Consider the following 93,547-nt stretch of genomic DNA (forward strand, 5'->3'; position numbering starts at 1 on the left):
GCCCCGTACGGCGGGGGGGACGGGGTCGAGGGGGGGGGCGGGGACGGGGTCGGGGAGGGCGCGGGGGCCGCGCCGGCGCCCGCGCCCGGGGCGAGGGCGGCCAGCAGCAGCGCGGCGCAGACGGCGGCCGCGCGGCGCCGCGGCGCCGTGACACGTAGCGGATGTCCCACAGCGCGCTCCGTTCGTCGCGGCTGCATCTCCCGAGGCCTGCGAACAGGGTGGCACGCCCCGATCCCCCTCGCACGTCACCCGTCCCGGTCACCCGTCCGCGTCTACGCCTGTGCGGTGGGGCGGACGACGATGGCGCCGACGTCGACGTTGTCCGGCTGCTCGACGGCGTAGGCGATGGCGCGCGCGATGGCGTCCGGCGGGATCGCGATCGCGTCCATGCGGTCGCGCACCTGCGCCCGCATCTCCGCGGACATGGAGTCCGGGAAGTCGGTACGCGTGACACCCGGCGAGACGACCGTGACGCGCAGGCTGTCGCCCGCCTCCTGGCGCAGTCCCTCGGAGAGGGTGCGCACGGCGTTCTTGGTGGCGGCGTACACCGCCTGGAGCGGGACGACGCGCAGTCCGGCCGTGGAGACCGTGTTGACGAAGTGCCCGGTGCCCTGCTCGCGGAAGACCGGCAGCGCGGCGGCGATCCCGTACAGGACGCCCTTGAGGTTGACGTCGATCATCCGCTCCCAGTCCTCGACGCGGACCTCGTCGAGGGGGGAGATCAGGCCGATTCCGGCGTTGCCGACGAGGACGTCGAGCCTGCCGAACCGGCCGCGCGCCAGTTCGACGAGCCCGGTCAGGTCCTCGCGCACCGTGACGTCGGTGCGCGTCCAGGCGGCTTCTCCGCCGGCCGCTTCGATGCGGGCGGCCAGGGCCTCGAGCCGCTCCGTGCGGCGCGCCCCGAGGACGACCTTGGCGCCGCGTTCGGCGAGCAGCAGGGCGGTCGCCTCGCCGATACCGCTGCCGGCGCCCGTGATCGCCACGACCTTGCCTTCGATTCCCGATGTTCCCGACATGTTCGGCAGTCCTTCCAGGAGCGATACGGGCAGGCCAGGGCATGCCCTAGAGTCAAGTGGAGGCGCCACCACTTATCGCAGGCTAACTGGGCGCGCCTCCACTTAGCAAACGGCGAGAACGAGAGAGAGGACGGCGGTAGCCGATGACCCCGGACGCAGCACGCCCGCTGAGAGCCGACGCGCAACGCAACAGGGACAAGATCCTGGCCGCCGCGGTACGGGTGTTCACCGAGGAGGGACTGGACGCGCACCTCGAACGGATCGCCAGGGAAGCGGGCGTGGGCACCGCGACCCTGTACCGCAACTTCCCCACCCGCGAGGCGCTCGTCGAGGAGGCCTACCGCAACGAAGTGGCCCGGCTGCGCGACGTCGTCCCCGAGCTGCTGGCGGCGCAGCCGCCGTACGAGGCGCTGCGCGCGTGGACCCGCCTCTTCATGGACTACGCCACGGCCAAACTGGGCATGGCCGACGCCCTGCGCGCCATCGCCGCTTCGGGGAGCAACCCGTACGCCCACAGCCACGACATGATCCGGACCGCCATCGCCGCTCTGATGGACGCGTGCGCCGAAGCGGGCGCGATCCGGAGCGACATCGGCCCGACCGACATGTTCGCGGCCCTCGCCGGCATCGCCCTCACCTCGGCGCAACCCGAACAGCGCGAGCAGGCCGAACGCCTCCTGGACCTCACCCTGGACGGACTCAGACCCCCTCGATGGCCGCGATGACCGCACGTGCCCACGCGGCGGGCGGCGGGGTGTCCAGGAGGGCGGCGAGGCGGGCGGTGTGCGCCCGCCGTTGCGCGGGGGACATCGCCACCGCGATGCGCAGCTTCTCCACCATGTCCGTTGGGGCTGGCCGGCGGCCGCCCGTGTCCCTCGTACCGCTGCCACGGCGGACGGTGGTATCCGATCACCACGCGCCGGGGGCGCCGCAGCCGCACCCAGCCGAGCCGTTCCCGTACGTGCAGTACGGCGGCGGCGCCGTCGAGTGCCGGGTGGTGGACCAGGTACGCGGCGGCCAGGTAGCAGGAGCAACGGCCCTGCTGTGCCACGGAGTCCTGGTGCACGAGTCGATCCTCGGTGGCACGGCAGTACCCCTTCCTGTGAACGGGCAGCTGCTCCAGCGTTGCCCCGGGCGGCGCGCGGGCGCCTCGGGAGCGCACGCGGCTCGGCCGTTGGAGTGACGCCCGGCTACCGCCGGGGCGCCGAGTCGGCCGGCCCGGTGAGGAGGCGTTGGAGCCAGTGGGTGCGGGTTTCGCGGGCGGCTCGGGTGAGGGCGGCCGCGGGGGCCAGGCCGTCGAAGCCGTGGCAGGCGCCGGGCCAGACGTGGAGTTCGGCCTGGCCGCCGGCCTGCCAGATGGCGTTCGCGTACGCCACGTCCTCGTCGCGGTAGATCTCGGCCGATCCGACCTCGATGAAGGCGGGCGGGAGTCCGGAGAGGTCCGTGGCGCGGGCGGGTGCGGCGTAGGGCGGCAGGTCCGCGGCGCCGCGGCGGTCGCCCAGCAGGGCCTGCCAGCCCGTGGTGCTGGAGGTGAGGTCCCATACGCCGGAGCCGGTCATCTGGTGGCTGGAGAAGGTGGCGCCGCGGTCGTCGAGCATGGGGCAGAGCAGCAGTTGGCCCAGGGGGACGGGCCCGCCGCGGTCGCGGGTCAGGAGGGCGAGGGCCGCGGCGAGGCCGCCGCCGGCGCTCTTGCCGCCGATGACGATGCGGTCGGGGTCGATGCCGAGTTCGCCGGCGTGGCCGGCCGCCCAGACGAGACCGGCGTAGCAGTCCTCCAGGGGTTCGGGGTACCGCGCCCGCGGCGCGAGCCGGTACTCGACGGAGACGACGGCCAGCTCCAGCGGGAGGGCCCATTCGCGCAGGATCCGCGGCAGCACGGACCAGGCGTTGCCCATGACCATGCCGCCGCCGTGCAGGTAGTAGAGGAGGGGCAGCGGCCGCCCCGCGAGAGCGGACGGGCGGGCGCCGACCAGGGTGACGGCGGGGGCGCCCGGCGCTCCCGGGACCTGGAACTCCGTCACCTCGAAGCGGCCGTCCGCGCACAGGTCCTCGGCGGTCGGGCGGGGCCGGGACGTGGCGTCCCGCTCCTGCCGGGCGGCGAGGTTCTCCGGGGTGATCGGCTCCCGCGACTCCTCGTCCAGGGCCGCGAGCGCGACGGCCAGTTCGGGGTCGAAGGGGGGTGCGGGCAGCCCTGTCGGCGACTGGTTTCCTGGTCCGATGAGAGCCATGCGTCTTATCCCATCACACCGTCAGACGGCGTCGGCCGGACGGCACATGACAGCTGTCATACGGCACGGGTGACCCGGGGCTCTGCCCCGAGGTCCCTCACCCCGGCCAGACTGTGATCATCACACCGATCACGGGGGCGACAGCATGAACATCCTGGAGAAGAAGACCGGGGACGCGCCGGCCGAGGCGATCGACACCGGCGCCCTGACTCCGGCCGACTACCGGCTGCCCCTCTGGTTCTTCGGCTTCGAGGGCGTGCTCGCGGCCGCCTTCGACATCCTGAAGGCCTTCCCCACGGTCTGGCCCGTGCTGCTGGTCCTGCTGGCCGTGAACATCGTCGTCTCGCTGACGATGATGCGCAGGCGGATCAAGCTCGCCAAGGCGCTGTGGCGCGGCAAGGAGACCCGCAAGCTCGCCTTCGCGCTCATCGCCCTGCGGGTCGGCAGCCACTTCGCCCTGAACGCCGTGGGCCTGGCCGTGACCTCGACGCTCGGCCACGTGCTCTTCGCCCTCGTCATGAGCGCGATGACGATCGGCGTGCTGGCCTACTCCCAGGAGACCGCAGTCCGCGCCCTGAGCCAGTCCGCGCCCTGAGCCGCTCCGCGGAAACCGTCTAGCGGGCGCTGCCGATGTTGCGGTCGGCGGCGGAGCCCTCGAGCATCAGGGTGGTCTCCTCGATGCGGTCGAACCGGCCGTCGGGGGCGAGGTCGGCGAACACGTAGACCTCCATGCGCACGGTCGAGCCGTCCTTCTTCGTGATGTGGGCGGTGTGCCGGTCGGCGTACTTGCCGCCGTCGTACAGCTCCTCGTGGACCACGACGTGGCCGTCGGCCACCACGCCGCGGACGTGCTTGATGTGCTCTACGAACCCGGCGCGGTCGGCCCACTCCCCGTCCGTGCGCTGGCGGTATTGCGGGGTGAAGTGGCGGTCGGCGGCCTCCTCGACGGTCAGGTCGCGGTTGAAGATCAGGTCGTTGAGGGCGGCCTCTATACCGGTGCGGTTCATGGGATTTCCTTACGGGCGAGGGAATGAAGGAGGAAGAAATGCGTGCGCTTCGCACGCTTCTCCTTCACTGTAGCAGCAACAGCGTGCGCGGCGCACGCTATTCTTGGGGGGTGGAGAACCAAGCAGGTCACGAGATCGCGGACGCGCTGGGCATGCTGCTCAGGCGCAGTACGCGCACGCAGTTGCACCGGCGGCTCACCGAGGGCATGGGCGAGGCGGTGGACGAGCTGACGTACCCGGTCCTCAGCACCCTGGCCCGGACCGGCCCCCGCAGCGCCGCCGACCTGGCCCCCGACGTCGGGGTCGACCGCTCCGGCGTCACCCGCCGCGCCTCCCGCCTGGAGGCCGCCGGCCTCATCCGCCGCGAGCCGGACCCCGCCGACGGGCGCGCGTACCTGCTCGTCCTCACGGAGGAGGGCCGGGCCGCGGTGGCGGAACTCCGGGACCGCCTGGCCGCGCACATCATGGCGAGCCTCTCCTCGTGGCCCCCGGGCGAGGCCGAACGCTTCGCCCACGACCTGCACCGTTTCATGACCGGGGGGCCGTTCTCCTAGGCCGGGTGTCCGACGGGCCACTCGAACCGGGGCGAGCCGCCTGCCCGTATCGCGGGCTTGTCGCGGGCATATCGCGGGCGTATCGAAAAGCGCATACGGCGCCGCAACAGCCCTCCGTCTCCCATGGGGGCATGAACCACGACGCATCCCTGTCGGCTCCGGCCCGCCGTGCGCGCGGCGGCGTGCTCCTCGGCCTCGCGGCACTCGGCCTGGCGGGCGCCCTGTTCGTCCTGCGCCGGCCGCTCATGATGTCCGCTCCGCGGTGCCTGGCCGGGCGGTGGCACGGCTGCTACGACACGTTCAACGGGGTCGTGCTCATGACGCTGGTCACGCTGCCGCCGGCCGTACTGGTGGCGTGGGCCCTGGCCCGGCGCCGGCGGGACGCCGTCGGCGCCGCCACGGCACGGCGGATCTCCCTGGCCGACGTGGGCATGGTGCACGGGACCGTTCCGTTCCTCTGGCTGACCATGATGCCGGGCGCCGCGCCCGGTACCGCCCCCGCCCGGGTGAGCCTGGTGCCGCTGCGGGACCTGGTCACGATGGGGCCGCTCGGGATCGTCGGCAACCTGCTGGTCTTCGCGGCGCTCGGGGCCTTCGCCCCGATGCGGTTCGCCGCCGTGGCGTCCCTGCCGCGGATCCTGGCGCTCGGGGCGGGCTGCTCGGCCCTGGTCGAGACCGCGCAGTACGTCCTGCGGCTGGACCGGGTGTCCTCCGTCGACGACGTACTGGTCAACGCCGCCGGCGCCGTACTGGCCGGGCTGGCGTCGCGCCGCTGGTGGCGCGCGCCCTCGCGCGGGTCCGCGCACACGCCGGCGACGTGTCCCGCCGCCTAAGGGCTGTCCCGCGATCCGCGGTGGGTCAGCGCGCGGCGTCAGATGGGGTGCATCGCAAGGCGAAGGGTCGTCCTCATACCGGGCCCCGGGCGTATGCGGGCGATCCCGACAGCGCGGCGAGGTGCCGTAGCCGGCGCCGCGCGCCCGCCGGGGATCACGGGACAGCCCTTGGGGGGTGTCCCGCCGATCGGGCCGGGCTCGCGGGGTCGGCCCGACCGACAAGACACCCCTAGGCTTCCGACATGCGCGTACTGATCGTGGAGGACGAGCCCTACCTGGCCGAGGCCGTCCGTGACGGCCTGCGGCTGGAGGCGATCGCCGCCGACATCGCCGGCGACGGCGACTCGGCCCTGGAACTGCTCGGCGTCCACTCCTACGACCTCGCGGTCCTCGACCGCGACATCCCCGGCCCCTCCGGCGACGAGGTCGCCCGGCGCATCGTCGCCTCCGGCAGCGGCATCCCGATCCTCATGCTCACCGCCGCCGACCGGATCGACGACAAGGCCTCCGGGTTCGGGCTCGGCGCCGACGACTACCTCACCAAGCCGTTCGACCTGCGGGAACTCGTCCTGCGGCTGAGGGCCCTCGACCGCAGGCGCGCGCACGCCCGGCCCCCGGTCCGCGAACTCGCGGGCCTGCGGCTCGACCCGTTCCGCCGGGAGGTCTTCCGCGACGGACGCCACGTCGCGCTCACCCGCAAGCAGTTCGCGGTGCTGGAAGTCCTCGCCGCCGCCGAGGGCGGGGTCGTCAGTGCCGAAGAGCTGCTGGAACGGGCCTGGGACGAGAACGCCGACCCCCTCACCAACGCCGTGCGCATCACCGTCTGCGCACTGCGCAAGCGGCTCGGCGAACCGTGGGTGATCGCCACGGTGCCCGGCGTCGGCTACCGGATCGACGCCGGTACGGACACCACCGACCCCGGCCGTACGCCGCGTGGATAGGCGTCCCGGGCTCAGCGCCCGGCTGAAACTCGCCCTCAGCTACGCGGGCTTCCTCGCCGTCGCCGGCGCCCTCCTGCTGGCCGTGGTGTGGGGGTTCCTGCTGCGCCACGTACCCGACAACTCCAGGGGCCTGCTGGGGATCTCGCCCAACCGCTACCTCCTCGTGCACACCTTCGCCCCCGCGGCGGCCGTCACCATGGCCTTCCTGCTCGTGTTCGGCCTCGTCGGGGGATGGGTCCTCGCCGGCCGGATGCTCGCACCGCTGACGCGGATCGGGGACGCGGCGCGTAGGGCGGGGAACGGGTCGCTGTCCCACCGGATCCACCTGCCGGGCCGCCAGGACGAATTCCGTGAGCTCTCCGACGCGTTCGACTCGATGCTCGGGCAGCTCGAGTCCCACGTCGCCGAGCAGCGGCGGTTCGCCGCGAACGCCTCCCACGAACTGCGCACCCCGCTGGCGATCTCGCGGACGCTCCTCGACGTCGCCCGCAAGGACCCCGCGCGGGACCGGGGCGAGCTCATCGAGCGGCTGTACGCGGTCAACACGCGGGCGATCGACCTCACCGAGGCCCTCCTGCTGCTCGGCCGCGGCGACAGCGCGACCTTCGTCCGCGAGGGCGTCGACCTCTCCCTCCTCGCCGAGGAAGCCGCCGAAACACTGCTCCCGCTCGCCGAGCGGCGCGGGATCACGCTCGACGTCACCGGCGGGGCGGCCCCGGCCGGCGGCTCCGCGGAGCTCCTGCTGCGGGTGGTGACGAACCTCGTCCAGAACGCCGTCGTCCACAACCTCCCCTCCGGGGGTACCGTGACGGTCCACACCGAGGCGTACGGCGACACGAGCGTGCTGCGGGTCGAGAACACGGGTCCCCGGCTCGCGCCGGAGCTGGCGGCGACCCTCACCGAGCCCTTCCGTCGCGGGGCGGAACGCGTGCGCACCTGCGACGATCACGCCGGTGTCGGCCTCGGCCTGGCCATCGTGCGCAGCATCGTCCGCGCCCACGACGGCACCCTCGGCCTGCTCCCCCGCCCCGACGGGGGTCTCCTCGTCACGGTCCGGCTTCCGGGCACCGGGTAGGTCCGTGCGGCGGGCGGCCGAAGGGACGAGTCGCGGGGGGCCGGGATCGGCCGTCCGGGCGGTGTGACCATGAGGCCGGCGAACCTAGCGTGGAAGGACCGCAACCGCAGGGGGGACCTGCTGGGATCGGAGGCACTCGTGCCTGCTCACCGCGTCGACATCGTGCTCCCTGCCACGCCCGAGGCCGCCCGTTCGGCCCGGCGGGCCCTGTCCGCGGCCGCCATCGGCGGCGCGGTCGCGGACGACGCCCGCCTGCTCGTGACCGAAGCCGTCACCAACGCGGTCCGCCACACGGTGAGCACCCACATCCGCATGGTGGTGGACGTCGAAGCGGGCACCGGCCGGCTGCTGTGCGCCCTGCGCGACGAAGCCCCCCACCTCGGCCCCGCGGACCGGACCCCCGCGGGCTGCGCGGAGCGCGAGTCCGGGCGGGGGCTCGGTCTGATCGCCGCCCTCAGCCAGTCCTGGGGCGTGGCCACGGACGGGGCCGGCAAGTGGGTCTGGTTCCGGCTCGGTGCCTCCGCGAACCGCTCCTGAGGGGTCAGCGCGGTACGGAGGCCGACTCCGGAGCGCGGATGGCGCGCAGTACGCGCTCCACCGTCTCCCGCTGCTCGCCCACGGGGGCCGCGTAGCCGATGGCGCCGCGCGCGGCCTCCTCGCCGAGCGTACGGGTGATCACCCACGCGGCGAGGTACTGCGAGGCCAGGCAGCCGCCCGCCGTGGCGATGTTGCCCTCGGAGTGGAAGGGCGCGTCCAGGACGGTGACCCCGCAGGCCTCGACGTACGGCCGGCTCGTCAGGTCCGCGCAGGCCGGCATCCCGCCCAGCAGCCCGAGCCGGGCGAGGACCAGCGCGCCGGAGCACTGCGAGCCAATCAGCTGCCGTGCGGGGTCCAGGGGCAGCCGGGCGAGCAGCCGGTCGTCGGCGACCACGTCGCGCGTCCTCACCCCGCTGCCGATCAGTACGACGTCGGCCTCCGGGATGAACTCCATGGGGCGCTGGCCGCTGACCTCGACGCCGTTCATCGAGGTCACCACGGGCGTCGGTGTGGTGATGAAGGCTTCCAGGCCGTCCCTGCGGCACCGGTTGACCAGGGCCGACGCGATGAAGCTGTCGAGTTCGTTGAACCCGTCGAACGTGACCACCGCAACCTGCATGACGACCTCCTGAGCACGGCGTTCGGGGGGCCAGCCTCTCAGGTGCGCGGCCGGCGGGTCCCAGGCCAATCCCCGGGTGTTGGCCTGCCACCTCCCCCACTGCATCAACATCGATGCATCAGAAAAAATGGATAACCTCCGTGTCGTGGCCCACGCCGGGCGGCGTCCTCGTCTGCACATGAGCGCGCTCGAAGCCGGTCTGGCGCTCGCGCCGTCCTCACTCGTGTCGATGGCCGTGGGCCCCTTCGCGGGGCGGCTTTCGGACCGGATCGGCGGCAACTACCCGCTGATGGCGGGGCTTTCGCTGGACGCGGCGGGGATGGCTGCGATCGTTCTGGTCGCCGGAGCGGCGACGCCCTGGTACCTGTTCGCGCCGGCGCCGGCGGTGACGGGCCTGGGCGTCGGGTGCGTGGTGGCGCCGATGTCGACGCAGGCGATGCGGAAGGTGGAGCCGCGGCCGGCCGGTGCGGCGTCGGCGGTGAACAACACGATCCGCCAGATCGGCTCGGTCATCGGGGCGGCCTCGGTCGGGGCGCCGCTGCGGGGGCGGCCGGCCGTGGAGCTCGCCGCGGGCACGGCGTACGCGGACGCCTTCGTGGCGACCCTGCACGTGACGGCGGCGCTGCCGATCGCAGCCCTGGGGACGGCGCTACTGCTGTGCCTCCTGGCACGCAACCAGACGAAGCAGCCGGAGCCGCAGCCGCAGCCCGTACGCGCGACCGCCGAAGCGGCAGCCTCCTAGAGGGTGTCCGGTGCCGCCACGCCGATGGGCGGGTGGCCGCGCCTGCCGGTGCGTCAATTCTGTTTCCTGGACAGGTCTTTGGGGTTTCTTGATCACCCCGTGCCCCTGACGTGAAGGGTTCCTGACAAGAGTTGCGGCCGTGCGCCGCGCACATCGTGCCGGTCCGCGTACCCAGCTCGCGACAGACTCCACTTCACTGCAGGGGATGACATGAGAAGCACCCGCACAGGGCGCCGCACCCTAGGTGTCATGGCAGCGACACTCCCGTTGCTCACCGGCGCGTTCGCCCTCGCGATACCGCCCGCGCAGGCGGCCGGGCCGGTCCCCGGAGGGCGGTCCGCCCTGGAGGGCACCCAGCCCTCCTGGGCCACCGCATCCGCCGACCAGGGCGCGGTCGCCCCGTCCGCGAAGGTGAACGCCCGGGTGTACCTGGCCGGGCGGGACGCGAAGGGCCTCGGCGCCTACGCCGAGGCCGTCTCGGACCCGCGGTCCTCCGCTTACGGGAAGTACCTGAGCCCCGCCGAGGCGCGGACGCGGTTCGGGCCGACCGCCGACCAGATCGGGGCCGTCACCCAGTGGCTCCGGCAGGCGGGTCTCACCGTCACCGGTTCCGACCAGCACTACATATCCGTCTCCGGGGACGTGGCGGCGGCGGAGAGGGCGTTCGCCACCCAGCTGCGCGACTACCGCAAGGGCGACAAGGTCTACCGGGCCCCCGCGAGGACGGCGTCCGCCCCCGCGGACCTGGCCGGCGCCGTGCTCACCGTGACCGGTCTGGACGACGCGCCGCACCGGTCCGCGCACCAGGACGCCCTGCCGGGCCCGGGCGCCGGGTTCCGCAACGCCGGCCCCTTCTCCACCTACTTCGGGTCGAACGTGGCGAAGACCCTTCCCGACGCCAACGGCACGAAGATCCCCTACGCGGTCAAGGGATACACGGGGCGGCAGCTGCGCGCGGCCTACGGCGCGAACGGGTACACCGGTCAGGGCGTGACCGTCGCCATCACCGACGCGTACGCCTCGCCGACCATCGCCCAGGACGCGCGGCAGTACGCCCAGCGCAACGGCGACAAGGCCTACAGGCCCAACCAGCTCCGCCAGGTCGTGCCCGCCGACTACACGGCGACCGAGGAGTGCGACGCGTCCGGCTGGTACGGGGAGGAGACCCTCGACGTCGAGGCCGTGCACGCCGTCGCACCGGACGCGGGCATCGTGTACGTCGCGGGCGCCTCGTGCAACGACCCGGACCTCCTCGACGCCCTGAACAAGGTCGTCGACAGCCGGCTGGCCGACATCGTCTCCAACTCGTGGGGCGACATCGAGGCCAACGAGACCCCGGACGTCGCGGCGGCCTACGACCAGACGTTCAAGCTGGGTGCCGTCGAGGGCATCGGCTTCTACTTCTCCTCGGGCGACGACGGGGACGAGGTCGCCAACACGGGGAAGAAGCAGGTCGACACCCCGGCCAACTCGGCATGGGTGACGGCGGTGGGCGGCACCTCACTGGCCGTGGGCAAGGGCGACACCTACCAGTTCGAGACGGGCTGGGGCACGCTCAAGGCCCCGCTGAGCGCCGACGGCACCAGCTGGACGGGCTTCCCGGGCGTCTACACGAGCGGCGCGGGCGGCGGCACGAGTTCGACGGTCGCCCAGCCCGCCTACCAGCGGGGCGTCGTACCCGACTCCCTCGCCAAGGCGAACGGCGCCGCGCGGATGCGCACCGTTCCGGACATCGCGGCCATCGCGGACCCCAACACCGGATTCCTCGTGGGGCAGACGCAGACCTGGCCCGACGGCTCGGTCTCGTACGACGAGTACCGCATCGGCGGCACCTCGCTGGCCGCCCCGGTGATCGCCGCGGTGCAGGCGCTGGCGCAGCAGGCCCGCCACCTGCCGATCGGCTTCGCGAACCCCGCGATCTACGCCCGGTCCGGGACCCCGCTGTACCACGACGTCACGGACCACCCGCTGGGCAAGGACCGTGACCTCGCCGTCGCCCGCGTCGACTTCGCGAACACCGTCGACGCCGCGGACGGGCTGCTGACCTCGGTCCGCAGCCTCGGCAAGGACAGCTCGCTGGCCGCCGTCCGCGGCTACGACGTGGTGACGGGCGTCGGGTCACCGGGCCCGGGCTACGTCTCCTCGTACCGCTGGTAGCCTCCGCCGCAACCGTCGCCCGGGACCCGTAGGCCCGGGCACCGGCACGCGCCGACGAAGCCGGACGGCCGGCGTCAGGCGTCGGGCGTCGGGCGTCGGGCGTCGGGCGTCGGGCGTCGGGCGTCGGGCGTCGGGCGTCGGGCGTCGGGCGGGCCAGCATCTCGGGCGCGAGGCGCTCCGCGAGGGCCTCCAACAAGGCGACGGCCTGGGCGTGTTCGGCGGGGTCGCTCGTTCCGAGCGCGGTGGACGGGGCGCCGTCGACGGAGGCGGAGGCGACCTCCGCCCGCCGGTCGGACATCCCGGGGCTGCCCGCACGAGGGCGCGGCGCCGGTCAGCGGGTTCGGTGGGCGTAGACGTCGAGCATCACGATCAGGACCGATCGCGTGCCGGTCGTGCGCTTGCCGACTCCGCCGGTCGGGATGGCCTCTTCGTCGATCTTCATCAGCGTCCGGCCCAGCAGGACCCCTCGCCCCGCCGCGGGAAAACCCTTGGCGGGGCCACCTGTCCGGCGGGTACGTTCCGCCCCATGTCCGGTACGAACACGAAGATGCATGCCCACGAGGTGGACATCGACGAGGCTCTCGTCGAGCGGCTGATCGCGGCGCAGTTCCCGCAGTGGGCGCAGCTGCCCATACGGAAGGTGCGCTCGGCCGGCACCGACAACGCCATGTACCGGCTCGGCGCGGACAAGACCGTACGGCTGCCCCGCATCGCCGATGCCGAAGGCCAGGTCGGCAAGGAACAGCGGTGGCTGCCGCACCTCGCCCCGCACCTGCCGCTGCAGGTGCCCGTGCCGCTGGGGCAGGGGGTTCCGGGCGAGGGGTTCCCGTTCGCCTGGTCGGTGTACCGCTGGCTCGACGGGGCGAACCTCTTCGACGAGCCCCTCGCCGAACTGCACTCAGCCGCTGCCGAGTTGGGGAACTTCGTCGCGGCGCTGCGGCGCATCGGCACGTCCGGCGCACCGCGGTCGTTCCGGGGCGGGCCGGTGGGTACGGCCGACGACGAGGTCCGCGCGGCGATCCGGGACCTGGGCGCCGACGGCACGCTGGACGCGGAGGCCGCGACCGCCGCGTGGGAGGCGGCCGTTCGCGTACCGCAGTGGGAGGGCGCGCCCGTCTGGCTGCACGGCGATCTGCTGCCGGGGAACCTCCTCGGCCACGAGGGCCGGCTCACCGCGGTCATCGACTTCGGCTGCGTGGGCGTGGGCGATCCCGCGTGCGACGTGATGGCGGCCTGGACCCTGTTGTCCGCCGACACCCGCGAGGTGTTCCGCGAGGCGGCGGGCGTGGACGACGCGACCTGGGCCCGCGGCCGCGGCTGGGCCCTGCGCTTCGGGCTCACGGCGGAGCACTACTACCGCGTGACCAACCCGGTCCTGGCCGCGGTCGCGCACCGGGCGTCGGCCGAGGCCATCGCCGACCACCACGGCCGCCCTCACCGTCCCTGACATCCCTGGCATCCCAGACGCCCCTGACAACCCCTGACGCGCTACTTCCCGGCGTCGAAGCGGCGGCACGCGGCCTCGATCTCGCCGACGTACCGGTGGGTCCAGGTGCACAGGCCGTCGATCGTCTCGCGCAGGGCCGTGCCCGGCTCGGTGAGGGCGTATTCGACCCGCGGCGGCACGGTGGGGTACACGGTGCGCCGCAGCAGCCCGTACCGCTCCAGCATGCGCAGGTTCTGGGTGAGCATCTTGTGGCTGATGCCCTCGACTTCGCCCCGCAGCTCACCGAAGCGCAGGGTGTCGTCCCCGAGGGCTTCGATGATCAGGAGCGCCCATTTGTTGGCGACGCCGGAGAAGATCTCCCGCCCCAGGGAGTCGGCGCGCCGCACGTCCGCTTCATCGCGCGGTACGCCGCTGAGCTGCTTGGTCACCATCAGGTTCCCCAGTCACCGAAAAGTGCGTTCTTCCATGTCACCGGCCACTCTCCTACGGTTCCTGAGTAACCACAAGAGAGCGTGAACGAGGAGGCTCCGCATCATGGCCGTGACCCTGGTGAACCCGACCGGACTGCCCGAGGTCCCCGTCTACCGGCAGGTGTCGGTCGCTGCCGGTTCGAAGCTGGTCTTCGTCGCCGGGCAGGTGGCCTGGGACGCCGACGGGGTCACCGTCGGCGAAGGCGACCTCGCCGCCCAGGTCGAGCGGTGCTACCTCAACGTCGCCACCGCCCTGGCCGGGGCCGGCGGCTCGTTCGCGGACGTGGCGAAGCTGACCGTGTACGTCGTCGACTGGACTCCGGACAAGATGCCGCTGCTGCTGGAGGGGGTCGCGCGGGCGGCCGCGAAGCTGGGCGTCACCCCCGTCCCCCCGGCCAGCCTGCTGGGCGTCGCGGCCCTCGACGTGCCGGAGCACCTGGTCGAGATCGAGGCCACCGCGGTCCTCGACTGAGGTTTCGGGCGGGGAGGGCGGCGAGGGCCCGGCGGGCGGGCGAGGTTCCCACAGGGCGGCGAGGGCCCGGCAGACGCCTCTCACGCGGCCGCGCGGTGGGCCACCAGCGGTCGGACGCGGGTCAGCATGAGGTCCAGGAACCGGTCCGGGTGGCGGAAGGACGCGAAGTGGCTCGCGTCCTCGATCAGGGCGAACTCCTTGACCGGGGCCTGCACCTCGTCGAAGAAGGACCGGGCGCGCCCGGGCGGGGTGATGACGTCCCGGTCGCCCTGGAAGACGAAGAACGGCACCTCGAAGCGCGTGCCGTCGGCGCGGTCGTCGAAGGCCGCGAGGTCGGGGGTCAGCCGCGCGGAGAACTTCATGCCCGCGAAGTACCGGCCGATCTCGCGCAGCGAGTGCAGCGGGGAGAACCAGAGCGAGCCCAGCACCACCCGCTTGAGGGTGTCGAGCGTCAGGGGGTCGGAGGCCACGGTCAGCTTGTCGTACGAAGCCCGCTGATCGGCGGTCATCCGGTGCGGGGCGCAGCCCATCTCCCGCGCCGCGGCCGCGTCCTTGTGCCGGCCGGCCGCGTGCAGGCGGGCCAGGAGCGCCTCGTGGACGGAGGTGTCGCGGCCGGCGTCCAGGATGTTCTGGTCGGTGCCGACGTACGCGGAGTACAGCTCGGGGTGGCTGCGGGCCAGGCGCAGGCCGAAGACGCTGCCGAGCGAGCTCGCGACGAGGACGACCCGGTCGGCGGCGAGCCGGCGGCGGGCGTACCGGGTGACGTCGAGGGCGTCCTCGTACAGCCGGGCGAAGCTCATCTCGCCCTGCCCCCGCGGGCCGGAGCGGCCGAAGGTCTTGCCCGCGCCGCGCATGTCCCAGCGCACGACCGTGAAGTGCTTCTCCCAGGAGCGGGTGCGCGTGCCGAAGATCGAGTGGGAGGCGCCGGGGCCGCCGTGGATCTCGACCAGTACCGGGTTGGACGTGTCCTCGCCGCGGATCGAGATCCACTGCTCGATGCCGCCGATCCGGACGAATCCCTGCTCGTCGATGCCGTTCGGGGTGTCGATGCGCAGGAGCCGGGCGCCCCGGGCGCGGCGCACGGCGCGGTGGCCGAGCAGCCCGGCGACCGGCGCGGCGAGGAGTACGGGGACGGTGGCGGCGGCTTCGGCGAGCATCGGGACTCCTCGGACGACGAGAACTGTGTACGCAATAAGCGATTACGTTTATGTAATATACAGTTCCTTGGCGCACCGTCAACAGGTCCGGCGCGCACGGCGATCCGAGGAACGGGGCCCCATGGCCAGGAGCAGGGACGAGAAGCGTGATCCGGCGGCCAGCCTGGCCCTCCTGTGGGGCGAGCAGGGGCAGCCCAAGCGCGGGCCGAAGCCCTCGTTGAGCGTCGAGCGCATCGTGGACAGCGCGCTCGCCATCGCCGACGAGGAGGGGTTGGACGCACTGTCGATGCAGAGCGTCGCCGCGCGCCTGGGCGTGACCACCATGGCGCTGTACCGCTACGTCCCCGGCAAGGCCGAGCTGCTCGACCTGATGGTCGACGCCGCCTTCGGGCCGGCGCCGGACGTCACCTCCGTGGCGGGGGGCTGGCGGCCGCGGCTGGAGGTGTGGGCACGGGCGTGCTGGCAGGAGTACCGGCGCCGGCCGTGGATGGTGGCGGCCACCGGGATGCGCCGTCAGCTCATGGGGCCCCGCCAACTGGCCTGGATCGACTCGGCCTTGGCCGCGCTGTCGGAGACGGGGCTCCCGTACGCGCAGCAGCACGCGGCCTTCCTGCTGCTCGTCGGGCACGTACGCGGCCTGGCGCAGCAGCTCGCCGACGACGACGCGGAGGGCCGCGAGGAATGGGACCGGCTCACGGCGGACGTGTGGGCGCGGCACGGCGACCGGTTCCCCGCGCTGACCGCGGCCATCGCGGGCGGTGCCTTCGCCCCCCGCCCGGGCGATCCGCTCGACTTCGGGCTGGAGCGGATCCTGGACGGCGTCGCCGTGCTGGTCGAGCGGGGCTGACCGGGGGTGCGGAATGCCCGGGGGTGTGCGGCATGCCCGGGTCGGGAGGGGGTGCCCCGGGCATGCCGCCGACCGCCCGGCCTGGGGGGGGTGGCCGGGCGGCGTGCGGGATCGTCCTTCGGGTGGGGGGCGGGCGGTGGGTGAGGGCCTACGAGGCCCAGGCGCCCGGCGCGATGAAGGACGGTCGGGAGCGCAGGGGCAGCTTGTGCACCTGCGCCTCCGTCTGGGAGGCCTGCGCCTCGTTCCGGAGCCGGATCCGGGCGGTGAGGAGCACGGCCAGGGCCGCGACCTCCTCCGCCGTCGGATTGCCCCTGGTGATGCGGATGGAGGCCGCGAGGGCGAGGGCCAGGGTGTCGCCGGCGGCGTCCGGGGTGGGGCCCGGAGCCGGCGCGGGGGCGGTCACAGGGGGACGTTCCCGTGCTTGCGGCTCGGCTGCTGCGTGTGCTTCGTCCGCAGCATGTCGAGCGTGGAGATGAGCCGCGCACGTGTCTCGGCCGGGTCGATGACGTCGTCGACGAGGCCGCGTTCGGCCGCGTAGTACGGGTGCATCAGCTCGGTCTGGTACTCCTTGATCTTCTGCGCCCGCGTGGCGTCGGGATCGTCCGAGGCGTTGATCTCGCGCCGGAAGATGACGTTCGCCGCGCCCTCCGCCCCCATCACCGCGATCTCGTTCGACGGCCAGGCCAGCGCCACGTCCGCGCCGATGGACCGCGAGTCCATGACGATGTAGGCGCCGCCGTAGGCCTTGCGCAGGATCAGCGAGATCCGCGGGACGGTGGCGTTGCAGTACGCGTACAGCAGCTTCGCACCGTGCCGGATGATGCCGTTGTGCTCCTGGTCTACACCCGGCAGGAAGCCGGGTACGTCGATCAGCGTGACCAGCGGGATGCTGAACGAGTCGCAGAACTGGACGAAGCGGGCCGCCTTCTCGGAGGCCTGGATGTCCAGGACGCCCGCGAGGTGGGCCGGCTGGTTGGCGACGACGCCGACGACGTGGCCGCCGAGGCGGGTCAGCGCGCAGACGACGTTCTGGGCCCACTGGGCGTGGACCTCGAAGTAGTCCCCGTCGTCCGCGACCTCCTCGATGAGGTCGCGGATGTCGTAGCCCTGTGTGGGCTTGGCCGGGACCAGGTCCAGCAGGCTCTCGCAGCGCCGGTCCACCGGGTCCTCGAGGTCGCCGGCGGGGGCGAGCTCGCGGTTGTTGGAGGGCAGCAGGGAGAGGAGGTGGCGTACGTCCTCCAGACAGCTCTGCTCGTCGTCGTACGCGAACGCCGCCACGCCCGAGGCGCCGGCGTGGCTGTCGGCCCCGCCGAGGTGCTCCATCGTGACGGCCTCGCCGGTCACCGCCTGGACCACGTCCGGGCCGGTGATGAACATCTGCGAGGTGCCGCGCACCATGAAGACGAAGTCCGTGAGGGCGGGCGAGTACGCGGCGCCGCCGGCGCACGGGCCCAGGATCACGGAGATCTGCGGGATGACGCCCGAGTTGCGGACGTTGCGCTGGAAGATGCCGCCGTAGCCGGCGAGCGCGGTGACGCCCTCCTGGATGCGGGCGCCCGCGCCGTCGCACAGACCCACGATCGGGGCGCCGGCCGCCTCGGCCAGGTCCATCAGCTTGTGGATCTTCTCGGCGTGCGCCTCGCCCAGCGCGCCGCCGAAGATGCGGAAGTCGTGGGCGTACGCGAAGACGGTGCGGCCGTGGACCTTGCCCCAGCCGGTGACGACCCCGTCCGTGTGCGGCTTCTTGTCCTCCAGGCCGAAGCCGGAGGCGCGGTGCTTGCGGAGCTGCTCGACTTCGTTGAACGTACCCTCGTCGAAGAGCAGCTCGATCCGCTCGCGGGCGGTCAGCTTGCCCTTCGAGTGCTGGGCCGCGGTGGCGCGTTCGCTCGGGCCGGCCTCCGCCAGCGCCCGTACGGCGTGCAGTTCCGCGGTGCGCTCGCGCAGGGAGGCGAAGCGGGTCTCCTCCCGGTGCGGGGAGATCGCAGCCGCGGGTCGGGAGTCCGCAGCGGGTCGGGAGTCCGGCGCGAGTACGGTCTCCAGTGGTCTTTCCTCGACGATGCTCATACGGGCCCTTTCGACACAGAGGCACCGGGTCCGGCCGGTGTCGCGTCGCCCAGCTTCACCGTGGGCGCTACAGCTTGGCTTGATTCCGGCCCGGGAGCGGGTCGAGCTCCCGGCCGGGGGGTGTCGGACGAGGTCCTGCTGGGGTCAGACGGGGTCCAGCAGCCCCGACACCATCGCGACGAATCCCTCGTCGAGCATGGTCGACACGGAGGTGTCCCGGGACGGGTCGAGTCCCGCGTCGTGGCAGGCGACGCTGACGAGGTACCGGCCGAGGACGGGGTAGGTGCCGAAGGCCCACTCGCCGTGGGCGGCGGGCGTGCCGTCGGGGGCGAGCAGACCGGTGCCGTCCGACCCCCCCGCGGCGAATCCGAACTCGGAGAAACCCATCCGCAGGCCCTGGCCGAGGGCCTTCGTGTACGCCTCCTTCAACGTCCACAGGCGCAGCATGCCCGCGCTCTGCTCCGCCTCGGGGAGGGCGGCGAGCTCGGCACGCTCGGCCTCGGTGCACACCTGGTTGTGGAGCAGGGAGAACGCCAGCCTGCGGTCGGCGGGTTCGGTGTCGATGCCGATGCGGCCGTTGCGGCTGATGCCGACCGCGATCAGGTCGTCGGTGTGGGTCAGGCTCAGGTCGATCTGGTCCAGGCCGCGCAGGTACGGGCGCCCGCCGGGCTTGTACGAGAGGTCCAGCTTGGCGGGGTCGGTCCCGAGGGCGGCGGCGGCCGTGTACCGGACCGCGAGCCGGGAGGCGACGAAGCGGAACCGGATGGTCGGGTCGGTGGTGCGGCGGTAGCGCTGCCAGTCCCGGCCGAGGAGGGGTCGCAGGGCCGGCTCCGCGAGGGCGGCGGTGAGCCATTCGCCCCAGGTGGTGTGGACGGAGGCGTTGCCGCGCCGGGCCATGCCCTCCCGTACCGCGTCCCAGGGTCCGGCGGGGCCGGTCACGTGGACGGGCGCCGTGATGCGGTCGCGCTGCGCGGCGTCGCACCGGGGTTCTTCCATCGGCATCGGCATCGCCCTCTCGTGGCAGGTGTTTCCGCTGGCGGCGGCGGTGACGTGGCGCTGTCACGCTCGGCGCCGCGGGTCGAGGAATCCTCGAAGTCCGCTTGAGGAGCACCACAGACCGCACCGCGGAACGATCGGTACCGGGTCGCGGCCGCGGCTCCCGCCGCCGGGGACGGCTCGGGAAGCACCCCTGCGGAGCAGGGGGTTCCCCCCGGGGTGTCCGCCGGATCGGGGCCGGGCCCGTCCTGCGCGGCGGGCGGGCCCGGCCCGCGCACTCCGGCGGCGGCGCGGGGTGCGGGGGCGGGGCCCGGCACCCGCCGCCCCGGCTCCGCGCGGCTCGCGGCCGCAGCTGCCGCCGCGCGGTGGCGCCTCGCGTCCGGAGCTTCCGGGTGCGGGCGGCGGTCCCGCCGGGATCCCGCAGACCACCAGCTGGGGCGCCGACCAGGCGCGCCACGCCGGCCACGAGGTCCCGCGCGGCCACGACGAGCTCTCGGGCCCGGGTTCGACGGCGGAGTTCCCCCGTCCGGACTTCAACGCCCCGCGCCCGCCGGCCGGCAACAGCACCACCGGGCAGTTCGAGCGCCCGGAGCCGCGCGGTGCGGCGGACCCGTCCACCACGGGCCAGTTCGCCCGCCCGGACTTCCAGGCCCCGCGGCCCGGCGGTCCCGGTGTCGGCGGATTCGCCCCCCAGCAGCCGCAGGCTCCGCAGCTGCCGCAGGCTCACCAGCCGGAGGCGCTGCCGCCGGCCCCGGGCAACGGCAACGAGCGCAGCCCGATCTTCGACACGCTGGAGTCGAACTGGTTCCACCAGGAGGGCCCGCAGGCCCCCGGTCAGGCACCGGTTCCCCAGCAGCCGCAGCAGTCCGCCCCGGCTCCGGCTCCCCAGCAGCGCCTGCAGCAGCCGCTGCCGCAGCGCGGCCAGGAGCCCGCGGCCGAGCCCGCCCCGACGGCGGCCGGCAGCTCGCCGACCGTCAGCTGGCGGTCCTCGCCCAACGACGAGCTGATGCGGCAGGCCGAACGCGTGCGCCAGCCCGCCGCCGGCGGCATCACCACCTCGGGGCTGCCCCGCCGAGTACCGCGGGCGAACCTCGTGGCCGGCACCGCGCAGCAGCAGTCCGACGCACAGTCGGGCCCGCAGGTCTCGCGAGCGCCGGACGACGTCCGTGGCCGTCTGACCAACCTCCGACGGGGTATCCAGCAGGGCCGTCAGGCCGGCAACAACGGCCCGGCGACCGGCAGTTACCACATCGACCCCACTTACCAGCAGGAGCGTTAGTTGAGTTCGATGAGCCAGGCGGCACAGAATCTGAACTGGTTGATCACCAACTTCGTGGACAACACCCCCGGGGTGTCCCACACGGTGGTGGTCTCCGCCGACGGCCTCCTTCTGGCGATGTCCGAAGGCTTTCCCCGGGACCGCGCCGATCAGCTGGCGGCCGTGGCCTCCGGTCTGACGTCGCTGACCGCAGGAGCCTCCCGCATCTTCGAGGGCGGCGCCGTCAACCAGACCGTGGTCGAGATGGACCGGGGATTCCTCTTCCTCATGTCCGTCTCGGACGGTTCCTCCCTGGCCGTGCTCGCGCACCCCGAGTGCGACATCGGCCTTGTCGGCTATGAGATGGCCCTCCTCGTGGACCGCGCCGGCAGCGTCCTCACCCCGGACCTGCGCGCGGAGCTGCAGGGAAGCCTGCTCATCTGACGCCACATCTCCCGGCCGGACGGTACTTCCGGCCGGGGGACCGGGGGCCAGCCCCGGAACCCAGTACCACCGTCAGGCCGTCATACCGTCCCCCCACCGGCCGCCCCGTCAGACGGCACGCTGACCACTGCTGTCCAGCCCGGAGGATCAATGACCCCGCCCCCCGCCTACTCCGATTCGTACGGTGATTCGTACTCGGAAGGCGACCAGCCGCTCGTTCGCCCGTACGCGATGACCGGCGGCCGGACCCGGCCCCGCTACCAGCTCGCCATCGAGGCGCTGGTCAGCACCACGGCCGATCCGATGCACCTGTCCGGCCTGCTTCCCGAGCACCAGCGCATATGCACGCTGTGCCGTGAGGTCAAGTCGGTCGCGGAGGTCTCCGCACTGCTGTCGATGCCGCTCGGTGTCGCCCGGATCCTCGTCGCCGACCTGGCGGAGGCCGGAATGGTGGCCATCCACCAGCCGGGCAATGGAGAGGCCGGCGGCACGCCGGATGTAACGCTGCTCGAAAGGGTGCTCAGTGGACTTCGCAAGCTCTAATGGCGGAACCGCCCGCTCCACCACCTCCGCGAAGATCGTGGTGGCGGGCGGGTTCGGCGTGGGCAAGACCACGTTCGTCGGGGCCGTCTCGGAGATCAATCCGCTGCGCACCGAGGCCGTCATGACGTCGGCGTCCGCCGGCATCGACGATCTGACCCACACCGGGGACAAGACGACCACCACGGTCGCCATGGACTTCGGCCGCATCACCCTGGACCAGGACCTCATCCTGTACCTGTTCGGCACCCCCGGACAGGACCGCTTCTGGTTCATGTGGGACGACCTCGTCCGCGGCGCCATCGGTGCGATCGTGCTGGTCGACACCCGCCGGCTCGCCGACTGCTTCCCCGCGGTCGACTACTTCGAGAACAGCGGGCTGCCGTTCGTCGTGGCCCTCAACGGCTTCGAGGGGCACCAGCCCTACACCCCCGAAGAAGTCCGCGAGGCCCTGCAGATCGGCCCGGACGCCCCGATCATCACCACCGACGCCCGCCACAGGGCGGACGCCAAGAGCGCGCTCATCACACTCGTCGAGCACGCCCTCATGGCCCGACTCAAGTAACACGACTCGGGGAGCGGCGCTCAAGGGGCACCACTCAAGTACCACGGGTTCTTCACAACGTGAGAGGGCGGGCTGTGTCATAGGACACGGCCCGCCTTCTCTGTTCATAACGTTTCGACAGTGAATTGCCGCCACTTGGACACAGGGCGCGGTCGGGCGGTGCCGCTGCGCTCACAACTGGCTCCATTTTTGCCGCAGCTCGCTCTTTATGTCCGTTTTATGCGTGACATAAGGCTCTTGGAATGGCTGATTCCAACTGTTTGGAACACGGCCGTTAACCGTGCTGGAATTCAACTAACTAGCTAGTAGCACCGCCGGAAGGTTGTTGGTCGAGTGAGGCGAAGCAACTCAAGCCCCGCGGATGAACCCGCGCGCGGCAACTTCACCCCGCCGCAGCGTGCGGGCACGTCGCCGGTCGACGTACCCGTCGACCCGCCGGCGAAGAGCGGCAGCACCAGCAGGTTCTCCCCCCGCAACTGGCGCGTGCCGACCAAGCTGAACGCCATCCTGCTCGTCCCCGTCCTCGTCGGACTGGTGATGGGCGGCTTCCAGGTGAAGGGCTCGGTCGACCGCTGGAACGAGGCCAAGGACGCCGAGAAGACGGCCCGCATCGTCCAGGCGGCGGCCGAATACGGCCAGGCCCTCCTCAACGAACGCGACCTCACGGCCGAGCCCCTCCTCAGGGGCGACCGGAGCAACGAAGCCGTCGTGAAGGCGTACGCCGCCACCGACGCGGCCAAGGAGAAGTTCGCCCAGGCCTCGAAGGACCTCCCCTCGAACTCGGGGCTGGCGCGCCGCCTGGAGCTCTTCCACCAGGAGGAGCCCAAGCTCGCGGCCGTCCGGCAGACGGCGTACTCCGCGCAGGAGACGGCGAAGAAGAACCCGCCGAGCGCGAACGGCCCGATCCCGACCGAAGAGGGGTACGTGCTGGTCCAGCACTACCTCATGACGTTCTCCAACGAACTCGGTCTGGGCACCGGCAACGTCACCAGCTACGGACGCATGGTCTACGCGGTCGAGCTGGCCAAGGCCGCCAACTCGCTCCAGCGTTCGGTCGGCACCCACCTGCTGGTGCGCCCGAACGAGAACGAGGACATCCGCAAGGCCCAGCTCGTCGCCTTCTCCTCGTACGCCTACCTCGAGGACATCGCGATCGGCGAGTACGTCGCGGCCGGTACCGAGGAGGACGTGAAGCGCCTCCAGGACGTCATGGGCAAGAAGTCCCAGGAGGGCGCCGAGAAGCTCGCGCTGGCCAAGCGGGCGGCCGAGCAGGCCGGCACCCCCTTCAAGGCGCCGCCGATCGTCAACAACTCCGCCCTCACCGGCATGACCGAGGCGATCGCCAGCGGCGAGCCCAAGAACAAGGTCATCGCGGGCGGCACCACGCCCCAGGCCTGGCAGGCCGGCGCCACCGCCAAGTTCGAGGGTTACGCCGAGATCGAGAAGGACCTCCTCGCCAAGGCCGTGACCGACTCGGTCGCCGTCTCCGACGAGGCCCGCACCGACGCCATCTGGACCGGCGCCATCGTGGTCGTGGCCCTGCTCGCCGCCTTCATCCTGGCCGCGATGATGGCCCGCCAGATGAGCAACTCGATGCGCCGTCTGCGCACCGCCGCCTTCGACGTCGCCGAGCAGCGCCTGCCGATGCTCGTCGACCAGCTCTCGCGCACCGACCCGGGCAAGGTCGACACCCGTGTCGCGCCGATCCCGATCAACTCCCAGGACGAGATCGGCGAGGTCGCCCGCGCCTTCGACCAGGTCCACCGGGAAGCGGTCCGGCTCGCCGCCGAGCAGGCGCTCCTGCGAGGGAACGTCAACGCGATCTTCACGAACCTCTCCATACGCAACCAGTCGCTGATCGAGGGCCAGCTGACCCTCATCACCGACCTGGAGAACAACGAGGCCGACCCGGACCAGCTGGAGAACCTCTTCCGCCTGGACCACCTGGCCACCCGTATGCGTCGCAACGGCGAGAACCTCCTCATCCTCGCGGGTGAGGAACCGGGTCGCCGCTGGGACCAGCCGGTCCCCCTCGTCGACGTCCTGCGCGCCGCCTCCTCCGAGGTGGAGCAGTACGAGCGCATCGAGCTCTCGGGCGTCTCCGAGGCCGAGATCCACGGCCAGGCCGTGACCGACCTCGTGCACCTCCTCGCCGAGCTCCTGGAGAACGCCACGACGTTCTCCTCCCCGCAGACCAAGGTCCGCGTCAACGCCACGCGTCTGCCCGACGGCCGCGTGATGGTCGAGATCCACGACAAGGGCATCGGCCTCACCGCCGAGGACTTCGCGGACATCAACCACAAGCTGGCGAACCCGCCCACCGTGGACGCCGCGATCTCCCAGCGCATGGGCCTGTTCGTGGTCGGCCGGCTGGCGGACCGCCACAGCATCCGCGTCCAGCTGCGCCCCTCGGGCGAGGCCGCCGGCACCACGTCGCTGGTCATGCTCCCGGACGCGATCACCCATGGTGGTGGTGGCGAGGGGATCCCGGACGACGACTTCACGGTGTCGTCGATGATCCCGCAGCAGCAGTCGCAGCAGGCCGTCCCGATGCGTACGGCCGCCGAGCTGGGCTTCGACGACTCCCGCTACGAGGCCGGAGGCGCCGAGGAGCAGGGCGACGGCACCGGGCTGGACCCGGTCGGCCGCTCCCTGGCCCAGCAGGAGCGCCGGGCCGCGCTCGAGGCCCAGGTGGGCTACGGGCAGGAGCAGCAGGGCGAGTTCGCCGAGCAGGAGTATGCGGAACCCCAGCCGGAGCACGGGTACCAGCCGTACCAGGGTTACGAGCAGCAGCCCGAACAGGGTTACGACACCTCGTACGACTCCCGGCAGGCTCAGTCGGCCCAGCAGGGCTACGAGGCGTACCCGCAGCAGGACTACGGTTATGCGGAAGCCGGATACCAGGACCGCCAGCAGGACGCCCCGGCGTACGACGGCGGCTACGCATCCCAGTCCCCGCAGGCGGAGTGGCCCGAGCAGAACACCTATTCGGGTGGCTACCAGCAGGGATACGGGACCGAATCGGAACCCCCGGCCGCTCCCGAACCCGCCCCGGACCGCGTAGGCTTCGACCGTCCGGGCGCCGCTGCCGACACCGGCCACGCAGTGACCGGAGCGGGCCTGCCGCGCCGCGGCAGCCAGCAGCAGTGGCAGCCGGCACAGAAGGAAGCGGAGTCCACCGGATCCCTCTTCGAGCAGCGGCCGCAGCGACAGCAGCAGCCCGCCGCCCCGGAGCAGGCCCCGGAGGGTACTGACGGCGGCACCGACTGGCGCTCGAACAACGACGAGCGCTGGCAGCAGGCCTCCAAACTCCGTGAGCCGAAGGCGGGCGGGATCACCCCGTCCGGTCTCCCTCGGCGCGTACCCAAGGCCAACCTGGTCGAGGGCGCGGCGGAGACGACCCCGCAGGGCGGCCCCCAGGTCTCCCGCGCACCGGAGGACGTCCGCGGCAGGTTGAGCAACCTGCGGCGCGGTGTCCAGCAGGGACGCAGCGCGGGTTCTGAGCAGTCAAGTAACAGCTATGACCAGGAGCGTTAGTGTGAGCCCGATGAGCCAGGCGGCACAGAACCTGAACTGGTTGATCACCAACTTCGTGGACAACACCCCCGGGGTGTCCCACACGGTGGTGGTCTCCGCCGACGGCCTTCTTCTGGCGATGTCCGACGGATTCCCGCGCGACCGCGCCGATCAGCTGGCGGCCGTGGCCTCCGGTCTGACGTCGCTGACCGCTGGAGCCTCCCGCATCTTCGAGGGCGGCGCCGTCAACCAGACCGTTGTGGAGATGGACCGCGGGTTCCTTTTCCTCATGTCCGTGTCCGATGGATCGTCCCTCGCGGTGCTCGCGCACCCCGAGTGCGACATCGGCCTCGTGGGCTACGAGATGGCCCTCCTCGTGGACCGAGCAGGCAGTGTTCTCACCCCGGAACTGCGTTCGGAGCTGCAGGGAAGTCTTCTCAACTAGCAGACAGGCAGTGCGTTTCGCGTCATCGCACCATAGGGTGCGGTGGCGCGGTTACACAGGGAGTACTGCGTTCTTGGAGTCGGAGGAGGAAACGTGACAACACCCGGAGGACATCCTTATGGCGGCGCGCAGCAGCCGCAGGGTGGGCAGCACGACCAGAACCGCTTCAACTTCCCCTCCGCTCCCAGCCGGCAGGTTCCGGAGCACAATCCCTACCAGCAGCAGCCGTACGGTCAGCCCCAGCAGGCCCAGCCGCCCCACCGGCCCTCGCAGCAGCCCCTCCGGGGTCAGCAGCAGCAGGCCCCCAAGGCGCACAACCCGCTGGTGCGCCCGTACGCGATGACCGGCGGCCGTACCCGGCCGCGCTACCAGCTCGCCATCGAGGCGCTGGTCAGTACCACGGCGGATCCCGCGCGGTTGCAAGGGCAGTTGCCCGAGCACCAGCGCATCTGCCGCCTGTGCCAGGAGATCAAATCCGTCGCGGAGATCTCGGCACTCCTCTCCATTCCTCTTGGTGTCGCCCGCATCCTCGTCGCCGACCTGGCGGAGGCGGGCCTTGTCGCCATTCACCAGCCCGGCGGCGACGAGTCTGCCGGCGGCCAGCCAGATGTGACACTGCTCGAAAGGGTGCTCAGTGGACTTCGCAAGCTCTAACGGCGGAGCGGCTCGCTCCACCACCTCCGCGAAGATCGTGGTGGCGGGCGGCTTCGGCGTGGGCAAGACCACGTTCGTCGGCGCGGTCTCCGAGATCAACCCGCTGCGCACCGAAGCCGTGATGACGTCCGCGTCGGCCGGCATCGACGATCTGACCCACACCGGGGACAAGACGACCACCACGGTCGCCATGGACTTCGGCCGCATCACCCTGGACCAGGACCTCATCCTGTACCTGTTCGGCACCCCCGGACAGGACCGCTTCTGGTTCATGTGGGACGACCTCGTCCGCGGCGCCATCGGCGCCGTCGTCCTCGTCGACACGCGCCGCCTGGCGGACTGCTTCCCGGCCGTGGACTACTTCGAGAACAGCGGCCTGCCGTTCGTCATCGCCCTCAACGGCTTCGACGGCCACCAGCCGTACACGCCGGAGGAGGTCCGCGAGGCCCTGCAGATCGGCCCGGACGCCCCGATCATCACGACCGACGCCCGCCACAGGGCGGACGCCAAGAGCGCGCTCATCACCCTGGTCGAGCACGCCCTCATGGCCCGCCTGCGGTAGGCACCACGGCAAGCATGCGAAAGGCCCCCGCACTCCGAGGAGTGCGGGGGCCTTTCGGTCTGCTCCGGGAAGATCCGGTGAGGACTAGCCCTGCCAGCTGTGCGGGGCGCGGAAGCCGGGGGTGCGCTCCAGACGCCGCCAGCGGGCCTGGGAGCCGATCCGGTGCACCGGACGGCCCTCGGGGGCGGATGCGGCGCGGGCCAGCAGGATCGCGGTGATCGCGGCCAGCTCCTCGGGGGCGGCGTTGCCCTTTTCGACGCGCAGCAGGGTGTCGGCGGTCTTGGACATGGGTGGCAGGTCTCCTTCGCTCTACTGCGGCGGGTTGCCGTGCTTGCGGGACGGCAGGTCGGCGTGCTTGCTGCGGAGCATCGCCAGCGAGCTGATCAGGGTTTCGCGGGTCTCGGCCGGGTCGATGACGTCGTCGACGAGACCGCGCTCGGCCGCGTAGTACGGGTGCATCAGCTCGGCCTTGTACTCCTTGACCATGCGCGCGCGCATCGCCTCGGGGTCCTCGGCCTCCGCGATCTGCTTGCGGAAGATGACGTTGGCCGCGCCCTCGGCACCCATGACCGCGATCTCGTTCGTCGGCCAGGCGTACGTGATGTCCGCGCCGATGGACTGCGAGTCCATGACGATGTACGCGCCGCCGTAGGCCTTGCGCAGGATCAGCGAGATCCGCGGGACGGTGGCGTTGCAGTACGCGTACAGCAGCTTGGCGCCGTGGCGGATGATGCCGCCGTGCTCCTGGTCGACACCCGGCAGGAAGCCGGGGACGTCCAGCAGCGTGATGATCGGGATGTTGAAGGCGTCGCACATCTGGACGAAGCGCGCGGCCTTCTCGGAGGCCTCGATGTCCAGAACACCGGCCAGGTGGGCGGGCTGGTTGGCGACGATGCCGACGACCTGTCCGTCGAGGCGGGCCAGGGCGCAGATGATGTTGCGGGCCCAGCGCTCGTGGATCTCCAGGAAGTCGCCTTCGTCGACGAGCTCCTCGATCACCTTGTGCATGTCGTACGGGCGGTTGCCGTCCGCGGGGACCAGGTCCAGCAGGACGTCCGAACGCCGGTCGGCGGGGTCGGACGTCTCGTGGACCGGCGGGTTCTCCCGGTTGTTGGAGGGCAGCATCGAGATGAGGTAGCGCACCTCGGAGATGCAGGTCTCCTCGTCGTCGTACGCGAAGTGCGCGACGCCGGAGGTCTCGGCGTGCACGTCCGCGCCGCCGAGGCCGTTCTGGGAGATCTCCTCACCGGTGACGGCGCGGACGACGTCGGGGCCGGTGATGAACATCTGCGAGGTCTCGCGGACCATGAAGACGAAGTCCGTCAGGGCCGGGGAGTACGCGGCGCCACCGGCGCACGGGCCCAGCATGACCGAGATCTGCGGGATGACGCCCGAGGCCCTGGTGTTGCGCTGGAAGATGCCGCCGTAGCCGGCGAGGGCGGAGACGCCCTCCTGGATACGGGCGCCGGCGCCGTCGTTCAGGGAGACCAGCGGGGCACCGGCCGCGATGGCCATGTCCATGATCTTGTGGATCTTCGTGGCGTGGGCCTCGCCCAGCGCGCCGCCGAAGATGCGGAAATCGTGCGCGTAGACGAAGACCGTGCGGCCCTCGACCGTGCCCCAGCCGGTGATGACACCGTCGGTGTACGGCTTCTTGCCCTCGAGGCCGAAGCCGGTCGCGCGGTGGCGGCGCAGCTGCTCGACCTCCTTGAAGGAACCCTCGTCGAGCAACAGCGCGATGCGCTCGCGCGCGGTCAGCTTGCCCTTGGCGTGCTGCGCCTCGGTCGCCCGGTCACTGGGTCCACGCCGCGCCTGCTCTCGCAGGGAATGCAGCTCGGCCACGCGCCCGCGGGCGTCCGTCGGCTCGCTCGGAGTCTGGTCCACAACGGTCATGTATCGACCTTACGAAGCGGTCGAAGAAAAACCTCCGTTGATTCCACACAGTCTCGGAAGTGTTCCGCTGTCCGGGCCAAACAGAACCGCCACGTGATGCGCGGACACCACCAGGCCGGACCCCTCTCCTTTGTGGGGGTCCCACAAAACGGTGACACACCGCCCCGAGATGTTGAAATTTGAACGGAATAGGTCTAGCGTCGTTCTCGTTGAAAGTTCAACCAAGCAGGGGCAGCAGCCCCACCAGCACCAGGGAGCACGTCATGGGTCTCTTCAACCGCCGCAGCCAGGACACCACGGCCACCACCGTCGCCACCCTCGACGTGGACCCGGCCCTCGCCGCCCTCACCGGCGACTACGTCATCGACGCCGCCCACAGCAGCATCGGCTTCACCGTCCGCCACGCCATGGTGACCAACGTCCGCGGCAGCTTCACCGACTACTCCGGCACCCTGCAGCTCGACGGCGCCGACCCGGCCCGCTCCGCCGCCTCCATCGAGGTGAAGATCGCCTCCGTGGACACCGGCATCGCCGACCGCGACGGCCACCTGCGCGGCGGCGACTTCTTCGACGCCGAGGCCTTCCCGCTGATGACCTTCCGTTCCACGGAGGCGGCCCAGCTCGGCGGCGACGCCTACCGCATCACCGGCGAGCTGACGATCAAGGACGTCACCCGCCCGCTCTCCATCGACCTGGAGTTCAACGGCTCGGCCACCGACGTCTACGGCAACGAGCGCGTCGGCTTCGAGGGCTCCGCCGAGATCCTGCGCTCCGACTGGGGCCTGACGTGGAACGCCGCGCTGGAAGCCGGCGGCGTCATGGTCAGCGACAAGGTGAAGCTGACCTTCGACATCTCGGCCATCAAGCAGGCCTGAACCGCCTGACGCCGCCGGGTCCCGGGGGCGGAGCCGCGGGGTGACACCCCTAGAAGCCGCCCCCGCCGTCGAACCCGCCGCCACCGTCGAACCCACCGCCGCCGCCGAAGTCCCCTCCCCCGAAGTCGGAGGAGTTGAAGTCGGCGCCGGAGTAGTCCCCGCCGTCGTAGCCGCCCATGTCGGAGGCGTAGGCGGGGCTCGACATCATCGAACCGAGCATCGTGCCCACGAGCAGGCCGGGCAGGATGCCGCCGCCGAAGTACCCGCCCGCCCAGGGGCCGTACGCCGGGCCCGCGTCGTAGTACGGACGCGGCCCGTACTCGGTGGCGACCGTACGGACCATCGGGTCCTCGCCGTCACGCAGCCGGACGGCGTCCGCCGCGCACACGGGGACGGTACGCACCGCCCCGTCGGCCGGCGACCACGCGGCGTCCTCCGTGCTCGGACCGTGCCGCGGGTCGAAGAAGCAGGGCGAGCGGCGCTCCGGCAGCGGCCTGCCCTGACGGCGCGCGTCGAGGCTGGCCAGCGCGAACCGGCCGTCCTCCAGCGCCTGGGTGACTCCCCTGACCTCGTCGGGGTGCTGCACGGAGGCCATGATGTCCTTGGCCTTCTCGTACGAGTCGAGGCCCTTCTCGTAGTCCGCCCGCATGGCGTCGTCCGCGCCGGGCTCACCGGGGTGGAAGTCCAGCCGGTCGAGCTCCTCGCCGAAGGCCGTGATGTCCTCGTCCACGACCACGCGCAGCTTCTCGATGGCCTCGCGCTCCGCCTCTTCCTTCCTCTTCCGGTTCCGGCGCACCAGCGCGTACGCACCGCCGCCGCCGATCACGGCCACCGCGCCGAGGGCGACCAGACCGCCGACCGGGGCGCCGCCGTCGGCACCGGTGTCACCCCAGGAGGCCGGGGCCCTGCCCTTGACCTGCGTCAGCGCCTGGTCCACGAAGTTGTTCAGCTCCGTGCCGGCGTCCACCGGCCCGCCGGCCTTCACGGCGTCCGTCAGATTGCGGACGGCGCCCGGGGGCATGACCGCCCGGTCGGCGCCGGCGTTGAATCCGTCGCCGAGCCGGATCGCGTAGAGCCCGGTGATGCCGGTCTCGGTCCGGACCGTACGCAGCACGCTGTCGGCGGGGAACTCGGCGCCGGCCGGCAGCACGGCGACGAACACCGGCTTCCCGGCGTCCTTGATCTTCTTCGCGAGCGCGTCCGCCTGGTCCTTCGGCAGCTGCGCCGCGGCGCGGGGGTCCACATAGACCGGGCCCTGCTTGAGGGCCTCCGCCACGGCGGCGGGCCCGGTGGCCGCCGATGCCTGCGGGGCGGCCACGAGGGCGGTCGCGGACAGGGCCAGCAGCAGAGCGGCCAGCAGCCGGCCGGGTCGTACGGATATCAGCCTGGTCCTCATGCTCCAGACGCTACCGGAACCGGCACTTTCCTGTGTGAGCTGGACATAAACCCCACCGCCCCGGCCACGAGGGCACGGGGCGGCGGGGGGGCTCGCCCGCTACTCGGCGGGTTCGACGCCCACGTGCAGGAGGCCGTACGTGAAGGCGTCCTCCAGGGCCTGCCAGGACGCGGCGATCACGTTCGGGGCGACGCCCACCGTCGACCACTCGCGGGTGCCGTCCGTCGTGGCGATCAGGACGCGCGTCGTGGACTCCGTGCCGTGCTTGCCCTCCAGGATGCGGACCTTGTAGTCCACCAGCTCGAACTTGGCCAGCTGGGGGTAGAAGCGCTCCAGGGCCACCCGCAGCGCCCGGTCCAGGGCGTTGACCGGGCCGTTGCCCTCGGCCGTCGCGACGATCCGCTCGCCCTTGGCCCACAGCTTCACCGTGGCCTCGTTGGCGTGGGTGCCGTCGGGGCGGTCCTCGACGATGGCCCGCCAGGACTCCGTACGGAAGTACTTGCGGGCGCGGCCCTCGACCTCGGCGCGCAGCAGCAGCTCGAAGGAGGCGTCGGCGGCCTCGTACGTGTAGCCCTGGAGCTCCCGCTCCTTGACCCGCTCGACCACCCGCGAGATCAGCGCGCGGTCCCCGCCGAGGTCGACGCCGAGCTCCTTGCCCTTGAGCTCGATGGAGGCACGGCCGGCCATGTCGGAGACCAGCATCCGCATCGTGTTGCCGACGCGCTCGGGGTCGATGTGCTGGTAGAGGTCCGGGTCGACCTTGATGGCCGAGGCGTGCAGGCCCGCCTTGTGCGCGAAGGCGGAGACGCCGACGTAGGGCTGGTGCGTGGACGGCGTCAGATTGACGACCTCGGCGATGGCGTGCGAGATGCGGGTCATCTCGGCGAGCGCGCCCTCGGGGAGGACCCGGCGCCCGTACTTGATCTCCAGCGCGGCGACGACCGGGAAGAGGTTGGCGTTGCCGACGCGCTCGCCGTAGCCGTTCGCGGTGCACTGCACGTGCGTGGCACCCGCGTCGACGGCGGCCAGGGTGTTGGCGACGGCGCAGCCGGTGTCGTCCTGCGCGTGGATGCCCAGGCGGGCGCCGGTGTCGGCGAGCACGGTCGCGACGACCGCGGTCACCTGGGCGGGCAGCATGCCGCCGTTGGTGTCGCAGAGGATGACGACGTCGGCGCCGGCCTCGTGGGCGGCGCGCACGACCGACTTCGCGTACTCGGCGTTGGCCCGGTATCCGTCGAAGAAGTGCTCGCAGTCGACGAAGACGCGGCGGCCCTGGGCGACCAGGTGGGAGACGGTGTCCCGGACCATCTCCAGGTTCTCGTCGAGCGTGGTGCGCAGGGCGAGCTCGACGTGCCGGTCGTGGGACTTGGCGACCAGGGTGATCACCGGGGCGCCCGACTCCAGCAGCGCCCGTACCTGCGGGTCCTCGGCGGCCGAGCCGCCCGCCCGCCGGGTGGCGCCGAAGGCGACCAGCTTGGCGTGCTTGAAGTCGATCTCGGCGCGGGCGCGGGCGAAGAACTCGGTGTCGCGGGGGTTGGCGCCCGGCCAGCCACCCTCGATGAAGCCCACTCCGAAGTCGTCCAGGTGCCGGGCGATCGCCAGCTTGTCGGCGACGGTGAGGTTGATGCCCTCACGCTGGGCGCCGTCGCGCAGGGTGGTGTCGAAGACGTGGAAGCCGTCCGCGTCGGCGGCGGGGTCGTGAGCCGCCGGCCCTGTCGCCTCTGTCGTCGTCATGCTGATCTGACTCCTGTCGGATGAGTGGTTCCGGATACCCGCCCGAGGGCAGGCTGCCGCCACTGCCCCCATCATCGCGCGCGGCCCGCTCCCGGCAGGAATGGAGCCGGGAAACGAAAAGACCCCTCGCGGGTGCGAGAGGTCTGCGCGCGGGTCTGGGGCACTGCGGCCGCTTCCGCGAAGTTCTTCCGCGGTTCAGCGGCCACTGCGGACCGGCGCGCTGCTGTCCATAATCATGAGCTGAGCAGGCACGTCCGCAGTGTGTCATACCGTCTCAGCGCAAGAGCAGTGCGTCTCACGATACGAGAGCCTCGTCGAGGAATTCCGAGACGTGGGCCAGGATGTCCGCCCGTCCCATCCCGGGCAGGCCGACGGCGACCTGGATGCTGAACCCGTCGAGCAGGGCCCGCAGCCGGGCGCCGAAGCGGTCGGGATCCACGGGCCGGAACTCCCCGCGCGAGATGCCCTCGGCGAGCAGGGCCACCAGGTCGCGGTGCCAGGCGCCCTCGATGGAGGCCTGGCGCTCGCGTTCCTGCGGGCCGGCGTTCTGCGAGCGGTTCCAGACCTCCAGCCACAGGGTCCAGTGCGGATCGCGGGCCTCCTCGGGCACGTACAGGTCCACGTACGCCTGGAGCCGCTCGCGCGCCGAGCCGCTGCGGGCCAGCAGGGCCCGGCGCCGGGTGCCCAGGGCCGCCTCGCTCCACTCCAGCGTCTGCAGCAGGAGCTCGTCCTTGCTGCCGAAGTAGTAGAGGAGGTGGCCGCTGCTCATGCCGACCTGACGGCCGAGCCCGGCCATGGTCAGGCCCTCCAGGCCGCGCTCGGCGATCGTGGCCATGGCGGCGACGAGTACGTCCTCGCGCGGCGGCGCGTTCTTCCGCACCGCACGTACTCCACCCGCCGCCATGGGCCACTCCTTCGTCGATCCGCCGCAGGTCAGACCTTCGGCTGCTGCTGGGTGATGCAGTGGATGCCGCCACCCCCGGCGAAAATCGTACGTGCGTCGACCAGCGTCACGGTCCGCTCGGGGAACAGGCCGCGGAAGATCTCGGCCGCCTCCTCGTCGCGCGGGTCGTCGAAGGAGCACAGCACGACGCCGCCGTTGCACAGGTAGTGGTTGATGTAGGAGTAGTCCACCCACTCCCCGTCCTCCTCCAGCACCGTCGGCGCCGGGATCTCCACGACCTCCAGCTGCCGGCCCCGCGCGTCGGTGGACGCCCGCAGGATCGCGGCGATGGTCTTGCAGCGCTCGTGGTCCGGGTGGGCCGGGTCGGGCTGGGTGTGGACCATCACCACGCCGGGGCGGGCGAAGGCGGCCACGATGTCCACGTGGCCCTGGGTGCCGTAGGTGCCGTAGTCCCCGGCCAGGCCGTACGGCAGCCAGATCGCCTTGGTGGTGCCGAGGTGGGCGTGGATCTCCTCCTCGACCTGCTGGCGGGTCCACCCGGGGTTGCGGCCGGCGCCCAGCTGCACGGTGTCGGTGAGGAGCACGGTGCCCTCGCCGTCCACGTGGATCGCGCCGCCCTCGTTGACCAGCGGGGTGCTGTACGTACGGGTGCCGGCCAGGTCCGAGACGTGCCGGGCGACCTTGGAGTCGTGCTCCCAGCGGGCCCACTCCTGGGCGCCCCAGCCGTTGAAGGTCCAGTCCACGGCGGCGAGCTCGCCCGCCTCGTTCGTCACGAAGGTCGGACCGATGTCGCGCATCCAGGCGTCGTCGAGCTCACGCTCCACCAGCTGCACGTCCTCGCCGACGACCGCCCGGGCGCTCTCGGCGTCGCCGGGCGAGACGACCAGGGTCACGGGCTCGTAGGTGCGCACCGCGCGGGCGACGGCGCCCCAGGCCTCGCGGGCCTCGGCGAGCTCCTGCGCGTTGGTGAAGGTCGGGTTGGGGCTGGGCCAGGCCATCCAGGTGCGCTCGTGGGGCGTCCACTCGGCGGGCATCTTGAAGCCGTGGTCCGTGGGCTTTGCAGTCATGGCAGGGCTCCTTAAGGGCCTTGCGCCGTACGGGGGGTACGGGCGTTACAAGAAGTAGAGGCGGTTGAGGGAGACCGAGTCGGCCGCTTCGGAGCGCAGCGGGTCGCCGTCGAGGGTGACCAGACCGCTGCGCGCGTCCACATCGACCGCGCCCACCCGGGAGTTGAGGAGGAGGTTCCCGGGGCCGATGCCGCGGGTGCCGCGGACGGCGACGCGGCGGCGGCGGGTCGGCATCTCGTCGCTGCCGAGGGTGGCGGCCGCGGCGGAGACGAAGGCGACGGAGATGTCGGCGGCGGTGGCCCCGTACGAGCCGAACTGCGGCCCGAGGACCAGTGGTTCGCAGGTGTCGGTGGCCGCGTTGGGATCGCCGGTGACCCCGTACGCGGGGAAACCGGACTTGAGGACCAGCTGCGGCTTGGCGCCGAAGAACTGGGGGCGCCACAGCACGATGTCGGCGAGTTTGCCGACCTCGATGGAGCCGATCTCGTGGGCCAGGCCGTGGGCGATGGCCGGGTTGATGGTCAGCTTGGCCATGTAGCGCAGGACGCGGGCGTTGTCGTCGCCCTCGCCGTCGCCTTCGAGCGGGCCGAGCTCGCCCTTCATCTTGGCGGCCATGGCGAACGTGCGGCGGATGGTCTCGCCGGCGCGGCCCATGCCCTGGGCGTCGGAGGAGGTGATGCCGATCGCGCCCAGGTCGTGCAGGACGTCCTCGGCGCCCATGGTGCCCGCGCGGATCCGGTCGCGGGCCATGGCTGCGTCGCCGGGGAGGTCCGGCTTGAGGTCGTGGACGGAGACGATCATGCCGTAGTGCTCGGCGACCGCGTCCCGGCCGAAGGGCAGGGTGGGGTTGGTGGAGGAGCCGATGACGTTCGGCACGCCCGCCATCTTGAGCACGTTGGGCACGTGGCCGCCGCCGCACCCCTCGATGTGGAAGGCGTGGATGGTGCGGCCGTCCAGGACGCGCAGGGTGTCCTCCACGGACAGGCACTCGTTGAGGCCGTCGCTGTGCAGGGCGACCTGGACGTCGTGCTCCTCGGCCACCCGCAGCGCGGTGTCCAGGGCCCGGGTGTGCGCGCCCATGTCCTCGTGCACCTTGAAGCCGGAGGCACCGCCCTCGGCCAGGGCCTCGATCAGGGGCGCGGCGTCCGAGGACGAGCCGCGGGCCAGGAAGCCGATGTTGACCGGCCAGGCGTCGAAGGCGTTGAAGGCGTGCTTGAGGGCCCACGGGGAGTTGACGCCGACGCCCCAGACCGGACCGAACTCCTGGCCGATGATCGTGGTGACGCCCGCGGCGAGCGAGGCCTCCATGACGCGCGGGGACAGCAGGTGGACATGGGTGTCGACGGCGCCGGCGGTGGCGATCAGGCCCTCGCCGGAGACGATGCTCGTGCCGGTGCCGACGACCACGTCCACCCCGTCGAGGGTGTCGGGGTTGCCGGCCCGGCCGATCGCGTGGATCCGGCCCTCGCGGATGCCGACGGAGACCTTGCGGATGCCGAGGACGGCGTCGATGACCAGCACGTTGCTGATGACGACGTCGCAGGTCTCGCGGACGGCGGCGGCCTTCAGGTGCAGTCCGTCGCGGGCGGTCTTGCCGAAGCCGGCCAGGAACTCGTCGCCGGGCTTCTGGGCGTCGTACTCGACCCGGACGGTGAGTCCGGAGTCCCCGAGCCGGACCCGGTCGCCGGCGCGGGGGCCGAAGACGGAGGCGTACTCGTGGGGGTCGATGTGCCGACTGCCCGGCGCACAGTGGTCACTGTGCCTGGTCTGCTTGCTCACGCCTGCTCTCCCTCTGCCGCGTCGCCGGTTCCGGTGCCCAGGTAGCCGCAGGCCGCGGCTCGGCGCAGGGCCTCGCCTTTGGCCCCCGGGGCGTCCAGGGGGCCGTCGACCAGTCCCGCGAAGCCGATCGCGATGCGGTCGCCGCCGATGGGGACGAGGCCGATCTCGGCCTCGCCGTGCGGGTCGAACCGCACGGAGGAGCCCGCGGGCACGCACAGCCGCATGCCGTAGGCAGCGGCGCGGTCGAAGTCGAGGCGGGGGTTCGCCTCGAAGAAGTGGAAGTGGGAGGTGACGCTCACCGGCACGGAGGCCGTGTTGCGCACGTGCAGGTGCAGCACCGGCTCCGGCTGGGGGGCGCCGGGGCCCGGTACGACCGCGCCCGGGGCGTTCTCACCGAGCGGCACCGCGCCCCGGATCGGGGCCGAGACCACCGCGAGGCGGGAGCCGTCGTCGAAGACGGCCTCCACGTGCACCTCGGTGACCACGTCGGAGACGCCCGGCAGCACGTCGGCCGGGCCCAGCACGCTGCGCGCCTCCTCGATGGCCTCCGCGAGCCGCTTGCCGTCGCGCGCGGCCTCGCAGACCGTGTCCGCGATGAGCGCGGTGGCCTCCGGGACGTTGAGCTTGAGTCCGCGGGCCCGCCGGGCCCTGGCCAGTTCCGCCGCGCTGCGCAGCAGCAGCCGGTCGCGCTCCGTAGGGGTCAGCCGCACGCCGATCCACCACCTTTTGAGTCGATGGGTTAGAGCATCACTCTAACTCTTCAGTTCCCGGCAATGAAGCATTGACCTAGGACCAGGCCTTAGGTCACATTGAGTGTCGCTCAAACAAATGCGAACCACCCCCCGCCCTGCCAAGGGAGTCCCCCCATGCCCATAGAACAGCGCGGAGTCGACACCATCCCCGAGGAGGAGCGGACGAGCGGTCCCCGTGACCTGATCTCGATCCTGCTCGGCTCCAACCTCTGCCTCGGTGTGATCGTGTTCGGCTGGCTGCCCCCGTCCTTCGGACTGGGTCTGTGGCCCTCGGTCACCGCCATCGTGACCGGCACGCTGGTCGGCATCGCCTTCACCGCGCCGCTGGCACTGGTGTCCCTGCGCACGGCGACCAACCTCTCCACGTCCAGCGGCGCCCAGTTCGGCGTACGCGGCCGACTCGTCGGCTCGGTCGTCGGCCTGCTGCTCGCCCTCGGCTACACCGCCCTCACCCTGTGGATCGGCGGCGACGTCATGGTCGGCGTCCTGTCCCGGCTGACCGGGCTGCCGGACACCGGCGTCTCGCGGGCCGTGATGTACGGGGTACTGGCCGCCTGTACCGTCGTCGGGGCCGTCTTCGGCTACCGGCTGCTGCTGCGCATGAGCAAGGTGCTCTCCATCGGCATGGTGATCCTGCTCGCCGTCGGCGTCTTCGCCTACGCCCCCGATTTCACCACCGCCGCCCCGCCGCAGACCTCGTACCTGCTCGGCTCCTTCTGGCCGACCTGGCTGCTGGCCGCCGTCGCCGCCGGGCTCAGCGGGCCCGTCGCCTTCATCACCCTCCTCGGCGACTACACCCGCTACATCTCCCCCCGCGCGCACGGTTCCCGCAAGGTGTTCTGGTCCACGTCACTCGGCCTGCTGATCGGCCTGCTGGTCCCGCAGCTGTTCGGGACCTACACCGCGCTCGCCGCCAAGGCCGGCGCCGAGTACGCCGGACCCCTCGTCGAGGCCGCCCCCTCCTGGTACCTGCTCCCGCTGCTCGCCGCCGCCGCGGCCGGCTCGGTGGGCAACGCCGGGCTGATGCTCTACTCCATGGGCCTCGACCTCGACGCCATCGTGCCCAGGGCCACCCGCGCCAAGGCCACGCTGGTCGCGGCCGCCGTGGCGACCGCGTTCGTCTTCGTCGGCTCCTTCGAGTGGGACGTGCAGTCCGCGATGACCTCCTTCGTCCTGCTGCTGACCGCGATCGGCACCCCGTGGGCCGTGATCACCCTCATCGGCTACGTCCGCTGCCGCGGGCAGTACGACGCCGACGCCCTCCAGGTCTTCAACCGCCGCTCGGTGGGCGGGATCTACTGGTACCGCGCCGGCTGGAACGTGGCCGCCACCGTCTCCTGGGCCGTCGGCGCCGGAGTCGGCCTGCTCGCGGTGACCACCCCCTTCTACGAGGGCCCGCTGCTCGCCCTGACCGGTGGCGTGGACTGCTCCTTCGTCCTCTCCGGCCTGGCCGGCGGCCTGGTCTACACGGCGCTGACGCTGCGCAGCGCGCGCACGAGCGCGCCCGCCGGCGCTGGCGACGCCGCGACCCCGGTGGCGGTCGCCGTCGACTGACGGCGGGAGCGGGAGCGGTCACGGTGCGGGCCCCGGGGGACGTCCCCCGGGGCCCGCACCATCGGCGCCGCCGGCGGCTAACGGCACTTGTGCGCGGTGGTCGCCTCGGTGGTAGCCGTGTCCAGCGCCTGCACCTGCGGCTGCAGCTGGGTGGCCGCCTCCGTGCCCGTGGTGTCGCCCGGAAGGTCCTCGTACGCCTTCTTGAGGTTCTCCGCAGCCGACGTGACGGCGTCCTTCTCGGCCGACTTCAGCGCCGAGGTGCTCTCCTTGACGTTCTTCCAGCTCGTCTGGACGGCGTCGTACGCCGATTTCAGCTGGTCCTTGGTGGCCGTGGCCGGGTTGAGCGCCTTGAGTGCGGCACTGTCCGACTTCAGCTGGACCAGGTTGGTGCACAGCGCGGCACTGGCCGACGAGGCTGCCTCCGCCGGCGTCGTGTCGTCGTCGCTGGAGCATGCCGAGGCGCCGAGTACCACGGCCGCGCACAGCAGGCCGGAGGCAACGAACCGCTTCATGGGGATCCGCCTTCCCGCCGGCCGCATCGGCCGACGCACGAGAGATTCACGCCACTGGGACATACCGTGCCGCCCGGGACCGGTGTCCGGCACCGCATGGGCAGGCGCGATCAACGTCGCACGCCGGTACGCCCACCGCACTTCCGAACGGACCGCATCCACCCGCCCCCGCGCGGCGGCGGACGGGGCCGCGACACCGGCGGGCACTGGCGCAGGCGGCCCCGGCGGCCCCGGCCGGGCGACGCCGGGCAACAGCGGCGGCGTACCTCCGTACGGGTGGCGTGCCGGGGCGCGGCGACCTGCCCGCACCCTCCGGCGGACTGTGTCCCGGACACGCGAAGAGGCCCCGGCCTGCCGGCCGGGACCTCTTCTTCGTGACGGGCTCGCTGCGGTCCCAGGGGGTGTCCGCGAAGTCCCGCCCGCCCCGCGACGACGCCCCCTAGCCGAGCGGGTGCATCCAGCCGTGGGTGTCGGCGGTGCGGCCGGTCTGGAGCTCCAGCAGCGCCTTGCGGAGCTTCATCGTGACCTCGCCGGGCTCGCCGGTGCCCTGGGTCCAGTTGGCGCGCTCGGACTTGACCGAGCCGACCGGGGTGATGACGGCGGCCGTGCCGCAGGCGAACACCTCGGTGAGGGTGCCGTTCTCGTTGTCGCGCTTCCAGTCCTCGGTGGAGATACGTCCCTCCTCGGCGGTGTAGCCGAGGTCGCGGGCGATGGTGAGGAGGGAGTCGCGGGTGATGCCCGGCAGGAGGGAGCCGGTGAGCTCCGGGGTGACGATGCGCTGCGTCCCGTCCTCTTCCCCGTACACGAAGTACAGGTTCATGCCCCCCATCTCCTCGATCCAGCGGTGCTCGACCGCGTCGAGCCAGACCACCTGGTCGCAGCCGTGCTCGGCGGCCTGGGCCTGGGCCACGAGGGAGGCTGCGTAATTGCCGCCGGTCTTGGCCGCGCCCGTACCGCCCTTGACGGCGCGGACGTACTCCTCGGAGAGCCAGACGGAGACGGGCTTGACGCCGCCGGGGAAGTACGCGCCGGCGGGCGAGGCGATGACCATGAAGAGGAACTCGTTGGCCGGGCGGACGCCGAGGCCGACCTCGGAAGCGAACATGAACGGGCGCAGGTACAGGGAGGCCTCGCCGGAGTCCGGCACCCAGGCGCGGTCCTGCTTGATCAGCGCGTCGCAGGCCTCGATGAAGAGGTCGGCGGGCAGCTCCGGCATCGCCATGCGCCGGGCGGAGGCCTGGAAGCGCTCGGCGTTGGCCCGCGGCCGGAAGGTGGCGACCGTGCCGTCGGGCTGACGGTAGGCCTTGAGGCCCTCGAAGATCGTCTGCGCGTAGTGCAGGGTCATGTTCGCCGGGTCCATCGACAGCGGCGCGTACGGGACCAGCTCGGCGTCGTGCCAGCCGCGGCCCTCGGTCCACTTGATCGTCACCATGTGGTCGGTGAAGTGGCGGCCGAAGCCGGGGCTGGCCAGGATCGCCTCGCGCTCCGCATCGGACAGCGGGTTCGAGGAGGGCTTGAGCTCGATCGTGGGCGTCGTCATGAGTGCTTGTCCTTCACCGGTTTCGTAGGGCGGACCGCGCTCACGGCGTACCAGGACGTCCGAGCTTCCCCGCATTCCGCGGTCTCGCGTTCGATTATCGCGCGCGAGGTGCCTGCGGAGAAGCGGGGTGAAGCGGAGTGAATGCGGCCCAGGGGAGATGGTGGCACCCGGGGCCGCACAGGAAAAGCCGCCGGGTGCGTCTGCGCGGCCCGGCGGCTTCCTGAAGTGGAGCTGCCGGGTCAGCCGGCTACTCGGGCGGCGAGGGCGTCGCCGATCTGCTCGGTGGAGCGGAAGGTGCCGTCGCGCTCCGCGAGGTCGGCGCTGACGGCGTCCTCGATGCGCACGGCGCGGTCCTCGTGGCCGAGGTGGCGCAGCAGGAGGGCGACCGAGAGGATCGTCGCGGTCGGGTCCGCCTTGCCGGTGCCGGCGATGTCCGGGGCCGAGCCGTGGACGGGCTCGAACATGGACGGGAAGGCGCCGGTCGGGTTGATGTTCCCGGAGGCGGCCAGGCCGATCCCGCCGGTCACGGCGGCGGCCAGGTCGGTGAGGATGTCGCCGAAGAGGTTGTCCGTGACGATGACGTCGAAGCGCTCGGGCTGCGTGACGAAGAAGATCGTCGCGGCGTCGACGTGCAGGTAGTCGGTGGTGACCTCGGGGTACTCCTGGCCGACCTTGTCGAAGATGTTCTTCCACATGTGGCCCGCGTACACGAGGACGTTGTTCTTGTGGACCAGCGTCAGCTTCTTGCGGGGGCGGGAGTTGGCCCGCTCGTACGCGTCACGGACGACGCGCTCCACGCCGTACGCGGTGTTGATGCTGACCTCGGTGGCCACCTCGGCGGGCGTACCGGTGCGCAGGCTGCCGCCGTTGCCGGTGTACGGGCCCTCGGTGCCCTCGCGGACCACGACGAAGTCGATCTCCGGACGCCCGGCGAGCGGGGTCGCGGTGTTCGGGAAGAGCTTCGACGGGCGCAGGTTGATGAAGTGGTCGAAGGCGAAGCGGAGCTTCAGCAGCAGGCCGCGCTCCAGCACGCCGGAGGGGACCGACGGGTCGCCGATGGCGCCCAGCAGGATCGCGTCGTGGTGCTTGAGGGCTTCGAGCTCCGCGTCCGGGAGGGTCTCACCGGTGCGGTGCCAGCGCTGGGCGCCGAGGTCGTACTCCTTGGTCTCCAGCTTCACATCCTGGGGCAGGACCGCGGTAAGGACCTTGAGGCCCTGAGCCACGACTTCCTGGCCGATGCCATCACCGGGGATCACTGCGAGATTGATGCTGGTCGACATGTCGGAACCGTACTCCCTGTCCCAGCCCTCGGGCATATCCCGTCCATCATGTGGACCAATACGCCCGAGGGGCGGGGCTGCTCAGTGGCCGGTCGAGCCGCCGTTGTCCCGGCGGTCGAGGGCGCGCTGGAGGGCGGCCGCGGCGTTCTTGCGGTCGGCGTCGGCGGTGGAGGAGTGGCGGACGCGGCGGGCTGCGGTGGATGCGGTCATGGTGATCGACTCCTTGAGATCACGGCGTGGCGGGGCCACGGATGAGGGGTTCCTTCAAGGCGCCGGAAGAGGCGGGGAGCGGTGCGCGGCAGGGGTTGCCTGCCCAGGGGCGCGCGCTCTCGACCGCCATTCGCCGGATCGGCGAGACGTTCGGCTTCTACAAAGCTAGGGCAGCTCCCGTTGTATGTCTCCGCAATTAGTCGGGCTTCCTACTATCTGAGACGGACAAGCCCGCGGAAGGCCCCTTCACGGACCTCCGATTCAGCCCTTCTCGGAGCGAAGTTCCCTGATCAGAGCACGTACGGCGAGAGTCGAGGCGGATTCCGGCGTGGTGACGTATCCCACGTGTCTCACCGGCCCCGAAGGGCCCAGTCCGGTGATGTCCACGGCGGCCGTGGCCTCGCGGAGCGAGAGCTCGGGCAGGATCGCCATGCCGAGCCCGCGCCCGACCATGGTCAGCACCATCGCGTCGTCCTCCGCCTTCACGGTGGCGCGCGGGATCCAGTCCTGGGCCCGCCACCAGTCGCGGGTGTACGAACCGCAGTTCTCGTCCCAGTCCAGCAGGGGCAGCGCCTTCGGGTCCGGGTGTCCGGCGGGGTGGACCAGCGCGTACTTCTCCTCCCGGAGCACCCCTGTCAGCAGGCCGGCCGCGCCGCCGTCCCGCGCCGCGGGGGCGGCCGCGTTCAGCGTCGCGATGCCGAGGTCGGCGCGGCCCGCGGCCACCTCCCCGGCCGTGCCGGCGCCGAGCTCGCGCACCACCCGGACCTCGGGGCGGATGCCGGGGTGGCGGGCCGTGAGCCGCTCCAGGGCCGGGGGCAGCAGGTGCAGGGCCGCGCTGCGGAACGCCGCGATGCGCAGCACGCCCCCGACCGCCTCCCCGGCGTCCCGGCCGGCGCCGCGCACCTCCGCGCCGAGGACCTCGTACAGCCGCAGGATCCGGCGGGCGAGGCCGACGGCCCGCTCCCCCGCCGGGGTGGGCGAGGCTCCGGTGCGCCCGCGCTCGAAGAGGACCGCGCCGACCTTGGCCTCGCTGCCGCGCACCGAGTGCGACACGGCCGACTGGGTGAGGCCGAGCCGGGCGGCCGCGGCGGAGAAGCCGCCGGTCTCGGCCACGGCGACCAGGACCCGGAGTTCGTGCGGAGCGAGCTCGGCCACAGTGGCTCTCACCTCGTTCTATGAGCGGTGTTCATGGATGTGCGGCTTCCATGAACGCAACTCCCTGCCCGGGCCGTCGATTCCTTCCTAGCGTCCTCTCCATGACCACGAACCACACCGCCCACGCCGTCCACCTGACCGCCCGCCCCGCCGGCTTCCCCGTCACGAGCGACTTCGCGTACGTCGAGACCCCGCTCCCCTCCCCCGCCCCGGGCACCGCCCTGGTACAGAACCTGCTGCTCTCGGTGGACCCGTACCACCGCGGGATGATGGACGGCGGCGAGGGCGGCTTCGAGCTGAACACCCCGCTGGAGGGGCGCTCGGTGGGCCGGGTGCTCGCCTCCCGCGACCCGGGGCTGCGCGAGGGCGACCTGGTCTTCCACCGCGAGGGCTGGCGCACGCACGCCCTCGTCACCCTCGGCGTGAACGGCACCCGCACCCTGCGCGGCCATGCGGGCGTCCCGCTGGAGGCGTACCTGAGCATCCTCGGCGGCACCGGTCTGACCGCGTACGCCGCCCTCACCCGGACCGCGGTGCTGCGCGAGGGCGAGGACCTGTTCGTCTCGGCCGCCGCGGGCGGTGTCGGCACCGCCACCGGGCACATCGCCCGGCTGCTGGGCGCCCGCCGGATCATCGGCAGCGCGGGCTCGGCGGCGAAGGTCCGCCACCTGACCGAGGTGCTGGGCTTCGACGCGGCGTTCGACTACCACGACGGACCGGTCGGCGAGCAGCTCGCGCTGGCCGCGCCGGACGGCATCGACGTGTACGTGGACAACGTGGGCGGGGACCATCTGGCGGGCGCGATCGACGTGCTGCGCGAGTACGGGCGGATCGCCTGGGTCGGGGGGATCTCGATGTACAACGGGGACCGCTCGCCGGCCGCGCCGCGCAACCTCTTCGAGGTCGTCCACAAGTCGCTGCGCCTGGAAGGGGTATTGGTTCGCAATCACACCAATTTGCAGGACGAGATGGAGGACTTCCTGGTCCCGCACCTGCAGAGCGGCCGGATCGGCACGGACACCACCGTTGTCCAGGGAATCGATCACGCGGTGGACGCCTTTCTGGGCATGCTGCGAGGCGACAACCTGGGCAAAATGCTTGTCCGTCTCGGGAACTGAATCCAGCCAACCGGATGTTCACCGACTTCTTACCGCACGGATGTAGACCTTTGGCCCGGCGCCCGCCACTCTTTCCGTCAATGTGCCAGCGGGGCACTTGAGTTGGAGGCGAGTAGCCAGTGACACCGATCAGCCGCAGAGGTTTCGTGGGAATCGGCGCCGGGCTGATGGCCGGGGCCGCCCTGCCGGCGATCGCGCCGACGTCGGCGGCCGCGGCCGCCGCGACCGGCACGATCACCGACGTGAAGCACGTGGTGATCCTGATGCAGGAGAACCGCAGCTTCGACCACTACTTCGGCAGGCTGAAGGGTGTCCGCGGCTTCGGTGACCGCGCCGCCGGCAACATCCCGGGCGGCTGGGGCATGTTCAACCAGCCCAACTGGGGCGGCCGCCAGTACCCGTGGAAGCTCAGCTCCACCCCCGCGGCCGGCGGTGTCGACGGCGAGACCCTCGCCCAGTGCAACGGCGATCTCCCGCACAGCTGGACCTCGCAGCACGCGGCCTGGAACAAGGGCCGGATGGACAACTGGGTCCTCGGCGTCGGCAACACCCGCACCCTCGGCCACCTCGATCGCGGGGACATACCCTTCCACTACGCGCTCGCCGACAACTACACCATCTGCGACGCGTACTTCTGCTCCACCCTGAGCGCGACCGGCCCGAACCGGACCTTCCTGTGGAGCGGCAAGGTCGACGCGGGCAGCAAGGACGGCGGCGACGAGTCCGGGCTGACCTGGGAGACGTACGCGGAGGCCCTCCAGCGCGCCGGCCTGACCTGGAAGGTCTACCAGAACGCCCAGGACAACTACGGCGACAACGGTCTGGCCTACTTCAAGAAGTTCACGGACGCGGCGCCCGGCAACCCGCTGTGGGACCGCGGCATGGGCTCCGTCCCCAAGGTCACCGGTTCCACCCCCGACGACATCGCGGCCGCCCTCCGCGCGGACGCCGTCGCCGGCACCCTGCCGCAGGTCTCCTGGGTCGTCGCGAACGAGGCCTTCTCGGAGCACCCGTACGCCCCGCCCGGCGACGGCGCTCACTTCGTGGACCTGGTCTACCGGGCGCTGTCCGCGAACCCCGAGGTCTTCGACTCCACCGTCCTCTTCCTCAACTACGACGAGAACGACGGCTTCTTCGACCACGTCCCGCCGCCCGTCGCCCCGCCCGGCACCCCGGACGAGTACATCGACGGCACCCCGATCGGCCTCGGCTTCCGCGTCCCGATGATCGTCATGTCCCCGTGGACGCGCGGCGGCTGGGTGAGCTCGGAGGTCTTCGACCACACCTCGGTGCTCCGCTTCATGGAGAAGTGGACGGCGGCCCTCGGGACCCCGGCGAACTGCCCGAACATCAGCGCCTGGCGCCGCAAGGTGACCGGCGACCTGACCGGCGTCTTCGACTTCGCGCGTCCGGTGTACGGGGTGCCGGCCGGGCTGCCGTCGACCGCGAAGGTCATCGGCCAGGCGACCTGCGGCCCGCTCCCCAACCCGGTGCCGCAGGACAACGCGCTCCCGGCCCAGGAGGCCGGAACCCGCCCGGCGCGGGCCCTTCCGTACCAGGTCAACGGCAACCTGGACCGGTTCGAGTTCGGGGCGGCCGGCAAGATCCTGGCCTGGTTCTCGATGACCAACCAGGGCGCGCAGGCGAAGCAGGCGGCGCACTTCTCGATCCACCCGCACCAGTACCGCGACACGGCCGCCTGGCAGTACACGGTGGACCCGGGCGCGACGGGGACGGACTACTTCAACATCGGGCTCGGCAGCGGCTCCGGCAAGTACGACATCTCGATGTACGGCCCGAACCGCTTCCTGCGCCGGTTCATCGGCGACGCTTCGAAGGCGGGCAAGGCGATCGAGGTGGCGGCCCGCTTCGCGGTGGAGCCGGGCACGGGCAAGACGGCGATCTGGTTCAAGATGACGAACGGCTCGGCCTCGCCCGTCACCTTCACGATCCGCTCGAACGCCTACCGCTCGGACGGCCCGTGGACCTACACCGTCCCGGCGAACTCCTCGCGCGAGGACTACTTCAACGCGGTCGCGTACAACGACGGCTGGTACGACTTCACGATCCTCGCGGACAACGACGGCACCTGGTCGCGCCGCTACACGGGCCACATCGAGACGGGCACGCCCAGCATCTCGGGCTGACGCGCTACAGCACGTCCGCGTCACGCCAGTCGAAGTCGAGCCGCCCGCCGGGATCCTCCAGCACCCCGCCGGGCGGCAGCCACACGTACGTCGACCCCTCCTCGTCGGGGAGCCGCACCGGCCCGGCGGGTGACAGCGCCCCGATCCGCCCGCCCCACGCGGCCCACCCCCGCCCCTCGTACAGCCGGGCCCCGTCGGCGGAGGCCGACAGCGCGCCGAGCACGTAGGCCCGCTCGATGACGCCCTCCAGGGCGTCCATGACCCGCCCGCCGAGTCCGCGCCGGCGCCGGTCCGCCCGTACGGCGACGGCCTCGACGTATCCGGTCCGCAGGGCCCGGCCCCCGTGGAGGACCCGCCGCTGCACCACGCTCCCGTGGGCGACGAGCTCCCCGCCCTCGCGGACGAGGGCGTGCATGCCGCCGAGCGCGTGCTCGAAGTCCTCGTCGGAGAAGTCCCCGTCGAAGGCCCGGTCGAGCAGCTCCCGCAGCTCACGGAGCTCGCCGTCCCCCAGCTGGGAGGTGTGCTTCAGCAGGACGTCCATACGGCGACGCTATCAACGGCCGCGGGAAAGGCCGGAAATCCGCCGGGGGCGACCGGAACGGGCCGTGCCCTGGCGCGGCTCCCCGCGTGAGGATCTGGCCATGTCACCTGAGACCCGGCAGTGGACCCCCGCCCACGGCGCACCGTACCGGCCCGTCGCCTACCGGCCGGCGCGGATGCCGTCCGCGCAATCGCTGGCGCGCGCCGCCGAGTTGCGGGCCCGCATGGACGAACGCCGCACCGTGCGCCACTTCTCCCCCGACCCCGTCCCGGAGCAGGTGATCCGCGACGCGATCGCGTGCGCGGCGACCGCCCCCTCCGGCGCCCACCAGCAGCCGTGGACCTTCGTCCTGGTCAAGGACCCGGCGGTGCGGGAGCAGATCCGCGCGGCCGCCGAGCAGGAGGAGCAGCTGTCCTACGACGGCCGCCTCGGCGACGAATGGCTCGCCGCCCTGCGCCCGCTGGGCACGGACGCGGTCAAGACGCACCTCACCGACGCCCCCGCGCTGCTCGTCGTCTTCCAGCAGCGGTACTGGCTCGGTCCGGACGGCGTCAAGCGCAAGCACTACTACGTCGACGAGTCGGTCGGCATCGCGGTCGGCATGCTCCTGACCGCCCTCCACCTCAGCGGCCTCGCGGCCCTGGTCCACACCCCGAGCCCGATGCGCTTCCTCTCCCACGTCCTGCACCGCCCGGAGAACGAAAAGGCCTTCGCGGTCGTCCCCGTCGGCTACCCGTCCGACGACTGCGAGGTCCCGGACCTGATCCGCAAGTCCCTCGATCAGGTCATGACCGAGGTCTAGCCCTCGGGTTGCGGATCGCCGTCGGCTTCGTGGATGCGGGTCAGGAGGGCGGTCAGCCGGTCGCGTTCCGCCGGGGTCAGGGGGGACAGGAAGGCGGCGTTGGCCTGCTCGGCCAGGGTGGCGCAGCGGGTGAGGGCGGCCGCGCCCGCCGGGGTCAGGGTGACGGCGTTCTTGCGGCGGTCCGCCGGGTCCGGGGCGCGGAGCAGGAGGCCGGCGCCTTCGAGGTGGTTGAGGAGTCCGACCAGGTCCTTGGGGTCGATGCCGAGCCGGCGGCCGAGGTCGGCCTGGGCCACCGGACCGTACTCGGCGGTCGCCGCCAGCACCGCGTGGTGCGCGAGCTTGAGCCCCTCGGCGGCGAGCGCCTCGGCGACGAGGCCGCGGCCGCGCGCCGCGACCCGCCCCACGAGCCAGCTCGGGAGGGCCTGGATGTGCGCGAGGGCCGAGGTCATGGACCCAGCCTAGCAATTCATTGGGATTCCCCACGATCTCGATTACCGTTGGGGCTCCCAACGAATCTGCCACGGTCCGGGAGGTCCTGTGCTGCGCATCCGCCACGAGGTCAACGGCGGCCCCGAAGTGCTGTTCGCGGAGGAGGTGGCCGTGCCCGTCCCCGGGCCCGGGGAGCTCCTCGTCGCGGTCGAGGCCGTCGGGGTCACGCTGCCCGTCGTGCGCAAGGTGCGGGAGGGGCGCGGGGCGGTACCGCTCGGCGGGGAGGTCGCGGGGACCGTGGCCGCGCTCGGCGAGGGGGTGCGGGGGTTCGCCGTCGGGGACCGGGTCACCGGGCTGTGCTTCGGCCACGGGTACGCCGAGTACGCGCTCCTCGCGGCCCCCTTCGCCTCCGCCGTCCCCGACGGGGCCGGCTCCGTGGACGCCGTCGCGCTCGTGCGCAGCGGGCTCGTCGCCCGGGGTGCCTGGGAGGCCGGGCGGGTCCGGCCCGGGGAGTCCGTGCTGGTCACGGCAGCCGCGAGCGGGGTCGGCAGCCTCGCGCTGCGGCTGGCCCGGGCGGGCGGGGCCGGCCGGCTGGTCGCCGCCGTCTCCAGCGCGGACAAGGCCGGGTTCGTACGCGGCCTCGGCGCCGATGAGGTGGTGCTGTACGAGGACCCGGCCGCCTGGGGCGAGCCGTACGACGTGGTGCTCGACGGGGTCGGCGGCGAACTGCTCGGCCCGGCCGTGCGCGCCCTGGCCGCGGGCGGCCGGCTGGTGGCGTACGGCTCCGGCGGCGGCACGGTGGAGGCGTACGAACTGCTGGTGCGCGGTGCCTCGGTGACCGGCTTCCAGATCCGGGCCGTCGCACAGGGCCGGCCGCAGGTGCTCGAGGGCTGGCGGCGCGAGCTGTGGAAGGCGTACGCGGAGGGCTCGCTGCGCCCCGCCGTGCACGGGGAGATCCCGCTGGCCGAGGCGGCCCGGGCGCACGCGCTGATCGAGGAGCGGCGCAACCTCGGCAAGGTCGTCCTGGTCCCCTGACGCCCCGGTCCTCACGGGCGGAGGGGGTGGAACTGGAACCGCCCCCGATCCGGACTTGGGGGTACCGGAACGGGGGCGGGGTTCAGAAGGGGGCCGGATCAGCCCATGTGCGGGTAGCCGTACTCGGTCGGCGCGACCAGCGTCTCCTTGATGGAGCGGGTCGACACCCAGCGGTGCAGGTTGCTCGCGGCGCCCGCCTTGTCGTTCGTGCCCGAGGCGCGGCCGCCGCCGAAGGGCTGCTGGCCGACCACGGCGCCGGTCGACTTGTCGTTGATGTAGAAGTTGCCCGCCGCGAAGCGGAGCTTCTCCATCGCGTCCGCGGCCGCGTAGCGGTCACCGGCGATGATCGAGCCGGTGAGCGCGTACGCCGAAACGGACTCCATCTGGGCCAGCATCGCGTCGAACTCGGCGTCCTCGTACACGTGGATCGCCAGGATCGGGCCGAAGTACTCGGTCGTGAAGACCTCGTTCTCCGGGTCGGTGCAGGCGATGACGGTCGGGCGGACGAAGTAGCCCTCCGAGTCGTCGTACGTGCCACCGGCGATGATCTCGCAGGTCGGGTCGGCCTTGGCGCGGTCGATCGCGGCCTTGTTCTTGGCGAACGAACGCTCGTCGATGACGGCGCCGATGAAGTTGGTCAGGTCGCGGACGTCACCCATGGTGATGCCGTCGACCTCGGCTGCGAAGGCCTCCTTGAAGCCGTCGTTCCAGATCGAGGCCGGGATGTAGGCGCGCGAGGACGCCGAGCACTTCTGGCCCTGGAACTCGAAGGAACCGCGGGTCAGGGCGGTCTTCAGGACGGCGCGGTCCGCGGACGGGTGCGCGACGACGAAGTCCTTGCCGCCGGTCTCGCCGACCAGGCGCGGGTAGGACTTGTACGTCTCGATGTTGTTGCCGACCGTCTTCCACAGGTACTGGAAGGTCTTGGTCGAGCCGGTGAAGTGGATGCCGGCCAGCTCGGGGTGGTTCAGGGCCACCTCGGACACGGCGATGCCGTCGCCCGTCACCAGGTTGATGACGCCCTTCGGCAGGCCGGCCTCCTCCAGGAGCTCCATCAGGAGGACCGCGGAGTGGGTCTGCGTCGGGGACGGCTTCCACACGACCACGTTGCCCATCAGGGCGGGGGCGGTCGGCAGGTTGCCGGCGATGGCCGTGAAGTTGAACGGCGTGATCGCGTAGACGAAGCCCTCGAGCGGGCGGTGGTCGCTGCGGTTCCACACGCCCGCGGAGTTCGCGACCGGCTGCTCGGCCAGGATCTGGCGGGCGAAGTGGACGTTGAAGCGCCAGAAGTCGACGAGCTCGCACGGGGTGTCGATCTCGGCCTGCTGCGCGGTCTTCGACTGGCCCAGCATCGTCGAGGCGGCCAGCTTCTCCCGCCACGGGCCGGACAGCAGCTCGGCGGCGCGCAGGATGATCGCGGCGCGGTCGTCGAAGGACATCGAGCGCCAGGCCGGGGCGGCGGCCAGGGCGGCGTCGACGGCCTCCTGGGCGTCGGCCTGGGTGGCGTTCGCGTACGTGCCGATGACCGACTTGTGGTCGTGCGGCTGCACGACGTCGAAGCGCTCGCCGCCGCCCATCCGCTTGACGCCGTTGATCGTCATGGGCAGGTCGATCGGGTTCTCGGACAGCTGCTTCAGCTGCGTTTCGAGGCGCGCGCGCTCCGGGGTGCCGGGGGCGTACGAGTGGACCGGCTCGTTGACCGGCACGGGGACCTGGGTCACAGCATCCATGGGGCTGGTAACTCCTTGACCTGGTTCTGGGCTAGTTCTTGGTGATCATCGAGCGGAGGAAGAACAGGAGGTTGGCGGGCTTCTCGGCGAGGCGCCGCATGAAGTAGCCGTACCAGTCCGTCCCGTACGCGGTGTAGACGCGCATGCGGTGGCCCTCGGCGGCGAGCCGCAGGTGCTCCTCGCTGCGGATGCCGTACAGCATCTGGAACTCGTACTCGTCCAGCTTGCGCCCGGCCTTGCGGCCGAGCTCCTGCGCGATGGCGATCAGGCGCGGGTCGTGCGACCCGATCATCGGGTAGCCCTCGCCGTCCATCAGCGTCTTCAGGATGCGGACGTACGCCTTGTCGATCTCGGCCTTGTCCTGGTAGGCGACCTCGGCGGGCTCCTTGTAGGCGCCCTTCACGATCCGGACGCGGCTGCCGGCGGCGGCCAGGCGGCGGGCGTCGGCCTCGGTGCGGAAGAGGTACGCCTGGATCACGCAGCCGGTCTGCGGGAAGTCCCGGCGCAGCTCCTCGTGGATGGCGAACATCGAGTCGAGGGTGGTGTGGTCCTCGGCGTCCAGGGTGACGGTGGTGCCGATGGCCGCGGCGGCCTCGACGACCGGGCGGACGTTGGCGAGGGCGAGCTCGTGGCCGCCCTCCAGCGCCTGGCCGAACATCGACAGCTTGACCGACATCTCGGCCTTCTCGCCGAGGCCCAGGCCCGCCAGGTGCTCGATGAGTTCGAGGTAGGCGTCACGCGCGGCGTGGGACTGCTCCACCGTGGTGATGTCCTCGCCCACCACGTCGAGCGTGAGCTCCAGGCCCTTCTCCGTGAGGTCCACGACGATCGGGATGACCTGGTCGACCGTCTCACCGGGGATGAACCGGTTCACCACGGGCTTGGTCACCGGGGCTGCAGAGACGATTCGGCGCATCTTGTCGCTGCGCGAAGCGGCGAGGATCGCGGGACCCAGCACGGGGCACCTCCAACAGGTGGCAGAAGCAGGCATACGGTCCGCGAAGGGGGTGGGCGGTGCCGTAAAGAAAACGCAAGTAAAACCACCGTGAAACCTAAGGATCGCTTTGATCCTCTGCCATCGACAGCTGTCACGCATCCGTGTCCCCGATCTCATACATCTGTCTGAAGACCGGCTTTCCGGGTGGGAGAATGTCCGGGTGAAGGGCGATTACCAGGACCTGGTGGATGAGATCTCGGCGCTCCTCGGCGCCCCGGCGACGCTGGAGAACCGGGATTTCCGCCTCATCGCCTTCGGCGCGCACGACAGCGAGGACGACCTCGCGATGGACCCCGTCCGCACCCGCTCGATCCTGACCCGGCAGTCGACGGCGGCCGTGCGGGCCTGGTTCGAGGGTTTCGGGATCGCGCGGGCGACCGGGCCGGTACGGATCCCGGCGGCCCCGGACGCGGGGGTCTTCCGGGGGAGGATCTGCCTGCCGGTGCGGTACCGCGGGATCGTGCAGGGGTACGTGTGGCTGCTCGACCAGGAGCCCGGCCCCGGACCGGACGCCCTGGCGGCGGCCATGGAGGTGGCGGAGCGCATCGGGATCCTGCTCGCCGAGGAGGCGAAGGCGGGGGCCGACCTGTCCCGGGAGTTCCGGGAGGTGCTCACGGCCGGACGGGGCTGGCAGCAGGACATGGCGGTGGCCGCGCTGCGGGTGGCGCTGGGTCCGGGGGCCGACGGGTTGCACGCGGTGGTGTGCGTGCAGCCGTGGTCCGGCGAGGCCCCGGCGTCGGTGCCGGGCGCGGCCGCGGTGTGCACGGTCCCCCGGCCGGGGGAAGGGGACGGGAGCGGGCCGGGCGCCGGCGCCGGGCCCCGCGACGCGGGCGCCCGCCCCGAGCGGAGGGCCGGCCAGGCCCTCGCCGTGCTCGTCAGGCTCCGCTCGGCGGAGGTGCTCGCCCCCGCCGAGGGCGTCGCGACCCGGCTGCTGGCGGGCGGCGCGGCCACCGCCGGGATCGCGGAGCCCCGCCGGGGGCTCGCGGCGCTGGCCGACGCCTGGTACGAGGCCTCGGCGGCGGCGCAGGCGGCCGCGGCGCAGCCCCGGTTCGGCCCGGTGGCCCAGTGGTCGGCGATCGGCCCGTACCGGATGCTGGCGGCCCTGGCGGCGGCCGACCCGGCGGGCGACCCGGCGACCCGGGTCCTGCTCGGGCCCGCGCACCGGGAACTCGCCCGTACGGCCGAGCTGTTCCTGGACTGCGCGGGCCAGGCGGGCCGCGCGGCGGCGGCCCTGGGCATCCACCGCCAGACCCTCTACTACCGGCTCGCCCGGGTGGAGCAGCTGACCGGACTGGATCTGGACGAGGGCGAGGACCGACTGTTGCTCCACATGGCCCTCAAGGCGGCTCGCCTGTACGGCTGAACGACCGAACCGCTGACCGGCCGACCGACTGGCCGGCTCGCCGACCGACCGGCTCAGGCGGGCTCGGCGGCGTCCTCGGCATCCTCGGCATCCTCGGCATCCTCGGCGTCCTCGGCGTCCTCGGCGTCCTCGGCGTTCACCATCATCCGCGCGGCGCGGCGCATGCCCTCGGTCAACTCCTCGGCGGTGACGGCGTTCTCGGGGTTGTACAGCCACTGCACCATCATCCCGGCGACCAGTACCTGGTAGAGCCCGCCAAGCGTCCGGACGTCCCGCTCTTCGAGCTGCTCCTCCGGGATGCCCGTGAACATCTCGGTCAGGCCCTTGCGCCCCTCGCCCTCCGAGGACACCACCATCTCCCGCAGCTCCGGCAGCCGGTCGCGGTTCATCGCGATCTCGAGACTGGCCGTCCACATCGCGGCCGCCTGGTCGCGCTGCCCGATCATGCCGTCCCAGACCGAGCGGAAGCGCTCGAGCGAGCCGCCTTCACCCGTGACGTCCGGTTTGAAGGAGTCGCCCCACTCCTCGGCCATCGAGATGAACGCCTGCGACAGCAGGGCGTCCTTCGAGCCGTAGTGGTAGCCGATCGATGCCAGGTTCGCGCCGGAGGCGCTCACGATGTCGCGCGCGGTCGTCCGCACGAAACCCTTCTCGGCCAGGCACTTCTTGGCGCCTTCGAGCAGATCTTCGCGGTGTCCCATGCCCTCACCGTACCAAGACAGCCGTCCTAGACGGCAGTTCTATACGCTCGTACTAGACAGACGTATATGACGCTTGTACATTGCTGTTCATGACGAACTCCGCCGCACGTCCCGCCGGCCGCCGGGAATGGATCGCCTTCACCGTCCTCCTGCTGCCGCTGCTCCTGGTCTCGATGGACGTCTCCGTCCTCTACTTCGCCATCCCGGCGATCACCCGCGAGCTCGACCCGAGCGCCACCCAGCAGCTCTGGATCTTCGACAGCTACGCCTTCGCCCTCGCCGGCCTGCTGATCACCATGGGCTCGCTCGGTGACCGGATCGGCCGCCGCAAGCTGCTGCTGGTGGGCGCGACCGCCTTCGGACTCGCCTCCGTCTGCGCCGCCTACGCCACCAGCGCCGAGATGCTGATCGCGGCCCGCGTGCTGCTCGGGATCGGCGGAGCGACCTTGATGCCCTCCACGCTGGCGCTCGTGCGCAACCTCTTCCAGGACGCCGTCGAGCGCGGCCGGGCCATCGCCATCTGGTCCGGGGCCATGACCGGCGGCATCGCCCTCGGCTCTGTGATGAGCGGCGTGATGCTGAACCACTTCTGGTGGGGTTCGGTCTTCCTGATCAACGTGCCCGCGATGCTGCTCCTGCTGGCCCTCGTCCCGGTGCTGGTCCCGGAGTTCAAGGACCCGGCGCCCGGCCGCTTCGACCTGCTGAGCGTGCCGCTGTCGACCGCCGCCGTGCTCCCGCTGGTGTACGGCCTCAAGGAGATCGCCGCCGAGGGCCCGGAGCCGCTCCACCTGGTCTCCGTCGCCGTGGGCCTGGCCTTCGGGTTCGTCTTCGTCCGCCGCCAGCGCACCCGTGACGACGCCATGGTCAGCCGGGCCCTGTTCCGGGGCCGCGGATTCGGGGCCGGGATCGCGCTCAACGCCATCGCCGCCTTCGCCATGATGGGCTCGGCCTACTTCACCACCCAGTACCTGCAGTCGGTGCTCGGCATGGGCACGCTGGAGGCAGCCCTGTGGAGCCTCGCGCCCTCGCTCCTCATCGGAGCCGCCGCCCCGGTCAGCGCGGCGCTGGCACAGAAGACCGACCGGGCGTACGTCATCGCCGGCGGATTCGTCCTCGCCGCGGCCGGGTTCGCCCTGATCGGGCTGGTCGGCAGCGACTCGCTGTGGCTGCTGCTGACCGGCGCGGGCGTCCTGGCCTGCGGCCTCGTCACCGTGATGTCCCTGGTCGCCGACATGGCGCTGGGCGCGGCCCCCGCGGAGAAGGCCGGCTCGGCCGCGTCCCTGCTGGAGACCGGCCAGGAGTTCGGCGGCGCGCTCGGCATGGCCGTGCTGGGCAGCCTCGGCACCGCCGTCTACCGCTCCGACCTGTCGGGCGCCGAGCCCGCCGTCCGGGAGACCCTGGGCGGCGCGGTCGCCACCGCCCGGCAGCTCGGCGGCCCGGCCGGCGAGCAGGTGCTGGCCCTGGCCCGCGAGGCCTTCGTCCACGGCATGCAGTACGCCGCCTGGGGAGGTACGGCCCTCCTGCTGGCGGCGGCCCTGCTCGCCGCGGCCCTGCTGCGCCGGCTCGGCGCCCCCGCGGCGCAGCCTGCCGAGGGGCCCGCCGCGCAGGCCCCGGCCCTGGCGGGCTGATCCCCGTACGGCCCGGGGGGACGGCGGCGGAACACGAAGAAGGGCCCGGGGAGTTCCCCGGGCCCTTCCCTGTGTCGTGCGGGTCAGGCGAGGCTGACCGTACGCGCCGAGACCGCACCGATCTCGGCGGAGATCTCCGCGAGGACGTTCACCGGCACCTCCGCGTCGACCGTGAGGACGCCGAGCGCCTCGCCGCCCTCCTCGGCGCGGGCGACCTGCATGCCCGCGATGTTCAGGCCGGCTTCGCCGAGGATGCGGCCGACGGTGCCGACCACGCCCGGGCGGTCGGTGTAGCGCAGGACGAGCATCTGGTCGGCGAGCGCCAGGTCCACGTCGTACTCGCCGATGCCGACGATCTTCTGCAGGTGCTTCGGGCCGGCGAGGGTGCCGGAGACCGACACCTCCTGACCGTCCGACAGGGTGCCGCGCACGGTCACCACGTTGCGGTGGTCCGGGGACTCCGAGCTGGTGGTCAGGCGTACCTCGACACCGCGCTCCTGCGCGAACAGCGGGGCGTTGACGTAGGAGACCGTCTCGTCGACGACGTCCTCGAAGACACCCTTGAGGGCGGAGAGTTCCAGCACCTTGACGTCGTGCTGGGTGATCTCGCCGCAGACCTCGACGTCGAGGCGGACCGCGACCTCGCCCGCGAGGGCGGTGAAGATGCGGCCGAGCTTCTCGGCGAGGGGCAGGCCCGGACGGACGTCCTCGGCGATGACGCCGCCCTGGACGTTGACCGCGTCCGGCACGAGCTCGCCCGCGAGCGCGAGGCGGACCGACTTGGCGACCGCGATGCCGGCCTTCTCCTGGGCCTCGTCCGTGGACGCGCCGAGGTGCGGGGTGCAGACGACCTGGTCGAGCTCGAAGAGCGGGGAGTCCGTGCAGGGCTCCTTCGCGTACACGTCGAGGCCGGCGCCGGCGACGCGACCCTCCTTGATGGCCGAGTACAGCGCGGCCTCGTCCACGATCCCGCCGCGCGCGGCGTTGACGATGCGGACGGACGGCTTGACCTTGTGCAGGGCCTCGTCACCGATGAGACCGAGGGTCTCGGGGGTCTTGGGCAGGTGCACGGTGATGAAGTCGGCGACCTCCAGGAGCTCGTCGAGCGTCAGCATCTTGACGCCCATCTGGGCGGCGCGCGCGGGCTGCACGTAGGGGTCGTACGCGACGATCTTCATGCCGAAGGCCGACATGCGCTGGGCGACCAGGACGCCGATGCGGCCGAGGCCGACGACACCCAGGGTCTTCTCGCTGAGCTCGACGCCCGTGTACTTGTTCCGCTTCCACTCGCCGTTCTTCAGGGCGGTGTTGGCCTGCGGGATGTTGCGGGCCGAGGCGACGAGCAGGCCGCAGGCGAGCTCGGCGGCGGTGACGATGTTGGAGGTCGGAGCGTTCACGACCATCACGCCGGCCTTGGTGGCGGCGGAGACGTCGACGTTGTCGAGGCCGACACCGGCGCGCGCGACGACCTTCAGCTTCTTGGCGGCGGCGATGGCCTCCGCGTCGACCTTGGTCGCGGAGCGCACCAGGATGGCGTCGACGTCCACGATCGCGGGGAGCAGCTCCGCGCGGTCGGCTCCGTTGACGTGCCGGATCTCGAAGTCCGGACCGAGTGCGTCCACCGTGGCGGGCGACAGCTCTTCGGCGATGAGTACGACAGGTTTCGAGCTCACGTGGGTCATCCTCACAAGTCCAGTGCGGACGGCCGTCCCGACGGCCGCAGGCGGTGGAGGGGGTAGCCGCGTGGAAGACGCACGACACTGTGGGCCTGACGCGTTGTGTTGAGCAGTGTAGTGGCGGATTCCGCATGGAATTCCGCCTGTCCGGAAGGATCACCCGTCCGGGGTTGGCCAGGGTGGACAAGCCCCGCGTGCGCAGCGGTCCGATCCGGCCCGTCCTGCGCGGCGGGGCCGGGACCCTTCATCCCGGCCCCGCCGCGTACGGATCAGCTCTCGTCGCTGTCGACCCAGCTCATGAGCTTGCGCAGCTTCTTGCCGGTGGTCTCCAGCAGGTGCGCCTCGTCGGCCTTCTTGTACTCGTTGTACTTCGGCAGACCGGCCTTGTACTCGGCCATCCAGGTGTTGGCGAACTCGCCGCTCTGGATCTCCGCGAGGACCTGCTTCATCTCGGCCTTGGTGGCGTCGGTGATGATGCGGGGGCCGGTGATGTAGTCGCCCCACTCGGCGGTCTCGGAGACCGACCAGCGCATCTTCTCCAGGCCGCCCTCGTACATGAGGTCGACGATGAGCTTCAGCTCGTGCAGGCACTCGAAGTACGCGATCTCCGGCTGGTAGCCGGCCTCGGTCAGGGTCTCGAAACCGGCCTTGACCAGGGCGGAGGCGCCACCGCAGAGGACGGCCTGCTCACCGAACAGGTCGGTCTCGGTCTCCTCGGTGAAGGTGGTCTTGATGACGCCGGCGCGGGTGCCGCCGATGCCGGCCGCGTACGAGAGCGCCAGGTCGAAGGCCTTGCCGGTGGCGTCCTGCTCGACGGCGGCGATGCAGGGAACGCCGCGGCCCTCCTCGTACTGGCGGCGCACCAGGTGGCCGGGGCCCTTCGGGGCGACCAGGGCGACGTCGACGTTGGTGGGGGGCTTGATGAAGCCGTACCGGACGTTGAAGCCGTGACCGAAGAAGAGCGCGTCGCCCTCCTTGAGGTGGTCCTTGATGGACTCCTCGTAGATCTCGGCCTGCAGCGGGTCCGGGGTCAGGATCATGATGACGTTCGCCCACTCGGCGGCCTCGGCCACGGGGACGACCTTCAGACCCTGCTCCTCGGCCTTGGCCTTGGACTTCGAGCCCTCCTTCAGGCCGACGACGACGTCGACGCCGGAGTCACGGAGCGACAGCGCGTGGGCGTGGCCCTGGCTGCCGTATCCGATGACCGCGACCTTGCGGCCCTGGATGATGGACAGGTCGGCGTCGTTCTCGTAGAACAGCTCGGCCACTGGGATATCTCCTTGGTGCGCTGGTGTTGCACCCACCGTACGGCGGGGAACGTAGAGGAAGTTTCTTGGTCTCGCTATGCGAGAGGCAACGCGGTGCGGGGTGTCGCGGCGCTCAGGCGCTGCGGTCGAGCGCGCGCAGGCTGCGGTCCGTGATGGACCGTCCGCCACGCCCTATGGCGATCGTGCCGGACTGCACGAGCTCCTTGATGCCGAAGGGCTCCAGCATCTTGAGCATCGCGCCGAGCTTGTCCGCGCCGCCCGTCGCCTCGATGGTGACGGCCTCCGGGGAGACGTCGACCGTCTTGGCGCGGAACAGCTGGACGATCTCGACGATCTGGGAGCGGGTCTCGTTGTCGGCACGGACCTTCACCAGAACGAGTTCGCGCTCGATGGCGTTGTGCGGCTCCAGCTCGACGATCTTGAGCACGTTGACCAGCTTGTTCAGCTGCTTGGTCACCTGCTCCAGCGGGAGGTCCTCGACGTTCACGACGATCGTGATGCGCGAGATGTCGGGGTGCTCGGTGACGCCGACCGCGAGGGAGTCGATGTTGAACCCGCGGCGGGAGAACAGCGCGGCGATCCGGGCGAGGATGCCGGGCGTGTTCTCGACCAGGACGGAGAGCGTGTGCTTGGACATGTGAGTCGTTCTCTCTCTCAGGCTCTCTCGGCTCAGTCGTCTTCGTTGTCGCCGAAGTCGGGACGGACGCCCCGGGCTGCCATGACCTCGTCGTTGGAGGTGCCGGCGGCGACCATCGGCCACACCATGGCGTCCTCGTGGACGATGAAGTCGATCACGACGGTACGGTCGTTGATCGCGTTGGCCTCGGCGATGACCTTGTCCAGGTCGGCCGGGTCCTCGCAGCGCAGCGCCACGCAGCCCATGGCCTCGGACAGCTTGACGAAGTCCGGGACGCGGGTGCCCTTGCGGGGGGCGGTGGACTCGCCGAGCTGGGAGCCGACGGTGTCGTGGCCCGTCTCGTCCGCGTGCAGGACGGTGTTGGAGTACCGCTGGTTGTAGAACAGGGTCTGCCACTGGCGGACCATGCCCAGCGCACCGTTGTTGATGATCGCGACCTTGATCGGGATGTTGTTCAGCGCGCAGGTGACCAGTTCCTGATTGGTCATCTGGAAGCAGCCGTCGCCGTCGATCGCCCAGACCGTGCGGTCCGGCATGCCGACCTTGGCGCCCATGGCGGCCGGGACCGCGTAGCCCATGGTTCCGGCGCCGCCGGAGTTCAGCCAGGTGCGGGGCTCCTCGTAGTTGACGAAGTGCGAGGCCCACATCTGGTGCTGGCCGACGCCGGCCGCGTAGATGGTGTGCTCGGGGGCGAGCTCGCCGATGCGCTGGATGACCTGCTGCGGGGAGAGCATGCCGTCCCCGGGGGTCTCGTAGCCCAGCGGGTACGTCTCGCGCCAGCGGCTGAGGTCCTTCCACCAGGCGGTGTAGTCCCCGGTGTTGCCCTCGGTGTGCTCGGCCTGGACCGCCTGGATCAGGTCGGCGATGACCTCGCGGGCGTCACCGACGATCGGGACGTCGACCTCGCGGTTCTTGCCGATCTCCGCCGGGTCGATGTCCGCGTGGATGACCTTGGCGAACGGGGCGAAGCTGTCCAGCTTGCCGGTGACGCGGTCGTCGAAGCGGGTGCCGAGCGCGATCAGCAGGTCCGACTTCTGCAGGGCGGTGACGGCGGTGACCGCGCCGTGCATGCCCGGCATGCCCACGTGCAGCGGGTGGCTGTCGGGGAAGGAGCCCAGCGCCATCAGCGTGGTGGTGACCGGGACCCCGGTCAGCTCGGCCAGGACCTTCAGTTCGGCGGTCGCGCCGGACTTCATGATGCCGCCGCCGACGTACAGGACCGGGCGCTTGGCCTGGCAGATGAGCTTGGCGGCCTCGCGGATCTGCTTGGCGTGCGGCTTGGTGACCGGCCGGTAGCCCGGGAGGTCCTGCGACGGCGGCCACGAGAAGGTGGTCTTCGACTGCAGGGCGTCCTTGGCGATGTCGACCAGGACCGGGCCGGGGCGGCCGGTGGAGGCGATGTGGAACGCCTCGGCGATCGTCTTCGGGATGTCCTCGGCCCTGGTCACCAGGAAGTTGTGCTTGGTGATCGGCATCGTGATGCCGACGATGTCCGCCTCCTGGAAGGCGTCCGTGCCGATCGCCTTGGAGGAGACCTGGCCGGTGATCGCGACGAGCGGCACCGAGTCCATGTGCGCGTCGGCGATGGGGGTGACCAGGTTGGTGGCGCCCGGGCCGGAGGTCGCCATGCAGACGCCCACCTTGCCGGTGGCCTGCGCGTAGCCGGTCGCCGCGTGGCCGGCGCCCTGCTCGTGGCGGACCAGGATGTGGCGGACCTTGGTGCTGTCCATCATCGGGTCGTACGCCGGGAGGATGGCCCCGCCCGGGATACCGAAGACGGTGTCGCACCCCACCTCTTCGAGAGAGCGGATGAGGGACTGCGCACCCGTGACGTGCTCAACTGCGGCGGGCTGGTGTCCGCCGGAACGGGGCCGCGGCTGCGGATGGTGGGCCCCGGTGGCCTGCTCGGTCATCGGCATTCTCTTCTCGAAGCTGAGGGTTTTACGAGGATTCGAAGGTGTGCCAGTGCAACAAAAAACCCCTCGTGCCGGGAGGCAAGCGAGGGGAGCGCGTCGGGTGTGCGGAGCGGGGACATGCTGGTCCCAGCTTCAGCCGACGCGCTTTCCAAGTACGAGAATTCGGGTGCGCATGGCACTGACCCTCCCTCCGGCGGGAGGGGGATGTCAAGCGGGTGGGACGGGCGTCTCATTATGTGAGCCTCTGCGGATGGCCATCGAGCCCCCGGACGAACCACCGGCCAAGGCAGGCTGGACCGCCCCGCCCGGTACTGGGAACGTACCGCGCACGAGCGCGCGGCGCAGCCTGTACTCGTCGAGTGGGCCGGAAAAAGCCACTCCCTGGCCGTGTGTGCACCCCATTGCGCGCAGTGCCATGACCTGCTCCGGCAGGTCGACGCCGTCGGCGACCGACTGCATGCCCAAATCATTTGCAATGCGCAACAAACCAGCGGTGATCTTGTGGAGGCGGGCGGACTCGACCACGCCCTCGACCAGGCCCCGGTCCACCTTGAGGACGTCCACGGGGAGTCTGCGCAGGGCGCTGATGGCCGCGTAGCCGCTGCCGAAGCCGTCGAGGGAGATCAGGACCCCGAGGCGGCGCAGGGCCGCCAGACGCCGCTCCAGCTCGTCGAAGGGCACTCTGGGGTCGGACACGGTCAGTTCGATCACCAGGGCCCCGGACGGCAGCCCGTGCCGGGTCAGCAGGGCCTCCACGGAGCCGAGCGGCGCGGCCCGGTCCAGCAGTCGCTGGGCGCTCATCCGTACGGCCACCGGCACGTCGTGCCCGATACGGTGCCGCTCGGCGGCCTGCGCCACGGCCTCCTCCAGCAGCCAGTGGCCCAGCTCGGCGGCCCGGGTGGGCGTGCCCGCGGGCAGACCGGAGCGGCCGTCGGACGCCGCGGCCGCGCCCTCGCTGTACTCGGCCACCCGGAGGAATTCCGCCGGGGTGAACAGGATCCCCTGGGCGGAGCGCCAGCGGGCCTGCGCCGCCACGGCCGTCACCTCCCCGGTCGCCAGCGAGACCACGGGCTGGTGCAGCAGGGAGAACTCCCCGTCGTGGAGCGCGGTGCGCAGCCGCCCCGCGAGCTCCGCCTTCCGTACGACCTCGGCCTGCATCTGGGGCGCGTACAGCTCGACCCTGTCCTTGCCGCCCGCCTTGGCGCGGTACATCGCGAGGTCCGCGTTGCGCATGAGGTCCGAAGGGGTGATGCCGGGGTCGGCGAAGGCCACGCCGATGCTGGCGGCCACCCGGACTTCGCTGCCGGCGATCCGGTACGGCTGGGACAGGGTGGTGCGCAGCCGGTCCGCGATCTCCTGCACCTGGTGTTCGCGGGCGCTGCGCTCGCGGGCGCCGTCGCCCAGGATCAGCGCCGCGAACTCGTCGCCGCCGAGCCGGGCCGCGGTGTCCCCGGCGCGCACCGAGTCCTGGAGCCGGCGCGCGGCCTCGATCAGCAGCTCGTCGCCGGCCTGGTGGCCGATGGTGTCGTTGACCGCTTTGAACCCGTCGAGGTCGATGAAGAGCACGGCGGTGCTGTGGTCCCCCGCCCGCCGCCCGGTCAGGGCCTGGCGGACCCGGCGGGTGAACAGGGCCCGGTTGGGCAGGTCGGTCAGCGGATCGTGCTCGGCGCTGTGCTGGAGCTGCGCCTGGAGGCGGACCCGTTCGGTCACGTCGCGGCTGTTGAGGATGAGGCCGCCCTGGTGGCGGTTGACCGTGGACTCCACATTGAGCCATTCGCCGCTGCCGGACTTGAAGCGGCATTCGATGCGGGTGGTGGGCTCCTCGGAGGGCGGCGCGGCGAGGAAGCGGCGCACCTCGTGGACCACCCGGCCCAGGTCGTGCGGGTGGATGAGGGTGGCCAGCTCGGAGCCGACCAGCTCCTCGGCCTCGCGCCCGTAGACCCCGGCCGCCGCGGGACTGACGTACCGCAGGGTCCCGGTGGGGGCGGCGATCATGATGACGTCGCTGGAGCCCTGGACCAGGGAGCGGAAGTGGTTCTCCTTCTGGGCCAGTTCCTGCGTCAGCGCGATGTTGTCGATGAGCATGATGCCCTGCCGGATGACGAGGGCGAGGACCACCGTGCAGCCGGTGAAGACGACCACGCGGTCGACCTTCCGGCCGTCCACCACGTTGTACAGGATGCCCAGGGTGCAGACGGCGGCCGCGAGGTACGGAGTGAGGGCGGGCAGCGATCCGGTGATGGGGCGGCTGACCGGCCGGTCGCCGCGCGGCGGCCCCGGCATGCCCGGGCCCGGATGGGTGCGCCGGGCCCCCCAGGGCGCGTACGCGAGCAGCAGCGAGCCGGCGAACCAGCCGGCGTCGAGCAGCTGCCCGGACTGGTATTCGGCGCTCAGCAGCGGCGAGGTGAACAGGGCGTCGCTGAGCACGGTCAGGGCCAGGGCCGCGATGGCGGTGTTGACGGCCGAGCGGTTGGCCTCGGAGCGCCGGAAGTGCAGGACCAGGACCATGGAGACGAGCGCGATGTCCAGCAGCGGATAGGCGAGCGAGAGGGCGGCGCGCGGGACGCTTCCGGGGGCTCCGGACTGGGCGGTCCGCGCCGCGTGCGCGAGGGCCAGGCTCCAGGACAGGGTGAGCAGGGAGCCGCCGATGAGCCAGGAGTCGAGTCCGAGGCAGACCCAGCCGGCGCGGGTGACCGGGCGTTTGGCGAGGACGAGCAGGCCCACGATGGCGGGCGGGGCGAAGCAGAGGAACGCGAAGTCGGCCAGCGAGGGCTTCGGCACGGGCACGCCGAGGACCACCTCGTACCAGCCCCAGACGCCGTTTCCGCAGGCTCCCATGAGGGAGGAGAACGCGAAGAGCAGCCAGGCCGGACGCTCACGGCTGTCGATCGTCCGCGCGTACGCGTAGCAGGAGACGGCGGCGAGTAACGCGGCGGCACTGAGCCCGAAGTCGCCCATGATCTCTGCGAGTTCCTCGGAGCCCCAGCCGAGGGCGGCGCCGACGGCGTACCCGCCGCTGACCACGGCGAGGAGCAGCTGCATCGCCAGGCTCCTGCCCCCGCCGCCCGAGGCTGGCGGCCTGGCCAGCAGCGCCGCCCCCGGGGCGCTCACCGGTCCCCCTCGTCGGCCGGTTCCGGCGCAGCCCAGTCCTTGCAGCGTCGCCTTCGGCGGCTGTGCCGCATCGGATCCTTCGCCCATTGGCCGTGCATCGCCCGTCGCCCCCCAAAGTGTCCGATCACTCCCCAGCGCCAGACGAATGCGCTGCAGCCCCTTGTTCCGGACGATACACCACTTTCGTCACTCAGGGACATAGAACATCTACTCTCCGTTACCACGCGGGGAGTTGTTGCCACTGTGCGCGTCCGGACGGATGCGGAGCGTGCGCACTGCGCGTCAACCGGTGATGAGGACCGTGTTCTCCACGGGCTCCCCGGCGGCGAACCGCTGGAGCTGGCGGGCCACCAGGCGCCTGGCCCGCGGCGCGAACGCCGTGCTGCTGCCGCCCACGTGAGGCGTGATCAGGACGTTCGGAGCATGCCAGAGCGGATGGCCGGCGGGCAGCGGTTCCGGGTCGGTGACGTCGAGCGCCGCGCGCAGCCGGCCCGACTCCAGCTCCGCCAGCAGCGCCCCGGTGTCGGCGACGGGGCCGCGCGCCACGTTCACGAGCAGGGCGCCGTCCTTCATCCGGGCGAGGAAAGCGGCGTCGGCCAGGCCCCTCGTCCCGTCGGTCAGCGGGGTGGAGAGGATCACCACGTCGGCCTCGGGGAGCAGCCGGGGCAGTTCGGCGTGCGCGTGCACGGGGCCGCGCGCGGTGGTGCGCGCCGAGCGTGCGACCCGCGCGACCCGCGCGCACTCGAAGGGGGCGAGCCGGTCCTCGATGGCCGCGCCGATCGACCCGTACCCGACGATCAGTACGGACTTGTCGGCGAGGGCGTCGTAGAAGCCGGAGCGCCACTCCTCGCGGTCCTGTCCGCGCACCATCCCCGGGATCCCGCGCAACGAGGCGAGGGTGAGGGTGAGGGCCAGCTCGGCGGTGCTCGCCTCGTGGACGCCCCGCGCGTTGCACAGCCGTACGCCGGGCCGCAGCAGGTCGAGGCCGCCCAGGACGTGGTCGATGCCCGCGGTCAGCGTCTGCACGACTTCGAGGTCCGGCATGGCGGCCAGCGGGCGCAGGGTGACATCGGAGGACTTCATGTAGGGCGTGACGTAGAAGACGCAGGCGGCCGGATCGGCCGGGTAGTCGTCCTCACCGTCCCACCGGCGGTAGGTGAAAGCGTCGGGGAGGCCCTCGACCTCCTCGGCGGGGAACGGCAGCCAGACGTCCGCTGTCTTTGCATCCATGACCAGGAGGCTATGCCAAGGCCAATGGATCCTGATCAAGCCGTTAGTTTGTTTGCCGGACCGGGAGGGGGACCAACGGGTGGAGCGCAGGTCGATCGGGGCGGGGGCGCTGACGGTGGGCGCCATCGGGCTCGGGTGCATGCCGATGAGCTGGGCGTACGCGCCCTCGCGTCGCCGCGGGGCGGAGTCGCTGGCCACGGTGCACACGGCGCTGGACCTCGGTGCGAACCTGCTGGACACGGCCGACATGTACGGGCCCTTCACCAACGAGCTGCTGCTCGGGCGGGTGCTGCGGGAGCGGCGGGCGGAGGCGTTCGTGTCCGCCAAGGTGGGGCTGCGGGCGGGCGAGCAGCACGTGGTGGCGGACGGGCGGCCCGGATACATGCGGCGGGCCTGCGACGCCTCGCTGCGGCGGCTGCGGACGGACGTCATCGACCTCTACCAGCTGCACCGGGTGGATCCGGACGTTCCGGTGGAGGAGACCTGGGGGGCGATGGCGGAGCTGGTGGGCGCCGGGAAGGTCCGCTCGCTCGGGTTCTGCGCGCTGGGAGCGGGCGCCGGGCCGGGGGCGGGGCGGCGCGGGGACCGGGCGTACGAGGTGACCTTGGGCTACCTGGAGCGGATCCAGCAGGTGTTCCCGGTGAGCGCGGTGCAGGCGGAGCTGTCGGTGTGGTCCCCGGAGGCGGCGCGATGGCTGCTGCCGTGGTGCGCGGCGCGCGGGGTGGGGTTCCTGGCGGCGATGCCGCTGGGCAGCGGGTTCCTGACCGGGACGCTCCGGCCGGGCGAGGGCTTCGAATGGGAGGACGTGCGGGCCCGGCACCCGCGGTTCACGGCGGAGTCGATGGCGGCGAACCAGGTGCTGGTGGCGGGGCTTCGGCGGGTTGCCCGGCGGCTCGGGCCGCAGGTGACGGCGGCGCAGGTGGCGCTGGCGTGGGTGCTGGCGCAGGGGCCGCACGTGGTTCCGGTCCCGGGTGCCGACCGGGCGCACTGGGCGGCGGAGAACGCGGGGGCGGCGGAGCTGCGGCTCGCGGCCGGTGACCTGGCCGAGATCGCGGCGCTGCCGGCGGCGGTGGGAGCCTGGGACTGAGCCCCGGCACGAGCGGGGCCGGGGGCCCGGGACGGGCCTGGGACGGGCCCGGGGCGGGCCCGGGGCGGCTCCGGGACCGGGCCCGGTGGGTCCGGGCCGGTCCGGGACAACCACTCGATCGGGTGTACGAGGGCCGGAACTTCGGGAAGTGCCGCGGCTGTTGATACGGGTGAGGGGCGATCGCCGACCGGAGGGGAGCAGGACGATGGGATACGGACAGGGGCACGAGAGGTACGAGGGCCCGCGCACCCGGACCCGTGGAGTGCTGGCGGCATTCGCCCTGGCGGGATGCGGGGCGCTGCTCGCGGCGGGCTGCGCGCCGGCGGGCTCCCCCGCCGCCAGGCCGGGCACGTCACCACCCGGCGCGGCGCCCGCCGCGTCGGGGTCCGGGCCCGCGGGATCCCCGTCCGGGTCCCGGGAGGCCGCGCCGCCGGCCAAGGGCTCGGTGACGGTGTCGGGCGAGGTCGCCAAGGGTCTGGAGTCCCCCTGGGGCGTGGCCCCGCTGCCGGGCGGGGACCTGCTGGTCGCCTCGCGGGACAAGGGGACGATCAGCCGGGTCGCGGCGGCCACCGGCACGGTGACGCAGATCGGCGAGGTGCCGGGCGTGGCCCCGGGCGGCGAGGGCGGGCTGCTGGGGCTCGCGCTGTCGCCCTCGTACGCCTCGGACCGGATGGTGTACGCCTACTTCACGACGGAGTCCGACAACCGCATCGCCCGGATGCGGTACGACGAGCAGCGGGACCCGGGCCAGCAACTGGGCGCCCCGGACACGGTGTTCCGGGGCATCCCCAAGGGCCTGATCCACAACGGGGGCCGGATCGCCTTCGGCCCGGACAAGATGCTCTACGCGGGGACGGGCGAGACGGGCGACACGGGGCTCGCGCAGGACAGGAAGTCGCTGGGCGGCAAGATCCTGCGGATGACCCCGGACGGGCAGCCGGTGCACGGGAATCCCGAGGCCGACTCGGTCGTCTACTCCTACGGGCACCGCAATGTGCAGGGTCTGGCCTGGGACAAGGACAAACGGCTGTGGGCGGCCGAGTTCGGGCAGAACACCTGGGACGAGCTGAACCTGATCGAGCCCGGGGCGAACTACGGCTGGCCGGAGGCCGAGGGGAAGGCCGGCAAGCCGGGTCTGCGCGATCCGGTGGCCGTGTGGAAGACGGACGAGGCCTCACCGAGCGGGATCGCCTGGGCGCAGGGCTCGGTGTGGATGGCGGGGCTGAAGGGCGAGCGGCTGTGGCGGATCCCGCTGGCCGGGGCTGATCCGGTCGCCGAGCCGGAGGCCTTCCTGACGGGGAAGTACGGCCGGCTGCGCACGGTGATCGCCCTCGGCGGGGACAGATTGCTGCTGGTCACGAGCGAGACGGACGGGCGCGGGTCGCCGGAGGCGGGCGACGACAGGATCCTGACACTGACGGTGCGGTGACCGACGGGGCCCCGGCGGGGGGCGAAAGGCACGGTGGACGCGGTGTTCAACATGATCGAGGAGCTCTTCAACCCGGGACGCAAGCACACGGACGAGGAGAAGAAGCGGCTGGAGCTGTCCCGGACCGACGTGAACGACGGCGATCCGGGACGGGGCCCGATAGACCTGGACTCCGGCACGGTCCTCATACGCCCGGCGGAGAGGTCCCCGCGGGAGTGAGGGGCGCGAACAGCCGCAGCCGGTGGGCCAGGGCGGCGGCCTCGCCGCGGCCGGCGACGCCCAGCTTGGCCAAGATGTTCGAGACGTGCACGCTGGCCGTCTTCGGGGAGATGAACAGCTCCTCGGCGATCTGACGGTTGCTGTTGCCCGCCGCGACCAGGCGCAGGACGTCCCGTTCGCGGCTGGTCAGGCCCAGGGCCTCGACGGGGTCGGGGGCCGGTGCGGGCAGGGCCGGGGGGGTGTCGGTCCCGGTGAGCGGGAGCCGGGCGCGCTGGGCGAGCAGGGCCAGGTCCTCGCGGAGCCTGCGGGAGCCGAGCCGTTCCGCGGTGGCGTAGGCCTCTCGGAGCAGGGCCGTGACGGGCTCGCGGTCGGCGCCGGAGGCCAGCAGGGCCTCGGCGAGCCGGTGGCGGGCGCGGGCCAGCAGGTACGGACGCTCCAGCGAGCGGATGGCCCGCTCGACGCCGGCCCAGTCGGCGGCGGTGTCCCGGTCCTCGGCGCGCAGCAGCTCCGCCCGGAGGAACTCGGCGTGGGCGGCCCATACGGGCACGGGGGTGGCCAGGGTGCGGGCGGCTTCGCGGAGCACGTCCAGGGCGGCTTCGCGGCCGGCGTCGGCGACCGGGAGTCCCCGGGCGTCCGCCTCGGCGGAGGCGGCGGCGAGCAGCAGCGGCCACGCGTAGCGGTGGTGGCCCAGCGGGAAGCCGTAGGCGACCGCGTCGGTGATCTCCGCGCGGACGTCGGCGATCCGGCCCTCGCCGGCGGCGATGCCGACGGCGAGGCGGTAGAGCGGTATGCGGTGCTGGGGCTGGCTGTCGTGGGTGCCGAAGTGGGCGTGGGCGGCGTTGAGCCGGCCGGTCGCCTCGGTCAGTTCGCCGCGCGCCAGGGCCAGGTAGGACAGCCGGGCGGAGGCGGAGCCGCGCGGGGCGGCGCTCTGGCCGACGCTGAGACCGCGCTGGGCGGCTTCGGCGGCCTCGTCCCAGCGGCCGAGGCTGTACAGGCTCTCCGCCATGTTCCCGCTGAGCCAGGCCTCGGTGTCCAGCAGCCGTGACTTCTTGACGAGTTCGACCCCTTGTTCGGCCAGTTCCACGGCTTCGCGGGACCGGCCCATGCTTTCCAGCTGAGAGGTGAGGTTGATATGTGCGCGTCCCGCCAGCATGACGAGCCCGAGTTCGGCGGCCCGCTCCCGGACCACGAGCATCTCGGCGAGTCCGCGCTCGAGGTCGCCGGAGTCGGTGAGCAGCGAGCCCACCGTGATCCGGGCGTTGAGCTCGATCTCCTCCGCCCCGAGCATGCGGGCGTAGGCCGCGGCGCGTTCCGCGGCTTCCAGGTTGCCGGGGCCGGGGTTGTGGAGCATGCCCCAGCCCGCGGCCCGGACCAGGACCTCGGCGTGCACCTGGGACGGGGGCAGCCCCTTGACGAGCTCCTGGGCCTTGGCGAGTTCCTCCCAGCCGTCGCCGCGGGCGAGGCTGGAGACGAGCCGGGAGCGCTCGGTCCAGAACCAGGCGGCGCGCAGCGGGTCCTGCTCTTCCTCCAGCAGCCGCAGCGCCGTCTTGGTGAGCTTGAGGGCGCGTTCGCGTTCACCGCCGAAGCGGGCGGCGACGGTGGCCTCGGCCAGCAGGTCGAGCCGCTTCAGCGGGGTGGTGGCCGGATCGCAGCCGCACGGAGGGTACACATCGGTGTAGTCCACCGGGCGCAGCGCCTCGCGAACCTCCTCCGGCGCGCTCTCCCACAGGTCCAGCGCCCTCTCCAGCAGGTTCAGCTGCTCGGAGTAGGCGTGCCGGCGGCGGGCGGCGACCGAGGCGGCGAGGACGGCCGGCAGCGCCTTGGCCGCGTCGTTGGCGCAGTACCAGTAGCTGGCCAGCCGGATGACCCGCTCCTCGGCCCGGATCAGCCAGTCGTCGGCTTCCATCGCCTCGGCGTAGCGGCGGTTGACGCGGGCGCGCTCGCCGGGCAGCAGGTCGTCGCTGACGGCCTCGCGGACCAGCGAGTGGCGGAAGCGGTAGCCGTCCCCGTCGGGGGTGGCGAGGAGGATGTTGGCGCCGACGGCGGCCCGCAGGGCCTCGATCAGCTCGTCCTCGGACAGTCCGGCGACGGCGCGCAGGAGCGGGTACTCCACGGTGGAGCCGCCCTCGGCGACCATGCGCACCACCCGCTGGGAGGCCTCCGGCAGCACCTCGACGCGGACGAGCAGCAGATCGCGCAGGGACTCGGTGAGTCCCGCCCGGCAGCCGCTCCGCTGGCAGGCGGCGAGTTCCTCGACGAAGAACGCGTTGCCGTCGGAGCGGTCGAAGACGGAGTCGACGAAGGCCTCGTCGGGCTGCGAGGCGAGGATGCCGGCGAGCTGGCGGCGCACCTCGGCCCGGTTGAAGCGGGGCAGCTCGATGCGCTGGACGGTACGGAGCCGGTCGAGTTCGGCGAGCAGCGGGCGCAGCGGGTGGCGGCGGTGGACGTCGTCGGCCCGGTAGGTGGCCACGACGACGAGCCGGCCGCTCGCGAGGGTGCGGAACAGGTAGGAGAGCAGGTGACGGGTGGAGGTGTCCGCCCAGTGCAGGTCCTCCAGGACGAGGACGACGGTGCGGTCGGCGGCGAGCCGTTCCAGCATCCGGGCCGTCAGTTCGAAGAGCCGGGCGGTGCTCTCCTCGTCGTGCGGTCCGCGGGGGGTGTCGCCGAGTTCGGGAAGGATCCGGGCGAGTTCGTCCTCCTGGCCCGCGGCCGCGGCCGCCAACTCCCCCGGGAGCTGGCGGTGCAGGGTGCGCAGGGCCGTCGAGAACGGGGCGAAGGGAAGGCCCTCCGCCCCGATCTCCACACAACCTCCGACGGCCACCACCGCGCCGCGGCGGGCCGACTCGCAGAGGAACTCCTCGGTGAGGCGGGTCTTTCCGACCCCGGCCTCGCCGCCGACGAGCATCGCCTGTGGCTCCCCGCCCGCCGCGCGGGCCAATGCGTCGGTGAGTACGGCCAGTTCGTCGGCTCGGCCGACGAACACCGGGCTGACAGATCTGGTCTCCACGTCGCCGAGCATCGCACAGGAGTCCTGGACCGCGGCACTGGTCGGGGGTGCGCTTCTCATCACGTGTCAGTCCACGTGGTCCGCGGCGCGGGTCACGCGGCGCGCGTGAAGCGGCTGCGCTGGCTTCTCACCTGCCGTTCGGGTTCCTGGCTGCGCGAGGAGGCGCGGCGCGCCTCCTTGGCCTCCCGGACGAGGCGGTACCGGGCGGCCTGGCGGATGAGGTCGGCGTGGCGGGTGTTGGCGATCTCGTACTCGAACATCTCGTACTCCTCGGTTCGCGTTTCTCGGCACCTCGTTCGGTGTGATCCAAGATTCGCGTCCCAGGGGGTGCCGGCACATCGGGCGCATGCCGCATCTGTACGGGACGGGGGTCCTTAGGCCGCGGCCGAGGAACCCCGGGTCGGACCGGGTGTGCCTAGGAGGGGGTCCTAGGCACGTGGGTGGAGGTCCTCAGTACGTGGGTGGAGGGCCTAGGCGGCGGCCTTCGGAAGGGGGGCCAGGATGTCGAAGTACATGAGGCCGAAGAGCAGTACGCCCAGGGCGCCGAGGGCGACGGCGGCCCAGGAGACGGCGCGGACCCAGGTGGGGAGGGTGCGGCCGGGGGCGCCGAAGGCGGGGCGGGCCAGCACGAAGACGGCGAGCAACAGGGCGAGGGTGGACAGCACGCCGTTGACGAGGGCGGTCATGTGCCAGGCGTCGCCGTACAGGGCCTCGATCTTCGCCTCGGTGGTGGCGGCGTTGACCGACTCGATCTGGCCCACGAGGGTCTGGCGCTCGGCTATGACGCGCGAGACCCAGCTTCCGCTGAGGGCGACGAGTCCGAGCCCGGCCGCGACGACGGCGGAGGCCGCGGCGCCGACACCCTCGGACCGCTGCTCCGTCTCCTCGAGCTCGTCGTGGAGCTCGTCCTCGAGGTCCGCGTCGGCGAGGTCGGCCTCGGGGGCGTCGGCGGCCTCGGCGGCGGGGGCGTCCTTGAGGTCGGCCGTGGCCTCGGTGGCCTGGGGCTCGGCGGTGTCCGCCTCGGGAGCGGTCGGGGCGGCGGTCTTCGTGGTGTCCATGCGGGGCACCGTAGGCGGCTTGTCTGAGAGGTTTCTGAGAAGGGCCCGGCGCCGCCGGGGCGGGTCGGCCGCGGGCCCCGGACCGGGGCCGCGGCGGCCGGTGTCAGACGGTGGGGGCCGGCGGCCACTCGTGGGCGAGGTCCGGCCGGACCGCGGTGCGGGTGGCTCTCGCGCAGGACGCCCTCGCGGGTCATGCCGAGGCGCTCCGCGACGGCGAGGGGCTTCCGTCGGGGGCGGACGCGTGCCACTCGGCGCGGTGCGTGCCGCGCGCCGGAAACAGCCGGGCGTCGTCGGCGAGGTCGATCGGGAACATGCGCGTTCTTTCTTCGGTCCCGTACGGCGGGTTGCCGGATCACCGGGATGCCGTGGCGGGCTCGGCGCCGTCCTCCCTCGCGGTGGGGGCCTCGGCGGGCCGCTGCGCGGGCAGTGTCGCACGCGGGCGGCATTCCGGGGGCTCGATGCTGATCTTGGGCAGGCGGCGGTCCAGCCAGGCGGGGAGCCACCAGTTGGCGCCGCCGAGCAGGTGCATCAGGGCCGGGACCAGCAGGGTCCGCAGGACGAAGGCGTCGAGCGCGACGGCCGCGGCGAGCGCGATGCCGAACATCGCGATGATCCGGTCGCCGCTGAGCACGAAGGCCAGGAAGACGGAGATCATGATGACCGCCGCCGAGTTGATCACCCGGCTCGTCTCGGCGAGGCCGACGCGGACGGCCCGCCGGTTGTCGCCGGTCTCCAGCCACTCCTCGTACATCCGGCTGACCAGGAACACCTGGTAGTCCATGGACAGCCCGAAGAGGACCGACACCATGATCACCGGCAGGAAGGGCTCGATCGGCCCGGCCCTGCCCAGACCCAGCAGCTCACTGCCCCAGCCCCACTGGAAGATCGCGATGACGACGCCGAAGGAGGAGGCGACGGCCGCGACGTTCATGGCGGCCGCCTTGAGCGGGATGCCGAGGGAGCGGAAGGCCAGCAGCAGCAGGACGCAGCCGAGGGCGATCACCACGCCGACGAACAGCGGCAGTTTCCCGACGATCACGTCGGCGAAGTCGTCGTAGCCCGCGGTCACGCCGCCGACGTGGACGGTCATCGAGTTGCCGTGCCCGGCGGCCGGGATGACGTGCTCGCGCAGCGTCGTGACGAGCTCGCTCGTGGCACGGGACTGCGGGGCGGAGTCCGGGATGACGGTCAGGACGGCGGTGTCCCCGCTCCGGTTGAAGACGACCGGGCCGGTGGCCGCGACGCCGTCGGTCCTGCGGAGCGCCTCGGCCAGCTGCCCGACGGCGAGCCGGTCCCCGGCGCCGTCGAGTCGGGAGACGACCGTGAGCGGGCCGTTGACTCCGGGCCCGAACCCGTCGGCGAGCAGGTCGTAGGCCTGCCGGGTGGTGGAGCCCGCCGGGTTGTTGCCCTGGTCGGAGGTGCCCAGGTGGAGCGCGAAGGTGGGCAGCGCCAGGACCGCCATGACCAGCGCGGCGACGCTGCCGAGCAGCTTGGGGTGGCGCTCCACGAAGGCCGACCAGCGGGCGGCGAGCCCGGTGGGCGTCTCGGGTCGCGGGCCCTCGGCGGCGAGCCTGCGGCGCTCGCGCCGCGAGAGGGCGCGCGTCCCGATGTACGAGAGGAGGGCGGGGAGCAGGGTGACCGAGGCGGCGACGGTCAGCACCACCGTGAGGGAGGCGGCGATCGCGACGCCGTTGAGGAAGTTCAGCCGCAGCACCAGCATGCCGAGCAGCGCGATGCAGACGGTGGCTCCGGCGAAGACGACGGCCCGGCCTGTGGTGGCGACGGCCCGCTCGGCGGCCTCCTCGACCGGCAGGCCCCGCATGAGGCCCTTGCGGTGTCGGGTCACGATGAACAGCGCGTAGTCGATGCCCACGCCGAGCCCGACGAGGGTGCCGAGCATCGGGGCGAAGTCGGCGACGGGCATGGCGTGCCCGAGCAGGGTGATGCCGGAATACGCGGTGCCCACGCCGACCAGGGCGGTCGCGATGGGCAGCAGGCTCGCGGCGAGCGAGCCGAAGGCGAGGAAGAGGACGACGGCCGCGACGGCCACGCCGATGACCTCGGCGAGGTGGGCGGTGGGCGCCTCGGTCAGGGCGACGGCCTGGCCGCCGAGCTCCACCTGGAGTCCGCCCGCCTCGGTGGTGGGGTTCTTCGCGGCGGCGACGACGGCCTTGGCCTGCGCCTTGGGCACGGAGTCGGCCGGCCGGTCGAAGGTCACCACGGCATAGGCGGTCCGCCCGTCCGGGCTGATCTGCGCGGCGCTCTCGGGGCCGGCGCCGTACGGGCCGGCGACCGAACCGACGCCGGGGAGCCCGGCGATGGTGTCGAGGGCCTTGGCCATGCGCTGCTCGACGGCGGGAGTACGGACGTTCTGATGCTCCGGGGCCCTCCACACGACCGTGTCGGTGTCGCCGCCCTGGCCGTGGAAGCCCGCGCGCAGGAGGGCGTGGGCGCGGCTGGACTCGGTGCCGGGGACCTCGTAGTCGTTGGAGAACGCCGATCCGGCGGATCCGGCGGCCACCGTCGCGCCGCCGAGGGCGAGCAGCCAGAGGAGGACGGTCACCAGGCGGTGCCGCAGGCACCAGCGTGCGATCACTGCCAACGGACGTGCTCCCTGGTGGTTCGGATCTTTACCGGGGCTGCCCGACGCAAAGACGCTGGAACTCGTGAAGGCCCGGCCGACGGCCCGGGGATCGCCCGGGGTCAGACCGGATATCGGCCGGATACCGGCCAAGATGGACTACACCGCCACGATCCCAGCGTTTGGTGATCGTTGGCCGCTTTCGTGTGCATCGTCACAGGGGCCCGCGACGGTACGGCGCCAAGGTCATCCGCCGGACGGGCCGTTCGACGGGCCGGACGGGCCGTCCGCCCGGTAGCCCGGGACGGAGGGCCACCTGACGGTGAGCACCACCGCGTCCTCCTCGGCGTACCAGGAGTGGTCGACGCCGCGGCCCCAGACCACGTAGTCGCCCTGCTCCGCGAGGACGACGGTCCGGCCCGGGAACTCCAGCCGGAAGCGGCCGCTGATCAGCACCTGGAGCGCGGTGCGCTCCTCACCCCGCACCCACCGGGCCCGCTCCTCGCCCTTCGGGTGGACGCCCCACTTGATCTCCACGTCCTCGCTGTGGCGCGGATCGGCGGGGTCCTTGAAGTGGCCGAGCAGCCAGCCGCGGTCGGCGGCGGCGTCCGGGGTGGCTTTGCCGGTGTAGATGGAGTCGTCGTTCACGGGGTGAGGCTAATGCAGTTGTGCGGGCGTGCGGACGGCTGGTGAGCTGGGCCGATGACGATGGATGCTGACGAACTGGCGGACGTACGGGCCGCATACGACCGGGAGATGCGCCGTGACGCGCTGCCGGACACCGCGGACGCCCGGGTGGAGCGGGCGGGGGCGGTCGTACGGCAGACCGCGGGAGGTACCGGTGCCGGGTGGAACGGCGTGCTCTGGTCGGACCTCGACGAGCGGACGGCGGACGCTGAGATCGCGGCGCAGGTGGCGTACTTCGCGGAGCGCGGGGCCGGCGGGCTCGAGTGGAAGCTGTACGGCCACGACCGCCCGGCGGACCTCGGGGACCGGCTGCGCGCGGCGGGCTTCGTACCGGAACCGGCCGAGACCCTCATGGTGGGGCGGGTGGACGCGCTCGCCGCCCTGCCGGTGGAACCGCCCGAGGGGATCACCCTGCGGGTGGTGACGGACGAGGCGGGCGTCGACCTGATGATGGACGTCCACGCGAAGGCCTTCGGCACGGAGCGCCCCGCGATCCGGCATCTCCTCCTCACCCTGCTGAGGGAAGAGCCGCAGACCCTCGCGGCGGTGGTGGCGATGGCCGGGGAGACCCCGGTGAGCGCGGCCCGCATGGAGATGCGCCCGGGCTCCTCGTTCGCCGGGCTCTGGGGCGGCGGCACCCTGCCGCAGTGGCGGGGCCGGGGCATCTACCGCCTCCTGGTCGCCCACCGGGCCCGCATCGCCGCGGCCCGCGGCATCCGGTACCTCCAGGTCGACGCCTCCCCCGACAGCCGCCCGATCCTGGAGCGCCTGGGCTTCGCGACCCTGGGCACGACCGTCCCGTACATCTGGACCCCGAAGGCGTAGCGGGAGGGGAGGGCTCCGGGGGAAGATCGGGGGATGGAACGTATCGGGCCGCCCCTGACCGGGGACGAGCGGGAGACGCTGCGCGCATTCCTCGACTACCACCGGGCCACCCTCGCCTGGAAGTGCGAGGGGCTCACGGACGAGGAGCTGCGGCGGCCCTCGATGCCGCCGTCCACGCTGTCCCTGCTGGGTCTGGTCCGGCACATGGGCGAGGTGGAGCGGCACTGGTTCCGCCGCACCCTGAACGGCGAGGATCTCCCCCACCTCTGGTCCGACACCCACGACTTCCAGGCCGCCTACGACGCCTCCGGCGCCACGCGCGAGGAGGCGTTCACGGCCTGGGAGGCGGAGGTCGCGCACGCGCGCCGCATCGAGGCGGCCGCCGAGTCCCTCGACGTGACGGCGTACGTGGCCAGTTGGAAGGAGGAGGCCTCGCTGCGCCTCGTCATGCTCCACCTGATCCACGAGTACGCACGCCACAACGGCCACGCCGACTTCCTCCGCCAGGCCGTCGACGGCGCCACCGGAGCCTGAAGGTCCGCCCCGATGGAACCGCCCTGCCCTCCCGCGGCCCGTCCGGGGACCCGTCAGGCCGCCCGCCAGTAGCCCAGGCCGTTCACCCGCTGCTTCGGGAGGGACAGGTCCTTGCGGAGGTAGGCCGTCAGCGTGCGCGTCGTCGCCGTGTCGCAGGCCAGCCAGACGTACGCCGCCTCCGGGTGCGCGACGAGCTCCGGGAGCTCCGTCTTGACCTGCTCCACCAGCGCCGAGCCCGCGCGCTCGACCCGCCTGATCTCGTGCCGGGCCGGGTCCAGCCGCACCGGGAGGTCGGCGTCCGAGGCGTGCTGGGTCTCCAGCCAGATCGTGGCCGGGGTCTGCGGGTAGGCGCCCAGCAGGGAATTGATCGCCGGGACCGAGGCCGGGTCTCCGATCACGAGCAGCCGCTCCGGCGCCGGCACCGGGGCGGTGAAGCCGGTCCCCTGGACGGTGGCCTCGATGGTGTCGCCCGCCTTCGCGGCCCGCGCCCACGCGCTCGCGGGGCCTTCGTGGAGGGCGAACTCCAGGGCGAACGTTCCCGCCTCCGGGTCCGGGTCGACGAGGGTGTACGCCCGCGCGTGCGGCTTGCCCGCGTTGTCGAACCACAGCCGCACCCACATCGTCGGGTGGAGCGATTCACCTGCCGCCGCGAGCAGCCCGCCGTCCGTCACGTACACGCGGCGGTAGTGCTCCGTGACCTCTTCCGTGCCCGTGACCGTGAACGTGAAGTCCTTGCCGCGCAAAAGCCGCAGGACCACGCCTTCCCATCCCTTGCCGACGCCTGCCATGTGCGACCACCCCTCCCCCTCGAACCCCTATAGTTAGGGCAGCCTAACCTAATGCACCGGGGGAAGAGTGTGAGCCTTCTGAACAACGCCGGCACCTTCGAGCTCTACCGGGACGACTGGGGCATCCCCCATCTCCGCGCCGCCGGCCCCGACCGCCTCGCCTACGCCCAGGGCTACGCCACCGCCCTCGACCGCGCCTGGCAGCTGGAGGTCGAGCGCCACCGCGCCCAGGGCTCCAGCGCCGCCTTCCTCGGCCCGGACTCCGTCTCCTGGGACCGGTTCGTCCGCCAGGCCCGGCTCGCCGACACCGCCCGCCGCTGCCACGAGGCCCTCGACCCCGAGACCGCCGCCTGGGTCGGATCGTACGTGGACGGCGTCAACGACGGGCTCGCCCAAGGGGCCACCCGCGACGAGCGGTTCGCGCACACCGGCCACGCCCCGACCCCCTGGGAGCCGTGGGTCCCGCTCGGCATCTGGATCGCCACCCACATCCTCTTCGCCGGGTTCGCCACCAAGCTGTGGCGCGAGCGCGTGGCCCGCGCCCTCGGCGACGAGGCCGTCACCCTCTTCGCCACCGACGGCCCCGGCACCGCCGGCAGCAACGGCTGGCTGGTCCCGGGCGAACGGACCGGCACCGGCTCGGCGCTCATCGCGGGCGACCCGCACCGGTTCATCGAGGACCCGGGCGTGTACCAGCAGATACGGCTCTCCTGCCCCGAGTACGACGTCATCGGCCTGGCCGTCCCCGGCATCCCCGGCCTCGGCCACTTCGGCCACACCGGAAGCGCCGCCTGGGCGATCACCAACGCCATGGCCGACTACCAGGACCTGTACGTCGAGCGGCTGCGCCCCACCGCCGACGGTGCCGGCATCGAGGCCCTCGGCCCCGAGGGCGTCTGGGAGCCCGTCCACCGGCACACCGAGACGATCACCGTCGCCGGCGCCGACCCGGTCGAGGTCGAGGTCCTGGAGACGGCCCGCGGCCCCGTGATCACCCGCGGCGCGGCCGCGGACCCGGAGCAGGGCCAGGAGCAGGAGCAGGAGCAGGGGCAGGAGCAGGACCGGGACAGGGACCTGGACCGGGAGCAGACCCTCTCGCTCCGCTACCCGCCCCGCGTCCGCCGCGACCTCGGCTTCGCCGTCCTCCCCGCCCTGCTGCGCGCCCGTACGGTCGCCGACATCGATCGCGCCCTCGACGGCTGGGCCGAGCCCGTCAACGTCGTCCACGCCGCCGACACCGAGGGCGGGCTGCTGCACCGCGTGGCCGGCGCCGTCCCGCTGCGCGACCCCGCCAACCGGCTGCGCCCGGTGCCCGCCTGGGACCCGCGGTACACCTGGCGGGGCTGGGCCGAGCCCCCCTCCGAGCCCGTGCAGGGCTTCGCCGTCATGGCCAACGCCCGCGGCATCGCCTCGCCGCTCGGCGTGGAGTTCGCGCCCCCGCACCGGGCCAACCGCATCCGCGAGCTGCTCTCCGGCTCGGCGGACTGGTCCCCGAAGGCCATGGCCGACGTGCACCGGGACACCCACCTGGCCTCGGCCGCACCGTTGCTGGCCCTGCTGACCGGACTCGACGGCCTGTCCCCCGCCGCGCAGGCCCTGCGCGCCCGACTGCTCGCCTGGGACCGGCACATGGCCGCCGAGAGCGCCGACGCCACCGTCTTCTCGGCCTTCCGGACCGCGACCGTACGCCGCTTCGCCGCCGATCCCGCCCTCGCCGGGCTGGCGGGGGCGCCGACCGGTCCGGACGTGTTCCACCCCTGGCTGTACCTGGTGCCCCGCGTCGGCTACGCCCTGGAGGGGCTGCTGGGCACCTCCCTCCTGCCCGCCCTGGACCGGGCGGCCCACGTACGCGCCGCCCTCGAGGAGACCGCCGCGGCGGACACCCCCGACACCCCGTGGTCACGGGTGCACCGCCTCACGCCCTGGTCGGCGCTGCCCGACCCGGACGCGCAGTGGCCCGGCCTGGGCGGCGACCACGACTGCGTGAACGCCACCTCCACCGTCCCCGGTTTCACCGACCTCACCGCCCGCGCCTCGGCCGCCCGCTACGTGTGGGACCTGGCCCGCCGCGAGGACAGCCTCTGGGCGGTCCCGCTCGGCGCGGACGGCGTCACCGGATCACCCCACCACCGCGACCAGCTCCCGTACTGGGCTCAGTGCGAACTCGTCCCCGTCGTCACCGACTGGACCCGTCTCACCAAGGAATCCGTATGACCAGCAGCAGCTCGCCCGCCTCCGGCACCGGCACCCGGCAGCCCGTGTACTCCCAGCGCGTCGAGGGGGTCGGCACGGTCACCCTCACCCCCGTCGACCCGGCCGCCGACGCCGCGCTGATCCACTCCTGGGTCACCGAGGAACGGGCCCGCTTCTGGGGCATGCGCGGGGCCAGCCGCGAGCTCGTCCGGGAGATCTACGAGGACGTCGACCGCCGCACGACCCACCACGCGTTCCTCGCGCGCCGCGACGGCGAGCCCGCCGGGCTGTTCCAGACGTACGACTGCGCCGAGGACCGGATCAGCGAGTGCTACGAGGTCCTGCCCGGTGACACGGGCGTGCACCTCCTCGTCGGCCCGGCGCGGGGTGCCTCCGAGCGCGGCTTCAGCGCGGGCCTGATCGGGGCCTTCCTCTCGTACGTCGTCTCGCAGGACACCACCCGCCGGGTGGTCGCGGAGCCCGACGCCCGCAACGAGAAGGCCATCGCCCGTCTGGTGCGCAGCGGCTTCGAGCTCGGCCCGGAGATCGAGCTCCCGGAGATCGACCTGCCCGAGGTCCACCTGCCGGCGAAGAAGGCGCGTCTCGCCTTCTTCCACCCCGGGGCAAACTGACCGTTCCGATTGACCGTGTGATTCCGGTCACGCCAGACTGATGCCCACTCAAAGCATCGGCGCTGGGGGGAAATTGACCAGCCAGAATCTGCACATCGGACCGGACGCGGCAGCCGACCGGTACCGGCTGCTCCGGTCGATCGGGCGCGGCGGGGAGGCCGTGCTCTATCTCGCGGAGATCGAACTCGCGGGTGGCAGCGAACCGGTGGTCGTCAAGGTGCTCGATTCCAAGACGACCATCACACCCGACGAGTTCGACCGGATCAGCCGCAAGTGGAACGAGCAGGCCGAGCTCCTGCGCTTCGTGCACCGTCCGGGCGTCGTCGGCGTCCGGGAGCACTTCGAGGGGCCGCCGATCCACCGGTCGGGAGAGTCCGGGACCCTGACCGGGCGGGCCCTCGTCCTCGTGATGAACCACGTCGACGGGCTCGACCTGCGCGACTGGCGGGCCGAACGGAACCTCGCCACCGCCGCCGAGCGGCGTGAGGTGATGCGGACGCTGGAGCAGCTGGCCGACGTGCTGGACTGGCTGCACTCCGGGAAGGCCACCCCGTCCGGGCGCCAGGTCATCCACGGTGACCTGTCACCGGGCAACGTGATGGTGGACGGCCACGGGCAGGCCACCCTGGTGGACTTCGGGCTCAGCAAGCTGACCGCCGACCACCAGACGGCGGAGGTGTGGTTCACCCCGGGGTACGCGGCACCCGAGGTCTTCGACGGCAAGCGCACCCCGGCGGCGGACCGCTACGCCTTCGGAGCCATCGCCTATTTCCTGCTGAGCGGCGAATCACCGCCCAACTCCCCGGAGCAGCTGGCCCGGGCGATGGCGGCGCTGCCGCAGATCGCAGTGCTGGACCCCGAGCGGCGCGAACGGATCACCGCCGTCTACGCGGGTGATCCGACGCAGCGGCCCGTCAGCCTGGCCGGCTGGATGAAGGACGTACGGCACGCGGTCGTGTCCACGACCTCGTCCACCTCGCAGCGGGCGGTGCAGGACGCGGTCCCGGCGCCGGTCCCGGTCAAGCCCGTGGTCCCTCCGCAGCCCGCGAGCCCTCCGCCGGCCGCGGCGCCGGTCCACGCACCGGCCCAGGAGTCCGCCTACTCCCCGCCCCCGCCGACCCGGGACTCCTGGCCGCAGCCCCAGCCCCAGCCCCAGCCCCAACCACAGCCACAGCCACAGACCCGGCCCGAGCACGTGCCCGCCGGGTACGGGCCGACGTACCCGCTGCACGAATCCCCGCCGCCGGGGCCCTCCGCGCCGAAGAAGCGCCGGGCCGCGATCGTCCTGGGCTCGGTGGCCACCGTCCTGGTCATCGCGGCGCTCGCCGTGCTCGGCGTACGGCTGCTGGACAAGGACAAGGGGGACGACCGGGCCGCGGGCGGCAAGGGCGGCAGCTCCGCCTCCGACGCGGCCGTACCGGAGGAGGAGTCCCCGACGCCCAGCCCCTCACCGAGCGCGAGCGAGAGCGGCAGCGACGACTCCGGGGCGACGCCCGATCCCACCGCCAGCGGGACCCAGCCCGGAGGCGTGGCGGCGGACATCAAGGCCGCCGACCTGACCCAGCTGACGCCCATCGACGGGCTGGGCAACTTCACCGTCGGGGCCGCGAAGATCAACACCAAGCAGTACGGGGCGGCGTTCATCGCGCACCCGGACTGCAACGACGAGGCGATCACGGAGTTCGACCTCAACCGCGAGTGGAAGCACCTGGAGTTCACCGCCGGCATCGACGACGGCTCCACGAACGCGAAGGGCCGGGTCAGCATCTCGCTCGACGGGAAGCCCGCGGCCTTCTCCGAGCTCGTCGAGCTCGGCAAGCCGGCCACGAAGTCGGTGGACGTGACCGACGCCCTGCGGCTGCGCGTCAAGGTGGACATGGGCTGCGACAACGGCACCGTGGTCATCGCCGCCCCGCAGCTCACCCGCTGAGCCGCACCGGGCCGAAACGGCGAGCACGGGACGCACGGGACGCACGGCGGCCCCGCACCGGACACGGTGCGGGGCCGCCGCCGTACGCGCGGTGGTGCTACTCGGAAACGCCCAGGCGCTCCAGGATGAGCTCCTTGACGCGGGCCGCGTCGGCCTGGCCGCGGGTGGTCTTCATGACCGCGCCGACCAGGGCGCCCACGGCCGCGATCTTGCCGCCGCGGATCTTGTCCGCGATGGCCGCGTTGCCCGCGATGGCCTCGTCGACGGCCGCGCCGAGCGCGCCCTCGTCCGAGACGACCTTCAGGCCGCGCTTCTCGACGACCTCGTCCGGGGTGCCCTCGCCGGCGAGGACGCCCTCCAGGACCTGGCGGGCCAGCTTGTCGTTCAGCTCGCCGGCCGCGACCAGGGCCGCGACGCGCGCCACCTGCGCCGGGGTGATCGGCAGCTCGTCGACGACGATGCCCTGCTCGTTGGCGTTGCGGGCCAGCTCGCCCATCCACCACTTGCGGGCGGCGGTCGAGTCGGCGCCGGCCTCGATGGTGGCGACGATGGAGTCCACCGCGCCCGCGTTGAGGATCGACTGCATGTCGTGCTCGTTCACGCCCCACTCCTCGCGGAGCCGGTTGCGGCGCACGCGCGGCATCTCGGGCAGACCGCCGCGCAGCTCCTCGACCCAGTCGCGGGCCGGGGCGACGGGGACCAGGTCGGGCTCCGGGAAGTACCGGTAGTCCTCGGCGTTGTCCTTGATGCGGCCGGCGGTGGTGGAGCCGTCCTCCTCGTGGAAGTGCCGGGTCTCCTGCACGATCGTGCCGCCGGACGACAGCACGGCCGCGTGGCGCTGGATCTCGAAGCGGGCCGCGCGCTCGACGGAGCGCAGCGAGTTGACGTTCTTCGTCTCGCTGCGGGTGCCGAACTCGGACTCGGGGGTCGGGCGCAGCGACAGGTTCACGTCGCAGCGCATCTGGCCCTTGTCCATGCGGGCCTCGGAGACGCCGAGGGCCTTGATGACCTCGCGCAGCTCGGCGACGTACGCCTTGGCGACCTCGGGGGCCCGCTCGCCCGCGCCCTCGATCGGCTTGGTGACGATTTCGATGAGCGGGATGCCGGCGCGGTTGTAGTCCAGCAGGGAGTGGGAGGCGCCGTGGATACGGCCGGTGGCGCCGCCGACGTGCAGCGACTTGCCGGTGTCCTCCTCCATGTGGGCGCGCTCGATCTCCACGCGGAAGATCTCGCCGTCCTCCAGCTGCACGTCGAGGAAGCCGTTGAAGGCGATCGGCTCGTCGTACTGGGAGGTCTGGAAGTTCTTCGGCATGTCCGGATAGAAGTAGTTCTTCCGGGCGAAGCGGCACCACTCGGCGATCTCGCAGTTCAGCGCGAGGCCGATCTTGATGGCCGACTCGACGCCGATCGCGTTGACGACGGGCAGCGAGCCGGGCAGACCGAGGCAGGTGGGGCAGGTCTGCGAGTTGGGCTCGGCGCCCAGCTCGGTCGAGCAGCCGCAGAACATCTTGGTCTTGGTGCCGAGCTCGACATGGACCTCGAGGCCCATGACGGGGTCGAACGAGGCGAGAGCGTCCTCGTACGACAGCAGTTCGGTGAAGGTGGTCACGGTGAAACTTTCCCTCTCAGCCCAGCAGGACGTCGTCGTCGCCCAGGCGCTTCAGCTCGCGGTACAGGATCGCGAGACCGGTGACGATGGCGGCGGCGGACACGACGGCGTCGACGAGCTTCAGCGTGTCGTGCTCGGTGCGGGCCTTCTTGACCTGCTTGATCACGCCGAGGGCACCGAAGGCGGTGGTGCCCATCGACAGGTACGTGCCGGTCTTGGACTTCTTGAAGCCCTTGGCCTTGGTCAGTGCACTGGTGCTCACAGCGACGGTGCCTCCTCAAGCAGCGGGTGACCCCAGCGTGCGACGAAGGCCGCCTCCACGGCGGCGCCGACCTTGTACAGCCGGTCGTCCTTCATCGCCGGGGCGATGATCTGCAGCCCGACCGGCAGGCCGTCCTCCGGTGCCAGGCCGCAGGGCAGCGACATGGCGGAGTTGCCGGCCAGGTTGGTCGGGATGGTGCACAGGTCCGCGAGGTACATCGCCAGCGGGTCGTCGGTGCGCTCACCGATGGCGAAGGCAGTGGTCGGGGTCGTCGGGGAGACGATCACGTCGACCTGCTCGAAGGACTTCTCGAAGTCCCGCGTGATGAGCGTGCGGACCTTCTGGGCGGAGCCGTAGTACGCGTCGTAGTAGCCGGAGCTCAGCGCGTACGTACCCAGGATGATGCGGCGCTTGACCTCGTCGCCGAAGCCGGCTTCGCGGGTGAGCGCGGTGACGTCCTCGGCGGACTTGGTGCCGTCGTCGCCGACGCGCAGGCCGTAGCGCATGGCGTCGAAGCGGGCCAGGTTCGAGGAGCACTCGGACGGCGCGATCAGGTAGTACGCGGCCATCGCGAGGTCGAAGGAGGGGCAGTCCAGCTCGACGATCTCGGCGCCCAGCTCCTTGAGGAGCTCGACGGACTCGTTGAAGCGCTGGACGACGCCGGCCTGGTAGCCCTCGCCGGCGAACTGCTTGACGACGCCGACGCGCATGCCGGCGACGGAGCCGTTGCGGGCCGCCTCGACGACCGGCGGGACCGGGGCGTCGATGGAGGTGGAGTCCATCGGGTCGTGGCCGGCGATGACCTCGTGGAGGAGCGCCGCGTCCAGGACCGTACGGGCACAGGGCCCGCCCTGGTCGAGGGAGGAGGAGAAGGCGACCATGCCGTAGCGGGAGACGCCGCCGTAGGTGGGCTTCACGCCGACCGTGCCGGTCACGGCGGCGGGCTGGCGGATGGAGCCGCCGGTGTCCGTGCCGATCGCGAGGGGGGCCTGGAAGGCGGCCAGCGCGGCCGCGGAGCCGCCGCCGGAGCCGCCGGGGATGCGGGTGAGGTCCCAGGGGTTGCCGGTGGGCCCGTACGCGCTGTTCTCGGTGGAGGACCCCATGGCGAACTCGTCCATGTTGGTCTTGCCGAGGATGACGACGTCTGCTTCCTTCAGCTTGCGCGTCAGGGTGGCGTCGTACGGCGGGATCCAGCCTTCGAGGATCTTCGAACCGACGGTGGTCGGGACCCCGACGGTGGTGAAGATGTCCTTGAGGGCGAGCGGGACGCCGGCCAGCGGGCCCAGCTTCTCGCCGCGCTCGCGCTTGGCGTCGACGGCGCGCGCCTGGGCGAGGGCGCCCTCGCGGTCGACGTGCAGGAAGGCGTGGACCTTCTCGTCGGTCGCGTCGATGCGGGCCAGGTGGGCCTCGGTGACCTCGACGGCCGTGAGCTCGCCGGAGGCGATCTTCTCGGCGGTCTGCGCGGCCGTGAGCTTGATGATCTGGTCAGTCATGGTTGTTAGTCCTCCCCCAGGATCTGCGGCACCTTGAAACGCTGCTGCTCCTGGGCGGGAGCGCCGGAAAGCGCCTGCTCGGGGGTGAGCGACGGTCGGACCTCGTCCGCGCGCATGACGTTCGTCAGCGGCAGCGGGTGGGAGGTCGGCGGGACGTCTTGGTCGGCGACCTCGGAAACGCGGGCGACCGCGCCGATGATGTCGTCGAGCTGTCCGGCGAAGTGGTCCAGCTCTTCGGCCTTGAGCTCCAGACGTGCCAGCCGAGCGAGGTGGGCAACCTCCTCGCGCGTGATGCCAGGCATGCAGCGATCCTCTGGGGGTGGTGAGTGTGTAGTTTCGTGCCCAATCCTATGGGGCGGGGCCCCGGACCCACGAAACCGTTTCCCACCAGGGGCGCCCCGGGCCCGGTCGGGGCCGCGGGGCGGGCTGCGCGTACCGCCGCTCCGTACGGCCGTTTCACGGAGACCGGGCCCGGCTCCCGGCCCCCTACTGGGCCGGGGTTTCCGCCGGGGCCGGGGCGGCGGACAACTCCGCCGTGATGTCCGCCGGACGGCGCCAGCCGCGTTCACCGCGGGCCAGCAGCCAGGCGGTGGCCTCCTGCGGGGGCATGGCGGCGGCGACCAGCCAGCCCTGGACGGCGTCGCAGCCGAGGTCCCGCAGGCGCTCCCAGGTCTCGTCGTCCTCGACGCCCTCGGCGACGACGAGCAGCCCCAGCGAGTGCGCCAGGTCGACGGTGCAGCGGACGATCTCCGCGTCCTGCGCGTCCACCGCGAGCCGCGCCACGAACGAGCGGTCGATCTTCAGCTCGCTGACCGGCAGCCGCCGCAGGTGCACCAGGGAGGAGTAGCCGGTGCCGAAGTCGTCGAGCGACATCTTCACGCCGTGGCCGGTCAGGCCCGCCATGGTGTCGGCGGCCCGCTGCGGGTCCTCGAGCAGGACGTGTTCCGTTATCTCCAGCTGGAGACCACTGGCCGGGACCCCGTGGCGGGCCAGCCGGGCCGCGACCGCGCCCGCGAAGCCGGGGGTGTGCACGTCGCGCGGCGAGACGTTGACGGCGACCGGGACCTTCAGGCCCTGCGCCCGCCACCGGGCCACCTGGGCGAGGGCGGTCTCCAGCACGTACTCGGTGAGGTGGGGCATCAGCCCCGAGGTCTCGGCGATCGCGATGAACTCGTCGGGCGAGACCCGGCCGCGCTCCGGATGAACCCAGCGCACCAGGGCTTCGAGCCCGGCCACCTGGCCGTCGAAGCGGACCTTGGGCTGGTAGTGGAGTTCCACTTCGCCGGCGTCCAGGGCGCGGCGGAGATCGCCGAGGAGGCCGAGCCGGTCGGGCGTGTTGCTGTCGCGCTTGGACTCGTACACCTCCACGCCGGTGCGGTCCCGCTTCGCCTGGTACATCGCGACGTCGGCGCGGCGCAGCAGCCCCTCCGCGTCGAGGGCGTGCTCGGGGAAGACGGCGAGGCCGGCGCTGGCCTCCAGGACGAGGGTCAGTCCGTCCAGGTCCAGGGGCGAGCTGAGCTCGGCGACGAGGTGGCGGGCGACGCGCTGGGCGCTGGTGGTGGAGTCGGCGACGGGCAGCAGTACGGCGAACTCGTCGCCGCCGAGGCGTGCGGCCTCGGCGTCCTCGGGCAGGGCCTGGCGGAGCCGGTCGGCGATCTGGAGCAGCAGCCGGTCGCCGGCGAGGTGGCCCAGCGTGTCGTTGACCGCGCGGAAGCGGTCCAGGTCGATCAGCACAAGAGCTGACCGGGTGCCCAAACGTTCAGCCTCGTCCAGGGCGGACCAGGCCCGCTCCAGCAGCCACTGCCGGTTCGGCAGTCCGGTCAGCGGATCGCGCAGCTGTTCCTCGGCGCGCGCCCGGGCGATCCACAGCGTGGAGTCCAGGGCGATCAGGGGTACGGCGAACAGGGGCAGCAGCACGGGCTGCGTCACGGCGACCACGCAGATCAGCGGGGCGATGCCGAGCAGGGCGACCGCGACTAAGGCCTGGCGGAGCAGGGCCGTACGGGCGACGGTGGGCAGGGCGCCGCCGCGCGGGGTCTGCGCGAGCCACAGCAGCGCCTTGGTGACCAGCAGGTAGGCGAGGGCCACCAGGACGATCTCGGGGACCGCCTCCAGCCCCCAGGTGGTGGGCCGCCACGGGGTCTCGACGGTCGGCTCCTCGCCGAACGCGGCGAGTACGAGGGCGCCCGCGCCGATGCCGAGGATGTCGGTGGCGCCGTGCAGCAGCCCCTGGCGCCAGCGGTGCCGGCGCGCGGCCCCGACCAGGGAGACCACCGCGAGCGAGACGAGTCCCGCGGGCACCCAGCCGTAGAGGACGAGCACGCCGAGGGTCAGCGCCGCGCCCGAGCCGGTGCCGCCCCACCAGCGGTCGCGGCCCAGCGCGACGAGGTGGCCGACGATGATGCCCGTCAGCAGGGCGAGGGCCCAGCCGACCGGACCGCCGGGGAAGAGGGCGTGACGGTCACTCAGCGCGGAGACGATGCCGATCGCGAGGACGACGGCGGACAGGCCCACGACGATGAACGGCAGCACGGTGCGCTGCGCCGCTCTGCCCGATCCCGCGCCGCCGTCGAGCGGATGGGTGTCCGGCGTCCTGACACCCAGGACATTCAGCCGGCCCGTCCGCATGGACGGGATCTCCCCGCCGACATCAGGTGACGGGTCGGCGCTTTCGGTGGGTTTCATGCCCGTCCCTCTCACAGCCGGCAATGCCGATGCCACGCGATGGCCCCGATGCCATGCCATCACGGCCTGAAGCGCATCACGCAGCCGTGCACGACAGGCGCCCCCCTCAACAGTAGGACGCGAGAGGCCCCCAGGGGCAGCGGTCGGCGGCGGTTGCCCGAATGCGACCCAGCCATCCTCATCAGTACGGTATCCGCCGAACGGGTGAGTTTGAACCAGGAATCCCGGGTCACCCGTCCGATGATCCGACAGGTCACCGCCCTGCGAACAGCCCTGTACCGGCCTTTTACCACCGGGAGTTGCGCCTGGCGTGCGCCCGCCCGTACGGCCGCACGCCACGCATCCGTTCGCCTTCGCTACTCCCCTGGTACGAGACCTGCGTGTCGCCCGAGGGGTGTTACTCCGCTTCGGCGCCGCCGTCCACCGGGAGCGCCGCCTCGCGGGCCGCGTCCGGGCCCTGTTCGAGCAGCACCGCGAAGCCCGCGTCGTCGAGGACGGCCAGTTTGAGCTGCATCGCCTTGTCGTACTTGGATCCCGGGTTCTCGCCGACGACGACGAAGGAGGTCTTCTTCGAGACGGATCCGGTCACCTTGGCGCCGCGGCTCTGCAGGGCCTCCTTGGCACCGTCCCGCGTGTGGTTCTGCAAAGTGCCGGTGACGACGACGGTCAGGCCCTCCAGCGGGCGCGGCCCCTCGTCCTCGCCGGTGGCTTCCTCCTCCATCCGCACCCCGGCCTCCCGCCACTTGCGCAGGATCTCCTGGTGCCAGTCGACGGCGAACCACTCCTTGACCGCCGCCGCGATGATCGGCCCGACGCCCTCCGTTGCGCCGAGCTCCTCCTCGGTGGCCTGCTCGATCCGCTCGACCGACCGGAACTCGCGGGCCAGGGTCTGCGCCGCGACGGGCCCCACGTGCCGGATGGAGAGGCCGTTGATGAACCGGGCCAGCGGGCGGTCCTTGGCGGCCGCGATGTTCTCCAGCATGGACAGGGCGTTCTTCTTCGGCTCGCCCTTCTGGTTGGCGAAGACCGTGACGATCTTCTCCTCGCCGGTCTTCGGATCGTGCTTGGGCAGCCCGCTGTCGGCGTCCAGGACGTACGCCTTGATGGGCAGCAGCTGCTCGATCGTGAGGCTGAACAGGTCGCCCTCGTCGAGCATCGGCGGCTCGGCCGGCTCCAGCGGGTTGGTGAGCGCGGCCGCGGCCACGGCGCCGAAGTTCTCGATGTCCAGGCACTCGCGGCCGGCCAGGTAGAAGAGCCGCTCGCGCAACTGGGCGGGACAGGTCCGCCCGTTGGGGCAGCGCAGGTCGATGTCGCCCTCCTTCATCGGCCGCAGCGCCGTCCCGCACTCGGGGCACTCGGCCGGCATCACGAACTCGCGCTCGGTGCCGTCGCGCAGGTCCACCACGGGGCCGAGGATCTCGGGGATGACGTCGCCGGCCTTGCGCAGCACCACCGTGTCCCCGATGAGCACGCCCTTGGCCTTGACGACGTCCTGGTTGTGCAGGGTCGCGAACTCGACCTCCGAGCCGGCCACCGTCACCGGCTCCACCTGCGCGTACGGGGTCACCCGGCCGGTACGGCCGACGCCGACCTTGATGTCGACCAGCTTGGTGTTGACCTCTTCGGGGGCGTACTTCCACGCGATCGCCCAGCGCGGGGCGCGGGCCGTGGAGCCCAGCCGGCCCTGGAGCGGGATCTCGTCGAGCTTGACGACGACACCGTCGATCTCGTGCTCCACGGAGTGCCGGTTCTCGCCGAAGTGCGCGATGAACTCGCGGACCTCCTCGAGGGAGGACACCGCCTTGTTGTGCCGGGCCGTGGGCAGGCCCCACTCGCCGAGCAGCTCGTACGCGTGCGACAGCTTGTCGATCTCGAAGCCCTCGCGCGCGCCGATGCCGTGCACCACCATGTGCAGCGGGCGGGTGGCGGTGACCTTCGGGTCCTTCTGGCGCAGTGAACCGGCGGCCGCGTTGCGCGGGTTGGCGAAGGGCTTGTCGCCGGCCTCGACGAGCCGGGCGTTGAGCTCCTCGAACTTCTCCATCGGGAAGAAGACCTCGCCGCGGATCTCGACCAGGTCGGGGATCCGGTCGCCCTTGAGGCGGTCCGGGATCTCCGCGATGGTGCGGACGTTGGGCGTGATGTCCTCGCCGGTGCGGCCGTCGCCGCGGGTGGCGGCCCGGGTCAGGCGGCCCTTCTCGTAGGTGAGGTTGACGGCGAGGCCGTCCACCTTGAGCTCGCACAGGTAGTGGAAGTCGGGGGTGTTGACGTCCCGGGCCACCCGCTCGGCCCAGGCCGCCAACTCCTCGTCGTCGAAGGCGTTGTCGAGGGAGAGCATGCGCTCCCGGTGCTCGACGGACGCGAAGTCCGTCTGGTACGCCCCGGCCACCTTCTGGGTGGGGGAATCGGGCGTGCGCAGCTGCGGGTACTGCTCCTCCAGCGCCTCCAGCGAGCGCAGCAGCTTGTCGAACTCGGCATCGCTGACGACCGGCTGGTCGTTCACGTAGTACCGGAAGCGGTGCTCCTCGACCTGCTCGGCCAGCAGCGCGTGCTGCTCGCGCACCGCCGCCGGTGCGGCCGCGCCGTCGCCGGCCTGCTTCTGTTCGGCTGCCATGCCGTGTCCTCCCGTGGCCCGTCTGTTTCCGTCACTCAGGGTTGTCGGCGAGCGACCTCGCCGCCCTGACGCAGTGCGCCTGCGCGGCGCGGGCGTAGGCCGGCGAAGCGCCCGCCAGACCGCATGCCGGGGTGACCACGACGGACTCCGCCAGAGTCCCCGGGGCCAGCCCCAGCCTGCGCCAGAGCTTCCTGACACCCATGACGCTACCGGCAGGGTCCGACAACGGGGCGTCGGTGCCCGGCACCACTCCGGCGAAGAGTTTCGTGCCGCTTTCCACGGCCTCGCCGATGGCGTCGTCCTCGCGCTCGGTGAGCAAGGAGAAATCGAACGACACCCCCGTGGCGCCGGCCCGCCGGAGCAGCCCGAAGGGCACCTCGGGGGCGCAGGAGTGGACGACGACCTCCCCGTCGTGGACGGCGAACACCTCGCGCAGGGTGCCCTCGACGACCTGCCGGTCGACGGCCCGGTACGTGCGGTACTTGCTCGCGGACCGCACGCGCCCCAGCAGCACCGCGGTCAGCGACGGCTCGTCGAGCTGGAGCACGATCTCGGCGCCGGGGATCCGCTTGCGGACGTCGGCCACGTGCTCGCGCAGGCCCTCCGCGAGCGATCCGGCCAGGTCGCGGCAGGCGCCGGCGTCCTGCAGGACGGCCTCGCCGCCGTGCAGTTCCAGGGCGGTGGCCAGGGTCCACGGGCCGACGGCCTGGACCTTGAGCTTGCCGGTGTACCCCTGGGTGAACTCCTCCAGGGCGTCGAGGTCCTCGCCGAGCCAGGAGCGGGCCCGCTTCGCATCGCGTCCCGGGCGGTCGCTGATCCGCCAGCCGCTGGGCTCGACGTGGGCGTACATGTCGACGAGCAGTCCGAGGGAGCGGCCGATCATGTCCGCGCCGGGCCCGCGGGCGGGCAGCTCCGGGAGGTAGGGGAAGTCCTCGAAGGATCCGGTGGCGGTCTTGGCGGCCTCACGGGCGTCGCCGCCGGGGAGGGAGCCGACGCCGGTGGCGCGCGCGGTCATCGGCCGGGCCTGACGCTCAGGTCGTTGACCTCGGCGTCGCGGGGCAGGTCGACGGCCATGACGATCGTGGTGGCCACGGACTCCGGGTCGATCCAGGCGGAGGGGTCGTACTCCTTGCCCTCCTGCGAGTGCACCTTGGCCTGCATCGCGGTCGCGGTCCGCCCGGGGTAGACGGAGGTGACGCGGATGCCGTTCGGCTTCTCCTCGGCGCGCAGCGAGTCGGCCAGGGCCTTGAGCCCGTGCTTGGAGGCGGCGTACGCGCTCCAGTCGGCGTGGGCGGTGAGGCCCGCGCCGGAGTTCACGAAGACCACGGTGGCGCGGGAGGCACGCAGGGTGGGCAGCAGCAGCCGGGTGACCTCGGCGGGGGCGATCAGGTTCACGTTGAGCTGCTGGTGCCAGGTCTTGGGGCGCAGGTCACCGACGGGGCCGAGGTCGACGATCCCGGCGATGTGCAGGAGCGAGTCGATCCGCTCGGGGAGGGGCTGCTTGGAGAACGCCCACGACAGCCGGTCGGGGTCGGAGAGGTCGCCGACGAGCGCGCGGGAGCCGGGGTAGCGCTCGACGAGCTGCTTGCCGCGGGCGGCGTCGCGGGCGAGCAGGACGAGGTCGTCGCCGCGGGCGTGCAGCCGGGCGGCGACGGCGGCGCCGATGCCCGCGCCGGCACCGGTGATCAGGTGAGTAGCCATACGCCCCATGCTCGCACCCCCGGCGCGCTGCCCCGGCCCGGTCAGCGGCCCGGTCGGCGCCCCCGTGCCGCGCGGTGGGCCGCCTCG

The 93,547-nt window shown here is 72.2% G+C and carries 84 protein-coding genes and 1 pseudogene; 36 read left to right on the top strand and 49 right to left on the bottom strand.

From position 1 onward, the window contains the following. Window positions 1-272 precede the first annotated feature (272 nt). Window positions 273-1,016, bottom strand: a complete 744-nt coding sequence (locus tag K7B10_RS13355; protein WP_229336287.1) for an SDR family oxidoreductase — start codon at window positions 1,014-1,016, stop codon at window positions 273-275. Window positions 1,017-1,159: 143 nt separating this feature from the next. Between K7B10_RS13355 and K7B10_RS13360 the strand changes: the two genes are divergently transcribed. After that, entirely contained in the window at window positions 1,160-1,741 is a 582-nt protein-coding gene (locus K7B10_RS13360) for a TetR/AcrR family transcriptional regulator (RefSeq protein ID WP_229336288.1), read from the top strand. On the opposite strand, the gene K7B10_RS13365 is transcribed toward K7B10_RS13360, so the two are convergent. Together K7B10_RS13365 and K7B10_RS13370 are read right to left on the bottom strand one after the other, a co-directional pair. Next, a complete protein-coding gene (locus K7B10_RS13365) occupies window positions 1,716-1,856 on the bottom strand; it encodes a hypothetical protein (RefSeq protein WP_229336289.1) in 141 nt (46 codons plus the stop codon). The genes K7B10_RS13360 and K7B10_RS13365 overlap by 26 nt on opposite strands. A 350-nt stretch (window positions 1,857-2,206) precedes the next feature. Beyond that, complete coding sequence (locus K7B10_RS13370) at window positions 2,207-3,244, bottom strand: alpha/beta hydrolase (protein WP_229336290.1); 1,038 nt, start codon at window positions 3,242-3,244, stop codon at window positions 2,207-2,209. 145 nt (window positions 3,245-3,389) lie between these two features. Between K7B10_RS13370 and K7B10_RS13375 the strand changes: the two genes are divergently transcribed. Further along, window positions 3,390-3,839 (top strand): hypothetical protein, encoded by a 450-nt coding sequence (locus K7B10_RS13375; RefSeq protein ID WP_229336291.1) that lies wholly within the window; start codon window positions 3,390-3,392, stop codon window positions 3,837-3,839. A 19-nt stretch (window positions 3,840-3,858) separates the two neighbouring features. Here K7B10_RS13375 and K7B10_RS13380 read toward each other — a convergent pair whose 3' ends face one another. Then, on the bottom strand, window positions 3,859-4,251 hold the full coding sequence (locus K7B10_RS13380) for a nuclear transport factor 2 family protein (RefSeq protein WP_229336292.1): 393 nt from the start codon (window positions 4,249-4,251) through the stop codon (window positions 3,859-3,861). Between the two features lie 110 nt (window positions 4,252-4,361). Here K7B10_RS13380 and K7B10_RS13385 point away from each other — a divergent pair, with 110 nt between their 5' ends. The 5 genes from K7B10_RS13385 to K7B10_RS13405 all read left to right on the top strand — a co-directional run bounded on the left by K7B10_RS13385 (window position 4,362) and on the right by K7B10_RS13405 (window position 8,191). Beyond that, on the top strand, window positions 4,362-4,805 hold the full coding sequence (locus K7B10_RS13385) for a MarR family winged helix-turn-helix transcriptional regulator (protein WP_229336293.1): 444 nt from the start codon (window positions 4,362-4,364) through the stop codon (window positions 4,803-4,805). Between the two features lie 131 nt (window positions 4,806-4,936). Then, window positions 4,937-5,638 carry a VanZ family protein gene (locus K7B10_RS13390; RefSeq protein ID WP_229336294.1) on the top strand — a complete coding sequence of 234 codons (702 nt, stop codon included), beginning with the start codon at window positions 4,937-4,939 and terminating at the stop codon, window positions 5,636-5,638. 242 nt (window positions 5,639-5,880) lie between these two features. Continuing rightward, a complete protein-coding gene (locus K7B10_RS13395; protein WP_229336295.1) occupies window positions 5,881-6,579 on the top strand; it encodes a response regulator transcription factor in 699 nt (232 codons plus the stop codon). Then, on the top strand, window positions 6,572-7,654 hold the full coding sequence (locus K7B10_RS13400; protein ID WP_229336296.1) for a sensor histidine kinase: 1,083 nt from the start codon (window positions 6,572-6,574) through the stop codon (window positions 7,652-7,654). The genes K7B10_RS13395 and K7B10_RS13400 overlap by 8 nt, the downstream gene beginning before the upstream one ends. Before the next feature lie 138 nt (window positions 7,655-7,792). Continuing rightward, window positions 7,793-8,191, top strand: a complete 399-nt coding sequence (locus K7B10_RS13405; protein ID WP_229336297.1) for an ATP-binding protein — start codon at window positions 7,793-7,795, stop codon at window positions 8,189-8,191. A gap of 4 nt (window positions 8,192-8,195) precedes the next feature. Here K7B10_RS13405 and K7B10_RS13410 read toward each other — a convergent pair whose 3' ends face one another. After that, the gene (locus tag K7B10_RS13410; RefSeq protein ID WP_229336298.1) at window positions 8,196-8,810 is read right to left on the bottom strand and encodes a DJ-1/PfpI family protein; all 615 of its coding nucleotides are present in this window, start codon (window positions 8,808-8,810) and stop codon (window positions 8,196-8,198) included. A gap of 178 nt (window positions 8,811-8,988) precedes the next feature. Between K7B10_RS13410 and K7B10_RS13415 the strand changes: the two genes are divergently transcribed. From K7B10_RS13415 to K7B10_RS13425, 3 genes are all read left to right on the top strand, one after another. Further along, window positions 8,989-9,552 (top strand): MFS transporter, encoded by a 564-nt coding sequence (locus tag K7B10_RS13415; RefSeq protein WP_229336299.1) that lies wholly within the window; start codon window positions 8,989-8,991, stop codon window positions 9,550-9,552. 210 nt (window positions 9,553-9,762) lie between these two features. After that, complete coding sequence (locus tag K7B10_RS13420; RefSeq protein ID WP_372481405.1) at window positions 9,763-11,709, top strand: S53 family peptidase; 1,947 nt, start codon at window positions 9,763-9,765, stop codon at window positions 11,707-11,709. 526 nt (window positions 11,710-12,235) lie between these two features. Beyond that, window positions 12,236-13,156, top strand: a complete 921-nt coding sequence (locus tag K7B10_RS13425) for an aminoglycoside phosphotransferase family protein (RefSeq protein ID WP_229336301.1) — start codon at window positions 12,236-12,238, stop codon at window positions 13,154-13,156. Window positions 13,157-13,197: 41 nt separating this feature from the next. Here the strand turns inward: K7B10_RS13425 and K7B10_RS13430 are convergent, their stop codons facing one another. Continuing rightward, on the bottom strand, window positions 13,198-13,587 hold the full coding sequence (locus K7B10_RS13430) for a winged helix-turn-helix transcriptional regulator (protein ID WP_229336302.1): 390 nt from the start codon (window positions 13,585-13,587) through the stop codon (window positions 13,198-13,200). A gap of 103 nt (window positions 13,588-13,690) precedes the next feature. Here K7B10_RS13430 and K7B10_RS13435 point away from each other — a divergent pair, with 103 nt between their 5' ends. Beyond that, on the top strand, window positions 13,691-14,098 hold the full coding sequence (locus K7B10_RS13435) for a RidA family protein (protein WP_229336303.1): 408 nt from the start codon (window positions 13,691-13,693) through the stop codon (window positions 14,096-14,098). An 80-nt stretch (window positions 14,099-14,178) separates the two neighbouring features. Here K7B10_RS13435 and K7B10_RS13440 read toward each other — a convergent pair whose 3' ends face one another. After that, window positions 14,179-15,255 carry an alpha/beta fold hydrolase gene (locus K7B10_RS13440; RefSeq protein ID WP_229336304.1) on the bottom strand — a complete coding sequence of 359 codons (1,077 nt, stop codon included), beginning with the start codon at window positions 15,253-15,255 and terminating at the stop codon, window positions 14,179-14,181. 121 nt (window positions 15,256-15,376) lie between these two features. Here K7B10_RS13440 and K7B10_RS13445 point away from each other — a divergent pair, with 121 nt between their 5' ends. Beyond that, window positions 15,377-16,102, top strand: a complete 726-nt coding sequence (locus tag K7B10_RS13445) for a TetR/AcrR family transcriptional regulator (RefSeq protein ID WP_229336305.1) — start codon at window positions 15,377-15,379, stop codon at window positions 16,100-16,102. A gap of 148 nt (window positions 16,103-16,250) precedes the next feature. Here the strand turns inward: K7B10_RS13445 and K7B10_RS13450 are convergent, their stop codons facing one another. The 3 genes from K7B10_RS13450 to K7B10_RS13460 all read right to left on the bottom strand — a co-directional run bounded on the left by K7B10_RS13450 (window position 16,251) and on the right by K7B10_RS13460 (window position 19,162). After that, complete coding sequence (locus tag K7B10_RS13450) at window positions 16,251-16,505, bottom strand: acyl-CoA carboxylase epsilon subunit (protein WP_229336306.1); 255 nt, start codon at window positions 16,503-16,505, stop codon at window positions 16,251-16,253. Next, a complete protein-coding gene (locus K7B10_RS13455; RefSeq protein ID WP_229336307.1) occupies window positions 16,502-18,166 on the bottom strand; it encodes an acyl-CoA carboxylase subunit beta in 1,665 nt (554 codons plus the stop codon). Before K7B10_RS13455 ends, K7B10_RS13450 begins: the two co-directional genes overlap by 4 nt. A gap of 144 nt (window positions 18,167-18,310) precedes the next feature. Then, window positions 18,311-19,162, bottom strand: coding sequence for a 4'-phosphopantetheinyl transferase family protein (locus tag K7B10_RS13460; protein ID WP_229336308.1), 852 nt, complete (start codon window positions 19,160-19,162; stop codon window positions 18,311-18,313). Between the two features lie 256 nt (window positions 19,163-19,418). On the opposite strand from K7B10_RS13460, the pseudogene K7B10_RS13465 reads away from it, so the two are divergent. The 8 genes and pseudogenes from K7B10_RS13465 to K7B10_RS13500 form a co-directional block, all read left to right on the top strand. Continuing rightward, window positions 19,419-20,441 (top strand): annotated as a pseudogene (locus K7B10_RS13465) (hypothetical protein); the annotation flags it as partial. Window positions 20,442-20,450: 9 nt separating this feature from the next. Next, the gene (locus K7B10_RS13470; RefSeq protein ID WP_008739864.1) at window positions 20,451-20,864 is read left to right on the top strand and encodes a roadblock/LC7 domain-containing protein; all 414 of its coding nucleotides are present in this window, start codon (window positions 20,451-20,453) and stop codon (window positions 20,862-20,864) included. A 150-nt stretch (window positions 20,865-21,014) separates the two neighbouring features. Beyond that, window positions 21,015-21,407 carry a DUF742 domain-containing protein gene (locus K7B10_RS13475; protein WP_030859942.1) on the top strand — a complete coding sequence of 131 codons (393 nt, stop codon included), beginning with the start codon at window positions 21,015-21,017 and terminating at the stop codon, window positions 21,405-21,407. Beyond that, a complete protein-coding gene (locus tag K7B10_RS13480) occupies window positions 21,388-21,969 on the top strand; it encodes a GTP-binding protein (protein WP_048475966.1) in 582 nt (193 codons plus the stop codon). Before K7B10_RS13475 ends, K7B10_RS13480 begins: the two co-directional genes overlap by 20 nt. A 333-nt stretch (window positions 21,970-22,302) precedes the next feature. Beyond that, window positions 22,303-25,506 carry a sensor histidine kinase gene (locus tag K7B10_RS13485; RefSeq protein ID WP_229336309.1) on the top strand — a complete coding sequence of 1,068 codons (3,204 nt, stop codon included), beginning with the start codon at window positions 22,303-22,305 and terminating at the stop codon, window positions 25,504-25,506. 10 nt (window positions 25,507-25,516) lie between these two features. Next, a complete protein-coding gene (locus tag K7B10_RS13490) occupies window positions 25,517-25,930 on the top strand; it encodes a roadblock/LC7 domain-containing protein (RefSeq protein ID WP_008739857.1) in 414 nt (137 codons plus the stop codon). A 93-nt stretch (window positions 25,931-26,023) separates the two neighbouring features. Beyond that, window positions 26,024-26,584 carry a DUF742 domain-containing protein gene (locus tag K7B10_RS13495; RefSeq protein ID WP_030859953.1) on the top strand — a complete coding sequence of 187 codons (561 nt, stop codon included), beginning with the start codon at window positions 26,024-26,026 and terminating at the stop codon, window positions 26,582-26,584. Then, window positions 26,565-27,146 (top strand): GTP-binding protein, encoded by a 582-nt coding sequence (locus tag K7B10_RS13500; RefSeq protein ID WP_037792108.1) that lies wholly within the window; start codon window positions 26,565-26,567, stop codon window positions 27,144-27,146. Before K7B10_RS13495 ends, K7B10_RS13500 begins: the two co-directional genes overlap by 20 nt. Before the next feature lie 84 nt (window positions 27,147-27,230). Here K7B10_RS13500 and K7B10_RS13505 read toward each other — a convergent pair whose 3' ends face one another. Continuing rightward, on the bottom strand, window positions 27,231-27,434 hold the full coding sequence (locus K7B10_RS13505) for an acyl-CoA carboxylase subunit epsilon (RefSeq protein ID WP_132757013.1): 204 nt from the start codon (window positions 27,432-27,434) through the stop codon (window positions 27,231-27,233). Between the two features lie 21 nt (window positions 27,435-27,455). Further along, window positions 27,456-29,039, bottom strand: coding sequence for an acyl-CoA carboxylase subunit beta (locus K7B10_RS13510; RefSeq protein ID WP_229336310.1), 1,584 nt, complete (start codon window positions 29,037-29,039; stop codon window positions 27,456-27,458). Between the two features lie 263 nt (window positions 29,040-29,302). On the opposite strand from K7B10_RS13510, the gene K7B10_RS13515 reads away from it, so the two are divergent. Further along, the gene (locus K7B10_RS13515; RefSeq protein WP_229336311.1) at window positions 29,303-29,914 is read left to right on the top strand and encodes a YceI family protein; all 612 of its coding nucleotides are present in this window, start codon (window positions 29,303-29,305) and stop codon (window positions 29,912-29,914) included. 49 nt (window positions 29,915-29,963) lie between these two features. Here the strand turns inward: K7B10_RS13515 and K7B10_RS13520 are convergent, their stop codons facing one another. From K7B10_RS13520 to ureA, 6 genes are all read right to left on the bottom strand, one after another. Further along, window positions 29,964-31,310, bottom strand: coding sequence for a hypothetical protein (locus K7B10_RS13520; protein ID WP_229336312.1), 1,347 nt, complete (start codon window positions 31,308-31,310; stop codon window positions 29,964-29,966). A 99-nt stretch (window positions 31,311-31,409) separates the two neighbouring features. Next, window positions 31,410-33,044 carry a citramalate synthase gene (gene cimA / locus K7B10_RS13525; RefSeq protein ID WP_229336313.1) on the bottom strand — a complete coding sequence of 545 codons (1,635 nt, stop codon included), beginning with the start codon at window positions 33,042-33,044 and terminating at the stop codon, window positions 31,410-31,412. A 295-nt stretch (window positions 33,045-33,339) separates the two neighbouring features. Beyond that, entirely contained in the window at window positions 33,340-33,948 is a 609-nt protein-coding gene (locus K7B10_RS13530; protein ID WP_229336314.1) for a TetR/AcrR family transcriptional regulator, read from the bottom strand. 29 nt (window positions 33,949-33,977) lie between these two features. Next, entirely contained in the window at window positions 33,978-35,015 is a 1,038-nt protein-coding gene (locus tag K7B10_RS13535) for an agmatine deiminase family protein (protein ID WP_229336315.1), read from the bottom strand. Window positions 35,016-35,060: 45 nt separating this feature from the next. After that, entirely contained in the window at window positions 35,061-36,794 is a 1,734-nt protein-coding gene (locus K7B10_RS13540) for an urease subunit alpha (RefSeq protein ID WP_229336316.1), read from the bottom strand. Then, window positions 36,791-37,504: an urease subunit gamma gene (gene ureA, locus K7B10_RS13545; RefSeq protein ID WP_229336317.1), complete on the bottom strand. Its 714-nt coding sequence runs from the start codon at window positions 37,502-37,504 to the stop codon at window positions 36,791-36,793. Before ureA ends, K7B10_RS13540 begins: the two co-directional genes overlap by 4 nt. Before the next feature lie 156 nt (window positions 37,505-37,660). On the opposite strand from ureA, the gene K7B10_RS13550 reads away from it, so the two are divergent. Continuing rightward, window positions 37,661-39,100, top strand: a complete 1,440-nt coding sequence (locus K7B10_RS13550) for a cytosine permease (protein WP_229336318.1) — start codon at window positions 37,661-37,663, stop codon at window positions 39,098-39,100. A 77-nt stretch (window positions 39,101-39,177) separates the two neighbouring features. Here K7B10_RS13550 and K7B10_RS13555 read toward each other — a convergent pair whose 3' ends face one another. The 5 genes from K7B10_RS13555 to K7B10_RS13570 all read right to left on the bottom strand — a co-directional run bounded on the left by K7B10_RS13555 (window position 39,178) and on the right by K7B10_RS13570 (window position 43,797). Next, the gene (locus K7B10_RS13555; RefSeq protein ID WP_229336319.1) at window positions 39,178-39,612 is read right to left on the bottom strand and encodes a hypothetical protein; all 435 of its coding nucleotides are present in this window, start codon (window positions 39,610-39,612) and stop codon (window positions 39,178-39,180) included. Window positions 39,613-40,051: 439 nt separating this feature from the next. Next, on the bottom strand, window positions 40,052-41,152 hold the full coding sequence (locus tag K7B10_RS13560; RefSeq protein WP_229336320.1) for a branched-chain amino acid aminotransferase: 1,101 nt from the start codon (window positions 41,150-41,152) through the stop codon (window positions 40,052-40,054). Window positions 41,153-41,391: 239 nt separating this feature from the next. Then, the gene (locus K7B10_RS13565) at window positions 41,392-42,432 is read right to left on the bottom strand and encodes a 3-isopropylmalate dehydrogenase (RefSeq protein WP_229336321.1); all 1,041 of its coding nucleotides are present in this window, start codon (window positions 42,430-42,432) and stop codon (window positions 41,392-41,394) included. An 81-nt stretch (window positions 42,433-42,513) separates the two neighbouring features. Further along, window positions 42,514-42,642 carry a hypothetical protein gene (locus K7B10_RS40820; protein ID WP_266625109.1) on the bottom strand — a complete coding sequence of 43 codons (129 nt, stop codon included), beginning with the start codon at window positions 42,640-42,642 and terminating at the stop codon, window positions 42,514-42,516. A 261-nt stretch (window positions 42,643-42,903) separates the two neighbouring features. Beyond that, window positions 42,904-43,797, bottom strand: coding sequence for a LysR family transcriptional regulator (locus K7B10_RS13570; protein WP_229336322.1), 894 nt, complete (start codon window positions 43,795-43,797; stop codon window positions 42,904-42,906). Window positions 43,798-43,898: 101 nt separating this feature from the next. Between K7B10_RS13570 and K7B10_RS13575 the strand changes: the two genes are divergently transcribed. Continuing rightward, window positions 43,899-44,915: an NADP-dependent oxidoreductase gene (locus K7B10_RS13575; protein WP_229336323.1), complete on the top strand. Its 1,017-nt coding sequence runs from the start codon at window positions 43,899-43,901 to the stop codon at window positions 44,913-44,915. A 119-nt stretch (window positions 44,916-45,034) separates the two neighbouring features. Continuing rightward, window positions 45,035-47,062 (top strand): phosphocholine-specific phospholipase C, encoded by a 2,028-nt coding sequence (locus tag K7B10_RS13580; protein WP_229336324.1) that lies wholly within the window; start codon window positions 45,035-45,037, stop codon window positions 47,060-47,062. Between the two features lie 4 nt (window positions 47,063-47,066). Here K7B10_RS13580 and K7B10_RS13585 read toward each other — a convergent pair whose 3' ends face one another. Beyond that, entirely contained in the window at window positions 47,067-47,603 is a 537-nt protein-coding gene (locus K7B10_RS13585) for a GNAT family N-acetyltransferase (RefSeq protein ID WP_229336325.1), read from the bottom strand. Window positions 47,604-47,703: 100 nt separating this feature from the next. On the opposite strand from K7B10_RS13585, the gene K7B10_RS13590 reads away from it, so the two are divergent. After that, complete coding sequence (locus tag K7B10_RS13590) at window positions 47,704-48,405, top strand: nitroreductase family protein (RefSeq protein ID WP_229336326.1); 702 nt, start codon at window positions 47,704-47,706, stop codon at window positions 48,403-48,405. On the opposite strand, the gene K7B10_RS13595 is transcribed toward K7B10_RS13590, so the two are convergent. Further along, window positions 48,402-48,854, bottom strand: coding sequence for a MarR family winged helix-turn-helix transcriptional regulator (locus K7B10_RS13595; protein WP_229336327.1), 453 nt, complete (start codon window positions 48,852-48,854; stop codon window positions 48,402-48,404). The genes K7B10_RS13590 and K7B10_RS13595 overlap by 4 nt on opposite strands. Before the next feature lie 88 nt (window positions 48,855-48,942). On the opposite strand from K7B10_RS13595, the gene K7B10_RS13600 reads away from it, so the two are divergent. After that, window positions 48,943-49,869, top strand: a complete 927-nt coding sequence (locus tag K7B10_RS13600) for a quinone oxidoreductase family protein (protein ID WP_229336328.1) — start codon at window positions 48,943-48,945, stop codon at window positions 49,867-49,869. A gap of 98 nt (window positions 49,870-49,967) precedes the next feature. Here the strand turns inward: K7B10_RS13600 and pruA are convergent, their stop codons facing one another. Beyond that, on the bottom strand, window positions 49,968-51,599 hold the full coding sequence (gene pruA / locus K7B10_RS13605; protein WP_229336329.1) for an L-glutamate gamma-semialdehyde dehydrogenase: 1,632 nt from the start codon (window positions 51,597-51,599) through the stop codon (window positions 49,968-49,970). Window positions 51,600-51,630: 31 nt separating this feature from the next. Further along, entirely contained in the window at window positions 51,631-52,557 is a 927-nt protein-coding gene (locus tag K7B10_RS13610) for a proline dehydrogenase family protein (RefSeq protein ID WP_030857436.1), read from the bottom strand. A 199-nt stretch (window positions 52,558-52,756) separates the two neighbouring features. Here K7B10_RS13610 and K7B10_RS13615 point away from each other — a divergent pair, with 199 nt between their 5' ends. After that, the gene (locus K7B10_RS13615; RefSeq protein ID WP_229336330.1) at window positions 52,757-53,959 is read left to right on the top strand and encodes a helix-turn-helix domain-containing protein; all 1,203 of its coding nucleotides are present in this window, start codon (window positions 52,757-52,759) and stop codon (window positions 53,957-53,959) included. Window positions 53,960-54,012: 53 nt separating this feature from the next. Here K7B10_RS13615 and K7B10_RS13620 read toward each other — a convergent pair whose 3' ends face one another. Then, window positions 54,013-54,660 carry a TetR/AcrR family transcriptional regulator gene (locus K7B10_RS13620; RefSeq protein ID WP_229336331.1) on the bottom strand — a complete coding sequence of 216 codons (648 nt, stop codon included), beginning with the start codon at window positions 54,658-54,660 and terminating at the stop codon, window positions 54,013-54,015. Between the two features lie 89 nt (window positions 54,661-54,749). Between K7B10_RS13620 and K7B10_RS13625 the strand changes: the two genes are divergently transcribed. Then, the gene (locus tag K7B10_RS13625) at window positions 54,750-56,288 is read left to right on the top strand and encodes an MFS transporter (protein ID WP_229336332.1); all 1,539 of its coding nucleotides are present in this window, start codon (window positions 54,750-54,752) and stop codon (window positions 56,286-56,288) included. Window positions 56,289-56,371: 83 nt separating this feature from the next. On the opposite strand, the gene serA is transcribed toward K7B10_RS13625, so the two are convergent. The 6 genes from serA to K7B10_RS13655 form a co-directional block, all read right to left on the bottom strand. Continuing rightward, window positions 56,372-57,961 (bottom strand): phosphoglycerate dehydrogenase, encoded by a 1,590-nt coding sequence (serA, locus tag K7B10_RS13630; protein WP_229336333.1) that lies wholly within the window; start codon window positions 57,959-57,961, stop codon window positions 56,372-56,374. 272 nt (window positions 57,962-58,233) lie between these two features. After that, a complete protein-coding gene (gene ilvC / locus K7B10_RS13635) occupies window positions 58,234-59,235 on the bottom strand; it encodes a ketol-acid reductoisomerase (RefSeq protein WP_030708395.1) in 1,002 nt (333 codons plus the stop codon). Window positions 59,236-59,347: 112 nt separating this feature from the next. Next, the gene (gene ilvN / locus K7B10_RS13640) at window positions 59,348-59,872 is read right to left on the bottom strand and encodes an acetolactate synthase small subunit (RefSeq protein WP_030857425.1); all 525 of its coding nucleotides are present in this window, start codon (window positions 59,870-59,872) and stop codon (window positions 59,348-59,350) included. Between the two features lie 32 nt (window positions 59,873-59,904). After that, complete coding sequence (locus tag K7B10_RS13645) at window positions 59,905-61,785, bottom strand: acetolactate synthase large subunit (protein ID WP_229336334.1); 1,881 nt, start codon at window positions 61,783-61,785, stop codon at window positions 59,905-59,907. A 210-nt stretch (window positions 61,786-61,995) separates the two neighbouring features. After that, complete coding sequence (locus K7B10_RS13650) at window positions 61,996-64,899, bottom strand: putative bifunctional diguanylate cyclase/phosphodiesterase (RefSeq protein ID WP_372481407.1); 2,904 nt, start codon at window positions 64,897-64,899, stop codon at window positions 61,996-61,998. 282 nt (window positions 64,900-65,181) lie between these two features. Further along, window positions 65,182-66,129, bottom strand: coding sequence for a 2-hydroxyacid dehydrogenase (locus K7B10_RS13655; RefSeq protein WP_229336336.1), 948 nt, complete (start codon window positions 66,127-66,129; stop codon window positions 65,182-65,184). A gap of 79 nt (window positions 66,130-66,208) precedes the next feature. Here K7B10_RS13655 and K7B10_RS13660 point away from each other — a divergent pair, with 79 nt between their 5' ends. The 3 genes from K7B10_RS13660 to K7B10_RS13670 all read left to right on the top strand — a co-directional run bounded on the left by K7B10_RS13660 (window position 66,209) and on the right by K7B10_RS13670 (window position 68,864). Next, window positions 66,209-67,216 (top strand): aldo/keto reductase, encoded by a 1,008-nt coding sequence (locus K7B10_RS13660; RefSeq protein ID WP_229336337.1) that lies wholly within the window; start codon window positions 66,209-66,211, stop codon window positions 67,214-67,216. A 205-nt stretch (window positions 67,217-67,421) separates the two neighbouring features. Further along, the gene (locus K7B10_RS13665; RefSeq protein WP_229336338.1) at window positions 67,422-68,645 is read left to right on the top strand and encodes a PQQ-dependent sugar dehydrogenase; all 1,224 of its coding nucleotides are present in this window, start codon (window positions 67,422-67,424) and stop codon (window positions 68,643-68,645) included. Between the two features lie 42 nt (window positions 68,646-68,687). Next, on the top strand, window positions 68,688-68,864 hold the full coding sequence (locus K7B10_RS13670; protein WP_229336339.1) for a DUF6191 domain-containing protein: 177 nt from the start codon (window positions 68,688-68,690) through the stop codon (window positions 68,862-68,864). Here K7B10_RS13670 and K7B10_RS13675 read toward each other — a convergent pair. The 6 genes from K7B10_RS13675 to K7B10_RS13695 form a co-directional block, all read right to left on the bottom strand. After that, window positions 68,830-71,931: a helix-turn-helix transcriptional regulator gene (locus tag K7B10_RS13675; RefSeq protein WP_229336340.1), complete on the bottom strand. Its 3,102-nt coding sequence runs from the start codon at window positions 71,929-71,931 to the stop codon at window positions 68,830-68,832. The genes K7B10_RS13670 and K7B10_RS13675 overlap by 35 nt on opposite strands. 32 nt (window positions 71,932-71,963) lie before the next feature. Continuing rightward, window positions 71,964-72,131 carry a hypothetical protein gene (locus tag K7B10_RS13680; protein WP_229336341.1) on the bottom strand — a complete coding sequence of 56 codons (168 nt, stop codon included), beginning with the start codon at window positions 72,129-72,131 and terminating at the stop codon, window positions 71,964-71,966. 210 nt (window positions 72,132-72,341) lie between these two features. Beyond that, window positions 72,342-72,929, bottom strand: a complete 588-nt coding sequence (locus tag K7B10_RS13685) for a hypothetical protein (protein ID WP_229336342.1) — start codon at window positions 72,927-72,929, stop codon at window positions 72,342-72,344. A gap of 190 nt (window positions 72,930-73,119) precedes the next feature. After that, window positions 73,120-73,242, bottom strand: a complete 123-nt coding sequence (locus tag K7B10_RS40825; protein WP_267501388.1) for a hypothetical protein — start codon at window positions 73,240-73,242, stop codon at window positions 73,120-73,122. 39 nt (window positions 73,243-73,281) lie between these two features. Beyond that, complete coding sequence (locus tag K7B10_RS13690; RefSeq protein ID WP_229336343.1) at window positions 73,282-75,531, bottom strand: MMPL family transporter; 2,250 nt, start codon at window positions 75,529-75,531, stop codon at window positions 73,282-73,284. A 225-nt stretch (window positions 75,532-75,756) separates the two neighbouring features. Continuing rightward, complete coding sequence (locus K7B10_RS13695; protein ID WP_229336344.1) at window positions 75,757-76,158, bottom strand: cupin domain-containing protein; 402 nt, start codon at window positions 76,156-76,158, stop codon at window positions 75,757-75,759. 60 nt (window positions 76,159-76,218) lie between these two features. Here K7B10_RS13695 and K7B10_RS13700 point away from each other — a divergent pair, with 60 nt between their 5' ends. Both K7B10_RS13700 and K7B10_RS13705 read left to right on the top strand, forming a co-directional pair. Then, entirely contained in the window at window positions 76,219-77,022 is an 804-nt protein-coding gene (locus tag K7B10_RS13700) for a GNAT family N-acetyltransferase (RefSeq protein ID WP_229344997.1), read from the top strand. A 33-nt stretch (window positions 77,023-77,055) separates the two neighbouring features. Continuing rightward, complete coding sequence (locus K7B10_RS13705; protein ID WP_229336345.1) at window positions 77,056-77,556, top strand: DinB family protein; 501 nt, start codon at window positions 77,056-77,058, stop codon at window positions 77,554-77,556. Between the two features lie 53 nt (window positions 77,557-77,609). Here the strand turns inward: K7B10_RS13705 and K7B10_RS13710 are convergent, their stop codons facing one another. Continuing rightward, on the bottom strand, window positions 77,610-78,344 hold the full coding sequence (locus tag K7B10_RS13710; protein WP_229336346.1) for a siderophore-interacting protein: 735 nt from the start codon (window positions 78,342-78,344) through the stop codon (window positions 77,610-77,612). A 69-nt stretch (window positions 78,345-78,413) separates the two neighbouring features. On the opposite strand from K7B10_RS13710, the gene K7B10_RS13715 reads away from it, so the two are divergent. The 3 genes from K7B10_RS13715 (at window position 78,414) to K7B10_RS13725 (ending at window position 83,099) form a co-directional block, all read left to right on the top strand. Then, complete coding sequence (locus K7B10_RS13715) at window positions 78,414-80,558, top strand: penicillin acylase family protein (protein ID WP_229336347.1); 2,145 nt, start codon at window positions 78,414-78,416, stop codon at window positions 80,556-80,558. Continuing rightward, a complete protein-coding gene (locus K7B10_RS13720) occupies window positions 80,555-81,169 on the top strand; it encodes a GNAT family N-acetyltransferase (protein ID WP_229336348.1) in 615 nt (204 codons plus the stop codon). The genes K7B10_RS13715 and K7B10_RS13720 overlap by 4 nt, the downstream gene beginning before the upstream one ends. A 73-nt stretch (window positions 81,170-81,242) precedes the next feature. Continuing rightward, window positions 81,243-83,099: a protein kinase domain-containing protein gene (locus K7B10_RS13725; protein ID WP_229336349.1), complete on the top strand. Its 1,857-nt coding sequence runs from the start codon at window positions 81,243-81,245 to the stop codon at window positions 83,097-83,099. Window positions 83,100-83,196: 97 nt separating this feature from the next. Here K7B10_RS13725 and gatB read toward each other — a convergent pair whose 3' ends face one another. From gatB to K7B10_RS13765, 8 genes are all read right to left on the bottom strand, one after another. Further along, on the bottom strand, window positions 83,197-84,708 hold the full coding sequence (gene gatB, locus K7B10_RS13730; protein WP_308284577.1) for an Asp-tRNA(Asn)/Glu-tRNA(Gln) amidotransferase subunit GatB: 1,512 nt from the start codon (window positions 84,706-84,708) through the stop codon (window positions 83,197-83,199). 16 nt (window positions 84,709-84,724) lie between these two features. Then, window positions 84,725-84,904 carry a hypothetical protein gene (locus tag K7B10_RS13735; RefSeq protein WP_229345000.1) on the bottom strand — a complete coding sequence of 60 codons (180 nt, stop codon included), beginning with the start codon at window positions 84,902-84,904 and terminating at the stop codon, window positions 84,725-84,727. Window positions 84,905-84,966: 62 nt separating this feature from the next. After that, window positions 84,967-86,463, bottom strand: coding sequence for an Asp-tRNA(Asn)/Glu-tRNA(Gln) amidotransferase subunit GatA (gatA, locus tag K7B10_RS13740; protein ID WP_229336350.1), 1,497 nt, complete (start codon window positions 86,461-86,463; stop codon window positions 84,967-84,969). A 5-nt stretch (window positions 86,464-86,468) separates the two neighbouring features. Then, window positions 86,469-86,765 carry an Asp-tRNA(Asn)/Glu-tRNA(Gln) amidotransferase subunit GatC gene (gene gatC, locus K7B10_RS13745; protein WP_010984178.1) on the bottom strand — a complete coding sequence of 99 codons (297 nt, stop codon included), beginning with the start codon at window positions 86,763-86,765 and terminating at the stop codon, window positions 86,469-86,471. Window positions 86,766-86,949: 184 nt separating this feature from the next. Next, window positions 86,950-89,148 (bottom strand): putative bifunctional diguanylate cyclase/phosphodiesterase, encoded by a 2,199-nt coding sequence (locus K7B10_RS13750; protein WP_229336351.1) that lies wholly within the window; start codon window positions 89,146-89,148, stop codon window positions 86,950-86,952. 397 nt (window positions 89,149-89,545) lie between these two features. Next, the gene (gene ligA, locus K7B10_RS13755) at window positions 89,546-91,759 is read right to left on the bottom strand and encodes an NAD-dependent DNA ligase LigA (protein ID WP_229336352.1); all 2,214 of its coding nucleotides are present in this window, start codon (window positions 91,757-91,759) and stop codon (window positions 89,546-89,548) included. 31 nt (window positions 91,760-91,790) lie between these two features. Further along, a complete protein-coding gene (locus K7B10_RS13760; RefSeq protein WP_229336353.1) occupies window positions 91,791-92,774 on the bottom strand; it encodes a methionine synthase in 984 nt (327 codons plus the stop codon). Continuing rightward, complete coding sequence (locus K7B10_RS13765) at window positions 92,771-93,460, bottom strand: SDR family oxidoreductase (protein WP_229336354.1); 690 nt, start codon at window positions 93,458-93,460, stop codon at window positions 92,771-92,773. The genes K7B10_RS13760 and K7B10_RS13765 overlap by 4 nt, the downstream gene beginning before the upstream one ends. Window positions 93,461-93,547: the final 87 nt, after the last annotated feature.

The sequence above is a fragment of the Streptomyces flavotricini genome (assembly GCF_020639365.1).
GTDB classification, from domain to species: domain Bacteria; phylum Actinomycetota; class Actinomycetes; order Streptomycetales; family Streptomycetaceae; genus Streptomyces; species Streptomyces flavotricini.

What these genes read in the sequence shown, in the direction of transcription:
- K7B10_RS13575 (WP_229336323.1), top strand. Translation starts at nt 43,899, where the DNA reads ATGACCACGAACCACACCGCCCACGCCGTCCACCTGACCGCCCGCCCC.
- K7B10_RS13550 (WP_229336318.1), top strand. Translation starts at nt 37,661, where the DNA reads ATGCCCATAGAACAGCGCGGAGTCGACACCATCCCCGAGGAGGAGCGG.
- K7B10_RS13560 (WP_229336320.1), bottom strand. Translation starts at nt 41,152, where the DNA reads ATGACGACGCCCACGATCGAGCTCAAGCCCTCCTCGAACCCGCTGTCC.
- cimA (WP_229336313.1), bottom strand. Translation starts at nt 33,044, where the DNA reads ATGACGACGACAGAGGCGACAGGGCCGGCGGCTCACGACCCCGCCGCC.
- K7B10_RS13655 (WP_229336336.1), bottom strand. Translation starts at nt 66,129, where the DNA reads ATGGATGCAAAGACAGCGGACGTCTGGCTGCCGTTCCCCGCCGAGGAG.
- K7B10_RS13590 (WP_229336326.1), top strand. Translation starts at nt 47,704, where the DNA reads ATGTCACCTGAGACCCGGCAGTGGACCCCCGCCCACGGCGCACCGTAC.
- K7B10_RS13685 (WP_229336342.1), bottom strand. Translation starts at nt 72,929, where the DNA reads ATGGACACCACGAAGACCGCCGCCCCGACCGCTCCCGAGGCGGACACC.
- K7B10_RS13555 (WP_229336319.1), bottom strand. Translation starts at nt 39,612, where the DNA reads ATGAAGCGGTTCGTTGCCTCCGGCCTGCTGTGCGCGGCCGTGGTACTC.
- K7B10_RS13360 (WP_229336288.1), top strand. Translation starts at nt 1,160, where the DNA reads ATGACCCCGGACGCAGCACGCCCGCTGAGAGCCGACGCGCAACGCAAC.
- K7B10_RS13675 (WP_229336340.1), bottom strand. Translation starts at nt 71,931, where the DNA reads ATGAGAAGCGCACCCCCGACCAGTGCCGCGGTCCAGGACTCCTGTGCG.
- gatC (WP_010984178.1), bottom strand. Translation starts at nt 86,765, where the DNA reads ATGCCTGGCATCACGCGCGAGGAGGTTGCCCACCTCGCTCGGCTGGCA.
- K7B10_RS13565 (WP_229336321.1), bottom strand. Translation starts at nt 42,432, where the DNA reads ATGTCGACCAGCATCAATCTCGCAGTGATCCCCGGTGATGGCATCGGC.
- ilvN (WP_030857425.1), bottom strand. Translation starts at nt 59,872, where the DNA reads ATGTCCAAGCACACGCTCTCCGTCCTGGTCGAGAACACGCCCGGCATC.
- K7B10_RS13410 (WP_229336298.1), bottom strand. Translation starts at nt 8,810, where the DNA reads ATGCAGGTTGCGGTGGTCACGTTCGACGGGTTCAACGAACTCGACAGC.
- K7B10_RS13595 (WP_229336327.1), bottom strand. Translation starts at nt 48,854, where the DNA reads ATGACCTCGGCCCTCGCGCACATCCAGGCCCTCCCGAGCTGGCTCGTG.
- K7B10_RS13530 (WP_229336314.1), bottom strand. Translation starts at nt 33,948, where the DNA reads ATGGCGGCGGGTGGAGTACGTGCGGTGCGGAAGAACGCGCCGCCGCGC.
- K7B10_RS13765 (WP_229336354.1), bottom strand. Translation starts at nt 93,460, where the DNA reads ATGGCTACTCACCTGATCACCGGTGCCGGCGCGGGCATCGGCGCCGCC.
- K7B10_RS40825 (WP_267501388.1), bottom strand. Translation starts at nt 73,242, where the DNA reads ATGTTCCCGATCGACCTCGCCGACGACGCCCGGCTGTTTCCGGCGCGC.
- K7B10_RS13585 (WP_229336325.1), bottom strand. Translation starts at nt 47,603, where the DNA reads ATGGACGTCCTGCTGAAGCACACCTCCCAGCTGGGGGACGGCGAGCTC.
- K7B10_RS13415 (WP_229336299.1), top strand. Translation starts at nt 8,989, where the DNA reads ATGAGCGCGCTCGAAGCCGGTCTGGCGCTCGCGCCGTCCTCACTCGTG.
- K7B10_RS13535 (WP_229336315.1), bottom strand. Translation starts at nt 35,015, where the DNA reads ATGACTGCAAAGCCCACGGACCACGGCTTCAAGATGCCCGCCGAGTGG.
- K7B10_RS13710 (WP_229336346.1), bottom strand. Translation starts at nt 78,344, where the DNA reads ATGGCAGGCGTCGGCAAGGGATGGGAAGGCGTGGTCCTGCGGCTTTTG.
- pruA (WP_229336329.1), bottom strand. Translation starts at nt 51,599, where the DNA reads ATGGATGCTGTGACCCAGGTCCCCGTGCCGGTCAACGAGCCGGTCCAC.
- K7B10_RS13510 (WP_229336310.1), bottom strand. Translation starts at nt 29,039, where the DNA reads ATGACCGTTGTGGACCAGACTCCGAGCGAGCCGACGGACGCCCGCGGG.
- ligA (WP_229336352.1), bottom strand. Translation starts at nt 91,759, where the DNA reads ATGGCAGCCGAACAGAAGCAGGCCGGCGACGGCGCGGCCGCACCGGCG.
- K7B10_RS13680 (WP_229336341.1), bottom strand. Translation starts at nt 72,131, where the DNA reads ATGTTCGAGTACGAGATCGCCAACACCCGCCACGCCGACCTCATCCGC.
- K7B10_RS13515 (WP_229336311.1), top strand. Translation starts at nt 29,303, where the DNA reads ATGGGTCTCTTCAACCGCCGCAGCCAGGACACCACGGCCACCACCGTC.
- K7B10_RS13355 (WP_229336287.1), bottom strand. Translation starts at nt 1,016, where the DNA reads ATGTCGGGAACATCGGGAATCGAAGGCAAGGTCGTGGCGATCACGGGC.
- K7B10_RS13390 (WP_229336294.1), top strand. Translation starts at nt 4,937, where the DNA reads ATGAACCACGACGCATCCCTGTCGGCTCCGGCCCGCCGTGCGCGCGGC.
- K7B10_RS13375 (WP_229336291.1), top strand. Translation starts at nt 3,390, where the DNA reads ATGAACATCCTGGAGAAGAAGACCGGGGACGCGCCGGCCGAGGCGATC.
- K7B10_RS13470 (WP_008739864.1), top strand. Translation starts at nt 20,451, where the DNA reads ATGAGCCAGGCGGCACAGAATCTGAACTGGTTGATCACCAACTTCGTG.
- K7B10_RS40820 (WP_266625109.1), bottom strand. Translation starts at nt 42,642, where the DNA reads ATGACCGCATCCACCGCAGCCCGCCGCGTCCGCCACTCCTCCACCGCC.
- K7B10_RS13455 (WP_229336307.1), bottom strand. Translation starts at nt 18,166, where the DNA reads ATGAGCATCGTCGAGGAAAGACCACTGGAGACCGTACTCGCGCCGGAC.
- K7B10_RS13440 (WP_229336304.1), bottom strand. Translation starts at nt 15,255, where the DNA reads ATGCTCGCCGAAGCCGCCGCCACCGTCCCCGTACTCCTCGCCGCGCCG.
- K7B10_RS13720 (WP_229336348.1), top strand. Translation starts at nt 80,555, where the DNA reads ATGACCAGCAGCAGCTCGCCCGCCTCCGGCACCGGCACCCGGCAGCCC.
- K7B10_RS13395 (WP_229336295.1), top strand. Translation starts at nt 5,881, where the DNA reads ATGCGCGTACTGATCGTGGAGGACGAGCCCTACCTGGCCGAGGCCGTC.
- K7B10_RS13460 (WP_229336308.1), bottom strand. Translation starts at nt 19,162, where the DNA reads ATGGAAGAACCCCGGTGCGACGCCGCGCAGCGCGACCGCATCACGGCG.
- K7B10_RS13625 (WP_229336332.1), top strand. Translation starts at nt 54,750, where the DNA reads ATGACGAACTCCGCCGCACGTCCCGCCGGCCGCCGGGAATGGATCGCC.
- K7B10_RS13520 (WP_229336312.1), bottom strand. Translation starts at nt 31,310, where the DNA reads ATGAGGACCAGGCTGATATCCGTACGACCCGGCCGGCTGCTGGCCGCT.
- K7B10_RS13505 (WP_132757013.1), bottom strand. Translation starts at nt 27,434, where the DNA reads ATGTCCAAGACCGCCGACACCCTGCTGCGCGTCGAAAAGGGCAACGCC.
- K7B10_RS13420 (WP_372481405.1), top strand. Translation starts at nt 9,763, where the DNA reads ATGAGAAGCACCCGCACAGGGCGCCGCACCCTAGGTGTCATGGCAGCG.
- K7B10_RS13365 (WP_229336289.1), bottom strand. Translation starts at nt 1,856, where the DNA reads ATGGTGGAGAAGCTGCGCATCGCGGTGGCGATGTCCCCCGCGCAACGG.
- K7B10_RS13445 (WP_229336305.1), top strand. Translation starts at nt 15,377, where the DNA reads ATGGCCAGGAGCAGGGACGAGAAGCGTGATCCGGCGGCCAGCCTGGCC.
- K7B10_RS13370 (WP_229336290.1), bottom strand. Translation starts at nt 3,244, where the DNA reads ATGGCTCTCATCGGACCAGGAAACCAGTCGCCGACAGGGCTGCCCGCA.
- K7B10_RS13430 (WP_229336302.1), bottom strand. Translation starts at nt 13,587, where the DNA reads ATGGTGACCAAGCAGCTCAGCGGCGTACCGCGCGATGAAGCGGACGTG.
- K7B10_RS13700 (WP_229344997.1), top strand. Translation starts at nt 76,219, where the DNA reads ATGGATGCTGACGAACTGGCGGACGTACGGGCCGCATACGACCGGGAG.
- K7B10_RS13760 (WP_229336353.1), bottom strand. Translation starts at nt 92,774, where the DNA reads ATGACCGCGCGCGCCACCGGCGTCGGCTCCCTCCCCGGCGGCGACGCC.
- gatA (WP_229336350.1), bottom strand. Translation starts at nt 86,463, where the DNA reads ATGACTGACCAGATCATCAAGCTCACGGCCGCGCAGACCGCCGAGAAG.
- K7B10_RS13645 (WP_229336334.1), bottom strand. Translation starts at nt 61,785, where the DNA reads ATGACCGAGCAGGCCACCGGGGCCCACCATCCGCAGCCGCGGCCCCGT.
- K7B10_RS13620 (WP_229336331.1), bottom strand. Translation starts at nt 54,660, where the DNA reads ATGGGACACCGCGAAGATCTGCTCGAAGGCGCCAAGAAGTGCCTGGCC.
- K7B10_RS13475 (WP_030859942.1), top strand. Translation starts at nt 21,015, where the DNA reads ATGACCCCGCCCCCCGCCTACTCCGATTCGTACGGTGATTCGTACTCG.
- K7B10_RS13665 (WP_229336338.1), top strand. Translation starts at nt 67,422, where the DNA reads ATGGGATACGGACAGGGGCACGAGAGGTACGAGGGCCCGCGCACCCGG.
- K7B10_RS13380 (WP_229336292.1), bottom strand. Translation starts at nt 4,251, where the DNA reads ATGAACCGCACCGGTATAGAGGCCGCCCTCAACGACCTGATCTTCAAC.
- K7B10_RS13425 (WP_229336301.1), top strand. Translation starts at nt 12,236, where the DNA reads ATGTCCGGTACGAACACGAAGATGCATGCCCACGAGGTGGACATCGAC.
- K7B10_RS13705 (WP_229336345.1), top strand. Translation starts at nt 77,056, where the DNA reads ATGGAACGTATCGGGCCGCCCCTGACCGGGGACGAGCGGGAGACGCTG.
- K7B10_RS13490 (WP_008739857.1), top strand. Translation starts at nt 25,517, where the DNA reads ATGAGCCAGGCGGCACAGAACCTGAACTGGTTGATCACCAACTTCGTG.
- K7B10_RS13750 (WP_229336351.1), bottom strand. Translation starts at nt 89,148, where the DNA reads ATGAAACCCACCGAAAGCGCCGACCCGTCACCTGATGTCGGCGGGGAG.
- K7B10_RS13435 (WP_229336303.1), top strand. Translation starts at nt 13,691, where the DNA reads ATGGCCGTGACCCTGGTGAACCCGACCGGACTGCCCGAGGTCCCCGTC.
- K7B10_RS13735 (WP_229345000.1), bottom strand. Translation starts at nt 84,904, where the DNA reads ATGGGCACCACCGCCTTCGGTGCCCTCGGCGTGATCAAGCAGGTCAAG.